This window comes from Cryobacterium adonitolivorans (assembly GCF_004402695.1).
Lineage (GTDB): Bacteria > Actinomycetota > Actinomycetes > Actinomycetales > Microbacteriaceae > Cryobacterium > Cryobacterium adonitolivorans.
The window spans coordinates 1-112926 of sequence record NZ_SOFL01000033.1; the positions used below are offsets into that span (position 1 = coordinate 1).

109 protein-coding genes and 4 pseudogenes are annotated in these 112926 nt (G+C 67.2%); 39 read left to right on the forward strand and 74 right to left on the reverse strand.

Features of this window, described 5'->3' with window-relative positions; translation table 11 throughout:
- Positions 1–793, forward strand: a 793-nt coding sequence (locus tag E3O42_RS09310) for an NmrA family NAD(P)-binding protein (RefSeq protein ID WP_134453676.1), incomplete at its 5' end; no start/stop codon positions are given.
- Between the two features lie 171 nt (positions 794–964).
- Entirely contained in the window at positions 965–1297 is a 333-nt protein-coding gene (locus tag E3O42_RS09315) for a hypothetical protein (protein ID WP_134453677.1), read from the forward strand.
- Positions 1298–1303: 6 nt separating this feature from the next.
- On the opposite strand, the gene E3O42_RS09320 is transcribed toward E3O42_RS09315, so the two are convergent.
- The 4 genes from E3O42_RS09320 to pdxR form a co-directional block, all read right to left on the reverse strand.
- Positions 1304–1942 (reverse strand): PepSY domain-containing protein, encoded by a 639-nt coding sequence (locus tag E3O42_RS09320; RefSeq protein ID WP_134453678.1) that lies wholly within the window; start codon positions 1940–1942, stop codon positions 1304–1306.
- Between the two features lie 61 nt (positions 1943–2003).
- Entirely contained in the window at positions 2004–3341 is a 1338-nt protein-coding gene (locus tag E3O42_RS09325; protein ID WP_134453679.1) for a sensor histidine kinase, read from the reverse strand.
- Positions 3334–4011 (reverse strand): response regulator transcription factor, encoded by a 678-nt coding sequence (locus E3O42_RS09330; RefSeq protein ID WP_134453680.1) that lies wholly within the window; start codon positions 4009–4011, stop codon positions 3334–3336. Before E3O42_RS09330 ends, E3O42_RS09325 begins: the two co-directional genes overlap by 8 nt.
- A gap of 264 nt (positions 4012–4275) precedes the next feature.
- Positions 4276–5814, reverse strand: coding sequence for a MocR-like pyridoxine biosynthesis transcription factor PdxR (gene pdxR / locus E3O42_RS09335; RefSeq protein WP_241984743.1), 1539 nt, complete (start codon positions 5812–5814; stop codon positions 4276–4278).
- A 112-nt stretch (positions 5815–5926) separates the two neighbouring features.
- Here pdxR and E3O42_RS09340 point away from each other — a divergent pair, with 112 nt between their 5' ends.
- Together E3O42_RS09340 and arsM are read left to right on the forward strand one after the other, a co-directional pair.
- A complete protein-coding gene (locus E3O42_RS09340) occupies positions 5927–6709 on the forward strand; it encodes a pyridoxamine 5'-phosphate oxidase family protein (RefSeq protein ID WP_166787944.1) in 783 nt (260 codons plus the stop codon).
- A 229-nt stretch (positions 6710–6938) separates the two neighbouring features.
- Complete coding sequence (gene arsM, locus E3O42_RS09345; protein WP_134453681.1) at positions 6939–7700, forward strand: arsenite methyltransferase; 762 nt, start codon at positions 6939–6941, stop codon at positions 7698–7700.
- Positions 7701–7756: 56 nt separating this feature from the next.
- Here the strand turns inward: arsM and E3O42_RS09350 are convergent, their stop codons facing one another.
- The 9 genes from E3O42_RS09350 to E3O42_RS09390 all read right to left on the reverse strand — a co-directional run bounded on the left by E3O42_RS09350 (position 7757) and on the right by E3O42_RS09390 (position 19192).
- Positions 7757–8659, reverse strand: a complete 903-nt coding sequence (locus E3O42_RS09350) for a carbohydrate ABC transporter permease (RefSeq protein WP_241984744.1) — start codon at positions 8657–8659, stop codon at positions 7757–7759.
- A complete protein-coding gene (locus E3O42_RS09355) occupies positions 8656–9627 on the reverse strand; it encodes a carbohydrate ABC transporter permease (protein WP_174844247.1) in 972 nt (323 codons plus the stop codon). Before E3O42_RS09355 ends, E3O42_RS09350 begins: the two co-directional genes overlap by 4 nt.
- Before the next feature lie 135 nt (positions 9628–9762).
- A complete protein-coding gene (locus E3O42_RS09360) occupies positions 9763–11133 on the reverse strand; it encodes an ABC transporter substrate-binding protein (RefSeq protein ID WP_134453682.1) in 1371 nt (456 codons plus the stop codon).
- Between the two features lie 42 nt (positions 11134–11175).
- Positions 11176–12882 carry a glycoside hydrolase family 13 protein gene (locus E3O42_RS09365; protein WP_174844248.1) on the reverse strand — a complete coding sequence of 569 codons (1707 nt, stop codon included), beginning with the start codon at positions 12880–12882 and terminating at the stop codon, positions 11176–11178.
- Between the two features lie 156 nt (positions 12883–13038).
- Positions 13039–14052 (reverse strand): LacI family DNA-binding transcriptional regulator, encoded by a 1014-nt coding sequence (locus tag E3O42_RS09370; protein WP_134453684.1) that lies wholly within the window; start codon positions 14050–14052, stop codon positions 13039–13041.
- A gap of 74 nt (positions 14053–14126) precedes the next feature.
- The gene (locus E3O42_RS09375) at positions 14127–14915 is read right to left on the reverse strand and encodes an alpha/beta fold hydrolase (protein ID WP_134453685.1); all 789 of its coding nucleotides are present in this window, start codon (positions 14913–14915) and stop codon (positions 14127–14129) included.
- Positions 14916–14943: 28 nt separating this feature from the next.
- On the reverse strand, positions 14944–16638 hold the full coding sequence (locus E3O42_RS09380) for an alpha-amylase family protein (RefSeq protein WP_134453686.1): 1695 nt from the start codon (positions 16636–16638) through the stop codon (positions 14944–14946).
- A complete protein-coding gene (locus E3O42_RS09385) occupies positions 16635–17615 on the reverse strand; it encodes a TIGR03885 family FMN-dependent LLM class oxidoreductase (RefSeq protein ID WP_134453687.1) in 981 nt (326 codons plus the stop codon). The genes E3O42_RS09380 and E3O42_RS09385 overlap by 4 nt, the downstream gene beginning before the upstream one ends.
- 368 nt (positions 17616–17983) lie before the next feature.
- Positions 17984–19192: an MFS transporter gene (locus E3O42_RS09390; protein ID WP_134453688.1), complete on the reverse strand. Its 1209-nt coding sequence runs from the start codon at positions 19190–19192 to the stop codon at positions 17984–17986.
- A gap of 416 nt (positions 19193–19608) precedes the next feature.
- Between E3O42_RS09390 and E3O42_RS09395 the strand changes: the two genes are divergently transcribed.
- Positions 19609–20409: a nuclease-related domain-containing protein gene (locus E3O42_RS09395; RefSeq protein ID WP_198414100.1), complete on the forward strand. Its 801-nt coding sequence runs from the start codon at positions 19609–19611 to the stop codon at positions 20407–20409.
- Between the two features lie 51 nt (positions 20410–20460).
- Here the strand turns inward: E3O42_RS09395 and E3O42_RS09400 are convergent, their stop codons facing one another.
- Complete coding sequence (locus E3O42_RS09400) at positions 20461–20940, reverse strand: ribosomal maturation YjgA family protein (protein WP_134453690.1); 480 nt, start codon at positions 20938–20940, stop codon at positions 20461–20463.
- Between the two features lie 83 nt (positions 20941–21023).
- On the opposite strand from E3O42_RS09400, the gene E3O42_RS17990 reads away from it, so the two are divergent.
- Positions 21024–21197, forward strand: a complete 174-nt coding sequence (locus E3O42_RS17990; RefSeq protein ID WP_166787945.1) for a hypothetical protein — start codon at positions 21024–21026, stop codon at positions 21195–21197.
- Positions 21198–21244: 47 nt separating this feature from the next.
- Positions 21245–21820, forward strand: a complete 576-nt coding sequence (locus tag E3O42_RS09405) for a dihydrofolate reductase family protein (protein WP_134453691.1) — start codon at positions 21245–21247, stop codon at positions 21818–21820.
- 138 nt (positions 21821–21958) lie between these two features.
- Here the strand turns inward: E3O42_RS09405 and E3O42_RS09410 are convergent, their stop codons facing one another.
- The 14 genes from E3O42_RS09410 to E3O42_RS09480 all read right to left on the reverse strand — a co-directional run bounded on the left by E3O42_RS09410 (position 21959) and on the right by E3O42_RS09480 (position 38075).
- On the reverse strand, positions 21959–24259 hold the full coding sequence (locus E3O42_RS09410) for a putative bifunctional diguanylate cyclase/phosphodiesterase (RefSeq protein WP_166787946.1): 2301 nt from the start codon (positions 24257–24259) through the stop codon (positions 21959–21961).
- A 390-nt stretch (positions 24260–24649) separates the two neighbouring features.
- Positions 24650–24949 carry a CDGSH iron-sulfur domain-containing protein gene (locus E3O42_RS09415; RefSeq protein ID WP_134453693.1) on the reverse strand — a complete coding sequence of 100 codons (300 nt, stop codon included), beginning with the start codon at positions 24947–24949 and terminating at the stop codon, positions 24650–24652.
- Positions 24946–25992, reverse strand: a complete 1047-nt coding sequence (locus E3O42_RS09420; protein ID WP_174844249.1) for an iron-containing redox enzyme family protein — start codon at positions 25990–25992, stop codon at positions 24946–24948. The genes E3O42_RS09415 and E3O42_RS09420 overlap by 4 nt, the downstream gene beginning before the upstream one ends.
- A gap of 657 nt (positions 25993–26649) precedes the next feature.
- Positions 26650–27435 (reverse strand): DUF4386 family protein, encoded by a 786-nt coding sequence (locus E3O42_RS09430; protein ID WP_166787947.1) that lies wholly within the window; start codon positions 27433–27435, stop codon positions 26650–26652.
- 214 nt (positions 27436–27649) lie between these two features.
- Positions 27650–29158, reverse strand: coding sequence for an NAD-dependent succinate-semialdehyde dehydrogenase (locus E3O42_RS09435; RefSeq protein WP_134453695.1), 1509 nt, complete (start codon positions 29156–29158; stop codon positions 27650–27652).
- Complete coding sequence (locus tag E3O42_RS09440) at positions 29155–30384, reverse strand: iron-containing alcohol dehydrogenase family protein (protein WP_134453696.1); 1230 nt, start codon at positions 30382–30384, stop codon at positions 29155–29157. The genes E3O42_RS09435 and E3O42_RS09440 overlap by 4 nt, the downstream gene beginning before the upstream one ends.
- The gene (locus tag E3O42_RS09445; protein WP_134453697.1) at positions 30381–31373 is read right to left on the reverse strand and encodes an NAD(P)-dependent oxidoreductase; all 993 of its coding nucleotides are present in this window, start codon (positions 31371–31373) and stop codon (positions 30381–30383) included. Before E3O42_RS09445 ends, E3O42_RS09440 begins: the two co-directional genes overlap by 4 nt.
- Before the next feature lie 14 nt (positions 31374–31387).
- Positions 31388–32920, reverse strand: a complete 1533-nt coding sequence (locus tag E3O42_RS09450; RefSeq protein ID WP_134453698.1) for an aldehyde dehydrogenase family protein — start codon at positions 32918–32920, stop codon at positions 31388–31390.
- The gene (locus E3O42_RS09455) at positions 32917–34020 is read right to left on the reverse strand and encodes a mandelate racemase/muconate lactonizing enzyme family protein (protein ID WP_134453699.1); all 1104 of its coding nucleotides are present in this window, start codon (positions 34018–34020) and stop codon (positions 32917–32919) included. The genes E3O42_RS09450 and E3O42_RS09455 overlap by 4 nt, the downstream gene beginning before the upstream one ends.
- A 26-nt stretch (positions 34021–34046) precedes the next feature.
- Positions 34047–34556, reverse strand: coding sequence for a formaldehyde-activating enzyme (fae, locus tag E3O42_RS09460; protein WP_134453700.1), 510 nt, complete (start codon positions 34554–34556; stop codon positions 34047–34049).
- Positions 34556–35503, reverse strand: coding sequence for a glycine betaine ABC transporter substrate-binding protein (locus E3O42_RS09465; protein WP_134453701.1), 948 nt, complete (start codon positions 35501–35503; stop codon positions 34556–34558). The genes fae and E3O42_RS09465 overlap by 1 nt, the downstream gene beginning before the upstream one ends.
- Positions 35504–35567: 64 nt before the next feature.
- A complete protein-coding gene (locus tag E3O42_RS09470; RefSeq protein WP_134453702.1) occupies positions 35568–36359 on the reverse strand; it encodes an ABC transporter permease in 792 nt (263 codons plus the stop codon).
- A gap of 2 nt (positions 36360–36361) precedes the next feature.
- Positions 36362–37417, reverse strand: a complete 1056-nt coding sequence (locus E3O42_RS09475; protein WP_174844250.1) for an ABC transporter ATP-binding protein — start codon at positions 37415–37417, stop codon at positions 36362–36364.
- Positions 37410–38075: an ABC transporter permease gene (locus E3O42_RS09480; RefSeq protein WP_241984745.1), complete on the reverse strand. Its 666-nt coding sequence runs from the start codon at positions 38073–38075 to the stop codon at positions 37410–37412. The genes E3O42_RS09475 and E3O42_RS09480 overlap by 8 nt, the downstream gene beginning before the upstream one ends.
- A gap of 141 nt (positions 38076–38216) precedes the next feature.
- Here E3O42_RS09480 and E3O42_RS09485 point away from each other — a divergent pair, with 141 nt between their 5' ends.
- Entirely contained in the window at positions 38217–39089 is an 873-nt protein-coding gene (locus E3O42_RS09485; RefSeq protein WP_134453703.1) for an IclR family transcriptional regulator, read from the forward strand.
- Positions 39090–39122: 33 nt separating this feature from the next.
- Here E3O42_RS09485 and E3O42_RS09490 read toward each other — a convergent pair whose 3' ends face one another.
- The 4 genes from E3O42_RS09490 to E3O42_RS17995 form a co-directional block, all read right to left on the reverse strand.
- Entirely contained in the window at positions 39123–40181 is a 1059-nt protein-coding gene (locus tag E3O42_RS09490) for a magnesium and cobalt transport protein CorA (RefSeq protein ID WP_134453704.1), read from the reverse strand.
- A gap of 411 nt (positions 40182–40592) precedes the next feature.
- Positions 40593–41909, reverse strand: coding sequence for an MFS transporter (locus E3O42_RS09495; protein ID WP_134453705.1), 1317 nt, complete (start codon positions 41907–41909; stop codon positions 40593–40595).
- Between the two features lie 4 nt (positions 41910–41913).
- The gene (gene dgoD / locus E3O42_RS09500; protein ID WP_134453706.1) at positions 41914–43062 is read right to left on the reverse strand and encodes a galactonate dehydratase; all 1149 of its coding nucleotides are present in this window, start codon (positions 43060–43062) and stop codon (positions 41914–41916) included.
- Positions 43059–44786 carry a 2-dehydro-3-deoxy-6-phosphogalactonate aldolase gene (locus tag E3O42_RS17995; RefSeq protein ID WP_166787948.1) on the reverse strand — a complete coding sequence of 576 codons (1728 nt, stop codon included), beginning with the start codon at positions 44784–44786 and terminating at the stop codon, positions 43059–43061. The genes dgoD and E3O42_RS17995 overlap by 4 nt, the downstream gene beginning before the upstream one ends.
- 140 nt (positions 44787–44926) lie before the next feature.
- Between E3O42_RS17995 and E3O42_RS09510 the strand changes: the two genes are divergently transcribed.
- Entirely contained in the window at positions 44927–45727 is an 801-nt protein-coding gene (locus tag E3O42_RS09510) for an IclR family transcriptional regulator (RefSeq protein WP_134453707.1), read from the forward strand.
- A 272-nt stretch (positions 45728–45999) separates the two neighbouring features.
- Here E3O42_RS09510 and E3O42_RS09515 read toward each other — a convergent pair whose 3' ends face one another.
- The gene (locus E3O42_RS09515; RefSeq protein ID WP_134453708.1) at positions 46000–46740 is read right to left on the reverse strand and encodes an alpha/beta fold hydrolase; all 741 of its coding nucleotides are present in this window, start codon (positions 46738–46740) and stop codon (positions 46000–46002) included.
- A gap of 73 nt (positions 46741–46813) precedes the next feature.
- On the opposite strand from E3O42_RS09515, the gene E3O42_RS09520 reads away from it, so the two are divergent.
- The gene (locus E3O42_RS09520) at positions 46814–47509 is read left to right on the forward strand and encodes a helix-turn-helix transcriptional regulator (protein WP_134453709.1); all 696 of its coding nucleotides are present in this window, start codon (positions 46814–46816) and stop codon (positions 47507–47509) included.
- Positions 47510–47671: 162 nt separating this feature from the next.
- Here E3O42_RS09520 and E3O42_RS09525 read toward each other — a convergent pair whose 3' ends face one another.
- Complete coding sequence (locus E3O42_RS09525; protein WP_198414102.1) at positions 47672–48295, reverse strand: hypothetical protein; 624 nt, start codon at positions 48293–48295, stop codon at positions 47672–47674.
- A 69-nt stretch (positions 48296–48364) separates the two neighbouring features.
- Here E3O42_RS09525 and E3O42_RS09530 point away from each other — a divergent pair, with 69 nt between their 5' ends.
- Positions 48365–49489: an epoxide hydrolase family protein gene (locus E3O42_RS09530; protein WP_134453710.1), complete on the forward strand. Its 1125-nt coding sequence runs from the start codon at positions 48365–48367 to the stop codon at positions 49487–49489.
- A 95-nt stretch (positions 49490–49584) separates the two neighbouring features.
- Here the strand turns inward: E3O42_RS09530 and E3O42_RS18500 are convergent.
- From E3O42_RS18500 to E3O42_RS09580, 10 genes and pseudogenes are all read right to left on the reverse strand, one after another.
- A pseudogene (locus E3O42_RS18500) lies at positions 49585–49851 on the reverse strand (alpha-L-arabinofuranosidase); the annotation flags it as partial.
- 3 nt (positions 49852–49854) lie between these two features.
- Entirely contained in the window at positions 49855–51147 is a 1293-nt protein-coding gene (locus E3O42_RS09545; protein ID WP_134453711.1) for a family 1 glycosylhydrolase, read from the reverse strand.
- Positions 51148–51192: 45 nt separating this feature from the next.
- The gene (locus tag E3O42_RS09550; protein WP_134453712.1) at positions 51193–52086 is read right to left on the reverse strand and encodes a carbohydrate ABC transporter permease; all 894 of its coding nucleotides are present in this window, start codon (positions 52084–52086) and stop codon (positions 51193–51195) included.
- Positions 52083–53036, reverse strand: a complete 954-nt coding sequence (locus tag E3O42_RS09555) for a carbohydrate ABC transporter permease (RefSeq protein WP_134453713.1) — start codon at positions 53034–53036, stop codon at positions 52083–52085. The genes E3O42_RS09550 and E3O42_RS09555 overlap by 4 nt, the downstream gene beginning before the upstream one ends.
- A gap of 11 nt (positions 53037–53047) precedes the next feature.
- Positions 53048–54313 carry an ABC transporter substrate-binding protein gene (locus tag E3O42_RS09560; RefSeq protein ID WP_134453714.1) on the reverse strand — a complete coding sequence of 422 codons (1266 nt, stop codon included), beginning with the start codon at positions 54311–54313 and terminating at the stop codon, positions 53048–53050.
- 148 nt (positions 54314–54461) lie between these two features.
- Positions 54462–55505: a LacI family DNA-binding transcriptional regulator gene (locus tag E3O42_RS09565; RefSeq protein WP_134453814.1), complete on the reverse strand. Its 1044-nt coding sequence runs from the start codon at positions 55503–55505 to the stop codon at positions 54462–54464.
- Between the two features lie 193 nt (positions 55506–55698).
- On the reverse strand, positions 55699–55983 hold the full coding sequence (locus tag E3O42_RS18505) for a DUF4190 domain-containing protein (RefSeq protein ID WP_241984756.1): 285 nt from the start codon (positions 55981–55983) through the stop codon (positions 55699–55701).
- A gap of 99 nt (positions 55984–56082) precedes the next feature.
- Positions 56083–56184 (reverse strand): annotated as a pseudogene (locus E3O42_RS18510) (DUF2510 domain-containing protein); the annotation flags it as partial.
- Positions 56185–56280: 96 nt separating this feature from the next.
- A complete protein-coding gene (locus E3O42_RS09575) occupies positions 56281–56757 on the reverse strand; it encodes a hypothetical protein (RefSeq protein ID WP_134453715.1) in 477 nt (158 codons plus the stop codon).
- A 146-nt stretch (positions 56758–56903) separates the two neighbouring features.
- Complete coding sequence (locus E3O42_RS09580) at positions 56904–57674, reverse strand: nuclease-related domain-containing protein (RefSeq protein WP_338144945.1); 771 nt, start codon at positions 57672–57674, stop codon at positions 56904–56906.
- Between the two features lie 330 nt (positions 57675–58004).
- Here E3O42_RS09580 and E3O42_RS09585 point away from each other — a divergent pair, with 330 nt between their 5' ends.
- Positions 58005–58706, forward strand: coding sequence for a DUF998 domain-containing protein (locus E3O42_RS09585; RefSeq protein WP_134453717.1), 702 nt, complete (start codon positions 58005–58007; stop codon positions 58704–58706).
- A gap of 371 nt (positions 58707–59077) precedes the next feature.
- Here E3O42_RS09585 and E3O42_RS18735 read toward each other — a convergent pair whose 3' ends face one another.
- Positions 59078–59212, reverse strand: coding sequence for a hypothetical protein (locus E3O42_RS18735; protein WP_255455026.1), 135 nt, complete (start codon positions 59210–59212; stop codon positions 59078–59080).
- Between the two features lie 68 nt (positions 59213–59280).
- A complete protein-coding gene (locus E3O42_RS09590) occupies positions 59281–59604 on the reverse strand; it encodes a hypothetical protein (protein WP_134453718.1) in 324 nt (107 codons plus the stop codon).
- A gap of 33 nt (positions 59605–59637) precedes the next feature.
- Between E3O42_RS09590 and E3O42_RS09595 the strand changes: the two genes are divergently transcribed.
- From E3O42_RS09595 to E3O42_RS09625, 7 genes are all read left to right on the forward strand, one after another.
- Entirely contained in the window at positions 59638–61062 is a 1425-nt protein-coding gene (locus E3O42_RS09595; protein WP_134453719.1) for an SRA domain-containing endonuclease, read from the forward strand.
- A 247-nt stretch (positions 61063–61309) separates the two neighbouring features.
- Positions 61310–62962, forward strand: coding sequence for an Eco57I restriction-modification methylase domain-containing protein (locus E3O42_RS09600; RefSeq protein WP_198414103.1), 1653 nt, complete (start codon positions 61310–61312; stop codon positions 62960–62962).
- On the forward strand, positions 62962–63675 hold the full coding sequence (locus E3O42_RS09605; RefSeq protein WP_134453721.1) for a PaeR7I family type II restriction endonuclease: 714 nt from the start codon (positions 62962–62964) through the stop codon (positions 63673–63675). The genes E3O42_RS09600 and E3O42_RS09605 overlap by 1 nt, the downstream gene beginning before the upstream one ends.
- A 22-nt stretch (positions 63676–63697) precedes the next feature.
- Complete coding sequence (locus E3O42_RS09610) at positions 63698–64453, forward strand: PaeR7I family type II restriction endonuclease (protein WP_134453722.1); 756 nt, start codon at positions 63698–63700, stop codon at positions 64451–64453.
- Positions 64454–65167: 714 nt separating this feature from the next.
- Positions 65168–65614, forward strand: coding sequence for a DUF262 domain-containing protein (locus E3O42_RS09615; protein ID WP_134453723.1), 447 nt, complete (start codon positions 65168–65170; stop codon positions 65612–65614).
- Positions 65589–66272 (forward strand): hypothetical protein, encoded by a 684-nt coding sequence (locus tag E3O42_RS09620; protein ID WP_134453724.1) that lies wholly within the window; start codon positions 65589–65591, stop codon positions 66270–66272. The genes E3O42_RS09615 and E3O42_RS09620 overlap by 26 nt, the downstream gene beginning before the upstream one ends.
- A 71-nt stretch (positions 66273–66343) precedes the next feature.
- The gene (locus E3O42_RS09625; protein WP_134453725.1) at positions 66344–66937 is read left to right on the forward strand and encodes a hypothetical protein; all 594 of its coding nucleotides are present in this window, start codon (positions 66344–66346) and stop codon (positions 66935–66937) included.
- Here E3O42_RS09625 and E3O42_RS09630 read toward each other — a convergent pair.
- Positions 66917–67243 (reverse strand): hypothetical protein, encoded by a 327-nt coding sequence (locus tag E3O42_RS09630; protein WP_134453726.1) that lies wholly within the window; start codon positions 67241–67243, stop codon positions 66917–66919. The genes E3O42_RS09625 and E3O42_RS09630 overlap by 21 nt on opposite strands.
- A gap of 194 nt (positions 67244–67437) precedes the next feature.
- Between E3O42_RS09630 and E3O42_RS09635 the strand changes: the two genes are divergently transcribed.
- A complete protein-coding gene (locus E3O42_RS09635) occupies positions 67438–69426 on the forward strand; it encodes a DUF262 domain-containing protein (protein WP_241984755.1) in 1989 nt (662 codons plus the stop codon).
- 379 nt (positions 69427–69805) lie between these two features.
- On the opposite strand, the pseudogene deoC reads toward E3O42_RS09635, so the two are convergent.
- Positions 69806–70474, reverse strand: a pseudogene (deoC, locus tag E3O42_RS18515) (2-deoxyribose-5-phosphate aldolase).
- Between the two features lie 11 nt (positions 70475–70485).
- Entirely contained in the window at positions 70486–72558 is a 2073-nt protein-coding gene (gene tkt, locus E3O42_RS09645) for a transketolase (RefSeq protein ID WP_134453728.1), read from the reverse strand.
- Between the two features lie 94 nt (positions 72559–72652).
- On the opposite strand from tkt, the gene E3O42_RS09650 reads away from it, so the two are divergent.
- The 4 genes from E3O42_RS09650 (at position 72653) to E3O42_RS09665 (ending at position 76386) form a co-directional block, all read left to right on the forward strand.
- On the forward strand, positions 72653–73837 hold the full coding sequence (locus E3O42_RS09650; RefSeq protein ID WP_134453729.1) for an ROK family transcriptional regulator: 1185 nt from the start codon (positions 72653–72655) through the stop codon (positions 73835–73837).
- 182 nt (positions 73838–74019) lie between these two features.
- Positions 74020–74478 carry a PTS sugar transporter subunit IIA gene (locus E3O42_RS09655; protein WP_134453730.1) on the forward strand — a complete coding sequence of 153 codons (459 nt, stop codon included), beginning with the start codon at positions 74020–74022 and terminating at the stop codon, positions 74476–74478.
- A gap of 63 nt (positions 74479–74541) precedes the next feature.
- The gene (locus tag E3O42_RS09660; RefSeq protein ID WP_134453731.1) at positions 74542–74814 is read left to right on the forward strand and encodes a PTS sugar transporter subunit IIB; all 273 of its coding nucleotides are present in this window, start codon (positions 74542–74544) and stop codon (positions 74812–74814) included.
- Between the two features lie 45 nt (positions 74815–74859).
- Positions 74860–76386, forward strand: a complete 1527-nt coding sequence (locus tag E3O42_RS09665; protein WP_134453732.1) for a PTS ascorbate transporter subunit IIC — start codon at positions 74860–74862, stop codon at positions 76384–76386.
- A gap of 79 nt (positions 76387–76465) precedes the next feature.
- On the opposite strand, the gene E3O42_RS09670 is transcribed toward E3O42_RS09665, so the two are convergent.
- Positions 76466–76879: a RidA family protein gene (locus tag E3O42_RS09670; RefSeq protein WP_134453733.1), complete on the reverse strand. Its 414-nt coding sequence runs from the start codon at positions 76877–76879 to the stop codon at positions 76466–76468.
- An 81-nt stretch (positions 76880–76960) separates the two neighbouring features.
- Here E3O42_RS09670 and E3O42_RS09675 point away from each other — a divergent pair, with 81 nt between their 5' ends.
- From E3O42_RS09675 to E3O42_RS09700, 6 genes and pseudogenes are all read left to right on the forward strand, one after another.
- Positions 76961–77344 carry a winged helix-turn-helix transcriptional regulator gene (locus E3O42_RS09675; RefSeq protein ID WP_134453734.1) on the forward strand — a complete coding sequence of 128 codons (384 nt, stop codon included), beginning with the start codon at positions 76961–76963 and terminating at the stop codon, positions 77342–77344.
- Between the two features lie 43 nt (positions 77345–77387).
- Positions 77388–77954 carry an SOUL family heme-binding protein gene (locus E3O42_RS09680; protein WP_134453735.1) on the forward strand — a complete coding sequence of 189 codons (567 nt, stop codon included), beginning with the start codon at positions 77388–77390 and terminating at the stop codon, positions 77952–77954.
- 464 nt (positions 77955–78418) lie between these two features.
- Entirely contained in the window at positions 78419–79486 is a 1068-nt protein-coding gene (locus E3O42_RS09685) for an NADPH:quinone reductase (RefSeq protein ID WP_134453736.1), read from the forward strand.
- Between the two features lie 5 nt (positions 79487–79491).
- Entirely contained in the window at positions 79492–79902 is a 411-nt protein-coding gene (locus E3O42_RS09690; protein ID WP_134453737.1) for a DUF2256 and DUF3253 domain-containing protein, read from the forward strand.
- Positions 79903–79987: 85 nt separating this feature from the next.
- Positions 79988–80440 (forward strand): XRE family transcriptional regulator, encoded by a 453-nt coding sequence (locus E3O42_RS09695; protein ID WP_134453738.1) that lies wholly within the window; start codon positions 79988–79990, stop codon positions 80438–80440.
- 53 nt (positions 80441–80493) lie between these two features.
- Positions 80494–80628: pseudogene (locus tag E3O42_RS09700) on the forward strand (HepT-like ribonuclease domain-containing protein); the annotation flags it as partial.
- A 15-nt stretch (positions 80629–80643) separates the two neighbouring features.
- Here the strand turns inward: E3O42_RS09700 and E3O42_RS09705 are convergent.
- From E3O42_RS09705 to E3O42_RS09740, 9 genes are all read right to left on the reverse strand, one after another.
- The gene (locus tag E3O42_RS09705) at positions 80644–81939 is read right to left on the reverse strand and encodes a DUF6880 family protein (protein ID WP_134453740.1); all 1296 of its coding nucleotides are present in this window, start codon (positions 81937–81939) and stop codon (positions 80644–80646) included.
- A 57-nt stretch (positions 81940–81996) separates the two neighbouring features.
- Positions 81997–82140 carry a hypothetical protein gene (locus E3O42_RS18000; protein WP_166787951.1) on the reverse strand — a complete coding sequence of 48 codons (144 nt, stop codon included), beginning with the start codon at positions 82138–82140 and terminating at the stop codon, positions 81997–81999.
- Positions 82141–82371: 231 nt separating this feature from the next.
- Entirely contained in the window at positions 82372–83304 is a 933-nt protein-coding gene (locus E3O42_RS09710; RefSeq protein ID WP_134453741.1) for an NYN domain-containing protein, read from the reverse strand.
- Positions 83305–83427: 123 nt separating this feature from the next.
- Positions 83428–84231: a glycoside hydrolase family 16 protein gene (locus E3O42_RS09715; RefSeq protein WP_241984747.1), complete on the reverse strand. Its 804-nt coding sequence runs from the start codon at positions 84229–84231 to the stop codon at positions 83428–83430.
- 72 nt (positions 84232–84303) lie between these two features.
- The gene (locus E3O42_RS09720) at positions 84304–84696 is read right to left on the reverse strand and encodes a PIN domain-containing protein (RefSeq protein WP_134453742.1); all 393 of its coding nucleotides are present in this window, start codon (positions 84694–84696) and stop codon (positions 84304–84306) included.
- A 174-nt stretch (positions 84697–84870) separates the two neighbouring features.
- On the reverse strand, positions 84871–86925 hold the full coding sequence (locus E3O42_RS09725) for a glycogen debranching N-terminal domain-containing protein (protein WP_134453743.1): 2055 nt from the start codon (positions 86923–86925) through the stop codon (positions 84871–84873).
- Between the two features lie 67 nt (positions 86926–86992).
- Complete coding sequence (locus E3O42_RS09730) at positions 86993–87901, reverse strand: carbohydrate ABC transporter permease (protein ID WP_134453744.1); 909 nt, start codon at positions 87899–87901, stop codon at positions 86993–86995.
- A complete protein-coding gene (locus E3O42_RS09735; RefSeq protein ID WP_134453745.1) occupies positions 87898–88992 on the reverse strand; it encodes a carbohydrate ABC transporter permease in 1095 nt (364 codons plus the stop codon). Before E3O42_RS09735 ends, E3O42_RS09730 begins: the two co-directional genes overlap by 4 nt.
- A 5-nt stretch (positions 88993–88997) precedes the next feature.
- Positions 88998–90257: a sugar ABC transporter substrate-binding protein gene (locus E3O42_RS09740; RefSeq protein WP_134453746.1), complete on the reverse strand. Its 1260-nt coding sequence runs from the start codon at positions 90255–90257 to the stop codon at positions 88998–89000.
- 200 nt (positions 90258–90457) lie between these two features.
- Here E3O42_RS09740 and E3O42_RS09745 point away from each other — a divergent pair, with 200 nt between their 5' ends.
- Positions 90458–91507: a LacI family DNA-binding transcriptional regulator gene (locus E3O42_RS09745; protein WP_134453747.1), complete on the forward strand. Its 1050-nt coding sequence runs from the start codon at positions 90458–90460 to the stop codon at positions 91505–91507.
- A 160-nt stretch (positions 91508–91667) separates the two neighbouring features.
- Here the strand turns inward: E3O42_RS09745 and E3O42_RS09750 are convergent, their stop codons facing one another.
- Positions 91668–92957: an MFS transporter gene (locus E3O42_RS09750; RefSeq protein ID WP_241984748.1), complete on the reverse strand. Its 1290-nt coding sequence runs from the start codon at positions 92955–92957 to the stop codon at positions 91668–91670.
- A gap of 11 nt (positions 92958–92968) precedes the next feature.
- Entirely contained in the window at positions 92969–93556 is a 588-nt protein-coding gene (locus tag E3O42_RS09755; RefSeq protein WP_134453749.1) for a helix-turn-helix domain-containing protein, read from the reverse strand.
- Between the two features lie 171 nt (positions 93557–93727).
- Between E3O42_RS09755 and E3O42_RS09760 the strand changes: the two genes are divergently transcribed.
- Entirely contained in the window at positions 93728–95890 is a 2163-nt protein-coding gene (locus E3O42_RS09760) for a hypothetical protein (RefSeq protein ID WP_198414105.1), read from the forward strand.
- 263 nt (positions 95891–96153) lie between these two features.
- On the forward strand, positions 96154–97626 hold the full coding sequence (locus E3O42_RS09765) for a peptide MFS transporter (RefSeq protein WP_134453750.1): 1473 nt from the start codon (positions 96154–96156) through the stop codon (positions 97624–97626).
- A gap of 38 nt (positions 97627–97664) precedes the next feature.
- On the opposite strand, the gene E3O42_RS09770 is transcribed toward E3O42_RS09765, so the two are convergent.
- Complete coding sequence (locus E3O42_RS09770; RefSeq protein ID WP_134453751.1) at positions 97665–98135, reverse strand: DUF1294 domain-containing protein; 471 nt, start codon at positions 98133–98135, stop codon at positions 97665–97667.
- Between the two features lie 107 nt (positions 98136–98242).
- Here E3O42_RS09770 and E3O42_RS09775 point away from each other — a divergent pair, with 107 nt between their 5' ends.
- Entirely contained in the window at positions 98243–100423 is a 2181-nt protein-coding gene (locus E3O42_RS09775) for an elongation factor G-like protein EF-G2 (RefSeq protein ID WP_134453752.1), read from the forward strand.
- 60 nt (positions 100424–100483) lie between these two features.
- Complete coding sequence (locus E3O42_RS09780; RefSeq protein ID WP_134453753.1) at positions 100484–101080, forward strand: dihydrofolate reductase family protein; 597 nt, start codon at positions 100484–100486, stop codon at positions 101078–101080.
- A 166-nt stretch (positions 101081–101246) separates the two neighbouring features.
- On the opposite strand, the gene E3O42_RS09785 is transcribed toward E3O42_RS09780, so the two are convergent.
- The 6 genes from E3O42_RS09785 to E3O42_RS09810 all read right to left on the reverse strand — a co-directional run bounded on the left by E3O42_RS09785 (position 101247) and on the right by E3O42_RS09810 (position 105121).
- Positions 101247–101531 (reverse strand): hypothetical protein, encoded by a 285-nt coding sequence (locus tag E3O42_RS09785; protein ID WP_134453754.1) that lies wholly within the window; start codon positions 101529–101531, stop codon positions 101247–101249.
- A 45-nt stretch (positions 101532–101576) separates the two neighbouring features.
- Complete coding sequence (locus tag E3O42_RS09790) at positions 101577–102488, reverse strand: DUF6578 domain-containing protein (RefSeq protein WP_134453755.1); 912 nt, start codon at positions 102486–102488, stop codon at positions 101577–101579.
- Between the two features lie 62 nt (positions 102489–102550).
- Entirely contained in the window at positions 102551–102961 is a 411-nt protein-coding gene (locus E3O42_RS09795) for a GntR family transcriptional regulator (protein ID WP_134453756.1), read from the reverse strand.
- The gene (locus E3O42_RS09800; RefSeq protein ID WP_134453757.1) at positions 102958–104004 is read right to left on the reverse strand and encodes a hypothetical protein; all 1047 of its coding nucleotides are present in this window, start codon (positions 104002–104004) and stop codon (positions 102958–102960) included. The genes E3O42_RS09795 and E3O42_RS09800 overlap by 4 nt, the downstream gene beginning before the upstream one ends.
- A 117-nt stretch (positions 104005–104121) precedes the next feature.
- Positions 104122–104580 (reverse strand): VOC family protein, encoded by a 459-nt coding sequence (locus E3O42_RS09805; protein ID WP_134453758.1) that lies wholly within the window; start codon positions 104578–104580, stop codon positions 104122–104124.
- 244 nt (positions 104581–104824) lie between these two features.
- Positions 104825–105121: a hypothetical protein gene (locus E3O42_RS09810; RefSeq protein WP_134453759.1), complete on the reverse strand. Its 297-nt coding sequence runs from the start codon at positions 105119–105121 to the stop codon at positions 104825–104827.
- A 181-nt stretch (positions 105122–105302) separates the two neighbouring features.
- On the opposite strand from E3O42_RS09810, the gene E3O42_RS09815 reads away from it, so the two are divergent.
- Together E3O42_RS09815 and E3O42_RS09820 are read left to right on the forward strand one after the other, a co-directional pair.
- Positions 105303–106163: a PPK2 family polyphosphate kinase gene (locus E3O42_RS09815; protein WP_134453760.1), complete on the forward strand. Its 861-nt coding sequence runs from the start codon at positions 105303–105305 to the stop codon at positions 106161–106163.
- A gap of 18 nt (positions 106164–106181) precedes the next feature.
- On the forward strand, positions 106182–106667 hold the full coding sequence (locus E3O42_RS09820; protein WP_134453761.1) for an NUDIX hydrolase: 486 nt from the start codon (positions 106182–106184) through the stop codon (positions 106665–106667).
- Between the two features lie 224 nt (positions 106668–106891).
- Here E3O42_RS09820 and E3O42_RS09825 read toward each other — a convergent pair whose 3' ends face one another.
- Complete coding sequence (locus tag E3O42_RS09825) at positions 106892–107146, reverse strand: hypothetical protein (RefSeq protein WP_134453762.1); 255 nt, start codon at positions 107144–107146, stop codon at positions 106892–106894.
- A 168-nt stretch (positions 107147–107314) separates the two neighbouring features.
- On the reverse strand, positions 107315–107746 hold the full coding sequence (locus tag E3O42_RS09830; RefSeq protein ID WP_134453763.1) for a DUF1801 domain-containing protein: 432 nt from the start codon (positions 107744–107746) through the stop codon (positions 107315–107317).
- Positions 107747–108129: 383 nt separating this feature from the next.
- On the opposite strand from E3O42_RS09830, the gene E3O42_RS09835 reads away from it, so the two are divergent.
- Positions 108130–108840 carry a hemerythrin domain-containing protein gene (locus E3O42_RS09835; protein WP_134453764.1) on the forward strand — a complete coding sequence of 237 codons (711 nt, stop codon included), beginning with the start codon at positions 108130–108132 and terminating at the stop codon, positions 108838–108840.
- A gap of 19 nt (positions 108841–108859) precedes the next feature.
- Here the strand turns inward: E3O42_RS09835 and E3O42_RS09840 are convergent, their stop codons facing one another.
- On the reverse strand, positions 108860–109111 hold the full coding sequence (locus E3O42_RS09840) for a hypothetical protein (RefSeq protein WP_134453765.1): 252 nt from the start codon (positions 109109–109111) through the stop codon (positions 108860–108862).
- A gap of 635 nt (positions 109112–109746) precedes the next feature.
- Here E3O42_RS09840 and E3O42_RS09845 point away from each other — a divergent pair.
- The gene (locus tag E3O42_RS09845) at positions 109747–110229 is read left to right on the forward strand and encodes a hypothetical protein (RefSeq protein ID WP_134453766.1); all 483 of its coding nucleotides are present in this window, start codon (positions 109747–109749) and stop codon (positions 110227–110229) included.
- A gap of 27 nt (positions 110230–110256) precedes the next feature.
- On the opposite strand, the gene E3O42_RS09850 is transcribed toward E3O42_RS09845, so the two are convergent.
- From E3O42_RS09850 to E3O42_RS18280, 3 genes are all read right to left on the reverse strand, one after another.
- Complete coding sequence (locus E3O42_RS09850; RefSeq protein ID WP_134453767.1) at positions 110257–110529, reverse strand: glutaredoxin family protein; 273 nt, start codon at positions 110527–110529, stop codon at positions 110257–110259.
- Between the two features lie 198 nt (positions 110530–110727).
- Positions 110728–111984: an MFS transporter gene (locus E3O42_RS09855; protein ID WP_134453768.1), complete on the reverse strand. Its 1257-nt coding sequence runs from the start codon at positions 111982–111984 to the stop codon at positions 110728–110730.
- Positions 111985–112139: 155 nt separating this feature from the next.
- Positions 112140–112652 carry a GNAT family N-acetyltransferase gene (locus E3O42_RS18280; protein WP_198414106.1) on the reverse strand — a complete coding sequence of 171 codons (513 nt, stop codon included), beginning with the start codon at positions 112650–112652 and terminating at the stop codon, positions 112140–112142.
- Between the last annotated feature and the right edge of the window lie 274 nt (positions 112653–112926).

The window sequence follows — 112926 nt, forward strand, 5'->3', positions numbered from 1 at the left end:
CGCGGCCGGCGCGGCGGGGCCCGGCACCGCGCCCGCCGCATCCACTAGCGACGCCGGCAGCGGCGGCGGCGCCAGCGTGCGCGCCTTCGACTTCGCCGACCGCGGCACCTGGACGCGCGCCCTCGCCGGCGTCGACAGGGTGTTCCTGCTCGTGCCGCCCACGATCGGCAACGTGGGCCGAACCCTCATCCCGTTCATCGACCAGGCGATGGAGGAGAACGGGGTGCGACAGATCGTGTTCCTGTCGGCGCCGGGCGTGCGGTTCGACACGCGCTCGCCGCATCACGTGGTGGAGCAATACCTCAAGCGCACCCGCACGCCGCACACGATCCTGCGGCCCGACGTGCTCATGCAGACCCTGTCCACCCTGTACCGCGACGACATCCGCCTGCGCAGCGAGATCGTGCTGCCGGCGGGCGGGGCCAGGGTCGCGTTCGTCGACGCGACCGACGTGGGCCGGTGCGCCGCCCGGGTGCTCACCGAGCCCGGTCACCTGGGCAAGTCCTATTCGCTTGCGGGGGAGCAGCCGCTGAGCTACCCGCAGGTCGCGGAGATGCTGACCGAGGCGCTCGACCGGCCCATCCGCTACACGACCACGACCGAGGCCGAGTTCGCCGAGCTGGCCGCGAAGCAGGGCGTGACCGCACCGGACATCGCCGCGCAGGCAAGTTGGTACCGGGCGGCGCGCCGGCGCCTCACCGCGCTGCCGAACCGCAGCATCCGCCGGCTCACCGGGCGGCCGGCGACCACGCTGCGTAGCTTCATCGAGGACCACCGCCAGACCTGGCTCTGACCGTCGGGTCTGACTGCCGCCGCCGTCAGGACCACACCCGAACTGGGGTGTGCCAACTGCTCGGGCACCCTGCCGGGGATTGATACGGTCAGTCGGGGTCACCGACCCTGACCGTTTGCCGAGCGAGAACAGGGGCGCCATGTTACGTGCTCCGACCCCGGCCGTGCGCCGATGATCGCCATCGCCGCCGTCCTCCTGCTCTGCGTGGTGTTGCCCTTTGCCCTGTCGTTCATCGCGGACGCCATCGCGCTGGTGTTGCGGCGCGGCGCGGCCGGGGTGCCCGCCCTGTTCGTCGTCGTCGGCGTCTCGGCGGCGATCGCCGGCATCGGGCTGCTGCTGGCCTATCTCAACGTGGAGTTCGTCGAGAACACCGCCGCTGAGCTGGAGCGGACCGCGGCGCTCGGTCGGGGACTGTTGCTTTTGTGCGTGCCGCTGGCCGTCACCGGAATGCTGGTACGCCTGTGGATCGCCACCCTGCGGCGGCGGCGAGACCCGGAGGCCTGACCAGCGTTACGCGGCCGGCGCGCCGTCGACCTTGAGCACCGCGAAGCCCGCGTCGAGCTCGACGTCGACGTCCTGGCCGTTGTCGAGGGTGATCTCGACTTCCCAGGCGTGGTCGACGTCGTCGCTGGGCTCGACCTCGGTGACGGTTCCGGCGGTGCCGGCGGGCAGGGTGGCGAGCGCCGCGGCCGAGGCGGCGTCCCGGTCGGCGTCGGAGACAGCGGCGCGGCCGGCCGAGTCGTCGGCGCCGCTGTCGCTGGTCCCGTCATCGTCGCTGCGGCCGGCCTCGTCGTCGACCCAGAGCACGGCGAAGGATTTGTCCAGCGCCACATCAACTTCGGTCCCGTCGGCGAGGGTCACCTCCACCTCGTAGGCGTTCGGGTCAGTGCCGCCGGTCTCGGTCTCGGTGTCGGTGACCGTGCCGCTGCCGACGGCGTCCAGTGCGGCGGCACTGGCCTGGTCGAGGGCGTTGCCGGTGAGCGGGCCGTCAGCGTCGACCGGGCTGTCGAACGGGTCTGCGATGGCCAGGCCGGCGCCGCCCACCACGAGAACGGTGGCAACGGCGGCACTGGTGATCCAGATGGTCTTCTTCTTCACGGTGTGTCCCTTGTTCGTGAGTCCCACGGATGCCGTGGCTGATGACCCCACTGTGCCAAGCGAGCGCTGAAGCCAGGCTGAAGCCCGCTGAACGGCCCTTCAGAAACCGGAGTCAGGCCTCGTCAACGGCGGGCAGGCGGACCTCGAACCGGGCGCCGCCGAGGCCGCTGTCGACGATCCGCACCGTGCCGCCGTGCGCAAGCACGCTCTCCCGCACGATCGCCAGGCCCAGCCCGGTGCCTCCGGATGCCCTGGCGCGGGATTCGTCCAGCCGCACGAAGCGCTCGAACACCCGGTCACGGTCGCCGGGCGGCACCCCGTGGCCGTCGTCCTCCACGACCAGCAGCGCCTGGCCGTCGACCGGGCCGAGTGACAGGCTCACCCGTCCGGAGGCGTGTTGGGCGGCGTTGTCGACGAGGTTGCGCACCACCTGCCCGAGCAGGTTCTCGTCACCGTGCACCCGGGCCGGGCCCACCCCGGTGCTGTCGATGCTGAGGGCCATGGTGTCGCGAAGCCGGCGGGCCTCGGCGAGCATCAGGTCGTCCAGATCCACGGCCGTGCCGGTCGCCGTGGCCCTGCGTTCGGTCACCCGGGCCAGCAGCAGCATGCCCGCCACGAGTCGCTCGAGCCGGTCGCCCTCGTCGAGCACGGCCTCGGACAGGTCGTCGAGGTTGACCCGGTCGGGATGCGCCTGGGCCACCTCGGCGTACTGGCGCAGCGACGCGAGCGGTGAACGGAGCTCGTGCGAGGCATCCGAGACGAACTGCCGTTGGGCTCGCTGGGAGGTGTCGAGCCGGTCGAGCATGCTGTTCATCGTGTGCGCCAACCGGCCGATTTCGTCCGTGCGGCCGGGGTCATTGATGCGCCGGTCGAGGTTGGTGGCGGTGACAGCGTCGACCTCCCGGCGCATGCGTTCGACGGGGGCCAGCGCCCGGCCCACCACGATCCAGGTGAGCAGAGCCACGATCCCGGTCAGCAGGGGCACGGCCCCGGCCAGCAGCGTGCCGACAGTGGCCACCGCCTCGTCGACGTTCTCCAGCGAGCGTCCGGCGACGACGGTGACGTCATCGTGCTGTTTTTCGGCCACGACGAGGTAGTCGGTGTCGTCGTCGGGCACCCGGATGATCTGCGCGTTGTCGCCGTCGTCAACGCTGAGCAGCCGGCCCTCGAGCGCCTCGCTGCCGGCGAGAAGGGCGCCGGAGCCGTCGGTGATCTGGAAAAGTACATCGTCGTTGTCGGTGTCGAGGCCGCCGACGCCGCTGCCGGTATCGAGCTCGGTTTCGATCTGCTCGAGGTCGCGTTCGAGGGCCGTGTGCACCTCGTCCAGCAGCGCTTCGCGCAGCACGAGCGCGAACAGCACGGCCCCCACGACCAGGGTGACGGCCACGATCGCGGTGGAGACCAGGGTGATCCGGCCGCGCAGCGATCGGGTGCGGCGCCGCTCAGCCACCGTCGGCCGCCAACCGGTAGCCGGCGCCGCGCAGGGTCTCGATCGCGGCCCGGTCGAAGGGCCGGTCCACCTTGTTGCGCAGGTGCCGCACGTATACCTCCACGATGTTGGGGTCACCCTCGAAGTCGTAGTCCCAGACGTTGTCGAGCACGTCACGCTTGCTCACGACGGTGCCCAGATTGCGCATCAGGTATTCCAGAACCGCGAACTCGCGGGCGGTGACGTCAACGGATGTCTCGCCCCGGGTCACCGCGCGGGTGGCGGGGTCGAGGTGCAGGTCGCCGGCCCGCAGCACGGTGGGGCGGGCGCCGGTGCCGCGGCGGATGAGGGCACGCATCCTGGCCAGCAGCACGGCGGAGGAGAACGGTTTGGTGAGGTAGTCGTCCGCACCGGTGTCGAGGGCCTCGACCTGGTCCCATTCGCCGTCCTTGGCGGTGAGCATGAGGATCGGGGTCCAGTTCTTCTCGGTGCGCAGGGTCTCGCAGACCCGGTAGCCGCTGAGCCCGGGCAGCATGATGTCGAGCAGGATGACCGCGTACTCGTTCTCGCGGGCCAACCAGAGCCCATCCGGTCCGCTGCCGGCGATGTCGACCGCGAAGCCCTCGGCCTCGAGGCCGTGTTTCAGCCCGGTCGCGAGCCGCGCCTCGTCTTCCACCACCAGGACTCGCATCCGGCCCCCTCGTCAGTCGGTCGGCCACACGGCCGCCGCTGCCAGTCTGGCCGACGCCGCTGAAGGCAAGCTGAAACTGCTGTGATCAGCGAGTATGTTCCCGGCCCGTTGGTCGAGCTTGTCGACGCCGTGCTGAGCCTGTCGAAGGAGACCCGGTGACGTGCGTGTGTGTCGTGCCACGTGGGTGCGTCCCCGAGATCGGCCTGCGAGGGCTCGACAAGCTCGACCAACGTAAGGGTCGCGACGTGCGCGGGACGCCGCCGATCAGCAGTCGTCGGTCGGCGCAGTGAGCAGCTCCACGAGCACGTCGAGCGCGCGGCCCAGCTCAAGGTCAGTGGGCGCGCCGTAGCCCAGCACCAGTCCCCGCTGCCCCCGGTCGACGACAGCGTAGTCGGCCAGCGACGCGACCCGCACCCCGCGGGCGGCGGCCTGGGCGACGAGAGCGGATGCATCCGCCCCGGCGACCCCGTCGGTGCGCACCACAACGTGCAGGCCGCCGTCGAGGCCGGCCAGTCGCACTCCGGGCAGCGCGCCGAGCCTGTCGATCACCAGGGCGCGCCGGTGCGCGTATTCGCGGCGCACCCTGGTGACGTTGCGGGCCAGTCCACCGCTGTCGAGGTAGTGGGCGAGTGCCGCCTGCTGCACCCCCGACACCGACGGCCCGAGGTCGTCCCGCACCTCGCGCAGTGCCGCGCCGAGGTCGCCGGTGGCCACGATGTAGCCGCAGCGGATCCACGGCGTGACGGTCTTGGAGAAGCTGCCGACCAGCGCCACCCGACCCGACGTGTCGAGAGTGGCGACGGCCGGCAGCGGCATGGCGTCGAAGCGGAATTCGCTGTCGTAGTCGTCCTCGATGACCACGGCATCCGACGCCCTGGCCCAGTCGAGCAGGTCGAGCCGGCCCTGCACCGAGAGACTGCTGCCCAGCGGGTACTGGTGGCTCGGGGTGACGAGAACGGCGTGGGGTGTCGGCGTGCGCGCCGCGAGCTCGGCCAGGTCGATGCCGTCGGTGTCGGTGCGCACCGGCAGAAGCTCGACCCCCACCCGGCGCAGCACCCGCCGGGCGGTGGGGTAGCCGGGATCCTCGACGGCGATGCGCGGTGCCCGGGTCGAAGCGCCGGCAGTTCCGCTCGCTCGTGTCGCGAGCGCCAGCCCGATGCAGGCCAGGGCGTCGCTGGTGCCGGCCGTGACGATCACGTCATCCGGCCGGCAGGCGAGTCCTCGCGCCCGGCGCACGTGCTCGGCGATCGCGCTGCGCAGCTCGAGGGTGCCGCTCGAGGGCGGCGAGTCGCTGCGTCCGGATGCCGCCACGGCGGCCCGCCAGGCGGCGGTCCACGCCGGGTCGACGAGGGTTCGGGTCGACGGATGCCCGGGGGCCAGGTCGATCAGCGTGAGGGAGCGAGGTTGCGGGGGCGCTGGCTCCGCCGAGGCGGGTGCGCCGACGGCCGCGGTTGTCCCAGGAGTGCGGAGGAGGGCGCGTCCATCGAGGTCTATGCCGATGATCGTCGCCGCGTCCAGGCCACGGCCGGCGGCCGGCTCGGTTCCGTGCCGCTCCACCATGACCCGGGTCGCCGAGCCTGAACGCGCCAGTAGGTAGCCCTCGCCGGCGAGCTGGTCGTAGGCGGCGACCACGGTGCCGCGCGACACCCGCACCGAGGCCGCGAGGGCGCGGGTGGATGGCAGGGCCTCATCGTGCCGCAGGATCCCGCCGAGGATCGCCCGGCGCAGTGCCGTGGCGAGCTGCGCCGCGAGGGGGAGCTCCGACGCGCGATCGAGCACGATGGGCAGCTCATGTGCGTTCATCGGGTTCCTCGTCTCGTGTGGAGAAACTTCAGCGGCGCCAGCGCAACCGGTCTAGTCGAAGTGGCCAGAAGTGGCCCTGTTGCTGATCCACTCTGCAGCCGATCCTAGTAGCATGCCCCACTCCATACAGCCCCGGAACGATGCGACCGGCGACCTGCCCATCACCGCCGGCACCCGGGTCACTCGTCTCCCCGAGCGCCAGCGCACCGACCGCGCCGAGCTGTACGGCATCCTGGACGACGCCCTCGTCGCCCACGTCGCGATCGTGCGCGACGGCCTGCCGCTGGTGCTGCCGATGGGCTTCGGCCGCGGCGGCGACGCCATCTACCTGCACGGCTCCACCGGCAGCGGCATCTTCCGCGCGATGGCATCCGGCACCCCGATCTCGGTCACGGTGACTCACCTGGACGGTCTCGTCTACGCCCGGTCCCTGTTCGACAGTTCGATGAACTACCGCAGCGCGGTCGTGTTCGGCACGCCCACGGTGGTCGCGGATGCCGACAAGATGGAGGCGATGCGCGTCGTCTCCGACCACCTGATGCCCGGCCGATGGGCCGAGGTGCGCGACATGACCAAGCGCGAGCTCGCCGCGACGCTCGTACTGTGGCTGCCCCTGGACGAGGCCAGCGTGAAGGTGCGCGCGGACGGCGCCTCCGAGGCGGTGGATGACGGCGACGACCTCACCGTCTGGGCCGGGGTACTGCCCTTGCGGCTGACGGCCCTGGCGCCGGAGACGTCGCCGCTCACCGCGCCGGGCACCCCGGTGTCCGCCGCGGCGCGCGCGTATGCCGCCCGCATCGCGCCGCCCGCACCAGCGGATCCGGCGCGCACGGCCTCCTCGGCGGCCGGCCTGACGGTGCCTGCGCCGTCCGAGTCCCGGAGCGCGGCCGGATGATCGTCCTCGCCTGTGCGGTACTGGTCACCCTGGCCGCCATCGGTGTCGTCTGCACACTGGTGGCCGTTGGCAGCGACGGATACCGCCGCATCCCGTCCCGCTGACCGAGTCCGCATCTCGCGGCACCGGCCTAACTGTTGCCCGGCGCGGCCCGATTGACGGGCGTCGATCTTCCCTCCATACTGGCTATATCGATAACCGTCTATATGGAGCAGGGATGGGATCACCCATGACCGAGAAGACCGCGACCGAGAAGTCCGCCATCACCGAGCAGGTGCGGGAGCGTTACGCCGCGCAGGCCCTGCAGGTCACCGACGTAAGTGGCGGCTCGTGCTGCGGCACGCCGCTGGAGACCAGCGCGGTGTTCGGCTCGGCGTTGTACACCGGCGCGGAGTCTGCCGAGGTGCCCGACGAGGCCATGCTGGCCAGCATCGGTTGTGGCAACCCGACCGCGGTGGCCGACCTGCGCCCCGGCGAGACCGTTCTCGACCTCGGCTCCGGCGGCGGCATCGACGTGCTGCTCTCCGCCCGCCGGGTGGGCCCCGCCGGGTTCGCCTACGGGCTCGACATGACCGACGAAATGCTCGCCCTGGCCCGCGCGAACGCCGCCAGGGCCGGCGCCACGAACGTCGAGTTCCTCAAGGGTTTCATCGAAGATATTCCGCTGGCGGACGCGACGGTGAACGTTATCATCTCCAATTGCGTGATCAACCTCTCGGCCGACAAGAACGCCGTCGTGCGGGAAATGTTCCGGGTGCTCACGCCTGGCGGCCGGCTCGGGCTCTCCGATGTGGTCGCCGAGAACCAGCTCAGCGAGAGCGAACGCATCGAACGCGGATCGTATGCGGGCTGCATTGCCGGGGCTCTCTCCGACGCGGAGTACCGGTTGGCGCTGGCTGCGGCGGGCTTCACCGACGTCAGCGTGGACTTCACCCACGAGGTGGCCCCGCAGATGCACGGCGCCATCATCAAGGCCACCAAGCCGAGCTAACGGCCTCGGGCCCGAGCCCGGCATCAGGCCGCGGTCTGCCGGCCAGCTGATCCGACCTAACCCTTGACCGCTCCGCCCAGGCCGGCTCCCCGTAGGAACATGCGCTGGAACACCAGGAATAGCAGGATCGGGATGATGCTGGAGATGGCCAGTGCCGCGAGATAGACGCCCAGTTCGATGCTCTGCTGCAGCGCGGGCAGTCGCACCGAGAGCGGCTGCACCAACGGGTCGATGAGCACGAGCGAGGGCCAGAGGAAGTCTTTCCAGGCCGCGATGATCGCGAACACCGACACGACTCCCACGATGGGTTTGGACATGGGCAGCACGATCGACCAGAACAATCGAAAGGAGCTCGCGCCATCCGTTCGCGCGGCCTCAAAGACCTCGCGAGGCAGGTTGTCGAAGAAGCGCTTGACGAGCAGCACGTTGAAGGCGCTGGCGCCGGCCGGCAGCCAGACCGCCCAGAACGTGTTGATGAGTGAAATGCCCACGAACGGCACGTCGAGAACCGTGAGGTAAAGCGGCACCAGCAGTACGACGCTCGGCACGAAGAGTGTGCCGAGCACCAGGGCATTGAGCACCCCCGCGTATCTGGGACGGAGGATGGAGAGGGCGTAGCCGGCAGTTGTCGCCACGATGATCTGCACCGCCCACGACCCGGCTGCCACCCACAGTGTGTTGGCGAATTGCACGTCGAGGTGAATCGTGGACCACGCGGTGACCACGTTCTGCCACTCGATGCCGTTGGGAAAGATCGCCAACGGGGTGCGCAGGGTGTCCTGCGTCGGCGTGAGCGCTGCCTTGCCGAGCCAGAGCAGCGGCCCCAGCCCGGATACGGCGAGCACGACGAGGAGCACGGCGTGGCTGGCGCGCATGGTGTGGCGGATGCGCGGCTTGGTCCAATCGGCGACGGAGACGATCCCGCGGTCTTCGGGATCCTCGATCTTTGTCTTGCTCAATTCTGGCTCCAGGATTTGGTGAGGCGGAAGTAGACCACGGACAGGACGGCGAGGAAGATCGCCAACATCAGGCTCAACGCTGTGGCGGCGCCATAATCGCCGCCGAGACTGTTTTGGAAGGCGTAGCGGTAGATCAGCAACAGCACGGTGATTGTGGAGTTCGCCGGACCGCCCGCGGTGAAGAGGAAGGGTTCGAGGAACACCTGGGCGGTCCCGATCACCTGCAGGATCAGGGTGATGAGCAGGATGCCGCGCAGCTGCGGCAGGGTGATGTGCCAGATCTTTTGCCAGATGGAGGCACCGTCGACCTCGGCGGCGTCGTAGAGCTCGGGGGCGACCCCGGTCAGCGCGGCCAGGTAGATGATGATTGTGCCGCCGGCACCCGCCCAGGTAGCTTCGAGCACCAGCGAGGGCATCGCAGCTGTGATGCTCTGGATCCAAGGCTGTGGGCCGATTCCCACGATGGCGAGAATGCTGTTGAAGACACCGGTCGGGCTGGCGTCATAGAAGAACTTCCACAGGAGCACGGCAACCACAGGGGGCACCACGACAGGTAGGTAGGCCAGGGCACTGAACAGGCCCTTGGCCCGGCGCACCTCACTCATCAGCACGGCAGCGATGAGTGGGATCGGGTAGCCGAAGAGCAGGGCAAGCATGGCAAACCAAACCGTGTTCTGCGCAGCTGTCAGAAACAGGGGGTCCTGCAACACCTTGACGAAGTTGTCCAGCCCCACGAAGCTCGGGGCCGTGACCAGGTTGGTCTTCTGGAAGCTCATCACGAACGACTGCACGATGGGATACCAGGAGAACATCCCGAAGATCAGCAGCATCGGAACGAGGAACAAGAAGTTGCTGAGCCCGCCGTTGCGCAGCCACGTGCGCGGGGTGGACGGCCGACGTCGCTGGCTAGTGGCCGCAGCCGGTTGGGGCGGATCCACTACGGAGGGGCGTTCATCCAGTGCGGTCATCGTCGTCTTTCGTGAGCGGAGGTAAGGCGAGGCGGTCTCGGGGAGCGGGGCAGTGCTCAGAAGAAAATGGGGGCCGATCCGACCGGCGGGGATGCGAGATCCCCGCCGGCTGATTCGGGTCTGACCTGGAAGAGGTCAGTCGGCGTCGACGAGGGGCTGGATCGTCGTGTTGACGGTGTCCAGCAGGGCGTCGATGTCGGCGTTCTTGTCGGTCAGCACGGACTGCACGGCGGTGTCGAGAGCGCCGTACAGTTCCTGGGTGTGCGCGGACGGCTCGCCCACGATGGTACGGCCGACGTTGCCCTCGGCGAAGAAGGCAACCTGGTTCTGGGGCACGTTGATGTACTCCTTCACCCACTCACGGGACTGGTCGAGAGTGGCCTGATCGAAGACCGGCAGAGCGGGTGTTCCAACGGCCTGGTCGGTCTCGGCGAGCGTCTGTGCGTCTTGCAAGGCAGCATCCTTGTCGACCAGCTTGTTCAGGTCGTAGAAGGCGATCCACTTCATGGCCGCATCCTTCACGGTGTCGTCGGCCTTCACGTTGACGACGTTGAGCGTGCCGCCGCCCAAAACTCCGGCGTCCTTCGCATCCGTCAGCGGGATCGCGGTGAGACCGAAGTCTGCCGGATCCATGTTGCTCTCGCGGGTGAGCGAGGTGAATAGGTCGGACCCGCCGGTGTACATGCCGATCTGGCCGGCGGCGAACGCCTGGTTGATGGTGCCCCAGTCGTAGAGGAAGTTGCTGCCCATGGAGTTGTCGGTCCAGCGCAGATCCTGGAGGTAGGTGAGGGCCTCCTTCGTGGCAGGGTTGTCGGCCGTCACGGTGACAGTGCCGTCCGAGGCCACTTCCTCCATGGCGCCGCCACGGGCCACAGTGGCCGCGGTCAGCTGCCAACCGCCGGTATTGCTCTGGGTCATCTGCATGTAGCCGGCCTGACCGGTCTTGTCGGCGATGATCTTGGCGTACTCGCGCACTTCATCCCAGGTGGTCGGCGGAGCGTCAGGGTCGAGTCCGGCCGCCACGAAGAGCGCCCGGTTGTACTGCAGGCCCATTCCGTAGGCTTCGCGCGGAACTCCGAAGATGTTGCCGTCCGCATCCTGGGCGTTGCTGAGCACGCTCGGGTTGAAGGTGTCAAAGTACGGCAGGGCTTCAACCTGTGCGGTCATGTCCGCGAGCTGCCCGTTGGCGATGAGCGTCTTGGCGTCGGTGAGCGGGATGCGGAACACGTCGGGAAGCGTGCCGCCGGCCAGCTGCGCGGCGAAGGTGGGCGCGCTCCACTCGTATTCGACACCCTCGACGTTGATGTCGGGGTTGGCCTTCTCGAACTGGGCGACCTGGGCGTCGAACGCGTCGAACGCGGCCTGCTCGGTTCCGGGGATGAGGCTGACCACCTTGATGGTTGTTGTGCCGTCGCTGTCGGCGGCGTTCGCGGTGCAGCCGGAGAGCAGCCCGACTCCCGCGAGCGTGACCGCCACGAGGGTGACGATCTTTGTTGGTGACTTCATTGTCTGTTCCTTTCGTTGTGTGACTGGGGACATGCTGATAACTCAGGCCGGGTGGTGCGCCCGGTCGGAGTTCTCGTTGGCGCCGGCGGAAACCTGGAGCCAGGCCGTGGAGTCGGAGGGAAGCAGTCTGTCGACGAGCGGTTCGCTCGTGAGCAGCACGTACTCGTGGTCGGGTAGCGCGATGGGCTCCGCCGCCAGGTTTGCGATCAGGAGGAATCTCTCGCCTCGAGAGAAGATGAGGACGTCAGCTGCACCGGGCAGCCAGGCGAATCGGCCGTCGCCCAGATCGGGATCGTCGGACCGGATCCGCAGGGCGCTTTGGTACAGCCGCAGCATGGACGACGGATCGGCCTGCTGGGCTTCGGCGGTGAGGCCACGCCACTCGGCCGGCTGCGGGAGCCAGGGGGGAACCTGTGCGCTGTCGGGGCTGAACCCGAAGGGTGCGTCGTCACCTGACCACGGCAACGGCACCCGGCACCCATCGCGGCCGGGATCGACGCCGAGCGAACGGAAATGCATCGGGTCCTGACGAAGCGTGACGGGGATGTCCTCAACCTCAGGCAGTCCCAGTTCGTCACCCTGGTAGATGTAGAGCGAGCCCGGCAGGGCGGCCGTGATCAGCGCCGCAGCCCGAGACCGGCGAAATCCGACGGTCAGGTCGGTGGGTGTGTCGGCCCGCTTGGTCGCGAACGCGAACGTCGTGTCCTCGCGTCCGTACCGGGTGACCGGTCGGGTGACATCGTGGTTGGAAAGCACCCAGGTGCTCGGTGCGCCGACTGGGGCGTGCGCGGTCAGGGTGATGTCGATCGATTCGCGAAGTTCGGCTGCGTTCCAGGCCCGGGCGAGGAAGTCGAAGTTGAACGCGGTGTGCAGTTCATCGGGACGCAGGTAGCGGGCGAAGCGGTCAACGTCGGGCAGCCAGATTTCGCCGACGAGCACGCGAGTGCCCTCGTACGAGTCCGCGATAGCGCGCCAGCTGCGGTAGATGTCGTGCAGTTCGTCGCGGTCGGTGTTCGGGTGCTCACCGGGCGCGGGGTTCTGCGGCACCTCGGGCAGTGTTTCGTCTTTCACCAGCAGAGCGGCCGAGTCGATGCGCACCCCGGCCACACCCCGGTCGAACCAGAACTTGAGGATCTCCTCGTGCTCGCGGTGAACATCCGGATGGGTCCAGTTGAGGTCGGGCTGTTCGGGGGTGAACAGATGCAGGTACCACTCGCCGGGGGTGCCGTCGGGATTCACCGTCCGGGTCCAGGTGTCGCCCGCGAAGTTCGAGGGCCAGCGTGTGGGCGGTTCGTTTCCGTCGATGCCGCGACCGGGACGAAACCAGAAGCGCTCGCGTTCCGGGGAGCCAGGGCCGGCGGCCAGAGCAGCCTGGAACCAGGGGTGCTGATCGGAGACGTGATTGGGGACGACGTCGATGATGGTGCGAATGCCAAGGGCGAGCGCGTCCTGGATGAGTGCTTCGGCCTCACCCAACGTGCCGAATGACGGGTGGATACTGCGGTAGTCGGAGACATCGTAGCCGCCGTCGGCGAGGGGTGACGGGTACCAGGGATTGAACCAGAGGGCGTCGACGCCGAGCTGCTTGAGATAGCCGAGCCGGCCGCGCACGCCGGCGAGGTCGCCGGTGCCGTCACCGTTGGCGTCACTGAAGCTGCGCACGTAGACCTGATAGATGACCGCGCTCCGCCACCAGAGATCGTCGGAGACGACCGTGCGGCGGTCGGGGGATGCTGCGGGAAGCGTCACTGCTCGTACTCGTCTCAATAGGCCGATTGTGCGGCAACCTGAGTCACCTGCGTTGGCAACTATTGAAACGTAGCTTTATTGACAAGATGATGCAAAATTTCTACAAACGGCAAGTCGCTTGCGTGGATTTGCACCGATTGCGTGCGTCGGCGGAGGTTAGTTCCACGTGTGCGGGCGGCTTGTCGACGCCCGCACCACGAGTTCAGGTTCGAAGAAGAACTCCTCAGTGGACGCCGAATCCCCCTTGATCTGGCGGATCAGCAGCTCCATGATCATGCGGCCCATGTGCTCGATCGGCTGGCGGATCGTCGTGAGCGGAGGTTCGATGCAGGACATCAACGCCGAGTCATCGAAGCCGATAATCGATACGTCGCCGGGAACGTTCTTACCCGCCCGGCGCACTGCCCGGATCGCGCCGAGGGCCATCGGATCGCTGGCGCACACGATCGCGGTCACGCCTGACCGAAGCAGCCGGGTTGCCCCCGCTTGCCCGGCCTCCAGGGAATAGAGGGAGTGGGCGACATGATCGTCGTCGAGATGTCCGCCGGTCCTGGCCATGGCGCGCTGCGCGGCGGCCAGTTTGCGCTGAGACGGAACATGGTCTCGCGGGCCCAGGAGGAGGCCGATCCGGGTGTGCCCCAGTTCGGTCAGATGTGCGAATGCCTGGTCGATGGCGGCCGTGTCGTCGCAGGAGACCGTGGCGAAACCGAAGTCGTCGATGGGCGCGTTGACGAGCACTGTGGGGAGATTGAGGTCTCGAAGGCGACGGTAGTGCTCGTGCGAGCCACCCTGCTGCATGTAGGCCCCGCCGACGAAGATCACTCCTGACACCTGCTGCTGCAGGAGGAGTTCGACGTAGTCGGCTTCAGTGATGCCGCCGGCAGTCTGCGTGCACAGGACGGGGGTATACCCGTTCTGGGCGAGGGCGCCTCCGATGATCTCGGCGAAGGCCGGAAAGATAGGGTTCTGCAATTCGGGCAGCACCAGGCCCACGAGGCGGGCGCGCTCGCCTCTAAGCTTGGTCGGTCGTTCGTAACCGAGCACGTCGAGGGCCGAAAGCACGGCCTGCCGGGTCGCTATCGACACCCCCGGCTTCTCGTTGAGAACCCTACTGACGGTTGCCTCGCTGACGCCGACCTTGCGAGCTACTTCGGCGAGTCGTCTGGACATGAGCCCGAGCTTACGCAAGTTCTTGCGAAATCACCGATAATTTTCTACAGCGCCTCGACGACCCGTGTGCGGGCTCAGTGGGAGCCGGGCAGGCCCAGGAACTCGATCGCGGCATCCCGGAACGCGCGGGAGGTGGGCGCGTTGAAGTGGTTGCGGCCTGGAATCTCGAAGAACGCGGCGCGCGGGGTCGCCTCGGCCAGGGCGCGGGACGCCTCGAGGATGCGGTCCTCGCTGCCGGTGGCGAAGAGCACCCTCTGCTCGGGCGCGTTCGCGGCGTGCGGCTGGGGGCCGTCGCGCATACCCTCCACGAGTGCGATCAGTGCCTCGAGGTCGTTGTCGCGGATGGCGCCGGCCATTTTCAGGTAGGCGGCGGTGAGGGCATCCGTCACCGGCACACCGTCGTGCACCAGGGCCAGCGCCTGGTCGACCCGGAACCGGGTGAGCGGGTCGCCGTCGGGGATGCCACCGAAGACGGCACGGTCGATGCGGGTGGGCATGAAGCGGGCGGCGTGCCAGCCCACGCGGGCGCCGAGGGAGTAACCCACGTAGTCGACCTCGTCGAGCATGAAGGTGTCGAGTACCGTGAGCACGTCGGTGACGAGCAGGTCCATCGAATAGCCGTCGGCGGAGTGCGGCTTGTCGCTCTGCCCGTGCCCGCGCTGATCGATCGCGATCACGTGGTAACCCTCGCGCACCAGGTCGCGGATCCAGCCGGTGGCGTGGAAGTTCGCCAGCGCGCTGGAAGCGAAGCCGTGCACGGCGAGCACGGTGGGGGCATCCGGGTCGCCGAACTCGTAGGTGGCGATCTGCACGTTATCGGGGGCCATGACGGTGCGGGCGGGCGGGGCTGGGGGAGTATGCATCGGGTCTATTCGACCACACGGCCGCGGGTCAGCCGAGCCGGGTGTCGGCGTCGCTGGTGATGCGCAGCCACCGGTACCCGTACGGGTCGAGGCGAAGCGTCAACTCACCGTCGTCGATCGGAGTGACGCCGTTGTGCAGCATGTCCACCAGCCGGGAACCCGGGGCGACGTCGGGCAGCGTGAGGGAGAGCTCGACCGGCACGTCCGCGAAGTTGTGCACCGCCAGCATCGAGCCGATGTTCGCGCGCACCAGGTGGGCGAACACCCGGTCGTCGCCGTGCTCGAGGACGGTCAGGTCGCCCCAGCCGATCTCGGGGGAGTTCCGGTAGGCCTGAATCAGGGTGCGCATGAAGTGCGCGAGCGAGTCCGGGTCGCGGCGTTGGTCGGCGGCGTTCACCCACTCCGGCCCGAACGCGCCGGTGACCACCGGGGTGACGAGCTCGTCGGCGGGCGCCCGGGAGAAACCCGCATTGGCACCGGCGGTCCACTGCATCGGTGTGCGCACCGCGTACCGGTCCTTTACCGCCAGGTTCTCGCCCATGCCGATCTCCTCACCGTAGAACAGCACAGGCGCGCCCGGCAGCGAGAACATCAGGCTGTACGCCATGCGGATGCGCCGCGCATCGCCGCCCAGCATCGTGGGCAGCCGGCGCCGGATGCCCCGGTCGTACAGCCGCATGCCGGGGTCGGGCGCGAACGCGTCGAACACCTCCTGCCGCTCGGCGTCGCTGAGCTTGTCGAGGGTGAGCTCGTCGTGGTTGCGCACGAAGTTGCCCCACTGGCAGTCGGCGGGCAGCTCCGGCCGGTCGGCCAGCGCTGTGCCCAGCGGCCTGGAGTCCTGCCGCACCAACGACAGGTAGATGCTCTGCATCACGACGAAGTCGAACTGCATCTGCAGTTCCCGCCGCTCGCCCGCACCGAAATAGGCGAGCTGCTCCTTGTGGCTGAGGTTCACCTCGCCGAGCATCATGGCCTCGCTGTTGCGCCGGGCGAGGAACCCGGAGATGTCGGCGAGGTAGTCGTGCGGGTCGGGCAGCGGTTCGTCCGAGGCGTCCGCCGTGGAGTCCTTGCCGCCGGCCTCTGACTTGGCTTCGATGAGGAATGGCACCGCGTCCACCCGGAAGCCGGACACGCCCAGCTCGGTCCAGAATCCCACGATGCGGGCGATCTCGTCGCGCACCGGCGGGTGGGCGATGTTGAGGTCGGGCTGGTGCTTGTAGAAGTTGTGCAGGTAGTACTGCTTGGTCTTCTTGTCGAACTCCCAGATGCTCTTCGCGTCGCCGGGGAACGCGGAGGGCTGGTCCTTGGTGGGCGGGTTATCGCGCCAGACGTAGTAGTCCCGGTACGGCGAATCCGTGCTCGAGCGGGATTCGAGGAACCACGGATGCTGGTCGGACGTGTGGTTGATCACCAGGTCCATCACCACCCGGATGCCGCGGTCACTGGCGGTGCGGATGACCTCGACGAACTCGCCGAAGTTGCCCAGCCGCGAATCGATCGCGTAGAAATCGGTGATGTCGTAGCCGTCGTCCCGGCCCGGGCTGGAGTTGAGCGGCATCAGCCACAGGCAGGTGATGCCGAGCTCTGCGAGATAGTCGATGCGCTGGGCCAGGCCGCGCAGATCCCCGCAGCCGTCGTCGTTGCTGTCGAGGTAGCGTTCCACGTCGAGGCAGTAGATCACCGCGTTCTTCCACCAGCGGTCGCTGGTATCCGAGATCCTCATGCCCCCACCGCCTTCGCCGTGAGCGCGCCGGTGAGTTGCGGCAGCACCCGCTCGCCGAAGGCGTCCAGGAACCTCTGCTGCTTCCGGCCCACGTGGTGCAGGTAGATGTCGTCGAACCCGAGGCCCGCCAGCTCGGCCAGCCGGTCGGCGTGCCAGCCCAGGTCGCTGTTGATCAGCACGGATGCCCGCAGATCCTCCGCGGCGACGTGTTTCGAGATCTCGTCGAAGTTCTCGGGGGTGTCGATGTCCCACGGCACGGGCGGATCGAAGGCGTTGGTGCGCCACTGGTCGTGCGCGATGGCAAGGGCTTCCTCGTCGGTGCTCGCCCAGCTCAGATGCACCTGCAGGGCCCGTCGGCCGGTGCCGCCGGCCTGGTCGTACGCATCCAGCACCCGCTTGAGGGTCTCGGGCGGCTGCGCCACGGTGATCAGGCCGTCGGCCCAGGCTGCCGCCCAGCCGGCGGTCGCCGCCGACACGGCCGCGGCCACCAGCGGCGGCGGGGTGTCCGGCCTGCTCCACACCCGGGCCCTGTCGACGCTGACGTAATGGTCCAGGCTGACCTCCTCGCCGTTGAGCAGCGCCCGCATCACCTTCACGCACTCCTCCAACCTGGCGTTGCGCAGGTCCTTGCGTAGCCAGTGCTCGCCGGTGATGTGTTCGTTCACGTTCTCGCCCGAGCCCAGCGCCGCCCAGAACCGGCCGGGGTACATCTGGCCGAGCGTGCCGATCGCCTGTGCGATCACGGCCGGGTGATACCGCTGCCCGGGGGCGTTCACCACCCCGAACGGCAGGTCGGTGGCTTCCAGGGCCGCGCCCAACCACGACCAGGCGAAACCGGACTGGCCCTGCCGAACGCTCCACGGGGCGATGTGGTCCGAACACATCGCTGCGGTGAAGCCCACCTCCTCGGCGTGCTTCACCGCGGCCAGCAGCGTGCGCGGATCGATTTGTTCGTGGGAAGCGTGAAAACCGATCACGGCCGTGCCCTTCTCTAGGGAGCTGCCCCGCGGCGCCGACGGCTCGGGACTGGTTGCACCATGCAATCAGACCTTGTCGGCTGGTTCAAGCCCCCGGCGTCGCTGCCCGCTCGACGAGGTGCCGACCTGCGCGTCTGCCTTCGCGACGGTTTCGGGGCGGCGCATGGGGCTCGCTGCGCCCCCTGTGGCGGAGCGCACCAGCTATAGCGGGCGCATTCCGCCACACGGGGTGCACCCACCACAGCGGGCGCGGTCCGCCACATGGGGCGGTGTGACGGGGGTTGCTGGCCGAGTTGCCGCATTCTGCCCCGTCGCACGTGCGGAGGGGGCACTTTTCGGCAACTCGAGGATGCCGGGTGCCGGCGGCGCTACAGGTGGTCGTGCTCGGCGTGGGCGCGGGGAACGACTGGCACCGCGAGCGCCGGGAACACCGCCGCCGCCGCGAAGGTGAGCGGGTAACCGACCACCCCGATCAGGGCGCCCATCAGCGGCCCGACCAGCGAGGCGGCGATGAACTGGCCGGTGTTCTGCACCCCGAGGGCCTTGCCCGACCAGCCCGGCCCGGCCATCTCCGCCACCGACGTGAACGCCAGCCCGTTCGGTGCCACGGTGCACGTCGTCGCGAGCACGAACACCACGGCGGTGGCGCCCCACTGCGCGGCATCCACCGCGGCCAGCACCAGCAGCACGCTGGCCACACTCACCGCCACCCAGCGCAGCGGCCGCACCCGGCTGCCGACGCGGTCGCTGACCACCCCGATCACGATGCGGCCGATCGCGCCCACGAACTGCGCGGCGCCCACCAGCACGCCGGCGGCGAGGGCATCCCAACCCTGGTCGCTGACCAGCCAGACCAGCCCGAAGGTGGAGATGGTGAACTGCGGCACCACCAGCAGGACGGATGCCGCGTGGATACGCCAGAGGAAGCCGCTGGAGCGGTACGGGTTGCCGGCCCGCGCGACCGGGGCGCCGGCGCGCGGGGCCGGCCGGGGCGGGTTGGCCAGGCCGATCCCGCACGCCACCGCCAGCACCGCGGTGAGCGCGAACGGCACGAGCAGGGCCGCCCCCACCCCGGCATCCGCGGCGATCACCGGGATGGTCACGGCCGCGACCGTCACGCCCAGCGGCTGCGACATCTGGCGGATGCCCATGGCCAGGCCGCGCTTGTGCTTGGGGAACCAGCCCACCACGATGCGTCCGCTGGCGGAGTTGGTGCTCGCCGACGCCATGCCGCCCAACAGCAGGAACACACCCAGCGCGACGTAGCCGTCCGCGAGGATCGCTCCGCCGGCCGCGAGAGCGGTGAGGATGAGGCCGCCGGTGATCACCCACTTCTCGCCGATACGGTCGGCCAGGGCGCCCCACAGGATGAGGGTGAGGACCATGCCGAAGGTGGGTATCGCGGCGAGCAGTCCGGCCTGGGCCAGGGAGAGGCCCCGTTCGGTGTGCAGTAGGGGGATGAGGAACGCGGGGGCGCTGACGAAGACCGTGCCCGCGGTCTGCGCGGCCACGCCGAGGGCCAGCACGACCCAGGCGCGGGCGGTGATGGTCGGTGTCGCGGCGGTGGCGGTGGCCATGGTGATCTCCTCGGTGTTGCTGCCTCCCTGCCATCCTGCCGGATGCCCCGCCCGTCGCACTCCGCTAGCCCTTCACCTCGCGGCGTCAACTGTTGCCGAAACGGACTTTTGCGCCCGGTGCGCCGGACGCAAAAGTCCGCACGGGCAACAGTTGTGCGTGCGGACGCGGGTTTGTCGCGCCCGAACCGGGCCCACGGCCATCCGCTGTGCGCCGCCACCCAAAGTGGGGGTGCCGCCGGGCCCTGTCCGCTCGCTAACCTCAAATCACCGAACGTGGTTGGCGCCCCGCCCGCACCGCTCCCTGGATGGTCTGCACGCCCCGAAGCGGCGCACATCCGTGTGGTGGTCCCGGCCAGACCGACCGTCCACGCGGTCTCCCTGGCGCAGCCGCGTCCGGGCGCGTCCAAAGGAGCAACGTGACCCTGCACCCACCCGCGATGCGCAACCGCATCGCAGCTCAGCTGGTCATCGAGCATCTCCTGTCCCGTCAGTCGGCGGTGCCCCCGCGCACCAGGGTGGCCCGGCTGTTCGGCCAGTCGCCGCTGTGCCCGGAAAGCGTGAGCTGGTACCTCGGCGCGCAGGGCGAGATCACGGTAGGCAAGATGCTCGCCACCCTGCCCCAGGACTGGACCGCGTTCCACGCCGTGCCGATCGGCAAGAACGACACCGACATCGACCACATCCTGGTGGGCCCCGGCGGAATATTCACCATCAACACCAAGCACCACTGCGGCAAGCACATCTGGGTGGGCACCCGCACGGTCACCGTCTCCGGCCACAAGAAGGCCTACCTGCCCGCCGCCGAGCACGAGGCCGAACGCGTCACCACGGTGCTGCGCGAACGGATGCCGCTGGTCGCGCCGGTGCAACCGGTGATCGCCCTCGTCGACCCCAAGCAGATCACCTTCCGCGACAAGCCCGTGCAGGTGAAGGTGCTCGATGCCCGCACCCTGCGCCGGTGGCTGCTCAAGCTGCAGCCGGTGCTCAGCGACGACGAGATCGCCGAGGCCGTGGTGATCCTGGACAGCCCGGCCACCTGGCGCCAGCATCCGACCCCGGCCCCGGCGGACGTGATGACCCGCTTCGAGGCCCTCGACGGGCAGGTGCGGCGGGCACGGATCCGCCGGGTGCTCTGGGCGGCCGCCGGGACGACGGCAGTGTGCGCCGGCTCCCTGGGCGGAGCGCTGCTCGCGACGCAGGCGATGCTGGGCGGCTGACACGCACCACGCCCGGTGTCAGCCCGGCCGCGGCCAGCGGCGTGCTCCGGGTCAGTCCGGTTGACGCCAGGTGCTCACGCCCGTGGCGGCGAGCACGCCGACCGCATAGGCGACCAGGTCGAGTGCATTGAACGTGGTACCGAGCAGGTACCGGAACGGCGCGAAGAGCTCGGTGAGGCTGGTGGGCAGACCGGTGAGCTGGAAGACCTCGAGTGCCGCGCAGAGCAGGATCGCGGCCACCGCAACCTGCCAGCTGGGTCGGCGGACGAAGACAACAGACAGGACCAGGTACACCAACACCGCATAGAGCGCGTCGCCGACGAAATCGCCGACGATGCCCGTGGTCGAGAAGTGCACGAGCAACCCGGTGACCACGATGAGGCCCGCTGTCGCGGTCAGCAGCAGCCGGCGCTTGCGGAAGCCGTGCTTCAGAGTGGCCTCGAGGTCGCGCGATTCCTGCGCGCTCTCGTCATCCAGGCCGGAATCCGGCTGGCCAACGCCCCCGGTCGACACCCGGTACTTCCGATCCATACGCTGACCGTACCGTGTGCCGGAGCGCCGACGAAAGCAGGATGCGTACGAATAGTTTCCGGCCCTACCGATAGCCTGACGCCATGACCACAGCGAAGAAGTCGACGTGGTCTCCCGTCGCCGCGGCCGTGGCCGTCGCCGTGCTGTTTCTGGTGTTGGCGCTGTGGGTGAACGGTAACTTTCCGGTGCCCATCGCCGTGGCCATCGCGCTGGCGCTGGGCGGCGGAACCTTCCTGGCCGGCCGGAAGCGCCGGTAGCCGCCGCACCCCTCGCTTGCGTTGGTGGCCGCTGCTAACGTGCTGGCATGACCACCAATTCTGAGTCGGGCGCACCCGTCGCGTCCCTGATCGGCTGCGTCTTCGTGGGCACCAGCCTCGACGGTTTCATCGCCCGTGAGAACGGCGACTTTGACTGGCTCGTCGCCGCCGGTGACGCCATCGGCGAGACCGGCTACGACGAGTTCTTCGCCAGCGTCGACGCCCTTGTCGTGGGCCGTGCCACGTTCGACACCGTGCGCGGCTTTGTCGACTGGCCCTACGCCGGTAAGCGGGTGCTCGTGCTCAGCCGCACGTTGCTGCGCAGCTTCGACGTCGAGTCCGAGCCGGACGCCACCGCACACGCCACGCTCGACGACGTGATCGCCACCCTCGTCGCCGAGGGTCACCGCCGGGTGTACGTCGACGGCGGGCGCACCATCCAGAGCTTCCTGCGGGCTGGCCTGATCCGCGAAATCACCATCACCCGCGCCCCCGTGCTGCTCGGCGCGGGCATCCCGTTGTTCGGCCCGCTCGACGGCGACGTGCAACTGCGGCACGTGGGCACCCGAGAGCTCGGCGCGGGCTTCACCCAGTCCAGCTACGAGGTGCTGCGCAGCAGCTGACCGGATGCCCGCCCCGCCACCTCCGCGAACTGTGAGAAAAGCACCGAAAATGCTCGCATCCTGGTGCTTTTCTCACGGTTCGCGGATGGGCGGTGGCGTCTGAGAGGTCGCCTGACGGGAGCGCGACCAGCGGGACGGCTAGACCGACGGGACGGGCTCCAACGGGAGAGTGTCGGCGCGGGCCAGCCACCCGCGCAGCTCGGCATCAGGCACCGCCGGGCAGTACAGGTGTCCCTGCACCGCGTCGGTACCGAACTGCGCCAACAGCTCCTGCTGGTCCAGCCGCTCCACGCCCTCCGCGATGCTGTCGATGCCCAGCTTCGCGCTCATCTGCACGATGGCCTCCACCACGGTGCGGTCCACCGGGTTGCTCAGCGCGCCGGACACGAAGCTCGCGTCGAGCTTGACCACCGAGATCGGAAGCGAACGCAGCGTCGACAGCGACGAGTATCCGGTGCCAAAGTCGTCGATCGCCACGCGGATGCCGTGGCCGGCGAGGGTCTTCAGCCGCTCCACCGCCGCGAGCGACTCCAGCACCACGGTCTCGGTGAGCTCGAGCACCAGACGCTGGGCGGGCAGCCCGCTGTCGGCCAGGCACCACAGCACCGAGTCCACGAAGTGGTCGCTCTCAAGCTCCCGCGCCGAGACGTTCACGTGCACCGTCATCGGCACCCCCGGCCGGGCCTCCGGCCAGGTCACGGCATCAGCGCACGAGCGCCGCAGCACGAACGCGCCAATGCCCAGGATGGCGCCGCTGGACTCGGCCAGCGAAATGAACTCTTCCGGCTTCAGCAGGCCCCGCTCCGGATGCTGCCACCGCACGAGGGCTTCGGCACCGGTGCAGCGCAGGTCCGTCAGTGACACAATCGGTTGGTAGTACACCTCGAGCTCGCCGGCGCCCGCGGCCCGGCCCAGCTGCCGTTCGAAGGACACCAGCGACGACTCGCCCTGCAGCAGCCCCGGCTTGAACAGTTGTACCTGGCCCTTGCCGTGGGCCTTGGCGGCGTACATCGCCACGTCGGCCTGGTGAACGAGCTCCTCGAGATCGGCGCCGGGAGCGGCCGTGGCCACGCCCACGCTGGCGCCCACCCGGCAGGGCCGCCCGTCCACGATGATGGGCGCGGCCAGCGAGCCCACCATGCGCTGCGCGATCGCCGCGGCGGCCGCATCCGTGGTGCCCGTGAGCACCACCGCGAACTCGTCACCGCCAAGCCGGGCGCAGATGTCCTGCGGCCGGATGCAGTGCCGCAGCCGCTCGGCCACCTCAATGAGCACGGCGTCGCCGGCGCGGTGCCCCATCTGGTCGTTGACATCCTTGAAGTCGTCGAGGTCGAGGAACAGCACGTGCAGCGCCTCGGTGGTGTCGGTGCGGGCGAGTTGGGCGCCCAGCCGGGCGGTGAACGAGAGCCGGTTGTCGAGTCCGGTGAGAGCGTCGTGCTGCGCCTGCGCGGTGAGCTGATGATGCGAATGGCTGTTACGCAGCGCCAGGTTCACCTGGTTCACCAGGCTACGCACCGACAATATGGTGCCCTCGGGGATCCGCTTCGGCGCACCCACGAGCAGCCAGGCGTCCTCCTCCTGCTCGGTGAGCGGCACGCACTCCCAGACCAGGGGTTGGCCCACGGCATCATTGAGCGGGCCCGAACGCATGATCTGCGCCTCGCCGCTGTTCTCGATGCTGCGCAGCACGTCGCCGGGCAATGTTGTGGGCGGCGGCTCGATGAAGTCGCCGGTGTGGGCGCCGACCTGCAGCAGGCCGTTGTGGCGCACCACCTTGAGCACTCGCAACCCTGGGGTGGTGGCACCCAGCTCGCCGGCGGTGGTCCAGGAGAGGAGGCGGATCGCGTTGGCATCGGTCATGCCGAGCAGTTTGGCGCCGGTCTCGGTGAGTGCCTTGTCGCGTTCAATGGCCCAGTCGTTGGCCTGCAGCACGGTGCGCATCTGCTCCGTCACCACGGTGATGAGCAGCATGATCGAGATCGTGGCCGCCTGCCGGGCGGGGTCGGGCGCCGTCGCGTGCCCCGGCGTCATCGGCCAGAGCACAGTGATGGCCACGACCGCCGCCGTGTAGAGCACGCCGCGAACCGCCGACCGCCACGGCGTGCCGTAGAAGGTGCGCAGCCAGGCGGCGGCGAAGATGAGCGGGGCCGCAGCCAGAGGCACTGGCCCGGCCAGCGCGAACGCGGTGAGCGCGAAGGCATCCAGCACCTCGAGGACGAACGGCACCCGTTGCCGCACAAGGCTGTAGATCCACGAGCCGCAGAGCGCAGCCGTGGATGCGGACGCCAGGAGCAGGTCCAGCCGGTTTGCCGTGACGTTGGGAATTATGCCGGGCAGGCTGAACACCAGCGACAGCAGCGCCAGCCAGGTGAAGAGCCAGCGGGTGCCCTCAAGCACGCCCGTGGGTCGGTGCAGCAGCGTGGACCCGACCGCGGTCAACCTGCGACCGGCTCTGTTCAACGTGGATCGTTCCCCGACTGCGACCATGAGACTGCTTTCCTTGGATCGTGTCGGTACATCCCTTGGTGGCCGCGACGACACGTACGTTGAACGTACCAGTGAGCAGCCCTCACCCCTGACGGATGCCCGTGTGTCGCCCACCCGGGTTGCCGCCCTGGGGGTCTGCGCTCAATTGCAAACATCCCCTTCCGGCTGGTCGAGCTTATCGAGACCCGGTGCGACGACCTGCGGATCGCAACCATCCCGTTGGTCGAGCTCGTCGAGACCTGGCGAGTCGACCTGCGAATCGCAGCCATCCCGTTGGTCGAGCCTGTCGAGATCCGTGACGAGGTGTCGACAAGCTCGACCCACGATCGGCCGAGCGGCAGATCAGGTGGGCAGCGGCGGCTGCGGGGCCGGTGGTTCCTGCTCGGTCTTGAACCCGATGGCCTTGTGGCTGCCGTCGCAGAATGGTTTGAGCGTAGACACGCCGCAGCGGCACAGCGCAACCGTCTTACGCCGCGGCGGAATCACCTCGCCCGTCGGTGTGAGAATCTCGAAGGTGCCCCGCACCAGCAGGGGACCATTCGGGTACGCGGTGATGCTCACGGGCTCGTCCGCGCCAATCGCGGGTCGGTCCTCCCATTGGTCGTCCCACCGCTTGGCGGGCTGGGCGTCGGGCTCGGTCATGCCGGCATACTCGAGGTTTCCGTGGCGCGCAGCGCCGACGTGCCCGCGGTCCAGGCGTCGAGCTGCTGGGTGCCGGAGAGGCCGTCCACGTAGAGTCCGGCGGCCGCCCCGAAGAACACGTCCTCGAGCAGCTCGGGTTCGTCGGTGGCGAGGGAACCGGCCAGGTCGCGGGCCGCGATCTGTTCGTGCACCGCATCCGCTTCGACGTGTTCGTCGAAGTAAAAGGTGACGTCAGCGTTATAGCCGAGTCGCCGGAAACCGTTGCCGTAGAGCCGGTTGGGCTGGGACGACGTCATCTCCAACGCGGCCAGGTGCCCGGCGATGGCGCCCCGCAGTCGGCGGTGGGCGCCGAACATCGTCATCATGTTGCTGGAGGCCAGCGTGATCGCCGGAACCACGTCGACGTAGTGTCCGTTGGTGGCGTCCAGGCCCACGCCGCGCATCGTGCGGGCGAAGAGCTCGGAGTGCATGCGGTCGAACCGGCCGCCGCCATACTCGTCGGCCTGGATCTCCACCAGCGCGGCCTTGGCTCGGCTGCGCAGGCGGGGGATCGCCCAAGTGTGCGGGTCGGCCTCCTTGAGCTGGTAGATCGAGCGCAGGATGAGGAACTCCTGCGCCTGCTCGTCGGTGGCCTTCTTCGCCAGGTACCGCGAGACGCTCGGCCCGGTGTCCGAACCGGTCAGCTCGAACAGGGCGGCGGCGACGCTCTCCACGCCCGGCTCGGGCAGCTCGGGCATCAGGGCGCGTTCGCGCAGAGCCTTCTCGAACTCGGGTTCGATGCTGGCGCACAGCGCGAGCACCTCTGGGTGCCACTCCCAGGCGTCGTCGACGCCGCGCAGTCCGCTGTAGCGCAGTTCGTAGGCCAGGAAGAGGGCGGTCTGCAGGTCGTCGTCCTGCAGCAGATCGGCGGTTTCGCCCAGGGCTGCGGCGGTGAGCTCGCGCAGCGTTGCGGCGAGGTCGGCCTCGGTCGCGGTCGGAGAATTCTCGAGGAGGAGCTCGAGCAGGCCGGCGCTCACAGGACCTCGGGACTGGGGGATTCTCACGTGCCGTACCTCGCTCTACTCGACCGGCTCGCGCGCCCGAGTGGCAGCGCAGCCAGGGAGAGAGCATACAGGGCGCGGATGAGGGGTGCCCGAGGCCCGATTCGCGTTGTGCGGGTAAGGCGCCGTTATGCGGGTGGCGTGCCACCCGCATAACGGCGCCTGACCCGCACAACACGGGCGGATGGCTGTGGGTCCCGTCCCAGAGGGCGGGTCGCGGGGTCTCGACGAGCTTGACCAACGGATGGGAGCCATCCGCAGGTCGCGTGGTCTCGACGAGCTCGACCAACGGATGGGAGCCATCCGCAGGTTGCGGGGTCTCGACGAGCTCGACCAACGGATGGGAGCCATCCGCAAGTTGACACACTGGGTCTCGGGCGGCCCGAGGTCGGGTCATCGAGCACCCGGCTCGACAACCCGAACACCGCCCGCGCGGTCTCCTCGGTGAGCACCTGGTGCGGATCGCCCACCGCCTGCATCGAACGATTGACCGATGGAGTCAACAAAAGTGGTCCTCAACCAGGACCAGTTCTGTGCCGGACCGCAAGACCGATTCCAGTCCTTCGCCACCGCTCGCGCACGGAAGGCGGTTTCCCGATGACACCGCAGGCCGTTTCACCGTCCTCGGCTGTTCTGAGGCCCGGCGACACTCGACGTAGCTCACAGCTCCGAACTGACAGGTCTCTGCTCGCGGTGGGGGCGGGACTTGACAAGCAGCACCACGCCGAGCCCAAGCCACCAGAGCATGGATAGCGGAATCAGTGCCACCGAGCCAAGCCAGAAAACCTCGGGCAAGTCGATGCTTGCTGCCGTCAGGATTGGACCGGCGATGACCACCACGAGCCGGAGTCCGGTGATGATTCCCAGGACGCAGATCCAGATCGGCAGGGCGCGGGAGCGTGCCCCGGCGATACTGATGCCCACGGTCCAGACACAGAGCACGAGGAGGCTCGCTTGGGCGAAACCGTGGATTCCCAACGTCTGAATGGTGAGGTAGGCGGACTCACCCCAGCTGCTGTTCATTCCGTCGATGTAGAGCAATGGCCCCACCGAGGCGCGCAAGACCCCGTGCATGAAGAGGAACGCAGCCGACATGATTCCGAGTGCGCTCAGGCTTCGGCGGGTGAGACTGCTTGTGTGTGGTGCAAGCGCATCTGAGACGGCGAAACTCGCCACGACGAATGCGATTGCCATAGCAAAAAGTACGACCCCGGCAAGGGGATAAAACTGCGGGTACTGGCGCAGATAATCGAGGCTCACTGCGGGGTTGTCGGTGTCATCGAAGCCGAGAACCGGTGGCAGGAGCTCGAGCGTGAACCAGGCGATGCCGCCGAGCCCGGCAACGACGGCCGCCAGTCCACCAGCGCGCAACGCTGTCTGCTCGGTGTTCCCGGCCGCGATCCCCGCCGACGGGGTCCCGCCGGTGTTTTCGCTGGTTGCACGCATGGTGCACTCCTCTGGGTGGCTCCGCGCTGGCAGGTATGGCGAGCCGGTCACGGTTGCACGGAATGGTACTCGCGAGGTCAGCCGAGCGGAATGCATTCACCCCCATCAGCCCCATAGCCGCCACCGCCACCGGGTACCCGAAGTCCCAGTGCGGCTCCGGCCTGCTGTCGAAGTTCGTCTCGTAGCTCATGCCCACCAGCGTGCGGCGGGCGGGTCACTCGGCGAAGGGGTCAGCGATTCCGACGTAGCGGGTCTCGAGGTATTCCTCGATGCCCTCGATTCCGCCCTCACGGCCGATGCCGGACTGTTTGACGCCGCCGAAGGGGGCGGCAGGGTTCGAGACGATCCCGGTGTTGAGGCCGAACATACCCACCTCGAGCTCCTCCATCAGGCGCAGCCCGCGGTTGAGGTCCCGGGTGAACGCGTAGGCGACGAGGCCGAATTCAGTGTCGTTGGCCAGGTTAATGGCCTCGGCCTCAGTGCTGAACGTGCTGACCGGCGCGACCGGCCCAAACACTTCCTCGCGCAGGATGCGCGCGCCGGCCGGAACGTCGGTGAGCACCGTTGGCTCGTAGAAGTAGCCGGGCCCGTCGACCTTCCGCCCGCCCAGCGCCAGGGTCGCCCCGGCCTCGAGGGCGTCCGTGACCAGCTCGTGAACCTTGTCGCGGGTGCCCTCGTCGACGAGAGGGCCGATCTTCGAGGCCGGGTCGGTGCCGCGGGCGATCGTGTGCGCCCGCATCCGGTCGACCAATTTCTCCGTGAACTCCCCAGCGACACTCTCGTGAACGAGGATGCGGTTGGCCGCTGTGCACGCCTCGCCGCCGTTCCGCAGCTTGGCCAGCATTGTCCCGGTGACGGCCAGATCAATGTCAGCATCCTCGAAAACGATGAGCGGGGCATTGCCGCCGAGTTCCATTGACACCCGCAGCACCTGATCAGCAGCATCCTTGATCAGGCGGCGCCCCACCTCGGTCGAACCGGTGAACGAGAGCTTTCGCAGCCGAGGGTCCTGGATCAGTGGGCCGGTGACTGCGCCCGCGCTCGAGGTCGGCACCACGTTGAGCACCCCAGAGGGCAGGCCGGCCTCGTGCAACACCTGCGCGAACAGCATCGCGGTGAGCGGGGTCAGCGCGGCCGGCTTGAGCACCATCGTGCACCCCGCCGCAATCGCGGGAGCGATCTTGCGGGTCGCCATCGCCAACGGAAAGTTCCACGGCGTGATGAACAGGCACGGACCAACCGCCCGTTTGGTCACCAGGAGGCGGCTGTTGCCGTCGGGTGCCGTGGCGAACCGGCCAGAGACACGCGCGGTCTCCTCCGAAAACCAGCGGAGGAACTCGGCGCCGTAGGCCACCTCACCGCGCGCTTCGGCGAGTGGCTTGCCCATTTCCAGTGTCATCAGCAGGGCAAAGTCATCGGCCCGCCGGGTGACGGCCTCGAACGCCGACCGCAGGATCTCCGCCCGCACCCGTGGCGCCGTGCGCAACCAGCCGCGTTGGGCTGCAACCGCGGCGTCGAGCGCGGCCAGCCCGTCGGCGGGGGTCGCGTTGGCGATGCTCAGCAGAACCTGACCGGTCGACGGGTCGTGCACGTCGAGTGTGCCGCCGTCGCTGGCGGGCCGCCACTGACCGCCGACGAACAGTCCCGTGGGCACCGATGCGATCAACGCCCGCTCGGCCTCAGCGGTAGAACCGGCCGCAGGTACGGCAGTAGAGAGGGTCACAGCGACTCCTTGAGAATGCGCACGACGTCGTCGGCGGTGGGCTGAATGGGATTGTTGACGGTGACCGAGTCGGCCAGGGTGTCAGCGGCCAACGACGCCAGCGCGCCGCCGGTCACGCCGAACTTCGACAGCGGGCCGGTCATTCCCACCCGCCGGGCGAGGTCGGCGATCGCACGGATGCCTGCCTCCGCGTTCTCCGCGGTCGGCGCGGCGGTGTTACCCACGCCGAGCGCGAACGCCACCCGGGCGATGCGGTCCTCCCGGACGGCCAGGTTGAACCGCAGCACGCCCTCGATGACGAGGCAGAGCGCCAACCCGTGCGGGATATTGAACTGGCCGCCGAGCGGATGAGCGATCCCGTGCACCAGGCCGAGCCCGGTATGAGAGAACCCGACCCCGGCCACATGACTGGCCAGCAGCAGTTCCGCGCGCGCCTCGAGGTCGGAGCCGTCGGCCACAGCGCGCGGAAGGTACTCGGCCACAGTAGAGATCACCTGCAGCGCGATGCCGTCACTGTATGGGTTCGACCGCACCGAAAGGTAGGACTCGAGGGCGTGTACGAGCGCGTCCATCCCGGTCGCCGCGGTCGCGGCGGCCGGCAGGCCCACGGTGAGGTCGGGGTCGAGCACAGCGGCGCGGGCCAGGGCGCTGTCGTGGCCGACGTAGAACTTGCGGTGGCTGGCCACATCCGTGATGACGCCGAAGGCATTCACCTCGGCGCCGGTTCCCGCCGTGGTCGGCACCGCCACGATGGGCAGCGCCAGGTGCTCGAACACGCTGCTGTAGTCCAGGCCGGTCCCGCGCTGCGGGTTCATCACGCCGAGCGCGATGCCCTTCGCGGCATCCATCGACGAGCCACCGCCGACAGCCACGATCGCCTCGGCGGCCACGGCAGCGCCGAGGTCGCTGCCCTCATCCACGCAGGTCGTGGTTGGGTTGGCGGTGACGCCGCCGTACACGGTCACGGCCAGGCCGGCGGCTTCGAGAGAGGTGCGCACCGCGGCGACGATGGGGGAGGCGGCGAGGAACGGGTCGGTGACGATCAGCACCCGGGTCGCCCCGGTCTGCGCGGTGATCCGGCCGACCTCGGTGACGGTGCCGCGGCCGAAGTGGGCTATTGGCTTGGGATCGAGGGTCAGCTGCACCTCGTGCAACGGTCGCGGCGCCGGCGCGAGGCCGGTGGCAGCCAACGCGGTGGCCGTCCCGGTGGGCGTGAGCCCGCTCATGCGGCCAGTCCCGTCTCCGTCGCAGCGGCCGTAGCAGCGCCAGCCGCGGGCGTGGGCACCGGCGACGTGTCCGGGGCCAGTCGGAGGTCCACCCCGATCAGCTCCTCGTACAACCGCACCGGCGTCATCTCCCCGGCCCGGTCGCCATACTGCGCCCGGGCGCGGCGGTAGATCTGCTCGACCAGGCCGCTCAGCTCGGCGGGAACCCCCACCGCGCGGGCAAGGTCGATCGACAGCCCGAGATCCTTGCAGGCCAACGCGATTGCAAAGCCCTCGTCGTAATCCCCGCCGTTGAGAATGGACAGCACGTCATGCTCGATGAAGTTGCTGTTCGCCGGGCTGGCGATGAGGGCGGTGCGCAGGGTGGCGAGGTCGACGCCCGCCTTGACTCCGATGCTGAGCACCTCCGCGGTCGCCACCAGATGCGAGAACCAGAGTTGGTTGATCATCAGCTTCACCGCGTATCCGGCGCCGTGCCCGCCGACGTGCAGAATCCGTTCCGGATCGCCCATCGCCTCGAACACGGGCCGCAGCCAGGCCACGTCGGCGGGGTCGCCGCCGACGAAGATCTGCAGTCGGCCGTTCGCCGCACCCACAGCCATCCCGCTGACCGGTGCGTCGAGCACCCGCAGTCCGCGTGCCGCGTTTTCGGACCGCACCCGGTTGGCCACCTCGGGCACCGAGGTGGACATGTCCACCCAGGCGCCGCCATCCGCGAGGCCGGCGAGGATCCCGGTGCTGCCGTGCAGCACTGCCTCCACGTGCCGTGGGGTGGGCAACATGGTGATCACCACGTCGCTGCCGGCCGCCACTGCGGCGGGGGAGTCGGCCCAGAGGGCGCCGCCGGCGATCAGTGCCTCGGCGGAGTCGGGGCGGATGTCGTTGACGATGAGCTGGTAGCCGGCCCTCTGCAGGTTGCGGGTCATGCCCGAGCCCATGTTGCCGAGGCCGATGAACCCGATGCGGGTCGGTGGGGTGGGGGACGTCATGGTGGTCGGCGCTCTCAATCAGCGGTCAGGGGCGAGTCGCCCAGGTTGATCCAGGTGGTCTTCAACGCCGTGTAGGCGTCGAAGGCGTGCAGGGAACGGTCGCGGCCGCTGCCGGAGTTCTTGAATCCTCCGAATGGAGTGATCACGTCGGCCACGTCGAAGGTGTTCACCCAGACGGTGCCGGCGCGTAGCTCGCGGGCCACGGTGTGCGCGGTGGTCACGCTGCCGGTCCAGACGCTGGCGGCCAGGCCGAAAGCGCTCTCGTTTGCCACGGCCACGGCCTCGGCCGCGCCGCGCACGGTCGTCACCGACAGGGCCGGTCCGAAGATTTCCTCCTGGCCGATCCGGCCGGTGTTGTCGACGTAGTCGAATACGGTCGGTTCCACGTAGTAGCCGTCAGTGAGCCCGTCAGGGCGCACCCGGCGGCCGCCGTGCACCGTGGCGCCCTCGGCCTCGGCGACATCCGTGTAGGCGAGCACCCGATCGAGCTGGGTGGCGCTGGCGATCGCACCGATTTGGGTGGCCTCGTCGAGCGGGTCGCCCAACACGAGGCCGCGGCCCACCCGCAGCACCTGGTCGACGAGGGCGTCGTGCACCCGTTCGTCCACGATCAGCCGGCTGCCGCCGTGGCAGGTCTGCCCGGCGTTGTAGAAGATGCCCCAGGCCACAGCGGAGGCGCACTCGGCGACATCTTCCACGTCGGCGAGCACCACCTGCGGTGACTTGCCGCCGAGTTCCAGGGCCACTTGCTTGCCGTTGGACTCCCCGGCGTACCGCAAGAACCCGCGGCCCACGGCGGGTGAGCCGGTGAAGGTGATCTTGTCCACGAGCGGATGCCGGCCGAGGGCCTGTCCGGCCACCTCCCCGACACCGCTGACCACATTGAGTACTCCGGCGGGCAGGCCGGCCTCCGCGGCCAGCTCGGCGAGCTTGAGCGCGGAGAGGCTGGTCAGCTCGGCGGGCTTGAGCACGACGGAGTTGCCGGTGGCGAGGGCCGGGGCGATCTTCCAGGCGGTGATGATCAGCGGGTAGTTCCACGGCACGACAGCCCCCACCACGCCGAGCGCCTCCCTCGTCACCAGGGCGAGGGCGTTCCGCGGGGTGGGGGCCACCTCGTCGTAGACCTTGTCGATCGCCTCAGCGTACCAGCGCACGGTGCGGGCGGCGTTGGGCACGTCCACGCGTAGTGCGTCGCCGATCGGATGCCCGGAGTCCAGTGCCTCCAGCAGCGCCAGCTCCTCGAGGTTCTCCAGCATGAGGTCGGCGAGGCGGAGTAACACCTTCTGCCGGTCACGCCGGTTGGCTCTGGACCACACACCGGATTCGAACGCTCGGGCGGCGGCGCGCACGGCGATGTCGACGTCGACGGCGCCCGCGCTGCTGACGGCGGCGATCAGTCGTCCGTCACGCGGTGACAGGGTGTCGAAGGTGGCGCCATCATGGGCCGGCCGAAACTCGCCATCGATGAACAGTCGGGTTTCGGGCCGAAGGGCCAGCGAGCGTTCGAGCCAGGACATCGCCGGGGCGAGGGGAGTGAGCGTGCTCATACGGTGTACCTCCTTACTGTGGCGTGGTCGATGACGACGCCGAGACCCGGCACGGTGGGCACGAGCAGGTCGCCGTTGGCATCGATGTCGAGCGGTTGCATGAAGAAGTCCCGCCGGTCCGGGGTCCAACCGGGCGGGTCGTAGGGAAACTCGAGGTACGGCCCGGCGTCGACGCCGGCCGCCACGTGCAGGTTGGCGAGCAGGCCGAGTCCGTTGCTCCAGGTGTGCGGGGTGAACAGGCGGTGCCTCAGGTTGGCCGACTCTGCCACTTGCCTGGCCCGGTACATTCCGACCGCGAGCACCACGTCGGGCTGGTAGATGTCGTACGCGTCGGCCTCGATCAGCGTGTTGAGCTCGGCCATGCTGCGCACCATCTCACCGGCGGCCACCTGAATGCCGGTGGCCGCGCGGATGCGCTGGGCGCCGGCCACGTCGGCCTGCGGCAGCGGCTCCTCCAGCCAGAGCACCCCGAGGTCGGTGAGCTCGTCGGCGATGCGGTGCACCTGGGCCAGCGGCAGTGCGGCCTCGATGTCGCCGCTCATCCGCCACATCTGGTTGAGGTCCACCATCAGGTCGAAGTCCTCGCCGACGGCCTCGCGGGTGGCGCGCACGGCGGCGATGCCCTGGGCGATCTGGTTGCGGGCAATGCGGATCTTCATGGCCTTGAACCCGCGTTCCCGGGCGGCCAGGGCCGAATCTGCCCTGGCGCCGGGAGCCTTCAATTCCCCGCAGGACGCGTAGACCGGCAGACGGTCTCGCGCCCCGCCGAAGAGCACGCTCACCGGCAGGCCCGCGACCTGGCCGATGATGTCCCAGAGCGCGGCCTCCAGCGGCCAGTAGCGGCCGCCGTGGAAGTTGATGGTCTCCAACCGGCGTACCTGATTGAGGATCTGAAGCGGGTCGGTGCCGACGAACAGGTGCTCGTAGGCTTCGAACCCGTCCATCGTGTCGCCGGAGCCGAAACCGACCACGCCGGCATCGGTCTCAACTGTCACGAGGGTGGCCGGGAAGCTCGTGCGAGGGCTGGGGTCCCAGGCCGCGGTGAACGGTGGGTCGAGCGGCAGGATCAATCGCGTGAGCCGAATCGCTGTGATCTTCATAGGGGTTCCTTGGGTGCGGCGGGCCGCTAAGCCTGCGGGGTGAAGAAGGGATTGACCGGGGAGTTTCTGGCAGCGATGACCTCGTCGGTGCTCGGCAGCGCGAGAGCGCCGTTGTGCAGCGCGGTACGTACCGACAGCCGGTTGTTGGCGAACACCGTCTCGGCGTCGTCGGCGCCGGGATTGACCCAGACCGCGGCGATGATGACGTGGGTGTCGGCCTGTTCCCGGGAGATGACGCCATCGGCGAGGGCATCCGCTACGCCGGCAGCGATACCGGCCTGGGCGGGACCCCAGATCATGACCCCGTGGGCGTCCGTCGCGGGGGCGGCCTTGGTGACGAACAAAGTGAGCGGTTTCACCGGGAGAGAGGGCCGCAGCACCGCGACGAAGGGGACGTGCCCCTGGCTGGGGGTGGCGAGAGCGGTTGCCCACGCCACCCCCGCCGGCCCTTCACGGTGCCCGAAGACGGTGTTCACATGCGCGGCCGTGACGCCGTCGCCGATGAAGCTCTCGCCCAGCTGAAGGGGTTCGGGCATTAGATCAGGCCCTGCTCGGTGAGCCAGTCGTTGGCGATGACCTTGGGGTCTTCGCCGTCGACATCCGCCTTCGCGTTGAGGCCCTGCATGACCTCGGTGGTGAGCTTGTCTGACATCAGCGCCATCACGTCGGCGATTTCGGGGTGCTCGTCGAGCACGCTCTGCTTGAGCGTGAACGCGCCCTGGTAGACGGGGAAGAACTGCTCGTCGTCATCCATCACGACGAGGTCGAGGGCGGTGATCCGGCCGTCCGTCTGGAACACCTCGCCGAAGTTGCAGTCGTCGCCCTTCTGGGTGGCGGTGTAGATCACGCCCGTGTCGAGCATCGACACGTTCGAGTCGGGCACGTCGATGCCGTACGCGGCCTTGAGCCCCGGCCAGCCGTCGTCGCGGGTGGAAAACTCGCTTTCGATGCAGAAGGTCTGCTCCTCGACAGGGAGGTCGGCAATGTCGCTGAGTGAGGTGACGCCGAGCTCCTTGGCCTTGTCGGAGCGGATGGCGAACGCGTAGGTGTTGTTCAGCGGGGCCGGGTCGAGCCACGCGATGCCGTTCTTCGCGTCGGCCTCCTTGGTGGCGGCAAACTGGGCTTCGGCGCCCTGCACCGGGGCGGTGTTGCCGTTGTAGGTGATCCACGACGTGCCGGAGTACTCCCAGTAGCCGAGGAAATCGTCGCTCTCGAGGGCGGAACGCACGTTGGCCGAGCCGACGACCTTGATGTTGGCCTCGGTGTCCGCGCCGTGCGCGTTGAGCAGGTCGCTGGTGAGGTAGGCGAGGATGAACTGCTCGGAGAAGTCCTTCGCTCCGATGGTCCCCGTCAGACCCTTGAGCTCGCTGCCCTGGGATCCGGCGGCGGCGGCGCTGCCGTCGCCGGCACCTGAGCAGGCGGTGAGCGCCAGGGCGCCGATGGCCGCGACGGCCAGCAGGGGTAGGGCGGTGGTCTTTTTCATGGCGGTGCTCCTTGTGATTGCGGTGTGGGTGCAGCGGGAGGAGGGTGAGTCGCGGGGGAGCCGGTCAGGTGCCGCGGGGGCGCAGGACGTCTTCGGCCAGACCGGCCACCCAGTCGATGAGCAGGGCGATGCAGGCCACGAACACGGCGCCGGTGATCAAGACCGGAAAGCGTTGCAGCTTGAGTCCGTTCACGATCATGTCGCCGAGGCCGCCGGCGTTGATGAAAGTGGCCACGGTGGCCACGCCCACGCAGAAGACGAGTGCGGTGCGCAGGCCGGCCAGGATCACCGGCACGGCCAGGGGCAGTTCGATGCGAAACAGCACCTGGTTGCGGGTCATCCCCATGCCGGTGGCGGCCTCGACGATCTTCTCGTCGACCTGCTCGATGCCGGCCAGGGTGTTGCGCAGCACCGGCAGGAAGGAGTAGATCACCAGGGCGACCAGTGCCGTGAGGTAGCCGGTCTGCCAGACGATCGCGAGCAGGATGATCACGCCGATGGCCGGGGTCGCCTGACCGATGTTCGCCAGACCCAGCACTGCGCCACGGAGCACGCGATTGCGGGTGCGGCTGAGAAGAATCCCGGCCGGGATGGCCAACACCGCCACGAGCGCGGACGCCACCAGGGTCAGCCCCAGGTGCTCTCGGATGCGCAAGCTGATGTACCCCCAGTTCAGCGTGCGCTGCTCGATCGAGTCCAACGGCAGGCTGGCCACCCAGAGCAGCAGGCCGACGAGCACCAGCACGACAACCACCGGGGTGGCGACGCGGGTGAGCAGCAGCCGCACCCGGGCGTTGCGTGAGGGTTGCGGCGGGCGGATGACCGTCTGCAGCTCTGTAACGGTGTGCACGACCATGGTCAGGCCGTCGCCGTCGTGCTGGCGGATGCTGCGGGGGCGAGGGGAACCTCGGCCCCGAGCACTGCCGAGATGCGGTCGATGCTGAGCGAGCCGATCGGCGTGCCGCGGGCATCCGTCACGGTGAGAGCCGGGAGGCCGGTGAGCACGAGGGAGTCGAGCGCGTCGCGGAGGGTGCCGTCGGCGCTGATCGTGAGGGGACCGCCGGCGGAGGCGCTGACCGGGCCGAGCCGGGCTTCGAGGACCGGGATCAGGGCGAGTCGTTTGAGGGCGGCGCCGTGGCCGATGAAGGAGGCAACGTAGTCGTTCGCCGGGCTGGTGAGGATGTTGGCGGGGGTGTCGAACTGTTCGATCTGGCTACGGTCGCTGAGCACGGCGATGCGGTCGCCGAGCCGGATGGCTTCGTCGAAGTCGTGGGTGACGAAGATGATGGTCTTGCCCATCGTCTCCTGCAGACGCAGGAACTCGGCCTGCAGCTTCTCGCGGGTGATCGGGTCGGTGGCGCCGAACGGTTCGTCCATCAGCATCACGGGCGGGTCGGCGGCCAGTGCGCGGGCGACGCCGACGCGTTGCTGTTGCCCGCCGGAGAGTTGTTTGGGGTAGCGGTTGGCGAAGTCGGCCGGGTTCAGCTCCACGGTGCTGAGCAGTTCGTCTACGCGGTCGCTGATTTTAGCCTTGGTCCAGCCGAGCAGCTTGGGCACCACGGCGATGTTCTCCGCGATGGTCATGTGCGGGAACAGGCCGATCTGCTGGATCACGTAGCCGATGTGGCGGCGCAGCTCGTTGGGGTCCAGGGACAGCACGTCGCGGCCGTCGATGCGGATGGAACCGCTTGAGGGTTCGATGATGCGGTTGATCATCTTCATGGTGGTGGTCTTGCCGCAGCCGCTCGGGCCGACGAACATGATCAGTTCGCCGGGCTGGGCGACCATGGAGAAGTTGTCGACGGCGGGCACCGGGTGGTGCGGGTAGGTCTTGCTTACGGCGTCGAGCACGATTTCGGCGCCGCTGGTCTTGCGGGCGATCTGGGTGATGGTGGTGTCGGTTGACTCAGGCACGGAGACCCCTCGAGGTTGTGTAGCGGGTGATGTAGACGAAGACGGCGTCGATGATGAGCGCCAGGACGATCACGCCCAGGGTGCCGGTGAGGGCGAAGTTGAGGGCGTTGACGGAGCCGAGGGAGGAGAGGCCCTGGAAGATGAACTGGCCCAGGCCCGGCCCGGCCACGTAGGCGGCGATGGCGGCGATGCCCACGGTGAGCTGGGCGGCCACCCGGATGCCGGTGAGGATGACCGGCCAGGCCATCGGCAGTTGCACGGTGAAGAGCACCTGCGCCGGGCTCATGCCCATCCCCGTCGCGGATTCCATCACGGCCGGCGGCACCTCGCGAAGGCCCACAACCGTGTTGCGCACGATGGGTAGCAGCGAGTACATCACCAGGGCGATCACGGTGGGAACCCAGCCGAGGCCGAAGGTGGGGATGAGCAGGGCCAGCATGGCCAACGACGGGATCGTCAGGGCGACCCCGGCGGCGGCGATGGTGACCGACCGGGGGACGGGCTTGTTCCAGACGAGCATGCCCAGGCCCACTCCGATGATGGTGCCGAGGGCCAGCGCGATGGCGACCACCGTGATGTGTTCGACGACGAGGCCGATGATGTCGTTCCAGCGGGAGATCCAAAACGCCGCCAGCTTGCTGAAATCAAATTGAGTCACCGATTTCACCTCCTTCACTCTTCGTTGAGTTGACGCCGTTCAGTCGTTGAAGCGGCGGGTCGATGTGATGAGATTACGACAGAGTTCTCGGTATCACAACAAGGGTTGTGTAAATGGCAACCAACGGCCTATTGTCGTGCCATGACTCTCACCGGCGATGAATCGAGCTCCAGGCGGCCGCGGCGCAACTCCGCGGGCCTGCGTCGAGACCTTGAGCTGCTCGAGGTGCTCGGTTCCGCCGAGGCCGAGACCGCCGGTGGACTCGGCGTTGTGCGGGTGGCCGAGCTGGTGGGCCGCGACAAGGGGATGGTGTCGCGCACGCTGGCGACCCTGGCCGAGGCGGGCCTGGTCTCCCGTGACCCCGTCACCCAGACCTACCAGCTGGGCTACCAGCTGTACGCGCTGGCCGCCCGCACGCTGGAGTCCCGGTTGGTGCGGGCATCCGTGCCGTACCTGCGACGGCTGGTGACGGCCACCCGGGAAACCACCAACCTGTGCGTGTTGCGCGGGGGAAATGTGCTCACCATCGCCAGCGAAATGAGCGAGTACGCGTTTCGCGGGGTCGGCTGGCTGGGCGTGAGCACCGCGGCCTGGCAAACCTCGTCGGGTCGGGTGCTGGTGAGCGACTGGGCGGAGGAGGACCTGCGCCGCTGGTACGAAGCACACGGCCACGATGCGGCCGTGATCGGCCCGGCGCCGGGTCTGCGCGAAGGGCTCGGCGCGGCTGTGCCGACGTCGGCGGGCCTCAGGCCGCCGGCGGTGACCGACTTCACGAGCCTCAAGAGCGAGATGCGTCGCATCCGCCAGCGCGGCTACGCCGTGGTCGACGAGGAGTTCGAGACGGGCGTCGTTGGCGTTTCGGCCCCGGTCTACGACTTTCGCCAGACCATCGTGGCCGCCATCAACGTGAGCGCCCCCAAGCCCCGCATGGGCGCCCACCTCGATGAGGCCGGTGCCCTCACTGCCCGCGTGGCTGCCGAGCTCTCCGCCCAGCTCGGCGCGCCCTCCCGCTGACCCGCCGACCAGGGGTGCTGCCCAGCAACGCCCCTACAACCACTTCCGCCGCTTGAAAATCCCCCACAGCCCCAACCCCATCAGCCCCATCGCCGCGACCGCCACCGGGTACCCGAACTGCCAGTGCAGCTCCGGCATGTTGTCGAAGTTCATCCCGTAGATTGTGCCCACCAGCGTTGGCGCGAAGAGGATCGCCGCCCAGGAGGAGATCTTCTTCACCTCCTCGTTCTGCGCCAAACCCACCTCCGACAACCGGCGGGTCTCCTCGTTCTGGGCCAGGCCGGCCTCCGAGAGTCGGCGCATCTCGTCGTTCTGCTGCTGCGTCACCAGGGTGGCGTGCACGGTGAGTGCGTTCTCCAGTAGTGCCCGGAATGACGCGGCGTGCTCGGTGACTCGCAGCACGTGGTCGAGCACGTCCCGGAACGAGCGCTGCAGCTCCACATCCACCTGGTACTTTTCCGAACCGCGCAGCAGTGCCTCGAGCATGCCGCGCAGCGGCCCGGTGGCGCGCTGGAAGTCGATCACCTCGCTGAGCAGTTCGTAGATGCGCCGGGACACCGACGGGTCGCCGCCAAACAGTTGGTTCTCGATCTCGTCGATGTCGTTCTCCAGCCCGGCGACCACCGGAGCGTACGCGTCCACGACCTCGTCGAGCACGGCGTGCAGAACGGCCTCTGGCCCGAGCGCGAGCAGGGCCGGGTTCGACTCCATCCGCCGGCGCACGTTGGCCAGGTCGGGGTTCTCGGCGTGCCGCACGGTCACGACGAACCCGGGCCCGATGAACACGTTCACCTCGCCGAACTCCACACGCTCCTCGGCGTCGAGGTACCAGGCCGGCCGCAGCACGACGAAGAGGGTGTCGCCGAACCGCTCCAGCTTGGCCCGCTGGTGGCCTTTGAGCGCGTCTTCCACGGCGAGCGGATGCAGCGAAAATTCGTCGGCGACGCCGCGGATCTCGTTCGCATCGGGCCGGTACAGCCCGATCCAGGCCATCCCCTCGCACTCGCGCAACTGCTGGTACGTCTCGTCGAGGCTCTGCGGGCTCGACGTGCGCTGCCCGGTCACGTAGATGCCGTTGTCGATGAGTGCCATGGTCCTACTCCGTCGTTCGGTCGACGAGAGCACGTGAGTAGGCCTGAGGCGGCCGAGGCGTGTCAGAAACGACGGCACACCAAAGGCCACCTCGCAAAGGAGGTTCAGTAGCGCGCCACCCCAGCGCGGTGCCCGGCCTAGAAGGTCAGGGCGAAAACGACACCCGCGGAGGGAGTGGAGCGCGGACTATCACCAGCCATGGCCGCTCACCCGCCTTCGATCGAAGATTGTCGTGGCCCTGCCTGGGCCTTGGATACCGTAGCACTTCGTGGGCAAGAAGCCTCCCAGCCAACGCCGGTGTGAGCAGGCCGCGTGACCAGCGCCTCGTGGTGTCGCGCACGATCAACAGAAGCGCAAAGGCTACCCGCGGTGACAATCCACCGGGGGCAGCCTCTGCCGTTTGCAACGTGCCTACTCGGTGATGCGCTCCACCTTTCCCACCAGGAAGACGTAGGAGCAGATGCCCGCGGCGGTGATGACGGTCATGTACACGAAGGCAGGAGCGAAGTCTGTCTTCGACACCAGCAGTCCGATCACGATCGGGGTGGCAATTGCCGAGAGGTTGCCGATGAAGTTGAACATGCCACCGGTCAGGCCCATCAGCCGTGCCGGAGCCATCGCCGACACCAGCGACCAGGTGATCGACGCGAGCCCGTTGCCGAAGAACGCGATGCACATGAACATCACGACCAGGGTGGTGTCGTTCGTGAAGTTCGCACCGATCATCGTCATCGACAGGAGCAGCCCGGTGATGATGGGCAGCTTCCTGGCCGTACCGAGACTGAACCCACGCTTGACGAGGTTGTCCGAGAGCACTCCGCCGAGGAGCACACCCACGAGCGCGGCCAGGAATGGCAGCGACACGAGGAACCCGCTCTTGATGTAGTCCATCCCGCGGTAGTTCACGAGGTAGCTCGGGAACCAGGTGAGGAAGAACCACAGCGTGGAGGTCAGGCAGAACTGGCCGAGGTAGATACCCCAGAGCTTGCGGCGACGCAGCACGATGAGCATGTCCACCCAGGAGATCTTCTGCCGCCCCTTGCGCACGGGTGGCACGTCGACAAGCCCGCCACCATCGCGGATGTAGTCGACCTCGGCGGCGTTGGCCCGCTTGGAGTCCTTCGGGTCGCGGTACACCAGGTACCAGACCACACCCCACACCAGGCCGATGGCTCCGGTGAGCACGAACACCCAGTGCCAGCTGAGCGCGTGCTGCAGCCAGGTGAGTACCGGGGTGAGAATCGCCAGGCCGATGAACTGACCGGATGTATAGAACCCGATCGCCGAGGCACGTTCCCTCTCAGGGAACCACCGCGTCGCCACCTTGTTGTTGATCGGGTAGGCGGGGGCCTCGAAGACACCCACCGCCATCCGCAGGATGATGAGCGCCGCGAAGCTGCCCACCATGCCCATGAAGATCGTGGCGAGGGACCACAACACCAGGCACGCCGGGTACAACAGGCGCGGGTGCACCCGGTCGACGAGCCATCCGCCCGGCAACTGCAGAGCGGCATACGTCCAGCCGAAGGCCGACAGCAGGAGGCCCTGCTGGGCGGTGTCGAGCCCGAACTGTTCGGAGATCAGCGGCGCCGCCACGGAGAGGTTTGCCCGGTCCATGTAGTTGATCACCACGGTGACGAAGAGCATCACCGCGATCACATAGCGGGCCTTTGTGGAGCCGGCCGCAGCCATCCGCTCTGACGGACGGGATTTCACTGAGTTTGTCATCGGTTTACCACTCCGCGAAGGAGCCGTCGGCGTGACGCCACACCGGGTTGCGCCAGCGAGCACCTTCCTTGGCGCGCTCGATGACGTATTCCTCATTCACTTCAATGCCGAGGCCCGGCCCATCGGGAATGGTGACCATGCCGTCGTTGTAGGCGAACACGGAGGGGTCCACGACGTAGTCGAGAAGGTCGTTGGACTTGTTGTAGTGGATGCCCAGGCTCTGCTCCTGGATGAACGCGTTGTAGAGGTTCGCGTCCAATTGCAGGCAGGCGGCGAGGGCGATCGGGCCCAACGGACAGTGCAACGCCACGGCGACGTCGTAGGCCTCGGCCATCGCAGCAATCTTGCGGGTCTCCGTGATGCCACCGCAGTGGGACGGGTCGGGCTGGATGATGTCCACCGCGCCGCTGGAAATGATGTCCTTGAAGTCCCAGCGGGAGAACAGGCGTTCGCCGAGGGCAATGGGCGTCGGGGTGTTGCGCATGACATCGAGAAGGCTGCTCACGTTCTCGCTCAGAACCGGCTCCTCGATGAACATCAGCTTGTACGGCTCGAGTTCTTTGATGAGCACCTTCGCCATCGGCTTGTGCACGCGCCCGTGGAAGTCCACGCCGATGCCGACGTTGGTTCCCACGGCCTCCCTCACGGCGGTCACGTTGGCGATGCACTTTTCGACCTTGTCCCAGGTGTCGATGAACTGCAGTTCTTCGGTGCCGTTCATTTTCACGGCGGTGAAGCCGCGGTCGACCGCATCCCGTGCGGCGGCCGCCGTGTCAGACGGCCGGTCGCCGCCGATCCAGGAGTACACGCGGATCTTGTCGCGCACCTTGCCACCGAGCAGCTCGTGCACGGGCACGCCGAGGGCCTTGCCCTTGATGTCCCACAGGGCCTGGTCGATGCCGGCGAGTGCGCTCATGTGGATACCGCCACCACGGTAGAAGCCGGCGCGGTACAGCACGGTCCAGATGTCTTCGATGTTGCGCGGATCCCTGCCGATGACATAGTCGGAGAGCTCTTCCACGGCTGCTGCGACGGTGGCCGCTCGACCCTCCAGGACGGGTTCGCCCCACCCGACGATTCCTTCGTCGGTCTCAATCTTCAGAAAGAGCCATCTCGGCTGAACCGAGTAGGTGGTGAGTTTGGTGATCTTCATTCTGACTTCCTTGTCGAGTCGAGCGCAGATGTCCAGGCTGCCATCATGGCGACAGCACGCTGGCGAAGGTCCTCGACAGCGATGCCTGGTTTGTACAGTGACGAGCCGATCCCAAAGCCGGTTGCTCCGGCGGACATCCACTCGCCGATATTGGCGGCGTCGACGCCACCTACCGGGATGAGATCGATGTGCTTGGGTACGACTGCAGTCCAGGCTTTGAGCCCGTTGATCCCCACTTGGTCTGCGGGGAAGATTTTGACGCTGGTGGCGCCGGCGCCGATCGCGGCGAACGCGTCGCTCGGTGTGGCGGCGCCCGGGAAGCTCAGCATGCCCAGGCGCACCGTTTCGGCGATGACAGCGGTATCGGTGTTGGGAGACACGATGATCTGCGCTCCGGCATCATGGCACTGCCGCACCTGTTCAACAGTGAGGACCGTGCCGGCCCCGACCAGGCAGTTCGCGGGCAGCGCCTTTTTCAGTGCGCTGATGGTCGGGAGTGGGTCGGGGGAGTTGAGCGGAACCTCCAGCGTTCGGAAGCCGGCCTCGTAGAGGCATTCGCCGACGGAGACGGCGTCGGAGACGGTGAGCCCGCGAAGGATGGCGATCAGGCCGATTTCGGCGCGGGGCGTAACGCTGGATGCTTCTGTCAATTTCCTGGCTCTCGGTAGGTGGGTGGTGCGGAGCGGCGCACTGGCCGTGGGCGAAGCGGGGGAGTCCGGTGACGCGTGACGAGACGGGTCGTGTTGCCGAACCAGCCCCGCCGCGACGGCGATCCGCCACATTCCGGTGGCGGCCGAATCGCTGACCTCGCGCGGAGTGGGTAGAGCGAACTTGACCAGCGCACGCCGATAGCGTTCGCTGAGTTCCGCCTCGCCGCAGATGAGAACCTCGTCGACGTGGACGCCCTGCCACAGCGGCGCGGCCGCGGCCACCTCGTCGCCGATCAACAGGCCGGAGAGGTAGTCCTCGACCTGGTCGGCGGCGAGCCCGCCGGTCATGGCGAAGGTGCGGGCGGAAAACGCCGTGGCCAGAATTCCCCCGCCACTTGCCGCCGACGCGGCAACATCCAGGCCCTTGTCGAACGCGTCCCAGTCGGTCTCCCCGGAGGTCGACGCCAGTTGGGACAGGGTGCTTTCGGTCGAGAGCAGGGCGAAAAACTCACCCGTCATAAACGTCTTGAACGCCGTGACCGTAGTGCCGGCAACGCGCACCCACTTCGAGTGCGTGCCCGGCAGAAGCACTATGCGGTCCAGTCCGGCGTTGTCGACCCCGGCAGCGACACCCAGTGCGCCCAGTACCTGGGTCTCCTCGCCGCGGATCACGTCGGGCACAGCCTGGTCGGCGATCAGGCCGGGGATGATGTGAACCAGCGAGCCGTCCCGCGTGGCCACCCTCGTCATGACGAACGTGCTCGCGACGAGGTCAACCGGGAGCGAACGGTAGGGAGTTTCCACCCATCCGCGGTTGCTGCCCACCATGCCGCAGGCAATGACCGGGAGCTTCGGCGAGAGGTCGAGCCAGTCCCCGCAGAGCTGCTCGAAAGCCCGCTCAAAGGCCTGGGTTCGCGGCGTCCCGGCGGATGCGGCGGAGGCGGTGAGCGCCTTCACACCAGACTGTTGGCGACGTTCCGCCAGGACTGCGCCGTCATCACCCAGCAGGAACGCCCGGCACGAGGTTGTACCCCAGTCCAGCGCAATCAGTCGTGCGCGGCTTTGACTCGTCATTGATTCGTGTTCCCTCAGGTTCGGTTCGCGGTGATGCTGCTTCCGCTCTCGCACATCACACTGGACCGCCTATCCCAATATCTCAAATGACGTTCCATATATCGGGATAGACTGAGGGTTCACCGAGCAGAGGCGTGCGCATGAGCGAACTGGAAATCACGGATCGACCCGGTCTGCCGACCCCACCACCCGGAACCCAGACGCTCGCCCGCGGGCTGGAGATCATCCGCGCCATCAGCAACGGCGCGACGGATCTCAAGTCGGTCTGCGAAGCCACCGGGCTCGGCCGCAGCACCGCACACCGGCTCGTTCAGCTACTGCAGCAGTTCGGGTATGTGCGCAGCGCCCTTGGCGCGGACTACTGCCTCGGGCCCACCTTGATAGAGCTCGGTTTCCAGGCCCTGTACCAAAGCCCGGCGTCGGCCGTGGCACGACCGTACCTGGAACTGTTGTCCCGAAAGTACCTCGACACCGTTCACCTCGCCATCGAGGAAGACGGGCAGGTGCTCTACGTCGACAAGATCTCCGGCTCCCGCGGCGCAGAGATGCGTTCGCGGATCGGGTATCGAATGCCACTCACCCAGACCGGAATTGGCAAGGCACTCCTCCTCGACGAACCCGGCAGATGGAGTAGCGTCTTCGACAGCGAACATCACGCCCTGGACACGCCGCCCGAGGTCAAGGCGCTCTTCCTGGAACGGATGGCGGGCTACGCCCTGGTTGGAACCACCCTGGACCTTGAGGAGAACGAACCCGGCATCCGCTGTGTCGCCGCACCCGTGCGCAACGGCAGCGGAGCCGTCGTCGCGGCGATCAGCATCTCGGCCATCACCCCCTACATGCCGCTGGAGCGCATGAGCGCGCTCCAGCCGGTGATGAAGCAGGCAGCCGCTGAGATCTCCAAGAAGCTCGGCTACTCCGGCGCTGGTGCGACCAACTGAGCCTTTGAGACGTGGGGCCGGCGCCCCGACCTGCCCGCTACCCCGAGCCTCCCGCCACCCCGACCAGCCCCACCGGCATCCCGTCCGCCCGATACGCGGTGCGCGGGTCAGGCGCCGCACTGTTCGCCCGCATGGATGCCCTCTCAGACACGCGAAGGCGGCCCTGCGGTCACCTCAATCCGCTGATGCAACCACACGACCGCTCTCGCGAGCATCCACCACCAGCGGGAACACCCACCACGGCTACTCGTTGCACTGACCGGACACGTCGTTCACTCGGTTCGAGAAGCCGCTGACTGAATGGCCTTGGCGAGGTCGCCGGGACGGCTCCACATAGGCCAATGGCCCGTTGGGAGGTCAATGACGTCGACGTGCTCGAGGTTCGCGACTTCGCCGAACATGGCATTGCCTGCTCGGGCCAGCTCCAGCACCTGCGCGCTCGGGATCGAGCAGCACACCAGGGTGGTTCGCACCGTGTGCCGGGCGTCGTTTGTGAGCTCGACGGGCTGACGAAGCACGGGGCCGGGCTCAGGGACCGCCCGGGCCCGGAAGCGTTCGAGGACCTCTGCGCTCAGCCCTTCGAGGCTCGCCTGCTGGGCGAGAACGTCAAAGGGCGGCAGCGGAAGCTCCTCCACCTCCTCCGGGAGGTCTGGGGCGTAGACGCTTCCCGGGGCCACTGGGCCGGAGTCGACCCACACCACCCGACGGACAAGCTCAGGGTGCCGGTCAAGGACGAGGCTGACGGGGGCGTTTGCCCCACTGTGGGCGACTATGATCGCGGGCTGATCCTCGGACTCCCTGAGTCGAGCGATGACGTCCAGGATCGCTGCGGCTTGATCGTCGAGAGTCTTCGCCGCCCCCTCAGGATCGTCCCCGTCGAGACCGGGCAGAGTGATCGCGATTGCCCGAGAGCGGTCGGTTTTCAGGTGTTCGAGGACTTCATCCCACGCCCAAGCGCCCAGCCAGTGGCCGGCGATGAGAATGATGGTGGGGCTGCTCGTTGTAGTTGTCATGTCACTACCTTCGTAGGCGCTACGGGCAGGTGTGTGTCACTATTTGTGTCATGAATTTGCTGCGGGCTGAACGGTGAAGCGAACAGAACGACTCCATGCGTTGTCCGAGATGCTACGCCGCAACGGATCGCGGGGTTGCTCCGCCGAGCGGCTGGCGAGAGAGTTCGGCGTGTCCGTGCGCACAGTCAAGAGAGACCTCGCGGCGTTAGAGAACAGCGGTGCGCCTCTCTGGTCGCGCCCAGGTCCGGGCGGTGGCTACGGGATGGCCGTGGGCGCGTCCCTGCCTCCTGTCAGCCTGTCTCCTGCGCAGGCCGTGGCGCTCATGGCGGCCGTGTCCGCCGCGTCTGATGCCCCGTACGCAGATCTGGCCGCAGCTGGCGTCCAGAAGATTCTGGACGTCCTCGATCCCCGAACCCGAGGACGAGCCGACGAGTTGGCCCGGCGAGTCTGGGTCAACGCGTCTCCCTCCTCTTCACGAGCAATCAGATCTGCACTGGAGGAGGCGATGGTCGAGCAGCGAGTACTCCGTCTTCGCTACACATCGGGAGATGGGACCACGACCGCACGCGACGTCGAACCCGTGCTCTTCGCTTCCACGAACGGCCAGTGGTACCTGGTCGGGTGGTGCCGACTGCGCGACGCAATGCGATGGTTCATGGTGTCGCGCATCGAGCGGGCCAGCGTAACCAAGACGGCCTGCGGCGGCCATACCATCCATGAGGTCGGAGAACCCCCGGCGAACGCCAGACCAGTGCACAGCCGGGGCTGAGCGAAGAGGGAGCCACACGAGGTGCACCGAAGTCCCCACCCCGGGCGATGCGTCCAGGAGCGTTGTCAGCCCCACTCAGCCGGGAGGAGAGTCGGCAGGATTGTCGCGTATCGGAGCAGGAACGTGCGCTCGTCAAGGTGCTTGCGGCGGAGCCATCCCGTGTCAGCTGGTGGCTGCGTTCTGCACGGCCGTGAACTTCATCCGCCAGTTCGTCTCCCAGGTCGAACCATCGTCGTTCGAGAACGCCTGTTCCCAGGTCGGATGCGTACCCGTGGCGTCCCAGATGAAACGAACCCGAATGGGCACATCATTCAGCACATCTGACGCCACGAAGGTACCGATGCCGTCCCGGAACGCCCCGCGCACCGGCGTATCCAGCTGCGTCGGGTTCCGGCCGTCCAGCCACCAGATGCTCCACTCGTCGTCAGCGACGGAGTAGGACCGCAGCGCCACCGCATGAAAGTCACCCGAGGGATGCTTGAGGAGGTTGTCTTCGAGGTTGCCGTGGCCGCCGAGGATCTTGCTCGTGGAGGAGAGCCCCTCGAATGCCGTCCACGTGTCGGCGCCGGCGAAGATCCCGTCCAGGCGTTCGTGATGAACGGTCCAGTCGCCGATGATGAAGTCGAAATCGGCCGGCGCGGGGTGCGAAGCGGTGGAGGAGATAGGCAGTTCCTTCGGTCGGTGGCACAGAACCCGGGCAGGTCGACTGCACGATCGCCGGCTGCGACGAGCGGATGCTCGATGGAGACAACACTTCCAGCAGCGATGGTCCTTTCTTAAGGCCACTTGCGTAGAGGACCGTCGGACCGGTTCCAGTAACGCGTCGAAACCGCCTACATAGGCGAGACTTGCCTGATGAACACCGAATTCTCGCTCGATGTGCCCCAGAACGACGTCGATGAACTGCGCGACCGGCTCCGGCGCACCCGCTGGTCACCCGACTGGCCGGTCACCGGCTGGACCGCCGGCACCGACCAGACCGAACTGCGCCGCCTGGTCGAGTACTGGGCCGACGGCTTCGACTGGACCGCGCAGCAAACCAGCATCAACGCACTGCCCTGGCACCGCGCCACCATCGCCGGCACCCCGCTGAGCTATCTCCGCTTCGAGGCCGAGACCCCTGGCGCCCTGCCGTTGGTGCTCACCAACGGCTGGCCGAGCACCGCCCTGGAACTCGTCGATCTGGCCCGCCGCCTGGCCACCCCGTCCGAGCACGGGGGATCGGCGAAGGATGCGTTCACGGTCATCATCCCGGCCCTGCCCGGGTTCCCGTTCTCCCCGCAGCGCCCCACCCATGCCGAGCAGACCCACGAGCTCTGGCATCGGCTCATGACCGAGGAGCTCGGCTTCGAGCGCTACGCCGCGCACGGCGGCGACCTGGGCGCCGGCATCACGTCGCGGCTGGCGGAGGCGCACCCCGAAGCGGTGGTCGGCATCCACCTGCTCGCCGTGGCCGCGCCCGGTCACGCCGACCCAGCCACGTTCACCGCAGCCGAGCAGGCCTACCTGGGGGCGGCGCAGCAGTGGGTGGCCGACGAGGGTGGCTATCAGCACGAGCAGCAGACCCGTCCGCTCAGCCTCGCGCCGGCTCTCTCGGACTCGCCGGCCGGCCTGCTGGCCTGGATCGTGGAGAAGTACCGGGCCTGGAGCGACTGTGGCGGCAACCTGTCCACACGCTTCAGCGATGACTTCCTCCTGACCCAGGCGTCGCTGTACTGGTTCACCAACTCCATCTCCACCTCGTTCCGGCCGTACTGGGAGTTCGCCACCGGGCTCACCACTCGCGTGCGCCGAGTGGATGTGCCCACCGCTGTCGCCGTGTTCCCGCACGACCTCGCCCGGCCGCCGCGCAGCTGGGCCGAGCGCACCTACTCCGTGACCCAGTACACCGAGATGCCCCGCGGCGGTCACTTCGCTCCCTATGAGGAGCCCGAGCTGCTCGCCGTCGACTTGCGGGAGTTTCTCCGACCACTCCGGTAGTTGCCAGTTTCCACACGCGCTCCGACACCTGCGCCCTTGACCGCGATGGCGACGGAATCGCCTGCGACAGGTAGAACCACCCCGCACGGTTCGTTGACCGGTTCCCACTCGCCGAAGGTCGGCATGGTCGAGCTCGACGAACCGCAGACCACCAGTTGCAGGTCCGGGTAGAAGGCGCGCATGGCCTTCGCGGTCCGGGCGGCGAGCTTGCCGTAGTCTTCGGCAGAGCAGTGCCCGATCTGCCACGGGCCGTCCATCTCGTTGCCGAGACACCACATCCGTACATCAAAGGGCTGCTCCTGCCCGTTCTGTCGACGCTGGTCGGCGAGCGCGGTGCCCCGAGCCAGGTTGGCGTACTCCAGCCGTCAGGCGACGTCGTCGGCCGAGTTGGCAGTCGCCGCGGAGCGGGTCAGGCGGGCCTCGGTCGCGTGCCGCTGGAAGGTATCGGCGACGGGGTTGCGCCGGCGGGCGAGACTCCCGGATGGTGTTTCCACCAGGTCGTGCAGGCCCATCGTCAGCAGGTGGTCGGCGCGGGGTGCCTCGGTGTGGCGCCAGGTCCATTCGTACATGTCGAACAGCGGCCACCAGGTGTAGCCCACAACATTCACGCCGTCGGCCTGGAGCTCGTGCAGCGCAGCAACCGAGGCATCCAACCACCGGCGTCGCTGTGCGACCGTGCCGGTGACGCTCGTCTCGGTGAGCATCACGGGTGCGCCATATCGGTCGGCCCAGGTGGTGAGTACCTCTTTCAGGCCCTCCGTGCCGGTGTCTTCATAGGGGCGGGGGTCGGCGAATCCGCCGCTGTGGTGGATGCCCGCCTCGAACACCTCGGTGGAGTGCAGCGGGTAGTAGTTGACGCCCATCACATCGGGTCGAACCGGATGTGCGCGGAACCAATCGAGGAGGGTGTCGTCGGCGCCGCCCCGCTCGAGCTGGCCGAGCAGCGGGTGGCCGGGCCCGACGGCGCCGGTGACAAGATCCTCCACGAGGAAGCCCTGGTGCCGCAGCCGCGTCACGGTGTCAATGTGCTCGGGGGCATCCAGGGCACCGGAGTAGCGGATGCCGGCGTCGACGTGCACGAAGGTGGCCCGGTCGCCGAGCACCGACGCAATCGCATGCTGGGTCTTCACGAACCCCTCGGCGAGTGCGGTGGCGATGCTGACCATGCCGGTGGGGCCCGAGAGGTATGGCGGCCAGTAGGCGTACTCGCCGGAGAACAGGGCGTGGATGACGGGTTCGTTGACCGGCGTGTAATCGGTGGCGACGTCGCCGTACCGTTCGGCGAAACGTTGGGCGTATTCGGTCACGTGGTCGGGGTAGTCGGGGTTTGAGAACTGGCCCTCGAGCCAGAGGGGCGTGCCGTAGTGCAGCAGGTCGATGACGGGGCGGAGTCCAAGCTCGGCGAATTGGGCCATGACGCCGTCTACCCAGGACCAGTCCCACCGTCCTCGTTCGGCGGCAATGCGATGCCACGGCACCCCCCAGCGCACCAGCTCGGCGCCCACGTCGCTGGCCAGCTGCAGGTCGCCGGCGTACTGCGCGTAGTGCTCGGTGAGCTCGTATTCATCGATGGCTCGCTCGCCCGGGCGGGACTGCGGCACGAAGGTGTCCTCGATGCCGACCGCGAAGTGCAGTCGGCCGTCGTCAAACCAGGTCATGTTGCTCGATTCAGTGGTGAAGAGGGTCAGAAGAGGACGGCGGGGCTATTTCAGGCCGCTGCTTGCGACGCTTTCGATGAAGCGGCGCTGCACCAGGAGGAAGAGGATCGCCAGCGGCAACACCGCGATGAGGGCGCCGGCCATCATCACCCCCTGCGGGATGATGCCGCCGGGCCCGGTCAGAAGGGTCAGGCCCGAGGTGATGGTGCCGTGGTCCGATTCGGTGGTGAACACCAACGGCCAGAGTAGGTCGTTCCAGTTGTTGACGAAGGTGAAGATGCCTAGCGTGAGCAGCGCCGGGATGGCGTTGGGCAGCACCACGCTCCAGAACACCCGGAACTCGGAGGCGCCGTCGATGCGGGCGGCATTGTCGAGGTCCCGGGGGAGGGACAGGAAGAACTGCCGGAGAAAGAAGATGCCGAACGCGTCGGCCGCCCGCGGCAGGATCAGTCCGGCGAAGGTGTTCACCCAGCCCAGGTCGGAGATCAACTGGTAGATCGGGATGAGCGTGGCCTGGAACGGGATCATCAGGCTGGCGATGATGACGATCAACAGCACCTTGCTGCCCCGAAAATCGAGGCGAGCCAACGCGTAGGCCGCGAGGGAGTCGAACACCAGGGCGAACAGGGTGACCCCGCCGGCGAACACGAAGCTGTTGCCGATCAGCCGCGCGAACGGCAGCTCGGAGAAGATCGCCCGAAAGTTGTCCAGCGTCCAGTGCGTCGGTGTGAGCGTGGGTGGGAAGGCGTTGACTTCGGCGGCCGGCTTGAACGCGGTCAACACGATGATGATCACGGGCAGCATGATCGCCGCCGTCACGACCAGGAAGCCGACGAAATAGAGCGCCCGCGTCACCCTGATCCGAGGTGGGCGTCGGCGAACGGTGCGGCGGCCGGATGCCGGGGTGGAGAGTGCCGCCCGGCTGAGGGTGCTGGTCATGAGCTGGTGTCCTCTCCACGCCGACCGAAGAACAGAAACTGCACGAGGCTGAGCAGCAGCGTGGCCACCAGCAGCACGTACGACAACGCGGAGGCGAAGCCGAGCTCGAGATCTTTGAACCCCGACTGGTAGATCTCCATCACGATCGTCTGCGTGCTGCGGTACGGGCCGCCGCCGGTGAGCACGTAGATCTGGTCGAACGCCTGCAGCGCGGCGATCAGGGCGATGACGACCACGAAGGCCATCGTGTTGCTGAGCATGGGGAAGGTCACGTTCGTGAACCGGCGCCATCCGTTGGCCCCGTCGAGCGACGCCGCCTCATACAGACTCTTGGGAATGTCCTGCAGACCGGCCAGGAAGATCACCATGTAGAAACCGAAGCTCTTCCACACGGCCACGAGCACCACGGTGGGCATGGCCAGCGCCGGATCTTCGAGAACGTTGCCGATGCGGATGCCCACCGCCTGCAGCCAGTAGTTAAGCAGCCCGATCTGCGGGTCGAGCAGATAGGACCAGGCGAACGCGGCGACGGCGAGCGACACGATGAACGGCAAGAACAGGGTGGTGCGGAAGAATCCGCGGAACGGCAGCTGTGGGCTGTTCACCGCGAGGGCGAGCACCAGCGCAGCGATCAGGGCGACGGGCGTGAACAGCACGGCGTACAACGCGGTGTTGCCGATGGCCTGCAGGATGCTCGAATCGGTGAAGACCCGGGCGTAGTTCTCCAGGCCCACCCAGGTTTCCTGCCCGAAGCCGCTGGCGTCGGTGAAGGAGAGCCGGAGGGCCGAGAGCATCGGCCAGCCGACGAAGGCCGTGAGGATGATCAGGGCCGGGGCGAGGAATCCGACGACGACGGCCCGGCGGCGGAAGCCGTCGTTGAGCGGTCGCCGGCCGCCGAGCTGGCCGGGCGGGCGCCAGGGTCGGCGCCGTTGCAGAGATGAGGTCGTCATCGGATTCCCGCTCAGTTGTCCAGCGCCTGCTGCACGGCTGCCTGCGCGGCCGTGAGGAGCTCGGCGGGGTCGCCGCCGGCGAGGGCTTTCTGGGTGGCTTCGTCAACGGCGGTCAGAACGTCGGTGCTGTTGACGACGCCGGGCAGGAGGGCCCGGCTGGTGTCGGAGATTTCGGTGAGGGCGGCGACGGTGGCGTTCGCGTTGACATCGGCCGAGGTCACGTCGGTGCGCAGGGCGGGCCAGCCCGAGCCGAGTGACCATGCTGTGGCCACATCCTTCTCGTTGAAGTAGGCCAGGAACTTCTCCGCGGCCGCCTGCTCGGCGTCGTCTGCCTGGGCGGTGACGGCCATCGAGACGCCGATCGCTGATGCGGCCGAGGCCTTGGGGCCGGCCGGAATGGCTGCGATGCCGTAGTTGATGCCGGCGTCGGTGGCCAGACCCGTCATCCACGGTCCGCCGATGTGCATGACGGCCTTGCCCGAGGTGAAGAGGGCGTCGGCGTCGATGCCGTCAAGCCCGGTCGGGGAGATCGCATCTTTCTGAACTGCATCCGCCCAGTACGTCAGGGTGTCGATGTTGGCGGCCGAGTCCACGGTGGCCTTCGTGCCGTCGTCGTTCGTGATGGAGCCACCGCCACCTTCGAAGAGGCTGGCCCAGACGCCGTTGCCGACGGTGCCGTGGTCGGGCAGCGCCATGCCGTACTGCTCCGGCGTGCCGTCACCGTCGGCATCGACCGTGGTGGCCTTCGCCGCGGCGACCCAGTCGTCCCAGGTGGTCGGGAACGTCGTGATGCCGGCGGCGGCCAGCTTGTCTTTGTCGTAGAACACCGAGAGGGGAACGAAGCCGGTGGGCACGCCGTACTTGGATCCGTCGACGGTTTCCATCGCCACGGCCTCCGTGTTCAGCTCGGCGGTGTTGCTCGTGTCATCCGCGTAGAAGTCATCGAGGTTGACGAGGGCCTTCTTGGACGCGTAGACCGGCAGGCGCTCCGCCGGCATGGCGACGATCTGGGGTCCTTCGCCGGAGGACAGGGCCGTCAGCAGGGTGTCATCGATGACGGCCCAGGTCTTGGTCTGGGTTGTGACCACTACGCCGTCCTGCGACTTGTTGAAGTCCTCGATGATGCCGTTGAGCACGTCACCGTCGGCCTCGGTGTAGCCGTGCCAGAAGGTCAAGGCGATGGGGCCGTCGCTGGCGGCGGGGGCGGCGGCGGCGCATCCGGTGAGACCGGAAACGACGACGGCGGAGACCGCAAAGGCGGCCATCAGCTTCTTCACTGGGTACCTGCTATCTGCTTCCCACGGCGTTGTCGGGAAGCTTTTGTAAGTGGACATTCAATGCAATTTACATCGATGTAAATTTGAAGGTACGCCATCGCCTGGGCGCTGTCAACACCTTCATGGCACCGAGCGAGCAGCGGCCTCCTCAGTTGTGGAGTTGGGCCTCCGCGGTGGCTGGAATTGGCCTCGCGGGGGCGGGAACCGTGGAGGCGCGCACCTCGAGCGAGTAGCCGACCTCCATGTGCACAGACTCCGAAACGTCGTCGCCCGCGGCAATGCGGGCGAGTACCCGGTCCACGGCCAGTCGGGCGAGCTCTTCCCGGCCGGGGGAGATAGTGGTGAGGGCGGGGGTGGAAAAGCGTGCGTCTTCGATGTCGTCGAAGCCCACCACGGCGACGTCCTCGGGTACGCGCAGGCCCGCTTGCTGCAGCGCGCTCATGGCGCCGAGAGCGAGGGCGTCGTTGAAACAGACCAGACCGTCGAACCGGATGCCGGCAGCCAGGAGTTGAGTCACGGCCGCCGCTCCATCGGACCGGTGCCAGAGCGGAACGTCGGCGACCAACTCGGGTGAGATGTCGATACCTCGGTCCGCGAGCGCCGCCGCATAACCGTTGAATCGCAGGGCGCTGGTGCCGACCGGCCCTTCCGGATGCGCCCCGACCACGGCGATTCGGCGGCGCCCCAAGTCGAGCAGGTGCTCCGTGGCGGTGCGGATGGCGGCGGTGTTGGGCAGGGTGACGTGGTCGGCGGGGCTGCCCTCGACCCAGTCACCCAAGACCACCACGGGAAAATCCACGGACAAGCCGCTGACGTCGCCGGGCCCCAGCGCGATGGGGCTGAAGATGAGGCCGTCGATCGCGTGGCGGCGCATCGCGGCGACCGTGGCGATCTCGTCGTTGTCAGTGCTGGTCTGCTCGATGAGCACGGTGTAGTCGTGGGCCTTCGCCGCCCGGATGACGGCATCCGCAAGTTCGGCGAAGTAGGCCTGGCTGAGTTCGGGAACGGCGAGCCCGATGACCTTGGTGCGCCCCGACCGCAGGTTGCGGGCCGAGATGTTGATCTCGTAGTCCAGCTCTGTCACGGCGCTCATGACCCTGTCGTGCATGCGCGTGCTGACATGCTCATACCCCGACAGTACGTTGGATACGGTCTTGACCGAGACTCCGGCGAGGCGGGCGACATCCTGCATCGTCGCGGGAGAACCGTTGCCTCTCACCTTTGCTCCCCTTCCCCCAATGTTCTCCGTGTCACGGATGTCACCTCGACGGTACCTCACGGTGGTCACCTCGTGCGGGAGCGACGGCCACGTGCTTGGCCAGAGCAGGCCCCTGACACCGGCCGCCGGGTGCCCGATCGTCAGCGCTTCGACGTGTCGGCCTACCTCAGAGCATCGTCGAGAAGCTCCAGAGGAAATAGGCCGTGGACGCGATGCCCACCACGAGCCCGGCGATGGCCGTGCCCCGGCCGGTAAGCTGACGCCCAGCACCTTCCAGTTCCGCGGACTTCGCGATGCCAATCGCCGAAAAGACGATGCCCAGAATGCTCGGGATCGCCAAGGGATTGAGGAGGCACGAGACGAGGGCCAGCACCAGCCCGGTGTAGGCCATCGAGTTGTTCCGGCGGATCTCGCGATCCTTTTCCCTGCGGGTCGGCGGGGTGGCGTACATTGTGGGCGACCCGTGCCCCGCCATGGGTACGTAAGCCGGCCGTGCGGAGGTCGACCCGGCCGCGGGCCCATAACCGTAGGCGGGCGGCGGCGGCACGGGTTCTGCAAAGCGCCGCTGGGCCGACCAGTCCGTTCCGGTCCACCACCGCAGCAGCGCACTGTCCTCAGGATCTTGGTACCAACCGGCTGCAGGCAGAGTCAAGGGGATTCCCGTCGTGTGGGCGCGCCGACTGACGCTGTCTCAAGCGTAGAAGTGCACGGGTCGCACTCGCCAACCCCAGTGCGGGGTGACAACAAGCTATTGCCGGTTCATCTCGACGGTCATGGTCACGCCCATTGCCGTGAGCTCATACGTCAGCACGCCGTCCTTGTAGGTGAACGTTTTTGCTGAGTCACCGGAGGCCAGGATGGCGTTTTCCATCTGCGCAACGTCGCCCTGCGAGTCCCACGAGTACGACTCGGTGTCCTCGGTCGGCGCAGCATACGAGCCGATCCAGTAGACAGCCTTCGTGGCTTCAGCGTCGTTCACCCAGTTGACGGTGATTTGCTCGCCCGTGATGGTCGCCGTCTGGTAGGCGTCGGTGCTGTTCGAATTCGTCTGCTTCCACTCGCCAGCAAGGTCCAACGGCGTGACAAGGACCTCCTCGGTTGGCTCCGCCGTGGCCGCCTCGGGCTGTGAGTCGGAGGCTGCGGTGTTGGCATCGGGTGCGGGGGCCGAGCACCCGGTGAGGAGGAGGAGCGCGACAGTCATCGGGGCGAACGGACGAAGGTTCATAGGCTAAGGCTATGGGCTTAGGCCGGTGTGCGAGCACCCTCTAACGGCTGCCTGAGCGCGGCGTGCGTCTGCCTCATTGTTCAACAGCCCCTTGCGAACGGGCGTGGTCGCCCGCTCCACGAGTACGCCCAGAGTAGGGCCGCCGATCAGCGGCCGGTCATCCACCAATACAGAACGGCAGCCGCACCGAACGGCACCACGACCGGAACGAGCCTCCGGCACAGTCCCGCCCAATAGGCGCGACGTCGGATGCGTGCGTCCATCACAGAGACGCCGTCGTGAAGAGTCTCGAACGCCAGATTGATGGCGATGCCGTCTTCGGCTGGCTGTGGCTTCTTGTGCCACGTTCCGGGCAGCACCGCCGCGTCCACAATCCGTTGAACCTGCTCTGCGCTGAACACCGGCCGTGTCTGTAGCGTGCGAAGTAGTTGCCGCTCCGTGACGATGCGCAGGTCAACGCTTCCGCCGTCAGGCAGGCGCTTGGTGACGATGTTCCTGACCCCGACAAGAGTGATGACGGATGTGACGGGAACGGTCATCCCGCTGGCCGCCGAAAGCAGAACTGCAGCGCGTGCTGCCTCGTGGGTGGCGTTGCGGATGTACGGCACCTTGTGACCGCCAACCCGCATTCCCTTCCCGCCGATCCACACTGGCTTGCCCGGGTGGTGTTTCGTGTTGATCGTGAACACGCCCGCCTGACCAATCACCACGTAATCGATGTCACTCGTTCCGCTCCCGACCGGAATCGAGTGCAACACTGTCCAGTCGGGTCCGAGCTCGGTGAGAACTCTCCCCACCACCCGTTCCCCGATTGCCCCGGTGTACCAGGGTCGGGCCTCTTCGCTGAGGCGAATCATGCCCGGTCGTGGGGATGGCGTCACGTCGCCGCTTGCCTGGGAGCTGAGCACCATAGCCATGAGCCCTTGCGCGGGCACGCGGCTGCGTAAATCTGTCAATGGATGGTCCCCCTAGGTGGCGCATGCGCGCTCTTTCATCCTTCAGGAACCGGCAGACCGGCACCAACCCCCAAGAGGGGCCGGTGTCGGCGACGATCACCCGATGATTGTTACCCATGCTGCCGGCTTACAACCACTTGCGCCGTTTGAAGATCCCCCACAGCCCCAACCCCATTACCCCCATCGCCGCGACCGCCACCGGACCGCTCGGCCACAATCGGCCTACCCGACACTAGCGCTCAGGCAACGGATGCGGCCGCCCCACGTGCGCGGCGAATGTAGGGTCGTGGGATGACACAACTTCGATGGGGCGCACTGCTCTGGATCGCTGGCCTCGTTACGGTGCCGGCCCAGCTGATCGCGGCCGCGCAGTGGCCACAGCGGTACTCGTGGACGTCGAACCTGATCAGCGATCTCGGCGTCACCACCTGTGACACCTTCGATGTCGGTACCCGCGTGGAGCGTTACATCTGCTCTCCGGCGCACCTGCTGGTGAACGGATCGTTCATCGTCGTGGGAGCGACGCTCCTGATCGGCTCACTCCTGCTCTGGTCTGCCTGGCCACGGCTGCGCACGGGTCGAGTGGCCATGGCGTTCCTCGCGGCGGGCGGTGTGTTCGTGATGCTGGTTGGTGTGTTCCCCTGGGACACGCATCCTGAAGCGCATGATGTGGTGGCCCTCGCGCAGGCCGTCACTCAGTGGGTCGGCATGATCCTGCTCGCTGTCGCCTCCCGAGGCAACTCTGCTGCGCGCTGGATCTCCGCCCTGACGATCGTGAGCCTCATCGTGTCCGTTCTGGGCTTCGTTCTCTTCGTCGATGTCCTCGGTGGCGGGCCGTCCCTGGCGTTGGGCCGGGGACTCATCGAACGTGTCGCCTTCGATACCCTCACGCTGTGGAGCGCCGCCGTCGGCTTCGTGCTGCTCAAGACGTCTACCCGCACCTCGACCGACGTTGGCGCGTCGCGCCTGGGGAGGTCACTGCGGTCGAGGTGACGGTTTCGGCGCCGCTCCCACACAACGGCACCACGGATGGGGCACGCGCGCCGGTAAGGAGCATCGCGATGCCGCCGAGCAGCACGCTGAACGGTGCCGGCAGGAACACCCCGAGCAGTCCGGCCGGAAAGGCGAGAACAGACGTTCTCGAATAGCGCCGCGCTGGTGTCTTCGCTTTCGCCACCGAGGCCCTCTCGTTTGCCATGACGCCGACGCTAGTGCCCTCGCCTCCGTCTGTGCTCATCCGCGAGAAGCCGTAGGGCGATTCTGTAGATCGACGACGCCGGGCGGACGGAGCAGCAGGTCTGCCCAGCGGACACGCTCATCCAACGCGTGCGCTCGGTAGTTCGGCTGCCGATTGCCTGAAGCGCTCAGTTGAGCGCGGCAGAACCCAGTGCGGGGAAATTGGGCGGCGTGTAGTCCCTGACGGTGAGCGACTGGATCGCCGGCATGTCCCATGCGCCGGGGACCTCAATCTCTTGGGTGGCGTCGCTGGGGTCGATCACGGCAATTTCATAACCGCCCTCGGAGGAGCCCCAGAAGCCGTCCGCATCCTGAATGAGCGCATCCTCTTTCAGATAGAGACGCAGATCTGCTGCTGCGCCACCAAGTTGGCGTGCGCGGTAAGCGCGATCTCTTGCAGAGCTATAAACGCATCGGCCTGCTTGGCGACCAGCAGCTCGTAGATGCGCCGGGATGCCGACAGGTTGCCGCTGAAGACCTGTTTCTGGACATCGTCGATGGCGCTTCCCAGCCGGCCACCACCGGTTTGCGGTCGTCGGCGATCACATCCAGAAGGACGGACGGCATAGCCTGGCGCAAAAATGTCTCCCCAACTGGGGTATCTCTCCTCCGATAACGGTCGGTCGGTCGACGATACGTTTCGGATGAGCAGCAATGCAATTGCTCAAAATGGGGGCTCCAATTGTCTTTGCCGATCGAATTCTTGCCGGCCGAACTTCCGCCGATCGACGAACCCACGCTGATCCTCGTGATCAATCAGGCCTATGAATCTGGTTCCTCCATGGCTGAGGTGTTCGAAGCGACGCGAGGGCATTGGCGGGTAGGCCCGGAAACCCGGGAAACGACAGCTGTTGTCCTCGGGGTTGCTGGCGGAATCGTACGTGGTGTTTTTAGGCCATCAACGTGGTTTCCTTCTCCCATGGCAGGCCAAGAGGGCCGGTGGGGGTTCGACGGTGCAGAAGCGCCAGAGCTTTCACATCTCGTCGGGACTAGCGTCAGCCGACTTCCGGTTCGAAAAGGCGCGTCGAACCCGGTGCGTTTATATATGAACGGCCTCCCGGAGGCCGGTTCCAAAGGGCTGCCGCTGGTCGCTCGTTGGGAACTCGTTCCAGGGGATTACCTCGGCCGGCAGGAGCGACAGGATCTTTATGGTGGCGCCACATTTGGTGGAATACAGCCATCAGCTCTTTCACCGAACGTGTTTCTCTACTCAGATCCAGCTCAAGGCAGCAACTATGGGTACGAATACGACGGCTGGAATGAGGACGGCTCGGTCTTCTTCTACACGGGCGAGGGTCGAACGGGTGACCAACGCATGCGAGTGGGTAACCAGGCCCTCCGTGACCACTCGCGCGACGAAAGGGACCTAAGGGTCTTCATCGCCGACGGGTTTGAGCCGGGGACACGCACAGCACGGCAACAGTACATAGGGCAGTTCAAGGTCGACCCTGAACTCCCTTTTGAGACGCAGGTCGCGCCTGACCAGCATGGCCAAGCGAGGTCGGTATTCGTATTCCGACTACTTCCATTAGGTCCAGCGCTAGTGGCAGCTAGAGATCGGAGTCACTTTCCCATAGCTCTTCGAGCCGAGGTCGAAGAAGTCGCTCTCGATGTGGCTACGCTCACCGCGCTTACCCGCGAGATAGATATCGAGGCGTTCACGTCTGTTGATTCAGCGCACGAGGCAATCGCTCGGACGGTTGTCGTGCATCGACCCGAGGCTGAACTCGTCCTCGTCTTACGCGGCGCACTCGAAGCTCGGGACCACCGAGTGCACCGTCACCACATTCGGCCGGCTGGACAGTCGAACTCGATATACACGGATCTTTTTGACGCGACGACCAACGTGCTCTTCGAGGCCAAGTCTGACTCGTCGCGCGAGTCGGTCAGGATGGCTATCGGCCAACTATTGGACTATCGCCGATTCATGCCGGCCGACACTCGTCTTGCCGTGCTGGTGCCCACGAAGCCCGCTCGGGACCTACTCGATCTGCTCCGAACCGTAGATATCGAAATCTGGTACCCGAACAGCCTCGGCGAATTCGACTCTCCCGTTGAAATCGACGACAGCCTCGCGGTACAAAGCGTCCTTACAGCCACTTCCGCCGCTTGAAGATCAGCCACGGCCCTAATCCGATCAGCCCCATCGCCGCCACCGGTCGGCTTGTTGCGGCAATGACTTCGCAGCTTCTGGCGGGATCGAGCGTGCGGTCATCAAGAGCCTTAGCCAGATTGGTTCCTCTGAGCTGTGGCATTCCGTTTTCCAGAGAAGCTGCAAGCCGCCTTCTGCAGTTGGGTCGGCAGCAACCGATAGCCTTGCATTGCTGCTCATGCACCAGGCAGAGCGTTGGAAGGAATCCATGGCGGTCGCTGCTCCCTTTGAGGTTGAGTACGGCGAGGTGTTCACGCGCCTCTGGGTTGTAGAAGCCATTTTGGATCTCGTGGGATATACCGCTGATCGTGACCTCGCGAAAATGCGGCTCGTAGAACCGTCAGTTGGTTCTGGAGCCTTCTTTGTGCCAGCAGTCGAGCGGCTCCTCGCGTCGGCACGTCTACACGGAATTGACCTAGCCGAGCTCGACGGAGCAATCTTCGGGCTAGACCTCCAGGGCGAGCACGTAGAGAGTTGCCGCGCCAAAGCTGTTGAGCTGTTGATCGCCGAAGGCGCGAGCGAAAAACTAGCAATAGGCCTCGCAAACGGTTGGCTACACGCCGGTGATTTCTTGCTGGATGACGTTCCGCGTGGCGTTGACTTCGTTGTTGGCAACCCGCCGTACATACGCACGGAGGACTTGGACGACACTGTCGAGGCCAAATACCGCGCCCGATGGAAGACTATGCGCGGACGCGCCGATATCTACGTCGGCTTCTACGAGCGCTCTCTCGGGCTTTTAGCTTCGGGGGGCATGCTCGGGTTCATCTGCGCTGACCGTTGGATGCGGAACGCGTACGGCAAACACCTTCGAGGCCTAGTTGTCTCTGGATACTCAGTTCAGTCTGTCTGGCAGATGCACGACGTGGACGCTTTCGAGACGGAAGTGTCGGCATATCCCGCGATTACGGTACTCGCGAACGCCGTGCAAGGTCCGGCGACATTCATCGAAACCACGGGATCCTTCGACGGAGAATCGGCCCGTGAGGCGCTCGCGTTCATTCAAGGCGAGGTCGAAGAGGTCGCAGGAAACGGATGGGAGGGAGCACGGCTCCCGAGCTGGTTCGAGACGGCGGACTTTTGGCCCGCAGGCCGGCCTCGAACAATCAAGCTACTCGAGCGGCTTCAAGAAGATTTCCAGACATTAGAGGCAGACGGAACGACTCGAATCAGCATCGGCGTTGCAACGGGCGCCGATAAGGCCTATATCGTGCCTCGTGACGCCAACGTCGACGTGGAAGAGGATCGCCTGTTGCCGATCGTTATGGCGGACGACATCAGGGCAGGTCATCTGAAGACTCCAACCAGCGTCATGCTGAATCCGTGGGACGACAAGGGTGTGCTCGTTGACCTGGAATTATACCCGAGATTCGCGGCGACTCTAGGCTCGCATGACGCTGTAGCGAAGCGGTTCGTGGCCAAAAGAAATCCAGCCAACTGGCACCGCACCATTGACAAGATTTATCCGGGGCTGGCGGCCAAGCCAAAGCTTCTTTTGCAGGATATGAAGGCCCAGATCACGCCAGTGCTGGAGCCAGGAGGGTACTACCCACACCATAATCTGTACTACGTCACGTCGACGACCTGGGATATGGAGGTGCTCGGCGGCCTACTGCTTTCGAGGATCGCCGAGGCTTTCATCAGCGCTTACGGCGTCAAAATGCGTGGAGGCACACTACGTTTCCAAGCACAATATCTTCGTAAGATCACCGTGCCAGCTCCAGACAGTATCTCGGCGGACGTCGCTGACAGACTTCGCGACGCCTTCCGTGCAAGTGACCGCGACGCGGCGACGCGTGCAGCCGAGGAAGCATACGGAATGCTGCCTGGTGAGAGCGAAACCACGCTGAGGAACGGCTGATGGAGCAGAGCGAGGCGGTTCTTGAGCTTTTCGACCGATTTTGGAGAGAGAAGGACGAAGCCGTCGAGCGGCATAGGATCGCAGGCAGAGAGGGCGGAGCCCAGGCACGAGATGCGCGCCACATGGTCAGGCTCGCCGGATTTGTCCGGCAGATGTTCATTAGCGCGGGACTCGCCGATGACGAGGTTCACGTCGACAGAGCGATCCCCGGCTATTACCGGCGATCGAAAAACTGGGACGTGGTGGCGATGCACAAAGGCCATTTGGTTGGCGTCGTGGAGCTCAAGTCGCAGGTAGGCAGTGAAGGGAATAATGGCAACAACCGAATCGAAGAAGCCCTCGGCAATTCCTTCGACGCCAGGGCGGCGCAGGAACTGAACCACTCATTCGGAGCATTGCCTGTTTGGAACGCTTTCTGCGTCGTCTTCGGTTCGGATCCGAGTCTTTCCAGGCCGGTCCGGACTCGCGGCACCCCCCTCTTCCGCACTGACCCGATTTTCGACGGCATGACTTACGGCGATCAGTGGGCGATCGCGGTGGAGCGATTCGTTCTAACTGGTGCGTATAGCGCTGGTTGGATGGCGGTTACCTGGGTGGACCAAGAGGGGTTCGTAAACTACGACGAACCGGTACCCGCGGCGACCGCTGAGACCCTTCTAATCCAGATCGAGGCGCGCGTGCGATTCGCGAAGCGGGCGCTTGCTCGTGAATAACAATTGCCGAAGAGAGAGCACCATGAGCAAGCTGACATCGAACGAGATCTGGCGAGCCGCCGTTCTGGGCTACTGGGAAGGCCTTGATCTGCAGCAAGCGAAGCAGGGCCAATTGACCGGCGTTAAAGACACCGGCAACCGCGCCGCAGTCACCGGCGGCAAGCAGATGGACGCCATGCAGGAGGTTTTCGCTATGCTCTGGCGGGGTGACCCCGAAATTGAACTTGAAGTACGAACCACGGGTCACAATAACCTGCCAGCATACTTTCGGCCTGCGAAGAACTGGGACTTACTCGTCCTGTATCGGGGATCCCTGATCGCTGCCATGGAGTTTAAATCCCAGCGAGGTCCGTCATTTGGGAACAACTTCAACAACCGGACTGAGGAAGCGCTCGGCCTGGCAGCAGACTCTCAAATGGCGGTGGAACGGGGACTGTTCGGGCGTTTGAAGCCTTGGTTCGGATTCATCATGCTCGTTGAGCGTGCGCCAAAGTCACTGGCTCCCGTTGCAGTGCCGAGGAACATGCCGTTCCCAGCGGACCCGGTCTTCACCGGAGCTTCGTACATTGAGCGCTACCGCATCTTTTTCGAGCGAATGGTCGTGGAAGGCAACTACGACGCCGTTGCGCTCGTAACCGCCAAAGGTGGGGATTCGGATTTTGTCGAGCCGTCCGTTGGGCTATCACTGGCGAACCTCGAGGCGGCAATCCGCTCCCGGATCGAGTACATTAAGGCGCTGCCCGACGATGTCTTTGATGTGCTGACAGAGCCGGGTTAAAATCGAATGTCCAAGGTCGGTTGCTCCGTTCCTCCTCGATAGAAAGAGCATATCCAAGGTTTTCGACCCAGATTGTGCCATCGCGTTCAAGTGACCTGGATTGGCGTGCAGCCCAGAGGAGTAGCTGAACTGATTGCTAAACGATTTTGCGCAGGTTGCAATTGGGGCAGTACCAGTACGGTTTTTCAACCGGTCCACACAGCAACATTCTGAGCATGCAAGCAGGGCAGTTGGGGGTGTCCATCCAGCTGTCCGTATCCCGCATCCTCAGAGACTAATCTACTTGGCTGGAGCACGAGCGAATTCTTCACATCCCGTTGGTCACACACCGCCAGGCTAGACCTTTGATGTCGAGTGGATACAAACGGAATGCCTGCGCGAATCTCGCCCTCTCGAATTACTTTGCGCGGGCTGGCGCAATAGTTAGCGCATCGGCCGTTCGCGGGAGGAGGTTGCCGAGTGAGGTGATTGGCTTCTGGTACAGCCGCTTACGTCGTGCTCGGGCCCATAAGAGGTTGACCTCTTGGCCCGCAGTTATCGTGGAGACGGCACATTGGCGGGCTATCAGTGCTGGCCAGCGTCGTCCCGCGCTAGCGTCGATGGTGGTGGGGTAACCAGTGGTTTCCTCGCCCACGTCGAAGTTCAAGCGGGCGGTGGAGCTGTCCGTCGACTGACGCATAGAAGTAGGACTACTCTCGGGGGAAGGTAGCAGCGATGGGCAATTTGACCCTCGGGAGAGCACCAGGGGGCATCTTGATCGACGGTGGACAGATACGCGAGCAGCTCGATTTACAACGCCGCAAGGTCGACTATGACTCCTATGACGTCACAATCGATGAGCTCGTCAGACGAGTCGGACGAAACCGCATCGAAGTCGCGCCGGTATACCAACGCCAGTTCCGATGGGATCACGTTCGTCAGTCGACTCTCATCGAATCATTCTTGCTAGGAGTGCCGGTTCCACCGTTGTACATGGCGACGAATTCGCCGATAGGCGAACAGCTGCAGTGGGAAGTGGTCGACGGTCTCCAGCGGTTGTTGTCCCTTGTGAATTTTATCGGCGACGAGCCGGCACGTGNAGGCATCGGGACTGAATGGCAAACCGGCCGTGCTAACCGGGTTGGAAAAACTGCCCTTGCTCAACGGTCTCTCTTTTGTTGAGCTACCTACAGACCTCCAGGGGATTCTGGTTGACCGACCGGCCAAGGTCATCGTCCTCAACGACAAGAGTTCGAAGCAGGTCCGGTTCGACCTGTTCGAGAGACTGAACACCGGTGGCCTGCGTTTGACGGATCAGGAGGTTCGGGAGTGTGTCTTCAGAGGCGACTTCATTAATTTCGTCACTGAAATGAGTGAATACAGATCGTTCAAGGCGGTCGTGAACGTGCCAGCAAACAAACTGAAAGATGGCACGCCTCAGGAGTTCGTACTGCGGTTCTTTGCATATTTGGATACGTATCAAAACTTTGATCACTCTGTGAAGAACTTTCTAAACGAGTATGCAGAAAAGGCTTCTGAGGGATTTCACGATTCGCCCAGTAGGGAGGCCGAGTTTCGCGGTACGTTCGACTTCCTCGCTGAGAGCTTTCCGCAGGGCATCAGGCGCAACAATCGCCTCACAACTCCCGTCAACCTGTTCGAAGGAGTAGCGGTGGGCGCCGCCTTGGCGCTCAGACTTAATTCCGATGTCGCGCCGACGCGAAACCCGGATTGGGTTACGGGTGAGGCGATGACAGCGTCGACGACTGGGGCAACAAATTCGCGTGTCCAGGTTCGCAACCGGATTGAGTTCGCCCGTGACCGCTTCTTAGCTCGATGAGATCAGTTTCTGTCGTATCTATTCGTTCGGAATTCAACGCACAAATGGCACTAGCGAAGACCCTAGTCGTGGTGGGCGAAAGCACCGTGGCTGGCGGCAGTCTAGGGATCAGCCGGGAGTCGCGCGGTTTAGCGATGGTGGTGCTATTTGCGGCTTACGAGAAATTGGTGCACTCCCTAGCGCGAGAATTGCTAGAAACAGCAGCGACCTATCGCGGAAAGCGCAAGAACTTGGCGCCGGGAATCAGGTTGTTGAGTATCTCTGGCGCCCTTTCCTCCGTTCAAAGCGCCTCGAAGAAGAACTTGTGGTCCAAATGCGGTCCAAAGGTATCCGAACACCTGGAGCTACCGGCATCAACGCTTGATACTGCGATCTTCCCGGACGACGGCAGTTTCATGGACGAGTCGCAAATCACCCTGTTCTGTGAGGTATTCGCCATCAGCGGGTGGGCCGCGACCTTGGGTAAGGCTTTCTTCCTGCTTCAGGAGGTTCGTGAAGGACGGAATGCCGTCGCTCACGGACGTATGACCGCTGAGGAGGTAGGGAAAAGCAAGACGTTCGGAGATACCATCAACAAGATCGGCGACTGGGACGAGGGGTGGAATCGGTTCTTAGATTCCGTTGAGGCGCTTGGCTCAGCTCGGTCACATTTTGTAGCCGCGTAAATTCCCGCCAGACAAAAGCCGTTGACTCCTTCCTCGGCGAGCCGGGTGGCGGCGTCGATGGCCAGGGTGCACCTCGCTGCCGGTGGCGATGGTCGCCAGGTCGCCGCCGTCGCCGTGTTTCCAACGCAGGTATACGCCGGCCGTCACCCCGGCGGCGGTGAGGTCGGTGCTCGCCAGCACGGGCAGGTCCTGGCGGCGGCTGAGGATGGAGGCTCCACGGCCTGGCGCATGCGTGGCACTGTCAATGCGTCGTTGGTGCCAGCGCGCCGCGGTGCACGGCCGCTGGAAACGCACTGTTGCCGTCATGGAACGGTCGTGTTCGAGGACAAGGAGTGAACTTGCCTAGGAGGTGACCAGCCCACTTGCATTATTTGGCGTTAACCCGGCTATGGACAGTGAGAGTATTGGACGCCAGTAAATCACCTCTCACTAGGCTTTCCGGAATCAGTGAGAGCAAGAGTCTCCGAGACTGAACAGGAATTCCATTGAAAGCAAACCCGATGTACTTGCTTGATTCTCTCTCGAATAATGACGTTACGTTCTTCATTCCTCCATATCAGCGAAATTACGAGTGGCTGACGGACAACTGCAGAGTTCTACTTTCCGACGTCAAGAAGGTCGCTGCGTCGAACCTGACAGACGTGAAGACAGAACATTTCTTTGGCAGCATTGTTTATGTAGTAGAAGAAGCAGGCTTCGGGCTTCCAGATAAATACGTACTTACTGACGGCCAGCAGCGTATTACAACCACGATGCTTCTGCTTATGGCGCTGCGGGACAGTATCGACGATCCCGCTTACCAAGAGACTATTCAAAGGCGCTACCTAGAGAATGACCGAGCTGACAATAGCGTCGAGTACAAGATCAAACTTAAGCAGGTCGAGACCGACTGGGAAGCCTACAAGCTCCTCGTTCTTCGAAGTGATGTGCCTGCAACGCTAAAAAACTCTGCCGTACACCAGAACTACTTGTTTTTCCGTAAGGCCATTGAGCCGCTCCCCGATGCGGAAAAGAAAAACCTCCTCGAGAAGGGCCTGATGAGATTCAGCATCATCTCGATACAGCTTGAACCAGATCGAAACCCGTGGGAGAACCCCCAAGAAATATTCGAGTCGATGAACTCGCTGGGCAAACCGCTCTCGCTTGCTGATCTAGTTCGCAACTATCTCTTGATGGGGAAAAGCACTGGCCAGCAGACTGCGCTCTATAACGGGTACTGGCTAACCCTAGAGAAGAGGCTGCCCGGAACTCTGTCCGAATTCATACGTGACTGGATGCAAGCAGATCAGCACAAGAGCTACAAAGTTGCACGCGAAAACAACTACAAGGAACTCTACGGAGCCTTCAAAGACATTGTGCGCGGGCGGAGTGTGGAGGCCCTCTTCGAGAGCTTCGTTCGCTTTTCGCACCCATACTCTATCGTGTGCGGACTCGAGTCCACCGGGCATCAAAGACTCGACCAGGTCATCTTCGACCTCAATGTAATCGGGGTCGCACCTGCATATTCTTACCTAACTGAGGTGCTAGCCGCATGGGAAGCGGAAGCTTTAAATGATGCAGACGTCGTGACAGTACTAACTTGCGTCAGGACATATTTGTTGCGTCGACGGGTTCTCGGCCTAACGCAGGCGGAAAACAAGTTTTATCCGGTCCTGGGCGGCCAATTATATGAGCTCACCAGCTCTCCGGACTTGTCGGATACCTTGTTTCGGCAGCTTTCTTCTCAGGAGTATGCCCTTCGCCTGCCTAACGATGACGAGATGGCATCTAAGCTCCGCGCGATGAACTTCTACAACCTCGGGCGTTCTAGAAACTACCCTCGTCTGCTTCTTTCTATGGCGGAGGAGAGCCTTACGAAGGCTCGCCCGAAATGGGACGATCCTCGGTTGCAACTTGAGCACATCATGCCCCAGAAGATGAGCGCGGACTGGCGTCAAATGCTTGGGGAAGATCCCGAGGCAGTGCATCAGGAGTATGTGAACAACGTCGGAAACATTACGCTGATTCGTCATAACCAGGAGCTGGGCAACAAGTCTTTTGGTGACAAGAAAGAGACGTACGCGGGTCAATCGGGTTTGCAAGTTACACAGAACCGAATCCTGGATCGAGACGTCTGGGATGCAGAGGCTATTCGACGTCGTCAGGATTACATCATTGATCTCATCACCGTGCATATTCTTGAGATTCCTAAGCGTTTCAGGCGTGCGAGCAATTGGAATCAGAACGACGGAGAGTCCGCGCAATTCGACTCTCGTAGGACTCTTAACCAGCTGATCGGAGAGACGATTGAGTACGTATCTAACCCCATGATCACCGCGAAGGTTATCAGCGACTCTCGGGTGTTATTTGAGAGCGATGAATGGGCGCTGGGACCATTGACCAAGGTGTTGAAAGAACGGAGCGGCGCGACCGTGAGTAAAACGAGCAATTTCCATGGTGCGTCGAACTGGAGTTGGGATGGCACCAAGTTGGTTGACCTCGAACTCTAGGCGTGAACCATATTGGGCCTCCTAACCGATGTGAGGTCTGAAAGCTTCACTACTCGCCTGGTCATGCCGTATTGACGGTATGGCGAGAGTTCAGCCCGGCCCGAGTCAGTGCTCGGAATGAATGTGACCACGCGGCCAAACTGATGATCTCGTAAAGTCCAGCATGGGGTGATTGGCCCCCCTTGGTCCCGAAGTCGCACCCGGCTTGATGCAGCCTGCGCTAGCAGGGGAACCGGGCGACAATCCCACATCGATTCTTCGGCCCTTTGCTGGCGCTATGCGCGAACTTATTTTCAAAGATCTAGCAGAGATGTTCATTATTCGGCGATCGCGGCAGAATGGTCGAGCACCAGGCAGATCGGATGCTCCGGGATGCGACTCATATTCCAGTAAGTAGGTGCCGAGCGGAGAGAAGCGCAGCGCTGCCGGAAACTCCGAGGCGTGTTGCGCCTGCTTCGACCATGGCAAGAGCATCGGCGAAGCTGCGCACGCCGCACGCCGCACGCCGCACGCCGCACGCCCCACGCCGCACGCCGCCCGACGCCTTCACCTGAGCCCGGTCGCCCACGGTCTGCTTCATCAGGCGCACCGCGTGCACTGTCGCACCGCCGGCGGAGTGGAATCCGGTGGAGGTCTTGACGAAGTCGGCGCCCGCGCCCACGGCGGCCTCACAGACTGCGACGATCTCCGCATCGGTCAGCCGCGATGTCGGCCTGCACGTCGGCGAAGCGGCCGGCCTTGGCGGCGCCGATGTCGATGACCATGTCGATCTCGTCGGCCCCCTGGGCGATGGCGAGAGCTGCCTCGACGGCCTTGATGGAGCTGTGGTGCTTGCCGCTGGGGGAGCCGTAGACGACGGCGACCTTGAGGTCGGCGCCGGCGGGATGGTGAGCGGCAGCATCGAGGGGGAGACGCAGACCGAGTAGGTGCCCAGCTCGATGGCCTCGTTGATGAGCGCGGTGACGTCGGCGGCGGTGGCCTCGGGCTTGAGCAAGGTGTGGTCGATGAGGCGGGCGACGCTGGCGGCATCGGGGGCGAGGTGAGTCATGAAATCAGTCCTTAGTTGGTGACGAGTTCGGGGGCGCCGTGCGGCGCAGTAGGGGTGCCGGCGAGGGTGGCACGCGCGGCGGCGATGACCGCGTCGAGGTGGATGCCGCGGAGGCGCAGCACTTCGGGGCCGCTGCCGGACTCGCCGAACTCTTCGACCGAGACGACTTGGCCGTCCAGGCCCACCCAGCGGTACCAGGCGTCGCCGCGGCCGGCCTCCACGGCCACCCGGGCACGCAGCGCGGCGGGCAGCACCGACTCGCGGTAGTCGGCGCTCTGCTCGGCGAACCACTCGACGCAGGGCATCGAGACCACGCGAGCGTTGATGCCCTCCGAGGCGAGTTGGGTGGCGGCCTCGATGGCGAGGTGCACCTCGCTGCCGGTGGCGAGGATCGCCAGGTCGTCGCCGTCGCCGTGCTGCCAGCGTGCGTAGCCGCCGGCGGTCACCCCGGCGATCGTGGTGTCGGTGCTGGCCAGCACAGGCAGGTCTTGTCGGCTGAGGATCAGGGCGACCGGGCGGTCGGGGGAGGCGAGGATGCGGCGCCAGGCGGCGACGACCTCCACGGAGTCGGCGGGGCGCACGACGTCCAGGCCCGGCACGGTGCGGAGCGACGCGATCTGCTCGACCGGCTGGTGGGTGGGGCCGTCTTCACCGACGGCGACGGAGTCGTGGGTGTAGACGTACACCGCGCCGAGCCCCATCAGGGCGGCCAGGCGGATGCTCGGGCGCATGTAGTCGCTGAATACCAGGTAGGTGGAAGCGAACGGGCGCCACGGGCCCTGCAACGCGATGCCGCTGAGGATCGCGGCCATGGCGTGCTCGCGGATGCCGAACCGGATGAACTCGCCGGCCGGGTTGGCGGCGGAAAACCGGGCGCCGTCGACCTCCACGGTGGTGGACCCGGCCAGGTCGGCCGAGCCGCCCCAGAGCGGGGCCTGGCCCTGCAGGGCGCGGAGCACGGCGCCGTTGGTCTTGCGGGTGGCGATGAGGTCGCCGGGCTCGCCGAGCGTCACCGTGTCGAGGGCGGCGGTGTCGACCTCGCCACCGCGGAAGGCCCGCCAGCGGGCGGCGGCCTCGGGCTGACGGGTGGCCCAGGCGGCGAGGTCGGCCTCCCACGCGGTGTGCATCCGCTCGCCGCGGGTGAGGGCGCCGCGGGTGTGTTCGAGGGTCTCGGTGGAGACGAGGTCGTGCAGCGGGGCGTCGGGCGCGAAGCCGAGCGTGGTTTTCACGAGCGCGAGCTCGTCGGCGCCGAAACCGCCGGAGTGCGCGGCGGAGGTGCCGCCGAACTTCGCCGAGGGGGCGCCGATGACGGTGCGGAGGGCAACTAGGGTGGGCCGGCCGGTGCGGTCGGCGGCCTCGCGCAGGGTGGCCTCGAGGGCGTCGAGGTCGGTGGGGGTGTCGATCTCGAACACCCGCCATCCGTAGGCCCGGTACCGGGCGCGCACGTCTTCGGCGAAGGTCGCATCGGTGCTGGAGTCGATGGTGATGCCGTTGTCGTCCCAGATCAGAACCAGGTTGTCGAGGCCGAGGGTTCCGGCCAGGCTGGACGCCTCACCGGAGACGCCTTCCTGCAGGCAGCCGTCGCCGGCCAGCACCCAGGTGGTGTGGTCGAGCAGGGTGGAGCCGGGCGTGAACACGGCGCTCTCGTGCCGGGCGGCCATGGCCATGCCCACGGCGGAGGCGACGCCCTGGCCGAGCGGGCCGGTGCTCATCTCGACGCCGACGGTGTGGTGCAGCTCGGGGTGTCCGGGGGTCTTCGAGCCCAGCGTGCGGCTCTTGGCGAGGTCGTCGAGGGTGAGGCCGTAGCCGGTGAGAAACAGCTGGGTGTAGAGCAGAAGGCTGGCGTGACCGGCGGAAAGAACGAAGCGGTCTCGGGCGGGCCAGTCGGGGTGGGCGGGGGAGTGGCGCAGGACTCGGGAGAACAACACGTGGGACAATGGCGCCAATGCCATGGCGGTGCCGCCGTGTCCGTGTCCTTTGGCCTGCACCACGTGGGCGGCGAGGGCTTGGGCGCTCGCGACGGCGCGGGCGTCGAGGTCGATGGGTGTCGTCGTTGACGGGAACTTCTTCGTTTCGGTAGCCATGCGAGATACTTTGGTATACAAATGTACTTAAGTCAACAAACACGTCGGGGCCCGCCCGCAGCGCTGACGGAATCAGCACGAAGATGGGAATTCAATGGCACACGCTTTGTCCACCGGCTCGGGTGTGGTCTTGGACCTCATCCGCTCCGGCCGTGCCACCACCCGCACCGACCTCATCGACCAGCTCGGCTGGTCGCGCATCACCCTGGCCCGTCGGCTCGACGAGCTGCTGCACGCCTCGATCGTGATGAGCGTGGGCCAACTCGACTCCCGCGGCGGCCGCCCGCCCGAAGAATTCGCCGTGAACCCGGATGCCGGCCTGCTGCTGGCCGTGGACATCGGCGGATCGCACACCCGCCTGGCCATCACCGACCTGGTCTCCACCATCCTCAGCGAAGACGAGGCCGACATCGGCCTGAGCGAGGGGCCGGCGGAGATCTTCGAGTGGGCCGGCCAGGTCTTCGACCACATGCTCGACCGGCTCGGCAAGACCCGCGCCGACGTGGTGGGCATCGGCGTGGGCGTGCCCGGGCCGGTCGACTTCGTCTCCGGCCGGCTGGCCAGCCCGCAGGTGGACACCCAATGGGAGGGCGTGCTGGTGAAGGACTACTTCGCCGGCCGCTACGACCATGCCGTCTTCGCCGTGGACCGGGACGTGAACATCATGGCGCTCGCCGAGGCCCGCCGCGGCTGGAGCGAGTACCGGGACGTGGTGGTGCTCAAGGCCGGCATCGGCGTGGGACTCGCGTTCGTGCTGGACGGCTCGATTTACCGCGGCTCTCGCGGTGGCGCAGGGGCGCTCAGCGCGGTGCGCGCCGGGGGAGAGCGCACCGTGCGGCTCGAGAGCATCGCCAGTGGCGCGGTCATCCGCAGCGAACTGCTGAGCGCCGGCCGCCGCGTGCGCACCAGCAGCGACATCGTGAGCCTCGCCAACGACGGCGACCCCGCCGTGCTGCGCCTGCTCGCCGAGACCGGCACCGAGATCGGCCTGAGCCTGGCCCATGTGGTGGGGCTGCTCAACCCGCAGGCCGTCGTGATCGGCGGCAACCTGGCCCAGGCCGGCGAGCCCTTCCTCAGCGCCATCCGGCAGGCGATCTTCGCCGGCGCCCGGGACTTCGCGCTGCAGGGTCTCGTCGTGGAGAAGTCCCGACTCGGCCACATCGCCGGCGTCACCGGCGCCTCGCTCATCGCCCAGGATGCACTGTTCGAGGCCGACCGCATCAGCCGGCTCACCCGCGGCGGCGTCACCGGCGTCTCGCTGCACACGCAGCCGGCCTGAGTGCACCCGGAGCGACGGCGGGACTTTCGGCCGCCTCTCTCTGCGCGCGCGGATGGCGACGCCCGAATGGGCGTCCGAAATTACTTTGGTGCACTTGTAGACAAAAGGTCGCTTAGGCTAATACAGTCATCCCAGTCGCCCTCGCGGGCCGGCTGCACCGAAAACAACAAAGGAGTTCATTCGTGGCACTGAACCTGGCCGAAGCCCTCTCGTCGATTGACACCCGAGCGGAGGCCGCCGACTGGCGGGCCGCCATCCGTCTCGCGGGCGCGGGACTCGTGGCCGGCGGCGCCACCACGGATGCCTACACCGACGAGATGATTGACGCCGTCGAGAAGCACGGCCCCTACATCGTGATCGCCCCGGGCGTCGCCCTGGCGCACTCCCGCCCGTCGCCCGCGGTTCTCACCGGAGGGCTCAGCTGGGTTAGCCTGGCCACCCCCGTCGAGTTCGGCAACAAGGCCAACGACCCCGTCACCCTCGTGATCGGGCTGGCCGCCACAGACCACGACGCACACCTCCAGGTGATGCAGGCGCTCGCCGGGGTGCTCTCCGACAGCGCCGCGATGACGCGCCTGACCGCCGCCGGCACCGCCGACGAGGTTCGCGCCGTGCTCGGCGAACTCGCCGTCGCCGCGTAACGTGGCCACCCGCATCCACCCCTGATTTCTTTTCTTACGTCACACCCAATCGAAAGGCACCCCATGAAGATCGTCGCCGTCTGTGGAATGGGCATTGGAACCTCAGTGCTGCTGAAAATGAACGCCGAGAAGGTTCTCGCCAAGCTCGGCATTGATGCGGATGTTGAAGCCGCCGACATGGGCGTGGCCCGCGGCGCCGCGCAGACCGCCGAGATCGTGCTCACCAGCGAGGAGCTGGCCGAGGAACTCGGCGATGTGCCCGCCGAGGTCATCGTCATCAAGAACTTCTTCGATCTCGACGAGATCACCGAGAAGCTCACCGCCGCAGTCGAGTAACCCCTTCACCCCCTCTCTCAACCACAGAATAAGGAGCATCACACAATGGAGTGGCTCGTCGTCATCCTGAATTTCATTGGGCAGCAGATCCTCAATGTGCCCGCGTATCTGATCGGCATCATCACGGCTATCGGGCTCATGGCGCTCAAGCGCAACTCCGGTCAGGTGATCGGCGGTGCCCTCAAGGCGGCCCTCGGCTTCCTGATCCTCGGCGCCGGCGCGAACGTAGTGGTGGGCTCGCTCGACCCGCTGGGCCGGTTGATTCTCGAGGTGACCGGCGCCCAGGGCGTCATCCCCACCAACGAGGTCATCACCGCCATCGCGCAGGAGCAGTTCGGCGCGCAGAGCGCCTACGTGCTCACCCTCGGGTTCCTGGTGATGCTGGCGCTGGCCCGGTTCACTCCTCTTAAATACGTGTTCCTCACCGGGCACCACATGGTCTTCATGGCCACCATGCTCACCGTGGTGCTCTCCGTCGGCTTCGGCGACGGCGCCAGCTGGCTCGTGGTTCTCATCGGCGCGCTGCTGCTCGGCGTGATCATGGTGGTGATGCCCGCGTTCGTGCACCCGTGGACCAAGAAGATCACCGGCAACGACACCATCGCCATCGGCCACTTCGGCACCCTCGGCTACATCGCCGCCGGTGCCGCCGGCCAGGTCGTGGGCCGCAGCAGCAAGTCCACCGAAGAGATCAAGTTCCCGCAGGGACTCAAGTTTTTGCGCGACTCGATGGTGGCCACGTCGCTGTCGATGGTGCTCATCTACATGGTCTTCGCCGTGTGGGGCCTCATCGCCCTGCCGCTGCAGGATGCGCTCGACATCTTCGGCTCCGCCGACGCCGGCGCGTTCATCATGGCCGCCTTCGCTCAGGCGTTGCAGTTCGGTGTGGGCGTTGCGGTCATCCTTTACGGTGTGCGCACCGTGCTTGGTGAACTCGTCCCCGCGTTCCAGGGCATCGCCGAGAAGGTCGTACCCGGTGCGCGCCCCGCGCTCGACATCCCGATCGTGTTCCCGTTCGGCGCCAACGCCGTGCTGATCGGCTTTCTGAGCTCGTTCGCCGGTGGCCTCATCGCCCTCGGTGTGCTGGCGGTCTGGCTGAACCCGGTCTTCGGGCTCGCGCTGATTCTGCCCGGCATGGTGCCGCACTTCTTCACCGGTGGTGGAGCCGGTGTCTACGGCAACGCGACCGGCGGACGCCTGGGCGCGATGATCGGTGGTTTCGTCAATGGCGTGATCATCACCATCCTGCCCGCCATTCTGCTGCTGGTGCTCGGCGACTTCGGCTTCGCCAACAGCACCTTCGGCGACGCGGACTTCGGCTGGTTCGGCACCCTCGTGGGTGTCAGCGTGGGAGTGGGCGGCGGACTCGCGGTCGTTCTCGCGATTCTCATCGCCGTCGTGCTGGTCAGCGTCGCGATCGTCTACCAGATCCGTGTTGTGGACAAGGGCTGGGTGCCCGGGGCCAAGCGGGACGTCTGGATCGCGGAGGAGAAGGCGGCCGAGAAGGCCGTGCTCGACGCCGAGAAGGCTCGTCGCAGGGCGGAGAAGGAAGCGGCGGCCGAGGCCGTCTAGTTCCACTCCGTTTGTTTCGCCAGAGGGCGGCTCCGCGGTGCGGGGTCGCCCTCTGGCGTGGGGGGCATCCGCGGGGCAGTTAGTCGAGGACCGCGTAGGCCTCGAGCTCGACGAGCACGTCGGGTTCGAAGAGGAAGTCAATGCCAATCACCGACACCGGCGGCAGTGGCTGCGGCAGGCCCAGCTCCTGGGCGACGAGCTCGATGCCGGCCATGAAGTCGGCGAACCGGCCCGGGGCCGACGCGTCGGTGAGGAAGAAACGCAACCGCACGACATCCGCGAAGGTGGCGCCCGCGCCTGCCAGTCCGAGGGCGGTGTTGCGGAGCACCTGGGCGACCTGCCCGGTGAGGTCGCCGGTGGCGATGTGGGTGGCGTCACCGTCGCGGGAGATCTGGCCGGCAACGTGCACGTGGCGGGTGCCGGTGCCGATGGCGACGTGGTGATACGGCACGGGCTGGAACAGGTTGGCGGGGGAGAAGGTTTCGACGCTCATGAGGCTGCTTTCGTTGAAGTCGGTTGGTGGTATCTCCTGTCTACCTAGTGCACGAAGGGAACTTCAACGAGACTAGGTGTCATGAATGACACCTCTCCGGCCGGATCCGCACTCCTCCAGGTGGATGCGCCGCACCGCGAACTGCTCGACCAAGTGCTCGATAAGTGGTCGCTGCAGGTGCTCGATGTGCTCTGCGGCACGAATCTGCGCTTCAACGAGCTGCGCCGCGCGGTGCCGGCGATCGGGCAGAAGTCGCTAACCGCGTCACTGCGCCGACTCGAGCGCAACGGCATGATCGAACGGGTGGTGCTGCAGACCCGCCCGGTGGCGGTGGAATACCGGATCGCCCCGGTGGGCAACACGCTCAACGAGCTCGTTGATGCGCTGCTGCGGTGGACCACGGAGAACCTGCCCGAGGTTCAGCGAGCGCGGGACAAATTCGACGCCGAGGAAGAGTCGCGCTGAGCTGGAACCGACGCGGTCGAACGGAGCGGAGTACCGTTGGAGGATGACCGAGCAGCAGCCATACGAGGTGGTGTCGAGCTACGACGACTTTGAGGTGCGCCGGTACCCGGAGCATGTCTTGGCCGAGGTCGTTGTCGACGGGGAATTCGAGGACGCCGGCAACCGTGCCTTCCGCTCCCTGTTCGCCTACATCAGCGGTGAAAACGTGTCCCGAATCAAGGTCTCGATGACAGCGCCGGTGGTTCAGGATGGCCCGTCGACGAAGATCGAGATGACTGCCCCTGTCGTGCAGCAACCCGGCTCCGCGGCCGAGAACACGCACCGGGTAGGGTTCGTGCTGCCGGCCGGGCTCACCGAAGACACCGCGCCGCGGCCGACCAACTCAGCGGTTCAACTGCGCACGGTTGCCGAAAGCACGGTGGCGGCCATCCGCTACCGAGGGCGCTGGACCGAGGAGAGCTACACCAAGCACCTCGAGGAGCTACGGGCGGCAATGGCGGCGGAAGGGCTGACAGAGACGGGCGGCCCCCGGTTCGCCCGGTTCGACCCGCCGCTCAAGCCCCCGTTCCTGCGGCACAACGAGGTGCTGCTCGAGGTTCGGGCCGTCTAGATTCGAGCGCTCGTCGGCTAGATCTTGCTCAGGCGTGAATCGGAATTGAAGCCCGGCCCGTTCCAGAGACGTTGGGCTTGCATTCACGCAGACGACTTCTGTGCGGCGATGCAGCCGACCCAGACCCCATCGCGCGCACGCGTCACACCCACGAACAGCTCGCGGCGGTCGCGTTCGTCGCGTTCGATCTGAGAATCGGTCAAACACCCGGCCGATAAAGTCTCAGCATGGACAGTCAGAGAACGACGCCGGAAGAGCTCGCGATTTCGCTTGGAATAAGTGGGCGCAGAATCCGCCGTTGGCTTCGAGCCGAATTTCCCAGGACCGGTTCGGAGCAGGGGCAACGGTGGTCTCTTACAGAGGAAATGGCCGCAGCGGCTCGAGCTCGTTTCAGCTGATTCGGAACCTTCGGAGAAGAAGCTCGCGCAGGGAAACATTCCGGTCCCACCGACGTTGCCTTCGATATGAAAGCCATTGTGTACAGCCAGACCGGTGACCCATCCGTGCTTCAGCTCGTGGATCGGCCGGTGGCCGAACCCGGTGCGGGCGAGGTGCGGGTGCGCATCGTGGTCAGTGGTGTGAACCCCACCGACTGGAAGTCGCGCCGCGGTTCGGCGCCGGGCGAGAAGCTGGCGTTCGACGACGTCGTGCCCGGTCAGGACGGCGCCGGCATCGTGGAAGCGGTCGGCGCGGGCGTGGAGCACGTCTCGGTGGGCGATCGGGTCTGGATGGCGCTCGCCGCGTACCAGCGGGCGAATAGCGGGTCCGCGCAGGAGCAGGCCGTCCTTCCCGCCGAGCGGGTCTTCAAGCTGCCGGCGACCGCGAGCTTCGACCAGGGCGCGAGCCTCGGAGTGCCGGCGATCACGGCGCACCGCGCGTTGACGGTTGCCGAGGACGGCCCGCGCCGGCTGCAACCGGGAGCGCTCGCGGGCAAGGTGGTGCTCGTGGCGGGTGGCGCAGGTGCAGTCGGGCACGCCGCGATTCAGCTGGCCCGGTGGGCCGGGGCATCCGTCATCACGACCGTGAGCTCGCCGGCGAAGGCGGCACTCGCCACGGCCGCGGGCGCGCAGCACGTGCTCACCTACACCGACCCGGACATCGTCGCCCAGATCCGGGCGATCGCACCGGAGGGTGTGGACCTGATCGTTGAGGTCGCGCCCGCCCAGAATGCGCCGCTCGACCTGGCGGTCATCCGCAATCGCGGGTCGATCGCGGTCTACGCCAACAACGGCGGCGACCAGATGACGCTCGACGTGCGCCAGCACTTCAGCCTCAACGTGCGCTACCAGTTCGTGCTGCTCTACACGGTGGGGATGGATGCGATTCGGGCGGCGGCCGAGGACATCAACGCGGCCCTCATCGACGGCGCACTCACCGTGGGGGAGGAAGCGGGGCTGCCCCTGCACCGCACCGATCTTGCCCACACGGCGGATGCCCACACCCTGATGGAGAGCGGCGTCGTGGGGAAGGTGCTGATCGACGTTTCGGTCGGCAAGCACGAGAGCGCGTCGACCGGGCATCCCGCAGGATAGAAGGCATGGCTCACCGTCAACGCACACCCGCCGATTCTGACGCCACCGGCGATCGGGCGGAAAAGACCTGCACCTCGTGTGGGCGCCGCATTCAGTGGCGCGCGAAGTGGGCCGACAACTGGGACGCGGTGAAGTACTGCTCGGCCGCGTGCCGCTCACATGGCGTTGATCCGACAGACCTCCGGCTGGAGGAGACCATTGTGACGCTGCTGGGCGCGCGGGCGCAGGATGCCACGATCTGCCCGTCCGACGCGGCGCGCGCGATCGGCGGCGAGGAGTGGCGCGACCTCATGGAGCCGGCCCGACGGGCAGCCCGCCGCATGGTCGCCCGCGGCGAGCTGCAGATCACGCAGGGCGGGAGCGTGGTCGATCCCTCGACAGCCAAGGGCCCGATCCGGTTGCGGCGGCCGCGCTAGCGCCGCCAGGTCAACGCGGAATGGCTAGGGACGCCAGCCGGGAGCGGGCCCAGCAACTGGCTGTAGCCCGAGCTATAACCCCGGCATGAGTACGCCAACCCGGATTCTCGACGCGCGCGCACGGGCCGGTCTCTCGCAGAGCCAGTTGGCCCTGCGCGCGGGAGTTTCGCAGCCCAATCTCTCCGCTTACGAGGCCGGCCGCGTGCAGCCGCGGCCCGAGACCCTCGCCCGCATTCTGGCCGCCACCGCTGAGCGGCCGTCGGTCGTGCTGCAGCGCGAGCGGGACCGCGTGCTCGAGCTGGCCGGCCACCGCGGGGCGGGCGCCGTGCGGGTCTTCGGCAGCATCGCCCGGGGCACGGATGCCGTCGGCAGCGACATCGACATCCTCGTCACCTTCGCCCCCGACGCCTCCATTCTCGATGCGGCCGGACTCGTCCTCGACCTCGAGAACCTGCTCGGCGTGCACGTTAACGTGATGAGCGACCGCGCCGAGGGCGCCATCCGTGATCGCGCCGTCGCCGAGGCGGTACCGCTTTGAGCAACGGCGTCCGCGGAAGCGCCGAACAGTGACGCACGAATTCGACCGACCCGGACGTCGCTTGGGCCGAGCTGCGGGCCATGCGCAACTATCTCGCCCGCGATTACGCGAACACCGACTATCAGATCATCTGGAATGCCCTCGTCACGGACTTTCCGCGGCTGCTGGTGCAGTTGGGGATTGCGTGAGCTACCGAGATGGGGCTAGAAACCGGCGCGGTCGAACGCCTGGATCAGGGTGGGCCGGCGGCGGTTCTCTTCGCGCAGCTCGACCATGATGAGCGGGAACCGCGCCGCGGCATCCGTCGCCTTCAACGCTCGGCGCAGCTGCCGTAGGCGGGCGACCGCGGACTTGTAGTTTTGCGGTTTAGAAATCTCCAGGTCGGTCTGGATGAGTCGGATGAGCACCGGAACCACGGCGGCCGGATCGGTTTTCTCCCGCGCGGCGACGAGCGTGGTCCACAACCTCACATCCGTCGTGAGCCGCTCGGCTGACTCCCAGGCACGATCGACAAGCCCCCGGCCGAGCAGGGTGGCGATCAACTCACCCGGATGCTGCGTCTCGAGTTTCGCGTAGACCGGCTCGGCGAGGGAGCTCCATTCCACGTGGTTGTTCTCGTCGGCGGCCTGCGCGAGGGCCAGGGCATTCTTGGACGACGGCCACCGGTCGAAAACAACCTGCCGGGCTGCGACCTCCTCGTGAGGGCGGTGCGCGTGCAGAAGCTCGCACCAGAAGTGGCCAGCATGCTCGGCCTGAAAACTGGTCTCGAGCAGGGTGGCCCGCTCGGCGTACGCGAGGGCCTGGTCGACGGCGCCGACCTCATCCAGAGCCTTCGCCAGATCACGCATCCGGTACGAGCGGGTGAGGTCGCCGAAGCTGGCGATGACCGCGTCGGGGTCGCCGCTCGCGACGGCCAGCCGTTCCCGGTAGCGGCCGATCAACCAGCGGTTCGAGTCGTAAGGGTCGGTGCGTGGGGGAAGGGCCGCCTCGAGCTCATCCAGGCGATTGGCCAGCAGGGACAGGCCCGCCGCGCCGAGGGCATTCGCGTAGGCGGCGATATCGGGCTCGAAGTAGTCCTGGGTGCCGTCGAAGCGGAAGTCGATGAGCCAGGTGGCGAGCACGGTCGGCTTGGGCGGCGTGGCGTTACACAGCTCGGCGTGGAGGGCGAGAAGCTCGTAGGCGAGATCGCCGATCTCGCCGTTGGAGTCATCGGCGCGCAACGCCACGGTGACCACGTTGGCGAGTGCCTTCTGTGTCGTGGGGATGAGGGCGGCGCTACCCCAGGTCTGCGCCGCTCTGCGGAGTTCGTGCACCCCAGCAAAGGCCTGGTTGGCGTATTCGGAGACCGCGTCCCACCGGATCAGTTCTCGCCGGGTGCGGAACATCGCCAGACTGCGGGTGCGGGCCTGGGCGAGGGTGTCGGCGGATGCGTCGGCGGGCGAGGCGACGGAAGGCGCGTTGGGCTCGGTCGCGGGTCGTTCGAACTCTGACGGGTGCATGGCAGCAAGTCTTGCAGCTTCGGGTGAGCGCTGAGCCGACGCTGGCGGTTTTGAGGGTCACGCTGCCCGGCGCTGTGTCAGCGCGGCGTCCGCAGACAGACGGCCGGCACCGGCGAGAACCAGGGTGACGGCGCTGGCGGCCAGCACAAGAGTCAGCTCGTAGCCGCCCTCGGCAGCAAAAATGCCGAAGGACAGGTGCACCACTTGGGTTCAGGGGGTCGTTGCAACACCTGATTGATTCGAGGTGTTGGGTGTGGGTGGTCGTGTTGGGTTGCCGCGTGAGGTTCACCGTCGGTAACCAAGTTCGATGGCATCCAGAAATTGGGTGGGTAGGCGCATCCCGCCATCCTGGTCAGCGATGTCAACGATCGCTGCGGGGCCGATCTGTTTCGCACTGACCCATCGGATCACCATGCCCGCGGGTTGGGTCGATCAGGGCCGTAAGCGCAACAGAATCGGACTGGACGGCGTCTTCTTGTCGAGCTCGACAACCGTGTGACGGGACCTGAGGAAATCCGAGAACTGACGGAATCCCAGGGTGCGCTCCTGGAACGACGGGTCCATGCGCTTCATTTGCTGCTTGAGGGTGGAGGCATGCTGCCAGTCCTGGTCATTCTTTGCGAGCAAGTCCATCGCCCGAACGAGCAGGGCGGTCGCTGCTTTCCGCGCGGCCGGGCTTGCGGCCTGGGTCTCCAGAGATTGGACGGTCGGTGTCGTGACGACTGCCGCCGAGGGCGCTGCCGCCGGCGCATCCGTCGACTCAAGCACGGGAGCGGTGAGCTGCGCCGCGCTCACAATGCCGGGCAGGGAGTCGTAGTCGGCGAACTCGTGACAGGCCGCTGCCAGCGAGGTGCTCGTCGCGCCTGACACCCCAATGCCGATGACGTAACGGCCGAGCCTCTTGCAGCGTTGGGCGAGCGGGATGTAGTCCGAGTCCCCGGCGACGATGACGATGTGGGAGAGGTCCGCGAGACGGAACGAATCCTCCATGACGTCGATGGCCAGGCGAATGTCCGCGCCATTCTTCAGCGAAGCCACTGTCGGAAACAGTTGGATGAGATCGACGGCGCGGTCGGTGAGCTGTCGCTGGTAGCGCGCGTTGACCGCGGCTGACCAGTCGGCGTAGGCGCGGCTGATGACGATGGCGCCGAACGAGGACGCGTAGTCCAGCACAGCACCAATGTCGATCATGGCGAGCTGGATGCGGGCGGTGACGGCTGGGTCGGCCTTGGCATGGCCGCTCGTGTGGTGGCGGGCCTTGTCCTTGGCGAACTGGTTGGGTCCGTGCAGCTGGTTGTAGCGGGAGATGACGATGTTGTCGAAGTCCAGGTAGACCCCGACTCGATCTTCAGACTGCTCGGCCATCCGGTGCTCCTCGTAAGTCGGTACCGGTGACGCGCACGCGTCCCCCTGTGGTCAGTCTCTCGGTTGAGGTGAGACTGCGCAATTCCGGGCTCGGACTGGGGGCGTGAGGTGACCGCACCGCTATTACAGCGGGCCGTCCCATCCTCGAACGGAGTGGATGGAGGCGGACTTGGGGTACGCCCCGGCGGTGCTTGAGCGCGGGCCGATCTCGAATAGGTCCAGCATGAGAAGCAGCGGGTAGTCCGGTGCCCATTGGGAACGTTTGACGACGACTCCCTCGCAGCCGATCACGGTTCCCTCCGGCCCCCAGATCACCGACCAGGTATGCGGACGGGACGCATCCACCGGAACCACGACCTCGACCATGTCGGTCACCAGCGCATCGTCCCCGTGAGCTTTTAGTCCGGTCCGCGCTCGGGTTTCGGACTTGCCGATTGCGGTGGCGTCGATCTCGAAGATGCAGATCTCGCCGCTGTGCTGCGGCGAGAGGTTCTCGGCCCCGACGAGCCAGGCGGCGAGCATGCATCCGTCGTCGACGCTCGCGCTGACCGTGACGTCGATCCTTCCCGACGACGGCGCCCACAGCAACCGCCCCGGAGTCTCGGTGCGAACCGTCAGACCATCGGGGCGGTGTCGGTGTGTTCCCCGCTCGGACCCGACAGGCCCCGAGAAGACGCCCGTCTGCAGGTTGGACACGCGCAGCGGCGCATCCTCCTCGCGCCAATCCGGTTGGTCTTGTTCGATCAGCAGCCGAAGCCCGGCCGCTCCGGCCAGTTCATACCGGGCCCGGGATCGCTCTGGCGTCGTCCAGTGGGGGAGGTAGTCAGCCACCCAGAGATCCTGGCGAAGGGTTGGCGCGGAGAAGTTGTCCTCCACGTCGGGCACGCGTTCGGGCTTCTCCGGCAACAACTCCACGGCATCGATCACGGCACCATTGTCCTTGAATCGTCCGTCGCCCCGGAAGCGCTGTGCGGCGCCTGACCCGCGCACCTCGGCTGGTTACCCGAAAAGATCCTCGTAGGGTGCGATCGGCACCAGCAGCTGGCCGGCCAGGCGGTCGTCCTCTGCCACGAGGGCATCGGCCTGGAGGGTGGCCACGGCGAGGTACTCCGCCGGCCCGATATCGTCCCAGCCGAGCTCGGTCGCGATCTTCCAGGCGGTGGACCGGGACACCCGATCGGCTAACAGGCGGATCTTCAGGCCGGCGAGGCCGTCGAGTTGCTTGCGCGCCACGGCGTCGTCGAGGCGGCCCGCGCGCACCTCGCGGTACAGCCGGGACAGGACCTCCGAGCGCAGCCCGGCAGGAGCCACGAGCTGATGGTGGTCGGGCACGCGCTGGCCGTCCCGGATCAGGCGGAGGGCGACTGCAGCGTCGATGGCGAACCGTGTCATGGGTTGATCGTGGCACCCGGATTGGACTGGGGACAAGAATCTGGCTCGATTTGCGCCTGCGAGACCAGAGCAGGGGGTGCGAGTGTGAGCGCGGCGGATCTCGACAGGCTCGATCAACGGGGTGGCTGGGTCGGTGGGTTGGCTCGGGTTCGATCGACGCGGGTGGAGGCTCGGTTAGCGGGCGGGGAGGGCCGCCTTGAGGCCGTGCAGGGTGATGTCGCCGACGATGGCGGGGGTGATCGGGGTGGAGGTGACCTCGCCGGTGGTGGGGTCCGGAGAGAGTCCGAGCACGGTGCCGAGCACCGAGATCGCGGCGGCGGCCGACCAGGCCTGCGGGCGGCAGGCGGCCGGGTAGGCGCCAGCCGCGGTGACGGCGGTGGCGGCGTCGCCGGAGTGCAGCTCGGGCATCCGGTAGTCGAAGGACTCGGCGGCGGCGAGCAGGCCGGTGATCAGGATGCCCGCCTCGGCGCCGAAGCCGGAGCGGCCGAGGCCGGCGATCGCGATGGCGGTGTCGTGGGTCCAGACCGACCCGCCGTGGTAGCTCACCGGCCAGTAGCCGGCGGAGTCGGTTGACATGGTGCGCAGGCCGAAGCCGGAGTTGAGCTCGGGGGAGACCAGCCGGGCGGCGACGAGAGCGGATTCCTCGGCGGAGAGCAGGCCGGTGCCGAGGAGGTGGCCGATGTTGCTGGTCACGGTGTCGACCGGGCGCTTGAACGCATCCAGGGCCACGGCCGGGTAGCGGCCCTCGGCGGAGTCGATCCAGAAGGCTTCGCGGAACCGGGTCTTCAGTGCCTCGGCCCAGGCACGCCAGGTGTCGCCGCCGGGCCGGCCGAACGCGTCGAGCAGGTCGGCGCCGCCGATGGCGGCCTGGTAGGCGTAGGCCTGCACCTCGCAGAGGGCGATGGGGCCGTCGGCGAGGCTGCCGTCCCGCCATTGGATCGAGTCGCCGGAGTCCTTCCAGCCCTGGTTCGCCAGGCCGTGGCCGGTGCTGTCGACGTATTCGAGGAACCCGTCACCGTCGCTGTCACCGAAGTCACGCATCCAGGCCAGGGCCGCCTCGAGGTGCGGGAGCAGGGCCTCGACCTCGGCGTCGGCCATGCCCCAGCGGTGGGCGTCGGCCAGCAGGCAGATCCACAGGGGAGTGGCGTCGACGGTGCCGTAGTACAACGGCGGCAGCGACACGTCTTCGCCGGGGATGGTGAACGCGGCCGGCCTCAGCTCGTGCATGATCTTGCCGGGCTGCTCCGCCGTGTCGGCGTTGTTCTGGGTGCCTTGCAGCTGGGCGAGCAGCCGCAGCGTGGAGGCCGCGAGCTCGGTGCCCAGCGGGAGCAGGAATCGGGCCGCCCAGAGCGAGTCCCGGCCGAAGAGGGTGAAGAACCAGGGGGCGCCTGCGGCCAGGAACGGGTCATCCGGCCGGGCGGTTGTGGCCATCCGCAGCCCGGAGAGGTCCTCGAGCGCGCGCTGCACCCAGTGGCCGAGGCGGGCGTCGCCGGACGTGACGGATACGCCGGCCCACTCGGGCAGCCCGGCGGCGGCCTGCACCACGGTGGCCGAGTGCTCGACGTCCACGGTCCACTGCACGGTGACGCTGCCACGGGCGGGCACGGTCACCGACCAGTCGGCGGTGACGGTGTCGGCGGTCGCGTCAGCCGTCGTGCCGGTTTCGGTGCTCAGCACGCCGTCGCCACTCACGCGCACGAGCGCCGCCACCGACGCGGTGGCCAGGCGGATGCCCGCGCCCGTATTCTGCACCTCGATGACCGGAGTGTCGGCCAAGTCGACCGCCGGGAACGCGGCCCGGTTGGCCGCGCTGGCCAGGCCCGCCTTGACGACCTGCATGTCGGAGAAGTCCGGCACCAGGCGCACCGACACCGTGGTGTCGATCTGGTGTTGCAGACCGGAGACCAGCGTGATGCTCTCGGTCAGCTGCCCGGCCGTGACCGTGCGGGTGACCTCGAGCCGCAGCCGAGGGTCGGCGGTGCGGTCGTCGAGGTGGCGCAGCAGCGAGCTGAACGTCATCTCGCCGGCGCCGCGCGCGGCCGAGCCGATCGGTTCGCCCGCGGCACCACCGACCAGCAGGCTCCAGCCGGAGAGGACCCGGGTGTCGGAGTGGTACAGGCCGTGGATCGGCAGGCTCGTGCGCCCGTCGGACCCGGACCACGCCTGGGTGGGCGCCGCCAGAACGATGGCGGAATCATGGAGCAGCGGCTGGACGGGGTGGGAAAGCATGAGGACGGTACGACTCCAGAGGTGTTGTGGTGCGGGTCTAAGGAACGGGCGAATAGAGGAGGAGGGGCTACTCCTTCACGGCGCCGTCGGTGGTGTTCATGATGCGTTTTTGGAAGATGAAGAACATCACCGCGACCGGGATGGTCATGATCGCCGCCGCGGCCAGCTTGAGCGGGTACTGGGTGCCTTGGCTCAGCTGCCCGGAGGCCAGCGAGGCCACGCCCTTGGTGAGCGTGGTCAGCTCGGACGATTGGGTGGCCACGATGAAGTGCGACAGCTCGTTCCAGGAACCCTGGAACGACAGGATGATGATGGTCACCAGCGCCGGCCGGGCCATCGGCAGCACGATCGACCAGAACACCCGGAAGGTGCCGGCCCCGTCGATTCGGGCCTGCTCCTCGACGCTGGCGGGGATCGACTCGAAGAAGTTCTTCATGATGAACACGCCCGCGGCGTCGGTGAGCAGCGGCACGACCATGGCCACGTAGGTGTCGTAGATGCCCAACTGGTTGATGACCAGGAACTTCGGGATCAGCAGCACGACACCGGGCACGCTCATCACGGCGATGAGCAGCGCGAAGATCACGTTGCGGCCACGGAAGTGCAGCCGGGCCAGGGCGTAGCCGGCGAGGGAGTTGAAGAACACCCGGCCAAGCGTGACGAAGACCGTCACGATCGCGGAGTTCTGAAACCAGACCGGGAAGTCCGAGTTGAGGAACAACCTCTCGTACGCGGCCGTGGACCAGGTCTGCGGAATCAGCGACATCGGATTGCTGGCGGCATCGCCATCCGTTTTGAAGGAGGTGGCGACCTGCACCAGGAACGGGGCGACGTAGATGGTCGCGAGCACGATCAGGATCGCGTAGAGCAGCGACCTGCCGGCGATAGCCCGGGACGGCAGTTGCTCCCGGCTCAGGTTGCGCAGGCGCTGGGAGGGGGTGCGGGGGCGCACGCGGGACCTCACGGTGGTGCTCATCGGGAGCCTCCGGACGTCGGGGTCTGCAGATATGGGCGCATCCGCCGCACGGACACCTTGCGTTCGGCCAAGAGCCAGCGTTGGAACAGCGTGAAGACCACGATGATCACGAACAGGATGAACGCGATCGCGGCGCCCTGGCCCCAGGCCTGGTTGGTGAAGGCGGTCTGGTAGGAGAGGTACGCCGGGGTGAGCGTGGTCTTGCCCGGCCCGCCTTGGGTGCCGGTGTAGATCTGGTCGAAGACCTGCCAGGCGCCGATCAGGCCCAGGGTGAGCACGGTGAACAGGGTCGGCCGCAGCTGGGGGAGGGTGACCCGCCAGAACCGTTGCCAACCGTTGGCGCCGTCCATCATGGCGGCCTCGACGACGTCGCCGCTGAGGTTCTGCAGCGCGGCGATGAACAGCAGCATGAACGTGCCGCTGGTGGTGAACACGGCCATCAGGATGAAAGCACTCATGGCAACGGATGGCCCGGCGAGCCATTCCCAGAAGGAGATGCCCAGGAACGAGTTGTCGGTGAGCGCGGCCGGGCCGGTTTGCACGCCGAACACGCCGAGGATGTTGTGCAGCACGCCGCTGGGGTCGTTGAACCAATTCGGCCCGTTGACGCCGACGAAGGCGAGCAGCTTTTTGACGGCACCGGTAGCGCTGAACAGGAACAGCCAGAGCACCGTGATCGCGACCGAGCTGGTGACCGACGGGAAGTAGAACGCGGTGCGGAAGAAGCCGCGGCCGCGCAGGATCTGCCGGTTCACCAGCACCGCCAGGAACAGGGACAGCATGGTCTGGATCGGGACGACCAGGAGCACGTACCAGGCGTTGTTGCGCAGGGCCGTGCCGAAGTCCTGCTCGGCCAGGCCGCCGCCGCCGACCAGGGCGGAGTAGTTGTCGAGGCCCACAAACGACACCGAGCCGGAGAAGGGGCTGCCGCGGCCGTTCCAGTCGGAGAAGCTGACCCAGAGGGCCATCAGCACCGGAATGACCAGGAACATGCCGAGCAGGATGATCATCGGGGCGGTGAAGAGCCACCCCGAGGCGGCCTCGCCGCCCCGGATTCCGGAGCGGCGAGACGTGCGTGCGGGCGTCGACATGGGGACTACTTCAGCAGGGCTTCGAGGTTCTGCTGCGTGGAGTCGAGGATGGCTGTCGCGTCCCCGGTCTTGAGCGACTCGAGCTGCGCGTTCAGGTCGCTCACGACATCCGCGGCGCCCTGCACGTTGGGCACGCCCTTGGCGTAGTCCGCTCCGTTGAGGAAGGCCACCAGGGTGGGGTTGGAGATCTTCCACTCTTCGGCGGCGGACTGGATCGAGGGCATCGGGCCGAACTCCTCGGAGAAGGTCAGCTGGGCGTCCTTGCTGGTGAGCTGTTCGACGAGCTCGAGCGCGGCGGCCTGGTTGGGGCTGTCGGCGGCGATGCCCCAGCAGTTGGTGAACTGCATGGTGCCCTTGCCCTCGGGGCCTTCCGGCAACTCGGCGACGGTGTACTTGACGTCGGGGAAGTCGTTTTTCATCGCGCCGGTGATCCAGTTGCCCTCGATGGTCATCGCGGACAACTGCTTACCGAACGCCTCTCCGCCCCAGCCGGCACCGATCTCGCTGGCGTAGCTCATCACACCGTCGTTGAGGAGGGTCTGCGCGTATTCGAGGCCCGCGACGTTCTCCGCGCTGTTCGCGGTGGCCTCGGTGCTGTCCTCGTTCATCAGGCTGCCGCCGGCCTCGGCCATGAACGCGCCCAGCCGGGCGTATTCGCCGCCGATGGCGAGCCCGACGCGTTCGGGCGTGGTGAGGGTCTTGCTCACGGCCGCGAGCTCGTCCCAGGTGGTGGGGATGTCGGCATCCGTGAGCCCGGCCTGGGCCCAGAGGTCGGTGTTGATGATCAGCTGCAGCGTGGAGAAGTCCTTCGGGGCGCAGTAGAACTCGCCGTCGTAGGTGAAGGAGCTGACCAGGCTCGGGTAGAAGTCGTCCTTGTTGGCCAGCTCGTCGCCGTAGGCGAGCAGCGAGCCGTTCGACGCGTAGCCGGCGAGGGCATCCGTGGAGAGGTAGAAGACGTCGGCGGGCTTCTGGGCGGCGAAGCCCTGGGCGAGCTGCTGGTTGAGGTCGCTGGCGACGCTGACCTTGGCGTCGGTGCCGGACTCTTCGGACCAGGCGGCCACCGCGGCGTTGACGGAGGCGGTCTCGGCGTCGCCGCTGGAGCCGATGAGGATGTTCAGGCCCTGGGAGGAGTCGCTGGTGAGTTCGCCGCCGGTCGCTGCGGTGTCGCCGCCGAAGCCGGATCCGGAACCACACGCGCTGAGGGTGAGGGCGCCGGCCACGGTGAGGCCTGCGCCGATCAGCCAGCGGGAGTTGCGTCGTTGCATCTTGGTGCTCCTTCTGTCGCGCTTCGGTGCGCTTTTGCTTGTGTAGTGGTCACAGTAGCGGAATCTATTTGATCGATCAAATAGTTTCTTTGATCGATCCAAATTTGAGCCCTTTTGTGGTCGCAAACGCGGTATTCTGTGGGGGATCGGTGTTGGATCGATCCAGTCGCGGGCAGTGCCTGCGTGGGGGAGGAGCGGCTATGGCTGCATTGCCGACGGTGACGGATGTCGCCCTGGCGGCCGGCGTCTCCCGCCAGACCGTCTCGAACGTGATGAACTCGCCCGGCATCGTGCGCGCCGACACCCGGGAGCGGGTCGAGGCCGCGATCGCCCAGTTGGGCTACCGTCCGCACGCCTCGGCGCGGCGGCTGCGCACCCGGCGGAGCTCTACCATCGGCATTCGGTTGGACCCGATGATCGACGGCATCTCCGGGTCGGTGCTGGACCGGTTTCTGCACGCCCTCACCGAGCAGGCCGACAAGCGGGGCCTGCGAGTGCTGCTATTCACCGCCACCAGCCCCGAAGACGAGATCACCCAGCTGCAACGCCTGAACGACGGCGCCGACGTGGACGGCTTCGTGCTCACCTCCACCTTTGCCGGAGACCCCCGCACGAAGTGGCTGATCGAGAACGGGATCTCTTTCGTGACCTTCGGGCGTCCGTGGGGCAGCAATGACATGGACGACCCGCAGCACCTCTGGGTGGATGTGGACGGCTGGGCTGGGCTGCACCAAGCCACCCGGGCGGCTCAGGAGGCCGGAGCGCGGCGCGTCGGCTACATCGGCTGGCCCAGCCCCTCGGGCACCGGCGAGGACCGCCGGCGGGGCTGGCGCGACGCGATGCTCGAGCGCGGCGACGTGTCGGAGGACGACCTGGCCGCGCTCGAGGTGGTCACCGTCGACGGTGTGGCCGAGGGCACCGCGGCGATGCAACAGCTGCGCCGCACTGTGGGCATCCTGGACGCGGTGCTCTGCGCGAGCGACTCGCTGGCCCTGGGCGCCATGATCGCCAACCCCGATCGGGTACCGGTGACCGGCTACGACAACACGCCTATCGCCGCGGCGATCGGGCTGTCGAGCGTCGACCAGTCGGTGGAAGAGGTCGCCGCCGGGGTGCTCGACCTGCTGACGGGGGAGTTCAACGGCCGCGTGCACGGCTCACCGGAATCGCTTGAGCCCCGGCACCGGATGGTCAAGCCCCGGCTGGTGTTGCGCGAATTCGCTGCGATCCCGATGGACGAGTCGGCGTAAGCGCTGGGCTCGGCTCGGCGGTGGGCGTGTGCTGAGGTCGGGGTCATGACGCGTTGTGCGGGCAAGGCGCCGGTATGCGGGTGGCGCGCGCCACCCGCATACTGGCGCGGGACCCGCATATTGCGCCTGGTGGCGACCTCAAGGCGGCGGCGGCGGCGGCTCAGGCGCCGGTCGTCTGTCCCGGCTGCCGCTCCATCTGGCGCCAGGCGCCTCCGGTGAGCGGGCTCAGTGTGACGAGCGTGTAGGCGACGGCGATGATGCCGAAGGACACCGCCAGGCCGATGGTGTCGGCGGCGATGCCGCCGAGCAGGGCGCCGAAGGGCACGCCGGCCCAGGCGCCGGCGTTGATCAGGCCGAACACCCGGCCGCGCATGTGCTCGGGAACCCGTTCCAGCTCCACGGTGCCCAGGATCGGGTTGATCGCTCCGGCGGCCAGGCCGGAGAGTGCGGTCATGGCAACCAGCACGGGGAGCGGCGCACCGAGGGCGAAGGCCGCGCTTGACGGCCCGCCGGCCAGGGCGAAGCACACCGTAAACGTCAGTCGGCGGGGAACGCGGTGGGCGACAAAACCGAAGGCGACGTTGCCCACCAGGGCGCATCCGCCCATGACCGCGACCAGGAGACCTAGCGAGGCCGCGCCGCCCAGGCGGTCGTTCGCGTAGAGGGGCAGCAGGGTTGCACCGCGGGCGGCGTCGAACAGATTGGTGATCAGAACCAGGCCCACGATCAACCGCATCAGCGGGTCATGGATGACAAAACGGAAGCCCTCGGCCAGGTCGGCCCAGTAGGTGGTTCGGGGCGCGTCGGAGCGGTCCGGGCATGCTGGCTGGCGGGTGGCGGCGGGCATGGCGGCCACGAAGACCCAGGTGAGCAGCGCCGACACCGCGAAGGTGGCGGCGTTGACGAAGAGGGCCGCCATCGGCCCCACCAGTGCGACGAGCAGCCCGGCGACGGAGGCGCCGATCAGCCTCGCGAAGCGCTCCGACCCGTCGAGTAGACCGACGCTCCGCTCGAGGCGCACGCCCGCCCGGGCCGTGAGGCCCGGCAACATCACTCGCCGGGCGGTCTGCCCGGGGGTGTCGAGCAGGCCGCCGGCGAATACCAGCAGGAGAAGCGCCCAGAACGGCAGGCCGACGGTGAGCGCAAGCACTGGAATACTCAGCACGGTCGCTCCGCTCACCAGGTCGGCGACGATGGCCGCGCGGCGGTGGCCGACCCGGTCGACGACGACCCCGCCGAGCGCGCCGCCGATCACCACCGGGGCGGTGGCGAAGAACGCGGCGATGCCCACCTCGACTCCCGAGCCGCCCAGGCCGAGCACGTAGAAGGGGATCGCGAACGCGGTGACCACGTTGCCCGTTTGGGAGATGGCGTGCGCGGTGAGCAGCGCCGAGAGGGAGCGAGTGGCGCGGCGGTCGCGCGGGGGCGCATCCGCGCTGGGCTTGGTCATCGGTGGGCCCATCAGGGGCGCCGGTAGGCCTGGTAGACCAGCACCACGGGTTCGGCGCCGTCGGTGCCGGCGGGGTCGTGGGCGGCACTCGTCTCAAGCCATCGGTCGACAAACGTCTCGAGCTCCGCGCGCATGGCGGTGAGTTCGGCGACGGTGAGACGAAGGCTGCGGTCGCCGCTAGTGGCGGCCCCCACCCATTCACGCGGCAGGGTCGGCGTCGCGTCGATGTAGTCGGTGTACCGGGCGGCATAGGCCTGGGCGATCGACTTCTGCAGGCTGGCCGACGCGGCGAGCTTGTCGGGATCGTCGAGCAGTTCGACGGGCTCCCAGCTGGTGAGCGCGGTGGTGGCCTGCCACCAGCGTTCGCGCTGGTCGCTGCTCTGCGCTTCGGCGGGCTCGATCAGGGCGATGGACGCCAGTTTGCCGAGGTGGTAGCTGATGGTGCCGGGGGCCTCGTCGATGACGTCGCCGAGTTGCGCCGCGGTCTGTGGTCCGCGCTCGCGCAGCAATCCCAGCAGGCGCAGCCGGGTCGGATGCGCGAGCACGCGCATGGAGGCGGCCGACGTGAGCGTGGTTCGCTGGGTGTCGCGGGGAGTCATGGTCCCGACAATATGAGAACAACGACCGTTGCGCAACACTTCTTGTGCAGTTGCCGACGGCTAGCGGCAGGTGCTCGCCGGGGCCGACGGGCTCGCACAAACAGCCAGTCCAGGGCGCGAGAGCTGAGGATAACTCTTGACTCCGCGGAACTTAACCGGTTTAGTTAACGGATGACGTACAACGATGTTCGATCAGGCTCCTGTCCACCCACTCACTCACGGTCGGGCCGGTTCGCCCTGGCCGCGACCCTGTCGGTCGCCCTTGTCGGCACCGGCGCCCTGGCCGTCGCCCCCGCGTCGGCGGTCACCGCCACCGCCGGCAGCACCCCGTCGGCCCTACGGGCCGCCGAGGCATCCGCCCCGCTCACCAACCTCAGCCACCTCAACTTTCTCCTCGCCGAGGTGCCCCTGCCGGTCATTGCCGGGCACACCACCTACCAGGCCACGGAGAATCCGGTCGTCGAGGCTCCTTGGACCTACGCCGACAAGAACGACGACGGCAGCTACAGCCGCATCGGCGGCGGCACGCTCGACCCGGCCACCGGCTACTACGGCCAGGGCGCGTTCAACGCCGACGACACGTCGCGCGCGGCCGTGGTCTACCTGCGGCACTGGCAGCAGACCGGCGACCCGACGAGCCGTGACCACGCGTTCCAAACCCTGCGCTCGCTCACCTACCTACAGACCACCGAGGGGCCCAATGCCGGCAATGTGGTGCTCTGGCAGCAGGTCGACGGAACCCTGAACCCGAGTGCCGAGCCCGTCGAGCTGCCCGATCCAAGCGACTCGGCCGAGTCGTACTGGCTCGCCCGCACCGTCTGGGCGCTCGGTGAGGGCTACGCCGCGTTCGCCGATGAAGACCCGGAGTTCGCCGCGTTCCTGGAGGAGCGCCTCAACCTCAGCCTGGCCGCCCTCAACGCCGGGTCGCTCGGCGACTACCCCAACTTTGACGTCGCCGACGGCGACCCGGTGCCGGCCTGGCTGATCGCCGACGGCGCGGATGCGTCGGCCGAGGCCGTGCTCGGCCTCGCCGCCTACCTGCAAGCCGAACCCGCCGGCCCCACCGCGGCCATCGCCGAAACCGCGCTCAGCCAGCTGAGCGAGGGCATCGCGGCGATGTCGACGGTGGAGGGCGCCAGCGGCGACTGGCCGTTCGGCGCGATTATGCCCTGGACGAAGTCGCCCAGCCTGTGGCACGCCTGGGGCGGACTGGCCCCGGCGGCCGTGGCGACGGCATCCGAGGTGCTCGACGACCCCGCGCTGCTGACGGCCGCGGTGCAGGACAGCGCGCAGTTCTCCCCGCAGCTGCTCGCCGCGGGTGGACCGGACAACGCCTGGTCGCCGACCCCCGGCGAGGCGCAGATCGCCTACGGCGTCGACTCCCGGCTGCAGAGCCTGGTGGCCACCGCCGACGCCGCCGATGCCCCCGGGCTGCTCAACATCGCGGCCATCACCGCCGGCTGGTACTTCGGCGCAAACCGCAGCGGCCTGCCCGCGTACGACCCGGCGACGGGCACCGCGATCGACGGCATCGAACGGGACGGCCGGGTGAACCCCAACTCCGGCGCCGAGTCGACCATCCACGCGCTGCTCTCGATGCTCACCCTGGACGCCAACCCCGACCTCAAGGCCGCGGCCCTCGGCGTCACCGCCACGGTGGCCACGCACGGGCTGAGCGTGGTCGAGGCCGAGTCCGGGATTATCACCGGCGGCACCGTGACCACGCCGGAGTCGTCCTGGACCGGTGAGGCCAACTGGTCCGGCGGCGCCTACGTCGACCTGGCCGCGGGCGGCACGCTGCGCATCACCGTCCCCACCGATGACCAGGCCCGCCGCGTGCACCCGATCGTGAACCAGGTCGTCGACCCGTCGGGCACCACCACGTGGACCACCGGGACGAGCCGGCCGGGCACGGGCAAGCAGCTGTTGCTCGGCACCACCGCCAACGGCGGCGCCGGCGAGCAGGGCGTCACCGAGGCGCCCGGCCAGCTGTTGCCGCTCCCGCTGGCCAACACCCTGCCGGCGCGGGCGACCGAGGTCGTCGGCACGACGGATGCCGCGGCGCAGCTTGACGCGCTGCTCATCCAGCCGCTGATCTCCACGGTCGCGGTGACCGGGCCGGCCGGCGACTCGACGCTGTTCGTGAGCGCCGACGTGGCCGACACGCAGCGTCGCGTCGACGTGCCGCGCGGGCAGCAGCTCGTGCAGCAGGCGTTCGACGCCACCGGCCAGCCCGTCGCCGACTCGCACAAGGGCACGGGCGACAAGCGCAGCGGCAAGGTGTTCATCGCCGCCGGCGGATTCACCCAGGTGTGGTTCGAGTCCAAGAGGTAGCGCAGTGAAGGGCGCCGGGGGATTCCACCCGGCGCCCGTCGCGGCCTGCTCTGTGCGTCGTTCGGGACGACTGCGCCTCGTCTGGCCGAATGCGCCAGCTATAGAGGGCGCACCGGGCCGCACGGGGCGCACTCAGCCCGCCCGACGCGGCGCGGCGGCGGCGAGCCGTGCCCTGATGGCGTACAGCTCGGGATTACGCCAGGGAGTCGTTCGGCCCGGTGCTGGAGCAGCCGGCGATGCGCCTGCGTAGTATCGTCGGAACAATGACGAAGATCACGGAGCCCGACTCAGGCACCCCTCAGGACGACCACCGATTCTTCGGTCAGCCTCGTGCGCTGGCCAGCATTTTTGGTGTCGAGATGTGGGAGCGCTTCTCGTTCTACGGAATGCAAGGCATCCTGCTGCTCTATTTGTACTACTCCGCGGCAGACGGCGGCCTCGGTATCCCGCAGGCCACGGCGGCGGGCATCGTCGGTGCGTATGGCGGAGCGGTCTACCTCTCCACCATCCTGGGCGCCTGGCTCGCCGACCGGCTGGCCGGCTCTGAACGGGTGCTCTACGTCAGCGCGGTCGTCATCATGGTCGGGCATATCGCCCTGGCCCTGATCCCTGGCGTGGCAGGGGTCATTGTCGGCCTGATCCTGATCGCGCTCGGCAGTGGTGGCCTCAAGGCCAACGCGACCTCCGTGGTCGGCAGCCTGTACCGCAAGGACGATCCCCGGCGCGACGCCGGTTTCTCCCTGTTCTACCTCGGCATCAACCTGGGCGCGTTCTTCGGCCCGATCCTCACCGGACTGCTCCAGTCGACCATCGGCTTCCACTACGGATTCGGCCTGGCCGCCGTGGGAATGGCGATCGGTCTGACCCAGTACTCGTTCGGACGCAAGCGCCTGCCCGACTCCTCCCGCGAGGTACCCGACCCGCTGCCGCGCAGCCGGTACCTGCCGTACGCACTGATCGCGGCCGCGTTCATCGTGCTCATCGTGGTGCTGGTGCTCATGGGCGTCATCACCGCAACGAACCTGGTGACCATCGTGATCGGCGTCACGATCGTGGCGTCCGTGTCGTACTTCATCGTGATCCTCAGCAACCGGCACATCTCGACGGTGGAACGGAGGCGCGTGTACGCGTTCATCCCGCTCTTCATCGCGAGTGTGGCGTTCTGGTCGCTGTACCAGCAGCAGTTCACCGTCGTGACGATCTACTCGGACCTGCGACTTGACCGCACCCTCCTCGGCTGGGAAATGCCGGTGTCGTGGGTGCAGTCGATCAACCCGGTGTTCATCATCGTCTTGTCGGGCGTCTTCGCCGCGCTGTGGACCAAGTGGGGTTCGCGCCAGCCGTCAACACCGGTGAAATTTGCCTTCGGCACCGCGATCATGGGCGTGGGCTTCCTCTTGTTCCTGCCGTTTGCCGGGGGACCAGCGAACTCGACCCCGTTGCTGGCGATGATCGGCATTCTGCTGGTCTTCACCATCGCCGAGCTGTTGCTCTCACCGGTCGGGCTGTCGGTCTCGACGAAGCTCGCGCCCGAGCTGTTCAAGACCCAGATGGTGGCGCTGTTCTTCCTCTCGGTCGCCCTCGGCACCGCCATTTCCGGTCTGCTTGCCGAGTGGTACGCGACCGCCCCCGAACAGCTGTACTTCGGAGTGCTCGGCGGCATCGCCATCGTGCTCGGTGTCATCCTGGCGCTGTTCGCCCGGCCGATCCTGCGGCTGATGAGCGGGGTTCGCTAGCCCGCCACTGTCCCCAACCGCGAAGTGCCGTTCTCTACTCAGAACAGCGGGCGTCTAGTCCACTCGACGAAGAGGGCAAACGCGGGAGTCGCGAACACCGCGAAGACGACCAGGTTCACGATCACGCTTGCCCAGAAGGCCGACCGGAAGCTGGCCTTCTGGGTCTTGTGCCGCAGAGTCTGCTGGGCGACGATGGCGCCCGGCCAGCCGCCGGCGACGCCCCACAGGAGCAGGGTCGTCTCCGACACCCGCCAGCGGTTCTTGGTGGCCGCGGACTTGTCGACCGCGTAAAAGACGAAGCAGACGATGCTGACGACGAGGTAAACGCCGGCGACCCACAGGGGGATCGGCCAGAGCGCGTTCACGACGAGGTAGCCGATCACGAAGAGGACGATCGGAACGTACCGTGCGGCGCCCGCTCTGTTCCTTGAGGTGGGGCGGCGCGCCGGAGTTCGCTGCCCCGGCTTCTGCGGTTGAGTGCCGTGCACACGCTCAGTTCGGGTAGCCATGGCTCGAGCGTAACGGCCCCGCCGGCGGGCCTTGCCGTTTGGTGAGGTCTGGGTGTCAATTGGTGCAACGGTACGCACAGTTGAGACGACGACGTCGGGAGTTGCTCATGACGGGCAAAGGCACACAGGATTCGTCGAAAGGCACGGGCCGGGGCGGTGCGGAACAACGCAAGGCCGCGGCGTCGTCGGGCCCTCCGGCAAGTCAGCCCGAGAAGATCCGCAATGTGGCCCTGGTCGGCCGGTCCGGCTCCGGTAAGACCCTGCTCGCCGAAGCACTGCTGGCGGCCACGGGAGTGATCACGCGGATGGGCACGATCGACGGCGGCAGCACGGTGAGCGACTCGGACCCGTCCGAGATCCACCAGCAACGCTCCGTGACGCTCTCGGTGCTGCCGCTGATGCTTGGTGAGGTGAAGGTGAACCTGCTCGACACCCCGGGCTACGCCGATTTTGTCGGCGACCTTCGGGCCGGGTTGCGGGCGGCGGATGCGGCGCTGTTCGTGGTTTCGGCCGTTGACGGTGTGGACGCGGCAACCACGACACTGTGGGCCGAGTGCGAGAGCGTCGGGATGCCGCGGGCCGTGGTGATCAACCGGATCGATCATCCCCGGGCCGGGTACGAGGCGGTCCTGGCGGCATGCCAGGAGAACTTCGGCGCATCCGTGCTGCCGCTGGCCGTGCCGATCCGCAACAACGGGGCCATCACCGGCCTGCTGGGGCTGCTCTCCGGCATCGTCTCGGACTACAGCGCGGGAGGGACAAGTCCCACCCAACGCCCGGCCAGCGAGGCCGAACACGCCGACGCGGAGCCGGCCCGGGCCACACTGATCGAGGGGATCATCGCCGAGAGCGAGGACGAAACCCTGATGGAGCGCTACCTCGGCGGCGCCGAGATCGACCGGGACAGCCTCACCACCGACCTGGAGATCGCCGTGGTGCGCGGCTCGTTCTTTCCGGTGCTGGCGACCTCCGCGGAGACCGGAGTGGGCATGACGGAACTGCTGGAGGTGCTCACCGGTGCGTTCCCCTCGCCGGTGGAGCGGGCGCTGCCGTCAGTGACGGACCTGGACGGCAAGCCGGTGGGGCCACTGACCTGCGACCCGGACGGGCCGCTGGTGGGCGAGGTCGTGCGCACCACCATCGATTCGTTCCTCGGCCGGGTTTGCCTGGTCCGCATCTTCTCCGGCACGCTGCGGGAGGACTCCATCGTGCACATCGGCGGCCACGGTCTCACCGACCGGGGCCATCAGGACCACGACAGCGACGAACGCATCACGCACCTGCAATCCCCGCTGGGGGCCACCCTGCGGCCGGTGCCGTATTGCGTTGCCGGGGACATCTGCGCGCTCACCCGGCTGACGGACGCCGAGACCGGAGACACCGTCTCCGACCGGGAGGCGCCGTTGCTGGTCGAGGCGTGGGAGATGCCGGAGCCGCTGATGCCGGTGGCGGTGCAAGGCGCGGCGCGCACCGATGATGACGCGCTGGCCAAGAACCTCGGCAAGATCGTGGCCGTCGATCCGACGCTCCGGGTGGAGCACAATGCCGAAACCCACCAGCTGGTGTTGTGGTGCATGGGGGAGGCGCACGCCGAGGTTGTGCAGGACCGGCTGCGCGCCCAGGGTGTGAAGTTGGAGACCGTCGAGGTGATCACGCCGCTGCGGGAGACGTTCGCCGCGCCCGCCGCCGCCCGGGGCCGGTACGTCAAGCAATCCGGCGGGCACGGCCAATACGCCATCTGCGAGATCGAGGTCGAACCCCTCCACCGTGGGGCGGGCTTCGAGTTCGTGAACAAGATCGTCGGCGGGGTGATTCCCGGGCACTACATCGCCTCGGTGGAGAAGGGCGTGCAGGCGCAGATGCAGCGCGGCGTCTCGGCGGGGTTCCCGGTCGTGGACATCCGGGTGACGCTGGTGGGCGGCAAGACCCACAGTGTCGATTCGTCGGATGCCGCGTTCCAGGCCGCCGGGGCTCTGGCGCTGCGGGAGGCCGCCGCGGGGACCCGGATCCAGCTGCTCGAACCCGTCTCTGCGGTCACGATCACCGTTCCGGACGCCTCCGTGGGCACGGTGATGACCGACCTGTCCACCCGCCGGGGCCACATGACCGGCACCACCTCGGTCGCCGATGAGCGCACGGAGATCAACGCCGAGATCCCGGATGCTGAGCTGCTGCGTTACGCGATCGAGCTCCGGGCGTTGACGGCGGGGAGCGGTCTGTTCCGCCGCAGCTACCTGCGGCACGAACCGGTGCCGCCTCATGTGGTGCCGGCGGCCGTGAGCGTCTGACCGGCCCGACCCGACGGCGGCCGTCGTATGGTGACCCTGGCGAATGGGAGTGATCGACAAATGAGCACAGTGACCTGCGACATCACAATCTCCACCGACGGCTACGCGGCCGGTCCGGATCAGAGCCTGGAGCATCCGCTCGGTGAAGGCGGCGAACGATTACACCGCTGGATGTTCGAGCAGCCCGATGAGAACGCCGCGGAGATCGCGGCGATCCTGGAGTCGGGCGCCTACATCATGGGACGCAACATGTTCGGTCCCGGCCGAGGCGAGTGGGACGACGCGTGGACGGGGTGGTGGGGTGACGAGCCGCCGTACCACGCGCCGGTGTTCGTGCTGACGCACTCCCCGCGAGCGCCGCTGACCTTGGCGGGAGGCACGACGTTCACGTTCGTCACCGACGGCATCGAGTCGGCGATGGAGCAGGCGCGCGCCGCGGCGGGGGAGAAGAGCGTAGCGGTCGCCGGCGGGGCCTCGACGGTGCGGCAATACCTCGCGGCCGGGCTGATCGGCGAACTGCGGCTGCACATCGCGCAGGTGGTGCAGGGCGCGGGGGAGCTGTTGTTAGAGGGATTGGACGACGTGAGGCTGGAACAGGTCAGCTCGGTAGAGAACGAGTTGGTCACCCATGTCGTCTACCGGGTGGCGCTGGGCTGAGGTTCTGGGCGGGGGCGGTGCTCCTCTGCCCGGGTGATGCGCGGGCGGTATGCGGGTGCCGCGCCGTTATGCGCCTGGCGCGCCACCCGCAGAGCGGCGCGTAGCCCGCACAGCTCGCCAGCCGAGGCCGAGACAGCGATAGCCCATGCCCGGCCGGATCCCCGCGTCAGCGAAGGCCCGGTGCCCAGGCTTGTGGGCTGTCGTACTCGCCCAGGGCGTAGCGCAGCTGTTGGTTGAGGTCGTTGAGCGCCTGGCGCAGGTGGAAGCCAGGGTCTTCGCCCTCGCCCAGCGGAGAGGCAATGCCATCGCTCTCGAGCCGGCGCAGGAGTGTCTGCACGGCGTGATCTTCGAGGCCAGCGACCAGGACCAGCCCTTCGAGGCTGGCTAGCACGCCGACGAGAGCGGCGGCATCGCGGGTACTGAGGGGGTGAGGGCAGTTGATGTCAGGCACACGGGCAGTTTCATCCGCAATCACGATGAGGGCAATCCCCAGTCTCTACGAGCTGGTCCAGGGGCCGTACCGGTGTTCCCCGCGTTGCACCCGGGCCCACAACAGTCCAGGCATCGCCACCACGCCACCGGCCGCGAACGGTCGAAACTCGATGGTCGCGGTCCAGCTCCGGCCATCCGTCGCGAGCACCTCGGTCTCGAGGCGCTGCGGGGCCCCGGCGGGCCTGACGTGCTCCTCAACCGACCCGGTCACGGCGGCGTCGAGGAACACCCGCACGAGGGCCGCATCGTCGGGGGAGGCCGGGAAGCGCCACCGGCCGTCGCCGACCTGCACGGTGATCCCATCGTTGCCTTCGTCACTGCTGCGGGACCAACTGATCGCGGCGGCATCCGTGCGGTGCGGTTCGAGCGTGAGCGCCGACTTGTCGGTGGCGCGGATGGCGCGCGCCAGGTCGGCGTAGCGACGCTGTGCGTCATCGGCGAGAGCCTCGAGCAGAAGGCCCACCTCATCGGTCATCCGCTGCCGGTTGCGTTGTGTGGTGCGCGCCTCGCGGTCCAGCTGCGCGGTCTTCTCGGCACCGAGCATGTGGGCGGGCAGGTCCGTGCCGTCGGGAACCTCGAGGACCACCCAGTACTCGCTGAAGTTGTCCTCCGGGCGGGCGCCCACGGCGCTGAGCTCGTGCGGCTGGGGCGCAGAGGTGTCCCCGGTGTAGGTGCCTGCCATTCCCGGCACCAGGATGCGGGGGTAGCTAATACCGGTGATGGCCACGACGGTGCCGGTGACACGCCAGTGCGGCACATCGGGCGGGATCTGGTCGTGGCTGTCCGCCACGAACCGGGGCAGGGTGCCGGGCTCCGGGGCGATGGCTTGCAGTGGCCAGGTGGCCGGACCGCCCAGCGCGAATGGCTTGCCGCAGCAACCTTGCTCCCAGCCCACGATGACGACCTCGATCTGCATGCCTCCAGACTAGGGACCATCGGCGATCGGACGCGGTGCTTGCAGGACGTTGTCTGCGCGGATTACCCAGTGACCGGGCGGCCATCCTCTGGCTGGGCGGATGCGGCGAACCCGGCTTGCCAGATGACGCGCAGCACGTCGATGACATCGTCGGCGTCGGCGCCGACCGATTCCGCCTCGGCCACGAGGTCGCGGATGCGTTTGACGACCGATCGGGGCAGCACTGCCGCCGCCTCGGCCACCCGCGTGCCGGCCGCGGTGCGGGTCACCACGAGTCCGTCGCGCTCGAGCAGCTTGTAGGCCCGCGCTGCAGTACCGGGCGCCACGCCGAGGTCGCTCGCGGTCTGGCGCACGGTGGGCAGGCGCTCGCCGGCGCCGAGCTGGCCCGAGACAATCAGGCCCCGGAACTGGCGGTAGATGTCGAGGGCGGGGCTGGACTCGTCCGTCAGCGGCAGGATCGGCCCGGCGCTCATCGCACGGTCTCCGGCTGGGTGCTGGGCTGCGGGCGCGGGTGCTGGCGCTCCGGGGCCGGTCGGCGAAGCAGCCGGATCGCGACGAACAGCAGCAGCGCGAACCCGGTGATCTCCAGAGCCGGAGCCAGCCAGTGGGCCGCGGCCGCGAACTCCGCGTACTGCCAGGTCATGTCGTAGGTGGTGCCGGCGCCATCGTTCCCAACCGTCAGTTGCGACATCGAGCCGTACCGGCCGATGAACCTGAACGCGCCGCCGAGGGCGAGCAGCGTGGCGGCCGTCGTGATGGCCACGGCACCGGAGGCGACCTGGGCGCGCGCGGTGCGCTCGGCGGTGACGGTCTCGGGCCGGAGGTAGGGTCGCAGCGCGTTGCTGCGCAGGGTCGCCCAGGTCACCAGAACCAGGGCGGCGAGGCAGATCAGCACCGGCACGCCGAAGTCCCAGCCGTAGAACCAGGGGCGAAGCGGTTCGAGCTGCGTATTCGGCACCGTGATTTCGAGATAGATGAAGCGCCCACGCTCGTCGGCCGACGAGGCCAGGCCGGCCGCGATGGTCGTGGCAAGGAGGGCGACCAGCGCGACTGCCCCGCCGAAAAGGCCGGCGCGGGGGCCGAAGCTCAGCGAGGTGCGGCGGGCGGTCGGCACCACTGGCTGCTCGGGCTTGGGGTTGCCCCTGACCACGATGAGCGCCAGGCCGACAGCGAGGCAGAGTACTGCCGCGAAGACCGGGGTCGCGTACTGCCACCACTCGACGATGTCGACGAGGTTGAGAAGGTAGCCGCGGACGATGTTTTCGGCCGCGTAGACCACGATGACCGCGATCGCGCCGATGCCGAAGGCCCGGTGCTCGGGCCGGTAGCGGGCCGGGACCGCCGGCAGCGGGGTGCCGCTGGGCGCCTCAGGGCCACCGTGCCGCTGGCGCAACCGCCCCAAGAAGAGGGCGCAGACGACGATGAGTGCGGCGAGGACCAGCGAGAACAGTGGAAGCGAGAACGCCGCCGCCGCCAGATCCATAGGGCCGATCGGCGTGCGGGTGTTCAGTGACATGTGCGCCTCTTTCAGATGTTGTGTCACATGTCTAACACAAGTTGTAGCATCCTGCGAGTACAAGTTTTGTTCCGCCGTCGAACCTGGGCCCGGACGTGGTGGACGGTCTAGCCCTGGTTAAGCCGGGATGTCGCCGTCACCGGTGGGGTGCTCCTCGGCGTCGAGCTCCTGGAAGAGGGTGATCTGGAGGCCGGCCGGCGCATCCATTCGCGAGTTGATCGAGCGCCACGGAGTTTCGCGGGGTGTGGCGGTGAGCACGGCGCCGGCGTCGACGAGGCGGTCGGTGGTTGCCGCGGTGTCGTCGACCTCGAAGGCGACCCGGAGGCGGGCGCTGGGCTGACCGTCGGCCTCGACCCGATCGATCAGCCGCACCTGGGCGGGATTGGACAGCTCGAGGGTGGCGATCCCGGCGCTGAGGATCACGACCCGGGCGTCGTCCTCGCCTTCGTAGGACTCCGCCTCTGGCAGGCCGAGAACATCGCGGTAGAAGGAGAGGGCGGCATCAAAATCCTCGGTCTCGACGACGAGGCGCAGCTGTCGGACCGGGGCGGGGCGGGGGTTCGTGGGTTCGCTCATGCTGTGGATGGTAGCCGCGGTGGGTGTCTGTGCGTAGAGCGCTGCGCGGGTGCGGCGCCGTTGTGCGGGTGGCACGCCACCCGCGTAACGGCGCCTACCCCGCATATCGGCTGGTCCGCCGGCTGGCACGCCGGAGTCACTGCGGTCCCTCCACCCCGTGGATGAGAGCCGCGCGGCGCATACGGTCAGCCGGTGGCTCCGGGAGAACCCGCCGGCCTGACGCCGCATCCGTTCGCTGGTGGGACTACTTGCGCTTGCCGAGCAGTGCGCCGAGGCCGGTCACCGCGGCGACGGCGACGGAGCCGAGCGTGATGACCAGGGTGGGGTTGCGCTTGTAGGCGTCGGAGAGCTTGTCGAACGTGTCGGTCGCGAACTCCCGCGCCGAGGCGATGGCTGCGGAGGTATCGATCTCGCGCAAGGCCGCGGTGGCGGTGGCGACGGTGTCGTCGACGGCGTGGCGGGCCTGATCGGCGAGCTCGCCGGCCTTGGCGACGGTGTCCTCGACGAGGTCGTGGGCCTGCTGTGTGGTGTTGTCGGTCATGGGATTCCTTTCGAGAGGGGGAGTGTGGAGGTTAGCGGTGAACGACCGTGGTGACCGTCTTCGCGTTACGGCGGATGACTCGCTCTACCTATGAGTGGCGCGAAACCGGTAATTCGTCACAGAATCCACCATTTCGGGGGCAGCCAGAGCAGAATGGCAGAATCCGACGAAGGGAGCCGCCGTGGCCTCGAAATCCGCTCCCATCTGGACGGACGCATCCAGCGACCTGCTCAAGGTCACCCGCGGATTCGTCCTCGGCACCGTCGACCCCGGCTCGACTCCCGGCTTCACCGGCGACAAAACGGATGCCCAGACCGTCGGCCGCACCGCCGCGGAGTCGCTCGCGCACCAGCAGGAGATGCTCTTCGCCAACAGTCGGGAGGGCGACCAACGCAAGGTCCTGCTCATCCTGCAGGGGATGGACACCTCCGGCAAGGGCGGCATCGTGCGCCACGTATTGGGCGCCGTCGACCCCCAGGGCGTCAGCCACGTGGCGTTCAAGGCGCCCACAGCGGCCGAGCTGCGGCACGACTTTCTCTGGCGTATCCGCCGGCAATTGCCCGTCGCCGGCATGATCGGCGTCTTCGACCGGTCGCACTACGAAGACGTGTTGATTGGGCGGGTCAGGCAGCTCGCCCCGCCCGAGGAGATCGAAAAACGCTACGACCTGATCAACGCGTTCGAGCAGGAGCTTGTCGACGACGACACCACCGTGATCAAGGTGATGCTGCACATCAGCGCCGGCGAGCAGAAGAAGCGCCTGCTCGAGCGGCTCGACCGGCCCGACAAGTACTGGAAGTTCAACCCGGGTGACATCGACGAGCGGATGCTCTGGCCCGGCTACCAGGCGGCGTACCAGACCGCGCTCAAGCGCACCTCCACGGCGTTCGCGCCCTGGCACGTCGTGCCCGCCGACCGCAAGTGGTTCGCCCGTCTCGCGGTGCAGCAACTGCTGCTCAAGGCGCTGGACGACATGGTGCTCACCTGGCCCCCCGCGGATTTCGACGTGCTCGCCGAGCGTGCCAGGCTGGCCGCATCCTGAGGGGTGGGTCGATCGCACATGGTGGTGTTGAGCGCGGGCATCCTGCTCTATCGGTTGACGGATGCGGCGGAGCCCGAAGTGTGGATCGCGCACATGGGTGGCCCGTTCTGGGCGCGCAAGGATGCCGCGGCCTGGTCGATCCCCAAGGGGGAGTACCGGCTGGAAGAGGATCCGTTCGCGGCTGCGCGGCGGGAGTTCGAGGAGGAGATCGGGGTGCCGGCTCCGGCGGCCGACTATGTCGAGCTGGGCGCGTTCCGGCAACCGTCCGGCAAGGTCGTGACGGTGTTCGCGGCGGAGGCCGACGTCGCGGTCGACGCGGTGGCGAGCAACACGTTTGAACTGGAATGGCCGAAGGGGTCCGGGCAGATGCGGTCCTTTCCGGAGGTGGATGATGCCCGGTGGGTTGGGCTTGAGCAGGCCCGGGTGCAGCTGGTGCGCGGGCAGGTGCCGGTGCTGGATGCCCTGGTGGAGCTGCTGCGCGCTCGGGGGCGGTTCGGGCGGTAGTGCGGGGCTGCGGGGCTGCGGGGCTGCGGGTGCGACTGCGGGAGGGGGCGCGGGTGCCGGGTGCCCGCTCCGGGGCGTCGCGCGGGCACGGGTGCCGGATGTTCCCTGGGCGTTGCGCGGGCAAGGCGCCGGTATGCGGGTGGCGCGCCACCCGCATAGCGGCGCCTACCCCGCATACCGCGATCCACGTCGATCGGGCGCGGGGGATCGGGGTCCGGCAGGGCTCAGCGAGCCACCAGCTGGGGCCGCCGGGCGGCGACCTCCGTGCCGGCGTGGTCCGGCATCCGCCACGCTTCGACCGCGGGCAACACCAGCAGCACGGCCAGCACCGCGAACGCCCAGCGGTAGCCGAGCTCGGTCGCACCGCGGTGCACCAGTACCGCGCCGGCCGTGGTGGCCCGAACGATGAGAGCGGCCACGGCCTCGGTGGCGCTGGCGCGACGGTGCCGCCCGCCGCTACCGGCGCGCCGTGAGCACAACTCCTGCTATTTCTATAACGGACAGGTCAGCGGTCCCGGAATTCCGGGCATCCGTTGATGGCAGAACAGAAACAGCAGGAGTTATGCACGGGGTGGTGCGGTTCGGGTCAAATGCGTGACGAATGGGACTACCGGCGACAACAGATGTCAGCCGCAGGCTGAACCGCCCTAGGTCGCGTCGGGCGTGACCCGGGCGGCGTCCTGGAGCATGGCGCGGAACGCATCCAGCTCGAGGGCGTCGACAGACGCGAAGGTGAGCGCGGCGGAACCGACCTTGACCTTGCCGAGCCGGCTCTTGTACTGCTGAGCCAGGTTCTTGCCGTCTTCGGCCGCGTTGACGTAGACGCTGAGGTTGTTCTTCTGCCGGGCGAGGCCCACCACGAACCACTCCACGGTGGGCTTGCCCGGCCGAGCGATCACGACGTGGCCGTAGCCGATGATCTGCTGCTCCGTGCCACCCCAGAAGATGCCCTCCCACAGCTCACGGGTGACTCCGGAGAAGACCTCGGCGATGATGGCGTCGAGCGCGCGCATCGAGTCGGCACCGGGGCCGTCCAGGGTCGCGAGGAACTCGTCGACGTTCCGACCGGTCAGCTCCATGGTGATCTCCTTCGTGTCGGGTGGTGGGTATGGGTGAGGCTCCTGTCACGATCGTAGGTGCGGCGCGGTGCCCGCGCACCTCCTGCAACCTCGTCCAGCCGGCGCAGGCGCGCTATCGTCGGTGAATGCCGAATAGGCCCCCTGGCCAGGGTTCGGGCAGCTGCTGCGGCCACCTGGCCTGGACTCGGATGGGCTCGATTCCCCGCGGCGCGCATGCTGGCTCGGGCAGCTTTGGTCAGCTGGGCCTGAGGTGGCGCCACCTGTATAGCGCCTGACCCGCATACCGGCCGAAGCGCCCTGGCGGGTACGGATGTGGCTACCCCTTGAAGGGCAGCCGCCACGTGGATACGGTTCCAACGTGCACGTCCGACGAAGGAGGCCCCATGCCCGCCACATCGCTCCCGTCCAGCGGCGAGAACCCCGACGACGGCACCGGTATCCCCTCGGGCGCCACCAAGATTTGCGACGCCCGCGGCATGGCCGAGATCCATCGGATGTTCCGGGCCGGCTTCGGTGAGGGCCCGGCGCTGATCGGCGGGGTGCCCGACACCGACGCGGACCAGGCTGACATCGTCGGTGACTTCTTGGCGATGCTCTCCACCGGGCTGCACGCGCATCACGAAGGCGAAGACACGCTGCTGTGGGGACGCCTCGAGACCCGGGCTCCCTCGTGTGCCGTCCATGTGACCCGGATGAAGGAGCAGCACGCGCAGATGCTCGTGCACCTCGAGGAGCTCGACGCGAGCCTGCCGGCCTGGCGAGCGAGCGGCCGGGCGACGGATGCCGCATCCGTTGCCACCGCCCTGGCCGGCATCAACGCGGCGCTCGCCGTGCACCTGCCCGACGAGGAGGCGCACATCGTGCCGGTGATGGAGACCGTCATCACGCCGAGGGAGGTCGACGAGCTCTCCGAACACGGGCGGAAGGCCACGCCCAAGGGCAAGATGTTCGTTCAGCTGGGCACGATTCTCGCCGCGCAACCGGACGGCGGCGAGGACTGGCAACACGAGCACCTGCCCGCTCCGGTGCGGCTGCTCTGGCGGCTGGTGGGCAAGTCGAAGTACGAGCGGTACCGGGCGACGCTGGTGAAGTAGACGCCTTTTGCGAGGGTGGCTACAGGCCTGAAAGGTTCGGAAACAGCATCTGCGGCAGGTACGGCCAGAGGAGCGTGAGGGCCAGGGCGACCGGGGCCAGCACGATCACCAGGATGCCCAGCGCGAACGAGTAGCTGAGGATCACAGCCATCAGCTGCAACCCGACGAAGGCGACGGGCTCGTCGCGCACCTCGTGCACGTCGTCGAAAATCAACAGCCCGTCGGCCTCCGGCGTGTTCTGCTCTGTCGCGTCGTACTCAGTCGTGTTCATCTGTGACCCCCGGGGTGAAGACTACCGGTGCGTGGAGTGGTGCGGGCGATTCGACAAGTGACCCGCGGCCGGGGGACGCGCCTCGGGTTGCGGCTTTCAGATCGTACGGTTGTCCACCGTCCGGTGCGGCAACGGAGGTCCTGCCGACCGCAATCGCGGCCGGTGCGATGTTGCGTTTACGGTACCCCCGGCATGGGTGGGGTGCAACGGTGGGCGGAGGCTGGGTGCGGCGGCGGCGGTTGCGGCGGGGCTTGGGAGGCGGGGAGTTGCGTTGTGCGGGTCAGGCGCCGCTGTGCTGGTGGCGCGCCACCCGCATAACGGCGCCCGACCCGCGCAGCTCGGCAGGCGGCATCCGCCCGGCACGGATGGCGGATGGTCGGGAGGCTTCGGGCGAGGACAATGCAGCAGGCGTAGCGGCCGCGCGCGATGCAGGCGTTGCGGGCGCCCGCGGCTCAGGCGTAGCGTGGATCGGAAGGCTTGGGCGCAGCGCGAAGCGGGGCAGAGGCGCGGGCACGGCGAGGCGCGGGCACAACGGGGGACGCTGGGATGGAATGCGGCCGCGGCATCGCGTCGGGCGCGGCTGGTGCCGGTCGGGTGCGCGTCTCGCGGAGGCCGGCGCTCGAGGAGGAGCTGAGATGGCCGTCAGGGAGGCTTTCACAGCCGAGGAATGGCAGGCCGTGGGGGCCGCGCCGTTTCTCGTGGGCCTGTACCTGGTGGGGGCGGCTCCCATGGAGCCGATGGTGATCGTGAGGGAGATGCTGGCCGCGGAGAAGGCCGTGACTCTTGAGGCGCACCAACCGGACGCTCTGCCCATCGTGAAGGAGATCGACGCCGACCTGGTGGCCGAGGTGCTCACCCGCGACCTGGGCGTGATCAACGGCGCTGCCGACGAGCAGGCCCGGGTGCTCGGTGAACTGGCGCGGGCGGTGGCTCTGGTCGAGGCACAGGCGCCGGCGATGGACTCGGCCTTCCGGGCCTGGCTGTTCCGGGTGGCCGAGCACGTGGCGCGCACTACCGCCGAGCGCGCGCCGGCGGGAGCCGGGAGCAGGCACATTGGCGGCGAGGTGGCCGCGGCGCTGAGGACGTTGGCGCAGATGCTTGGGGTGCCGCAACGATGAGACCCCCAGCGCGGAGGGCCGCGAGGGCTAGACGGTGCCGAGCTCGGTGAGCTTCGCGCGCACGTCGGCGTCGCTGGGTTCGACCATGTGGGTGTCGTCGGGGAACACGATCACGGGGATCTGGGTGCGGCCGCTGATGGCTTTGGCCCGGTCGGCACCGTTGGACACGGTTTCCAGGTCGACGTAGTCGTAGACCACGCCGAGTCCGTCGAGCAGCTTCTTCGAGCGACGGCAGTCGCGGCACCACTCGGCGCCGAACATGGTGATGGCGGCGGCGGTGGGTTCGGCGAGTGTGCTCATCCGTCGAGTTTAGGCAGGTGTCGGCTGGGCAGATGCCGTGTGCCGGGGTCGCGGATCGGCCCGCACGTGCGGCAGCGGGAAACAATTCCCTGACCAGAGCGAAATTGTGCTTGACTCAGTTGAGGATCCACCCAATGGAGTACCCGACGAAGCGCCAGAACGCCTCTGTGATCGGTCTGGTCGTTACCGCGGCCGCGGTCAGGGTGCCGTCGTGGCGGCAGCCGCGGTGCGGCCGCGCACCCGGGTGGCCAGCACCGGCGCGAAGAACACCACGAGCAGGCCTGCCAGCGGCACGAGGAGCAGCCCGTAGCGCAACTGGGAAAGGTCGGCGATGGCGCCGATGATGGGCGGCGAGAACAGGAAACCCAGCCGCAGCAGCCAGGCAACGATGGTCAGACCGGTGCCGGCACGGAAGCCGGGCAACTCGTCCGCGGCGTGCATTGCGGCCGGGATCAGTGTGGCGACGCCGAAGCCGGCCAGGCCGAAGCCCACGATGGTGCCCGGGATCGACGGGAACGCCAGGGCCGTGCCCATGCCCAGGAACACGATCGCGCCGCCGGTACGGGCCACGGCGCGCTGGCCGAACCTGTCGACGAGGCCGTCGCCGAGCAGCCGGCCGATGAATTGCATGCCCTGCAGGGCGATGAAGCCGAGACCGGCCACCAAAGCGGATGCGCTGAGCGCGTCGGAGAGGTAGATGGCCGACCACGACGCTCCGGCGTCCTCGACGACAGCGCCAGAGGCGGCGATCACCACGAGCGCGCCGAGCACCAGCCACTTTCCCCACCGGCCGCGGGAGAGGGTGGGCGTGGCAGCGTGCTGCTGGGGGGCGGTGGCCTCGGGTTCGAGGGGTTCGGGTCCAGCCAGGAGGAACCGGTAGCTATACAGCGCGAACAGGCTGAAGGTCACGGCGGACACGATGAGGTGCTGGCCGCGCGGCACATCAAGCTGGGCGGCCGCGGCGCCGAGGAGTCCGCCGGTGACAGCGCCGATGCTCCACACCGCGTGGAAGGAGTTAAGGATGGAGCGTTTGTAGAGCCGCTGCACGCGCAGGCCGTGCGAGTTCTGGGCGACGTCGGTGATGGAGTCCATCGCACCGGCGAGGAAGATGCCGGCGGCCAGGGCAGCCCAGCTGGGGGCGATTCCGGCCAGGATCAGGCCCACCGCGGTGAGCATCGTGGAGACCACGGCGACCCGCGACGAGCGGAACCGGCGGATGAGCATGCCCGCGGCGAGCCCGGCGATGAGGGCGCCGAGCGGGAACGCGGCGACGGCAAAACCGAATTCGGCGTTGCTGAGCCCGAGCTCGGATTTGATCCCGGGATACCGGGGGATCAGGTTGGCGAACAGGGCGCCGTTCGTGAAGAACAGCATGGCCACGGCGAAACGCGCGCGGCGCACGGCCACGTCGGGGCGGTCTGCGGTGCGTTCTGCGGAGCGGGCGGGAGGCGTCATTGCGTCAGCGGACTTTCTGGTGTGGCGGTCGGTCGTGAGAGACCCGCCGGATCGGCGGGCGTGAGGCACGGGTTTCAAGCTTGGCACGGATGCCGGTGGCGGCGCACCCCGGCGGGCACGCTCGGGCATCCGGTTCGGTGGTGCAAGGACCGAGCTCAGCCGACGGGCAGCTCGAAGATGGTTTCCAGGCCGTCCTCGTCGTCCCACTGCTCGCCCACCTCGACGAAGCCGAACTGGGTGATGAGGGCGCGGGAGGGGAGGTTGTCTGGACGGATGGTGGCCCGAACTACCGTGACGGACAGTTCGATGCGGGCGCGTTCGAGGAGCGCGGTGAGTGCGGCGCGGGCGTATCCCTGCCGACGGTATGCGGCATCCACGGCGTAGCCCACCTCGACCATGCCGGCGTCGTCCGGGGGTCCGTGGTAGCCGGCCTGGCCGACCGCGAGGTGCCGCGTCGGGTCGTAGATGACCCTCGTGACCCAGCTGGCGTCACCGGGAGTGACGGCGAGCTGCCGACTGCGGTAGCGCCAGGTGTTGGCGTTGACCGGTTCAATGAAGAAAGGGCTCAGCTCCACCGCGGCCTGCTCGTTGGCCAGGTCGAGGTCCTCCTCGGCGAGGGCGTCGATCGTGGCTGGGCTCAGCTGCACGAGGTGCACGGTGGGCGCCACAGTGGATGGCCATGGGTCGTCGAGCGGGGAGTTCGAGATCAATGGGTCCTTCGAGAGGGTGCCGGATAGGGCTGATGGTGGTCGGGCCACGTGAGGTGCTGGTGGCGACCGCAGTGTCGGAAGCAGCCGTGGGCCGCTCTGAGCACGCGCACTTGAGGCTACTGCTCTGAGGGCACGTTTCTCGAGGAAATCCCCGAGTTCGCCCAAGCGTGCACCGGTGTGTCGGACCTCGCACCCCTCGCGACCCAGCCGGGCACCCACCGTGGCGCAACCG

Coding starts and splice junctions, on each gene's coding strand:
- E3O42_RS09315 (WP_134453677.1), top strand. CDS start 965: ATGATCGCCATCGCCGCCGTCCTCCTGCTCTGCGTGGTGTTGCCCTTT.
- E3O42_RS09330 (WP_134453680.1), bottom strand. CDS start 4,011: ATGCGAGTCCTGGTGGTGGAAGACGAGGCGCGGCTCGCGACCGGGCTG.
- pdxR (WP_241984743.1), bottom strand. CDS start 5,814: ATGAACGCACATGAGCTGCCCATCGTGCTCGATCGCGCGTCGGAGCTC.
- E3O42_RS09340 (WP_166787944.1), top strand. CDS start 5,927: ATGCCCCACTCCATACAGCCCCGGAACGATGCGACCGGCGACCTGCCC.
- arsM (WP_134453681.1), top strand. CDS start 6,939: ATGACCGAGAAGACCGCGACCGAGAAGTCCGCCATCACCGAGCAGGTG.
- E3O42_RS09355 (WP_174844247.1), bottom strand. CDS start 9,627: ATGACCGCACTGGATGAACGCCCCTCCGTAGTGGATCCGCCCCAACCG.
- E3O42_RS09360 (WP_134453682.1), bottom strand. CDS start 11,133: ATGAAGTCACCAACAAAGATCGTCACCCTCGTGGCGGTCACGCTCGCG.
- E3O42_RS09370 (WP_134453684.1), bottom strand. CDS start 14,052: ATGTCCAGACGACTCGCCGAAGTAGCTCGCAAGGTCGGCGTCAGCGAG.
- E3O42_RS09375 (WP_134453685.1), bottom strand. CDS start 14,915: ATGCATACTCCCCCAGCCCCGCCCGCCCGCACCGTCATGGCCCCCGAT.
- E3O42_RS09380 (WP_134453686.1), bottom strand. CDS start 16,638: ATGAGGATCTCGGATACCAGCGACCGCTGGTGGAAGAACGCGGTGATC.
- E3O42_RS09390 (WP_134453688.1), bottom strand. CDS start 19,192: ATGGCCACCGCCACCGCCGCGACACCGACCATCACCGCCCGCGCCTGG.
- E3O42_RS09400 (WP_134453690.1), bottom strand. CDS start 20,940: ATGGATCGGAAGTACCGGGTGTCGACCGGGGGCGTTGGCCAGCCGGAT.
- E3O42_RS17990 (WP_166787945.1), top strand. CDS start 21,024: ATGACCACAGCGAAGAAGTCGACGTGGTCTCCCGTCGCCGCGGCCGTG.
- E3O42_RS09405 (WP_134453691.1), top strand. CDS start 21,245: ATGACCACCAATTCTGAGTCGGGCGCACCCGTCGCGTCCCTGATCGGC.
- E3O42_RS09415 (WP_134453693.1), bottom strand. CDS start 24,949: ATGACCGAGCCCGACGCCCAGCCCGCCAAGCGGTGGGACGACCAATGG.
- E3O42_RS09430 (WP_166787947.1), bottom strand. CDS start 27,435: ATGCGTGCAACCAGCGAAAACACCGGCGGGACCCCGTCGGCGGGGATC.
- E3O42_RS09440 (WP_134453696.1), bottom strand. CDS start 30,384: ATGAGCGGGCTCACGCCCACCGGGACGGCCACCGCGTTGGCTGCCACC.
- E3O42_RS09445 (WP_134453697.1), bottom strand. CDS start 31,373: ATGACGTCCCCCACCCCACCGACCCGCATCGGGTTCATCGGCCTCGGC.
- E3O42_RS09450 (WP_134453698.1), bottom strand. CDS start 32,920: ATGAGCACGCTCACTCCCCTCGCCCCGGCGATGTCCTGGCTCGAACGC.
- E3O42_RS09455 (WP_134453699.1), bottom strand. CDS start 34,020: ATGAAGATCACAGCGATTCGGCTCACGCGATTGATCCTGCCGCTCGAC.
- fae (WP_134453700.1), bottom strand. CDS start 34,556: ATGCCCGAACCCCTTCAGCTGGGCGAGAGCTTCATCGGCGACGGCGTC.
- E3O42_RS09465 (WP_134453701.1), bottom strand. CDS start 35,503: ATGAAAAAGACCACCGCCCTACCCCTGCTGGCCGTCGCGGCCATCGGC.
- E3O42_RS09470 (WP_134453702.1), bottom strand. CDS start 36,359: ATGGTCGTGCACACCGTTACAGAGCTGCAGACGGTCATCCGCCCGCCG.
- E3O42_RS09485 (WP_134453703.1), top strand. CDS start 38,217: ATGACTCTCACCGGCGATGAATCGAGCTCCAGGCGGCCGCGGCGCAAC.
- E3O42_RS09490 (WP_134453704.1), bottom strand. CDS start 40,181: ATGGCACTCATCGACAACGGCATCTACGTGACCGGGCAGCGCACGTCG.
- E3O42_RS09495 (WP_134453705.1), bottom strand. CDS start 41,909: ATGACAAACTCAGTGAAATCCCGTCCGTCAGAGCGGATGGCTGCGGCC.
- dgoD (WP_134453706.1), bottom strand. CDS start 43,062: ATGAAGATCACCAAACTCACCACCTACTCGGTTCAGCCGAGATGGCTC.
- E3O42_RS17995 (WP_166787948.1), bottom strand. CDS start 44,786: ATGACGAGTCAAAGCCGCGCACGACTGATTGCGCTGGACTGGGGTACA.
- E3O42_RS09510 (WP_134453707.1), top strand. CDS start 44,927: ATGAGCGAACTGGAAATCACGGATCGACCCGGTCTGCCGACCCCACCA.
- E3O42_RS09515 (WP_134453708.1), bottom strand. CDS start 46,740: ATGACAACTACAACGAGCAGCCCCACCATCATTCTCATCGCCGGCCAC.
- E3O42_RS09530 (WP_134453710.1), top strand. CDS start 48,365: ATGAACACCGAATTCTCGCTCGATGTGCCCCAGAACGACGTCGATGAA.
- E3O42_RS09545 (WP_134453711.1), bottom strand. CDS start 51,147: ATGACCTGGTTTGACGACGGCCGACTGCACTTCGCGGTCGGCATCGAG.
- E3O42_RS09550 (WP_134453712.1), bottom strand. CDS start 52,086: ATGACCAGCACCCTCAGCCGGGCGGCACTCTCCACCCCGGCATCCGGC.
- E3O42_RS09555 (WP_134453713.1), bottom strand. CDS start 53,036: ATGACGACCTCATCTCTGCAACGGCGCCGACCCTGGCGCCCGCCCGGC.
- E3O42_RS09565 (WP_134453814.1), bottom strand. CDS start 55,505: ATGCAGGATGTCGCCCGCCTCGCCGGAGTCTCGGTCAAGACCGTATCC.
- E3O42_RS18505 (WP_241984756.1), bottom strand. CDS start 55,983: ATGTACGCCACCCCGCCGACCCGCAGGGAAAAGGATCGCGAGATCCGC.
- E3O42_RS09575 (WP_134453715.1), bottom strand. CDS start 56,757: ATGAACCTTCGTCCGTTCGCCCCGATGACTGTCGCGCTCCTCCTCCTC.
- E3O42_RS09580 (WP_338144945.1), bottom strand. CDS start 57,674: ATGGCTATGGTGCTCAGCTCCCAGGCAAGCGGCGACGTGACGCCATCC.
- E3O42_RS09585 (WP_134453717.1), top strand. CDS start 58,005: ATGACACAACTTCGATGGGGCGCACTGCTCTGGATCGCTGGCCTCGTT.
- E3O42_RS09600 (WP_198414103.1), top strand. CDS start 61,310: ATGGCGGTCGCTGCTCCCTTTGAGGTTGAGTACGGCGAGGTGTTCACG.
- E3O42_RS09605 (WP_134453721.1), top strand. CDS start 62,962: ATGGAGCAGAGCGAGGCGGTTCTTGAGCTTTTCGACCGATTTTGGAGA.
- E3O42_RS09610 (WP_134453722.1), top strand. CDS start 63,698: ATGAGCAAGCTGACATCGAACGAGATCTGGCGAGCCGCCGTTCTGGGC.
- E3O42_RS09630 (WP_134453726.1), bottom strand. CDS start 67,243: ATGACGGCAACAGTGCGTTTCCAGCGGCCGTGCACCGCGGCGCGCTGG.
- E3O42_RS09635 (WP_241984755.1), top strand. CDS start 67,438: ATGTACTTGCTTGATTCTCTCTCGAATAATGACGTTACGTTCTTCATT.
- tkt (WP_134453728.1), bottom strand. CDS start 72,558: ATGGCTACCGAAACGAAGAAGTTCCCGTCAACGACGACACCCATCGAC.
- E3O42_RS09650 (WP_134453729.1), top strand. CDS start 72,653: ATGGCACACGCTTTGTCCACCGGCTCGGGTGTGGTCTTGGACCTCATC.
- E3O42_RS09660 (WP_134453731.1), top strand. CDS start 74,542: ATGAAGATCGTCGCCGTCTGTGGAATGGGCATTGGAACCTCAGTGCTG.
- E3O42_RS09665 (WP_134453732.1), top strand. CDS start 74,860: ATGGAGTGGCTCGTCGTCATCCTGAATTTCATTGGGCAGCAGATCCTC.
- E3O42_RS09670 (WP_134453733.1), bottom strand. CDS start 76,879: ATGAGCGTCGAAACCTTCTCCCCCGCCAACCTGTTCCAGCCCGTGCCG.
- E3O42_RS09675 (WP_134453734.1), top strand. CDS start 76,961: ATGAATGACACCTCTCCGGCCGGATCCGCACTCCTCCAGGTGGATGCG.
- E3O42_RS09680 (WP_134453735.1), top strand. CDS start 77,388: ATGACCGAGCAGCAGCCATACGAGGTGGTGTCGAGCTACGACGACTTT.
- E3O42_RS09685 (WP_134453736.1), top strand. CDS start 78,419: ATGAAAGCCATTGTGTACAGCCAGACCGGTGACCCATCCGTGCTTCAG.
- E3O42_RS09690 (WP_134453737.1), top strand. CDS start 79,492: ATGGCTCACCGTCAACGCACACCCGCCGATTCTGACGCCACCGGCGAT.
- E3O42_RS09695 (WP_134453738.1), top strand. CDS start 79,988: ATGAGTACGCCAACCCGGATTCTCGACGCGCGCGCACGGGCCGGTCTC.
- E3O42_RS09705 (WP_134453740.1), bottom strand. CDS start 81,939: ATGCACCCGTCAGAGTTCGAACGACCCGCGACCGAGCCCAACGCGCCT.
- E3O42_RS09710 (WP_134453741.1), bottom strand. CDS start 83,304: ATGGCCGAGCAGTCTGAAGATCGAGTCGGGGTCTACCTGGACTTCGAC.
- E3O42_RS09720 (WP_134453742.1), bottom strand. CDS start 84,696: ATGACACGGTTCGCCATCGACGCTGCAGTCGCCCTCCGCCTGATCCGG.
- E3O42_RS09725 (WP_134453743.1), bottom strand. CDS start 86,925: ATGCTTTCCCACCCCGTCCAGCCGCTGCTCCATGATTCCGCCATCGTT.
- E3O42_RS09730 (WP_134453744.1), bottom strand. CDS start 87,901: ATGAGCACCACCGTGAGGTCCCGCGTGCGCCCCCGCACCCCCTCCCAG.
- E3O42_RS09735 (WP_134453745.1), bottom strand. CDS start 88,992: ATGTCGACGCCCGCACGCACGTCTCGCCGCTCCGGAATCCGGGGCGGC.
- E3O42_RS09740 (WP_134453746.1), bottom strand. CDS start 90,257: ATGCAACGACGCAACTCCCGCTGGCTGATCGGCGCAGGCCTCACCGTG.
- E3O42_RS09745 (WP_134453747.1), top strand. CDS start 90,458: ATGGCTGCATTGCCGACGGTGACGGATGTCGCCCTGGCGGCCGGCGTC.
- E3O42_RS09750 (WP_241984748.1), bottom strand. CDS start 92,957: ATGACCAAGCCCAGCGCGGATGCGCCCCCGCGCGACCGCCGCGCCACT.
- E3O42_RS09755 (WP_134453749.1), bottom strand. CDS start 93,556: ATGACTCCCCGCGACACCCAGCGAACCACGCTCACGTCGGCCGCCTCC.
- E3O42_RS09760 (WP_198414105.1), top strand. CDS start 93,728: ATGACGTACAACGATGTTCGATCAGGCTCCTGTCCACCCACTCACTCA.
- E3O42_RS09765 (WP_134453750.1), top strand. CDS start 96,154: ATGACGAAGATCACGGAGCCCGACTCAGGCACCCCTCAGGACGACCAC.
- E3O42_RS09770 (WP_134453751.1), bottom strand. CDS start 98,135: ATGGCTACCCGAACTGAGCGTGTGCACGGCACTCAACCGCAGAAGCCG.
- E3O42_RS09775 (WP_134453752.1), top strand. CDS start 98,243: ATGACGGGCAAAGGCACACAGGATTCGTCGAAAGGCACGGGCCGGGGC.
- E3O42_RS09780 (WP_134453753.1), top strand. CDS start 100,484: ATGAGCACAGTGACCTGCGACATCACAATCTCCACCGACGGCTACGCG.
- E3O42_RS09790 (WP_134453755.1), bottom strand. CDS start 102,488: ATGCAGATCGAGGTCGTCATCGTGGGCTGGGAGCAAGGTTGCTGCGGC.
- E3O42_RS09795 (WP_134453756.1), bottom strand. CDS start 102,961: ATGAGCGCCGGGCCGATCCTGCCGCTGACGGACGAGTCCAGCCCCGCC.
- E3O42_RS09800 (WP_134453757.1), bottom strand. CDS start 104,004: ATGTCACTGAACACCCGCACGCCGATCGGCCCTATGGATCTGGCGGCG.
- E3O42_RS09805 (WP_134453758.1), bottom strand. CDS start 104,580: ATGAGCGAACCCACGAACCCCCGCCCCGCCCCGGTCCGACAGCTGCGC.
- E3O42_RS09810 (WP_134453759.1), bottom strand. CDS start 105,121: ATGACCGACAACACCACACAGCAGGCCCACGACCTCGTCGAGGACACC.
- E3O42_RS09820 (WP_134453761.1), top strand. CDS start 106,182: ATGGTGGTGTTGAGCGCGGGCATCCTGCTCTATCGGTTGACGGATGCG.
- E3O42_RS09830 (WP_134453763.1), bottom strand. CDS start 107,746: ATGGAGCTGACCGGTCGGAACGTCGACGAGTTCCTCGCGACCCTGGAC.
- E3O42_RS09835 (WP_134453764.1), top strand. CDS start 108,130: ATGCCCGCCACATCGCTCCCGTCCAGCGGCGAGAACCCCGACGACGGC.
- E3O42_RS09840 (WP_134453765.1), bottom strand. CDS start 109,111: ATGAACACGACTGAGTACGACGCGACAGAGCAGAACACGCCGGAGGCC.
- E3O42_RS09845 (WP_134453766.1), top strand. CDS start 109,747: ATGGCCGTCAGGGAGGCTTTCACAGCCGAGGAATGGCAGGCCGTGGGG.
- E3O42_RS09850 (WP_134453767.1), bottom strand. CDS start 110,529: ATGAGCACACTCGCCGAACCCACCGCCGCCGCCATCACCATGTTCGGC.
- E3O42_RS09855 (WP_134453768.1), bottom strand. CDS start 111,984: ATGACGCCTCCCGCCCGCTCCGCAGAACGCACCGCAGACCGCCCCGAC.